The sequence below is a fragment of the Bacillus sp. TH50 genome (assembly GCF_016650565.1).
In the GTDB taxonomy this organism is placed as follows: Bacteria; Bacillota; Bacilli; order Bacillales; family Bacillaceae_G; genus Bacillus_A; species Bacillus_A mycoides.
In genome coordinates this window covers 1,672,474-1,787,816 of record NZ_JAEKFM010000007.1, presented here as the reverse complement: position 1 = coordinate 1,787,816, position 115,343 = coordinate 1,672,474, and the positions used below count along the sequence as shown (strand labels likewise).

Annotated in this window: 119 protein-coding genes and 6 pseudogenes (2 of these 125 only partly in view); 34 read left to right on the top strand and 91 right to left on the bottom strand. The window is 34.5% G+C overall.

All coding sequences use genetic code 11. The features are described from left to right. The 3 genes from JFU23_RS26280 to exsG form a co-directional block, all read right to left on the bottom strand. Nucleotides 1-552, bottom strand: partial view of a lipase family alpha/beta hydrolase gene (locus JFU23_RS26280; protein WP_374191761.1) — the start only. It extends 1,059 nt beyond the left edge of the window; the window shows 552 of its 1,611 coding nt (coding positions 1-552); its start codon is at nucleotides 550-552; its stop codon lies off the left edge, out of view. Nucleotides 553-813: 261 nt separating this feature from the next. Continuing rightward, nucleotides 814-1,023, bottom strand: a complete 210-nt coding sequence (locus tag JFU23_RS26275; RefSeq protein WP_002085943.1) for a hypothetical protein — start codon at nucleotides 1,021-1,023, stop codon at nucleotides 814-816. A gap of 249 nt (nucleotides 1,024-1,272) precedes the next feature. Next, nucleotides 1,273-1,425 carry an exosporium protein ExsG gene (gene exsG, locus JFU23_RS26270; protein WP_000395676.1) on the bottom strand — a complete coding sequence of 51 codons (153 nt, stop codon included), beginning with the start codon at nucleotides 1,423-1,425 and terminating at the stop codon, nucleotides 1,273-1,275. Between the two features lie 208 nt (nucleotides 1,426-1,633). Here exsG and JFU23_RS26265 point away from each other — a divergent pair, with 208 nt between their 5' ends. From JFU23_RS26265 to JFU23_RS26235, 7 genes are all read left to right on the top strand, one after another. Then, a complete protein-coding gene (locus JFU23_RS26265) occupies nucleotides 1,634-2,542 on the top strand; it encodes an excalibur calcium-binding domain-containing protein (RefSeq protein ID WP_201033080.1) in 909 nt (302 codons plus the stop codon). Between the two features lie 214 nt (nucleotides 2,543-2,756). Next, nucleotides 2,757-3,464, top strand: coding sequence for an iron-sulfur cluster repair di-iron protein (gene ric / locus JFU23_RS26260; RefSeq protein ID WP_201033079.1), 708 nt, complete (start codon nucleotides 2,757-2,759; stop codon nucleotides 3,462-3,464). A gap of 245 nt (nucleotides 3,465-3,709) precedes the next feature. Continuing rightward, nucleotides 3,710-6,115 (top strand): NADPH-nitrite reductase large subunit, encoded by a 2,406-nt coding sequence (nirB, locus tag JFU23_RS26255; protein ID WP_201033078.1) that lies wholly within the window; start codon nucleotides 3,710-3,712, stop codon nucleotides 6,113-6,115. A 15-nt stretch (nucleotides 6,116-6,130) separates the two neighbouring features. Then, a complete protein-coding gene (gene nirD, locus JFU23_RS26250; protein ID WP_002031610.1) occupies nucleotides 6,131-6,445 on the top strand; it encodes a nitrite reductase small subunit NirD in 315 nt (104 codons plus the stop codon). A 212-nt stretch (nucleotides 6,446-6,657) separates the two neighbouring features. Beyond that, complete coding sequence (locus JFU23_RS26245) at nucleotides 6,658-8,082, top strand: uroporphyrin-III C-methyltransferase (RefSeq protein ID WP_201033077.1); 1,425 nt, start codon at nucleotides 6,658-6,660, stop codon at nucleotides 8,080-8,082. Then, nucleotides 8,079-8,789 (top strand): sirohydrochlorin chelatase, encoded by a 711-nt coding sequence (locus JFU23_RS26240; protein ID WP_201033076.1) that lies wholly within the window; start codon nucleotides 8,079-8,081, stop codon nucleotides 8,787-8,789. The genes JFU23_RS26245 and JFU23_RS26240 overlap by 4 nt, the downstream gene beginning before the upstream one ends. After that, a complete protein-coding gene (locus JFU23_RS26235) occupies nucleotides 8,782-9,252 on the top strand; it encodes a precorrin-2 dehydrogenase (protein ID WP_201033075.1) in 471 nt (156 codons plus the stop codon). The genes JFU23_RS26240 and JFU23_RS26235 overlap by 8 nt, the downstream gene beginning before the upstream one ends. Before the next feature lie 223 nt (nucleotides 9,253-9,475). Here the strand turns inward: JFU23_RS26235 and JFU23_RS26230 are convergent, their stop codons facing one another. The 9 genes from JFU23_RS26230 to moaA all read right to left on the bottom strand — a co-directional run bounded on the left by JFU23_RS26230 (nucleotide 9,476) and on the right by moaA (nucleotide 17,537). Further along, a complete protein-coding gene (locus tag JFU23_RS26230) occupies nucleotides 9,476-10,393 on the bottom strand; it encodes an AEC family transporter (RefSeq protein WP_201033074.1) in 918 nt (305 codons plus the stop codon). 85 nt (nucleotides 10,394-10,478) lie between these two features. Next, nucleotides 10,479-11,222, bottom strand: a complete 744-nt coding sequence (locus JFU23_RS26225) for an amidohydrolase family protein (protein WP_201033073.1) — start codon at nucleotides 11,220-11,222, stop codon at nucleotides 10,479-10,481. A 477-nt stretch (nucleotides 11,223-11,699) separates the two neighbouring features. Further along, nucleotides 11,700-11,897, bottom strand: coding sequence for a PspC domain-containing protein (locus tag JFU23_RS26220; protein ID WP_000737853.1), 198 nt, complete (start codon nucleotides 11,895-11,897; stop codon nucleotides 11,700-11,702). 267 nt (nucleotides 11,898-12,164) lie between these two features. After that, nucleotides 12,165-13,334, bottom strand: coding sequence for a nitrate transporter NarK (narK, locus tag JFU23_RS26215; RefSeq protein ID WP_016126838.1), 1,170 nt, complete (start codon nucleotides 13,332-13,334; stop codon nucleotides 12,165-12,167). A gap of 80 nt (nucleotides 13,335-13,414) precedes the next feature. Next, nucleotides 13,415-13,648 (bottom strand): molybdopterin converting factor subunit 1, encoded by a 234-nt coding sequence (gene moaD / locus JFU23_RS26210; protein WP_016126837.1) that lies wholly within the window; start codon nucleotides 13,646-13,648, stop codon nucleotides 13,415-13,417. Further along, nucleotides 13,645-14,115: a molybdenum cofactor biosynthesis protein MoaE gene (locus JFU23_RS26205; protein ID WP_201033072.1), complete on the bottom strand. Its 471-nt coding sequence runs from the start codon at nucleotides 14,113-14,115 to the stop codon at nucleotides 13,645-13,647. Before JFU23_RS26205 ends, moaD begins: the two co-directional genes overlap by 4 nt. A 44-nt stretch (nucleotides 14,116-14,159) precedes the next feature. Next, nucleotides 14,160-15,449 carry a molybdopterin molybdotransferase MoeA gene (locus JFU23_RS26200; RefSeq protein WP_201033071.1) on the bottom strand — a complete coding sequence of 430 codons (1,290 nt, stop codon included), beginning with the start codon at nucleotides 15,447-15,449 and terminating at the stop codon, nucleotides 14,160-14,162. A gap of 43 nt (nucleotides 15,450-15,492) precedes the next feature. Continuing rightward, the gene (locus JFU23_RS26195; protein WP_201033070.1) at nucleotides 15,493-16,506 is read right to left on the bottom strand and encodes a molybdopterin-synthase adenylyltransferase MoeB; all 1,014 of its coding nucleotides are present in this window, start codon (nucleotides 16,504-16,506) and stop codon (nucleotides 15,493-15,495) included. A gap of 17 nt (nucleotides 16,507-16,523) precedes the next feature. Next, on the bottom strand, nucleotides 16,524-17,537 hold the full coding sequence (gene moaA / locus JFU23_RS26190) for a GTP 3',8-cyclase MoaA (RefSeq protein ID WP_201033069.1): 1,014 nt from the start codon (nucleotides 17,535-17,537) through the stop codon (nucleotides 16,524-16,526). A gap of 432 nt (nucleotides 17,538-17,969) precedes the next feature. Here moaA and JFU23_RS26185 point away from each other — a divergent pair, with 432 nt between their 5' ends. Next, nucleotides 17,970-18,662, top strand: a complete 693-nt coding sequence (locus tag JFU23_RS26185) for a Crp/Fnr family transcriptional regulator (RefSeq protein WP_201033068.1) — start codon at nucleotides 17,970-17,972, stop codon at nucleotides 18,660-18,662. A 118-nt stretch (nucleotides 18,663-18,780) separates the two neighbouring features. Here the strand turns inward: JFU23_RS26185 and narI are convergent, their stop codons facing one another. Genes narI through JFU23_RS26165 form a run of 4 tightly spaced genes read right to left on the bottom strand, consistent with a single transcriptional unit; the run spans nucleotide 18,781 to nucleotide 25,186 of the window. Next, nucleotides 18,781-19,470: a respiratory nitrate reductase subunit gamma gene (gene narI / locus JFU23_RS26180; RefSeq protein ID WP_201033067.1), complete on the bottom strand. Its 690-nt coding sequence runs from the start codon at nucleotides 19,468-19,470 to the stop codon at nucleotides 18,781-18,783. Between the two features lie 17 nt (nucleotides 19,471-19,487). Beyond that, complete coding sequence (gene narJ / locus JFU23_RS26175; RefSeq protein ID WP_201033066.1) at nucleotides 19,488-20,018, bottom strand: nitrate reductase molybdenum cofactor assembly chaperone; 531 nt, start codon at nucleotides 20,016-20,018, stop codon at nucleotides 19,488-19,490. Between the two features lie 19 nt (nucleotides 20,019-20,037). Further along, a complete protein-coding gene (narH, locus tag JFU23_RS26170) occupies nucleotides 20,038-21,513 on the bottom strand; it encodes a nitrate reductase subunit beta (RefSeq protein WP_201033065.1) in 1,476 nt (491 codons plus the stop codon). Continuing rightward, nucleotides 21,503-25,186 carry a nitrate reductase subunit alpha gene (locus JFU23_RS26165; protein ID WP_201033064.1) on the bottom strand — a complete coding sequence of 1,228 codons (3,684 nt, stop codon included), beginning with the start codon at nucleotides 25,184-25,186 and terminating at the stop codon, nucleotides 21,503-21,505. The genes narH and JFU23_RS26165 overlap by 11 nt, the downstream gene beginning before the upstream one ends. A 476-nt stretch (nucleotides 25,187-25,662) precedes the next feature. Between JFU23_RS26165 and JFU23_RS26160 the strand changes: the two genes are divergently transcribed. The 5 genes and pseudogenes from JFU23_RS26160 to JFU23_RS26140 all read left to right on the top strand — a co-directional run bounded on the left by JFU23_RS26160 (nucleotide 25,663) and on the right by JFU23_RS26140 (nucleotide 31,427). After that, nucleotides 25,663-26,163, top strand: coding sequence for a hypothetical protein (locus JFU23_RS26160; protein ID WP_002031586.1), 501 nt, complete (start codon nucleotides 25,663-25,665; stop codon nucleotides 26,161-26,163). Nucleotides 26,164-26,280: 117 nt separating this feature from the next. Further along, nucleotides 26,281-26,621: pseudogene (locus JFU23_RS26155) on the top strand (hypothetical protein). A gap of 404 nt (nucleotides 26,622-27,025) precedes the next feature. Next, nucleotides 27,026-27,988, top strand: coding sequence for an AAA family ATPase (locus tag JFU23_RS26150; protein WP_201033063.1), 963 nt, complete (start codon nucleotides 27,026-27,028; stop codon nucleotides 27,986-27,988). After that, nucleotides 27,988-29,202 (top strand): DUF58 domain-containing protein, encoded by a 1,215-nt coding sequence (locus tag JFU23_RS26145; protein ID WP_201033315.1) that lies wholly within the window; start codon nucleotides 27,988-27,990, stop codon nucleotides 29,200-29,202. The genes JFU23_RS26150 and JFU23_RS26145 overlap by 1 nt, the downstream gene beginning before the upstream one ends. Further along, nucleotides 29,199-31,427, top strand: coding sequence for a transglutaminase TgpA family protein (locus tag JFU23_RS26140; RefSeq protein WP_201033062.1), 2,229 nt, complete (start codon nucleotides 29,199-29,201; stop codon nucleotides 31,425-31,427). Before JFU23_RS26145 ends, JFU23_RS26140 begins: the two co-directional genes overlap by 4 nt. A 96-nt stretch (nucleotides 31,428-31,523) precedes the next feature. Here JFU23_RS26140 and bsaA read toward each other — a convergent pair whose 3' ends face one another. Further along, complete coding sequence (gene bsaA, locus JFU23_RS26135) at nucleotides 31,524-32,006, bottom strand: glutathione peroxidase (protein WP_201033061.1); 483 nt, start codon at nucleotides 32,004-32,006, stop codon at nucleotides 31,524-31,526. Nucleotides 32,007-32,231: 225 nt separating this feature from the next. Between bsaA and JFU23_RS26130 the strand changes: the two genes are divergently transcribed. The 4 genes from JFU23_RS26130 to JFU23_RS26110 all read left to right on the top strand — a co-directional run bounded on the left by JFU23_RS26130 (nucleotide 32,232) and on the right by JFU23_RS26110 (nucleotide 34,737). Beyond that, nucleotides 32,232-32,441 carry a DUF3925 family protein gene (locus JFU23_RS26130; protein WP_000844974.1) on the top strand — a complete coding sequence of 70 codons (210 nt, stop codon included), beginning with the start codon at nucleotides 32,232-32,234 and terminating at the stop codon, nucleotides 32,439-32,441. Between the two features lie 249 nt (nucleotides 32,442-32,690). Next, nucleotides 32,691-33,662 (top strand): MBL fold metallo-hydrolase, encoded by a 972-nt coding sequence (locus JFU23_RS26125; RefSeq protein WP_201033060.1) that lies wholly within the window; start codon nucleotides 32,691-32,693, stop codon nucleotides 33,660-33,662. Between the two features lie 86 nt (nucleotides 33,663-33,748). After that, on the top strand, nucleotides 33,749-34,183 hold the full coding sequence (locus JFU23_RS26120) for a hypothetical protein (protein ID WP_137057990.1): 435 nt from the start codon (nucleotides 33,749-33,751) through the stop codon (nucleotides 34,181-34,183). Nucleotides 34,184-34,494: 311 nt separating this feature from the next. Next, the gene (locus tag JFU23_RS26110) at nucleotides 34,495-34,737 is read left to right on the top strand and encodes a hypothetical protein (RefSeq protein ID WP_002135917.1); all 243 of its coding nucleotides are present in this window, start codon (nucleotides 34,495-34,497) and stop codon (nucleotides 34,735-34,737) included. A gap of 12 nt (nucleotides 34,738-34,749) precedes the next feature. Here the strand turns inward: JFU23_RS26110 and JFU23_RS26105 are convergent, their stop codons facing one another. Next, nucleotides 34,750-35,439, bottom strand: a complete 690-nt coding sequence (locus tag JFU23_RS26105; protein WP_137057991.1) for a DUF3600 domain-containing protein — start codon at nucleotides 35,437-35,439, stop codon at nucleotides 34,750-34,752. Continuing rightward, nucleotides 35,436-36,014 carry a sigma-70 family RNA polymerase sigma factor gene (locus tag JFU23_RS26100; RefSeq protein WP_085310713.1) on the bottom strand — a complete coding sequence of 193 codons (579 nt, stop codon included), beginning with the start codon at nucleotides 36,012-36,014 and terminating at the stop codon, nucleotides 35,436-35,438. The genes JFU23_RS26105 and JFU23_RS26100 overlap by 4 nt, the downstream gene beginning before the upstream one ends. Before the next feature lie 196 nt (nucleotides 36,015-36,210). Between JFU23_RS26100 and JFU23_RS26095 the strand changes: the two genes are divergently transcribed. Continuing rightward, a complete protein-coding gene (locus JFU23_RS26095) occupies nucleotides 36,211-37,197 on the top strand; it encodes a quinone oxidoreductase family protein (protein WP_201033059.1) in 987 nt (328 codons plus the stop codon). 29 nt (nucleotides 37,198-37,226) lie between these two features. Next, nucleotides 37,227-37,865, top strand: coding sequence for a zinc dependent phospholipase C family protein (locus JFU23_RS26090; RefSeq protein ID WP_085310711.1), 639 nt, complete (start codon nucleotides 37,227-37,229; stop codon nucleotides 37,863-37,865). 44 nt (nucleotides 37,866-37,909) lie between these two features. Here the strand turns inward: JFU23_RS26090 and JFU23_RS26085 are convergent. From JFU23_RS26085 to JFU23_RS26065, 5 genes and pseudogenes are all read right to left on the bottom strand, one after another. After that, nucleotides 37,910-37,990 (bottom strand): annotated as a pseudogene (locus JFU23_RS26085) (VOC family protein); the annotation flags it as partial. A 14-nt stretch (nucleotides 37,991-38,004) separates the two neighbouring features. Then, nucleotides 38,005-39,174, bottom strand: a complete 1,170-nt coding sequence (locus JFU23_RS26080; protein WP_002012513.1) for a DEAD/DEAH box helicase — start codon at nucleotides 39,172-39,174, stop codon at nucleotides 38,005-38,007. A 19-nt stretch (nucleotides 39,175-39,193) separates the two neighbouring features. Then, nucleotides 39,194-39,721: a hypothetical protein gene (locus JFU23_RS26075; protein ID WP_201033058.1), complete on the bottom strand. Its 528-nt coding sequence runs from the start codon at nucleotides 39,719-39,721 to the stop codon at nucleotides 39,194-39,196. Between the two features lie 90 nt (nucleotides 39,722-39,811). Then, entirely contained in the window at nucleotides 39,812-41,500 is a 1,689-nt protein-coding gene (locus JFU23_RS26070; RefSeq protein ID WP_002031556.1) for a formate--tetrahydrofolate ligase, read from the bottom strand. 93 nt (nucleotides 41,501-41,593) lie between these two features. Next, nucleotides 41,594-42,274 (bottom strand): class I SAM-dependent methyltransferase, encoded by a 681-nt coding sequence (locus tag JFU23_RS26065; RefSeq protein ID WP_201033057.1) that lies wholly within the window; start codon nucleotides 42,272-42,274, stop codon nucleotides 41,594-41,596. 359 nt (nucleotides 42,275-42,633) lie between these two features. On the opposite strand from JFU23_RS26065, the gene JFU23_RS26060 reads away from it, so the two are divergent. After that, nucleotides 42,634-42,972, top strand: a complete 339-nt coding sequence (locus JFU23_RS26060) for a hypothetical protein (protein WP_001253195.1) — start codon at nucleotides 42,634-42,636, stop codon at nucleotides 42,970-42,972. A 30-nt stretch (nucleotides 42,973-43,002) separates the two neighbouring features. Here the strand turns inward: JFU23_RS26060 and JFU23_RS26055 are convergent, their stop codons facing one another. From JFU23_RS26055 to ytfJ, 4 genes are all read right to left on the bottom strand, one after another. After that, nucleotides 43,003-43,215, bottom strand: coding sequence for a hypothetical protein (locus JFU23_RS26055; RefSeq protein WP_002012518.1), 213 nt, complete (start codon nucleotides 43,213-43,215; stop codon nucleotides 43,003-43,005). 69 nt (nucleotides 43,216-43,284) lie between these two features. After that, on the bottom strand, nucleotides 43,285-43,605 hold the full coding sequence (locus JFU23_RS26050) for a hypothetical protein (protein WP_201033056.1): 321 nt from the start codon (nucleotides 43,603-43,605) through the stop codon (nucleotides 43,285-43,287). Nucleotides 43,606-43,656: 51 nt separating this feature from the next. Further along, complete coding sequence (locus JFU23_RS26045) at nucleotides 43,657-44,433, bottom strand: hypothetical protein (RefSeq protein ID WP_002085994.1); 777 nt, start codon at nucleotides 44,431-44,433, stop codon at nucleotides 43,657-43,659. A 160-nt stretch (nucleotides 44,434-44,593) separates the two neighbouring features. Next, nucleotides 44,594-45,019 carry a GerW family sporulation protein gene (gene ytfJ / locus JFU23_RS26040; protein ID WP_002127061.1) on the bottom strand — a complete coding sequence of 142 codons (426 nt, stop codon included), beginning with the start codon at nucleotides 45,017-45,019 and terminating at the stop codon, nucleotides 44,594-44,596. A 131-nt stretch (nucleotides 45,020-45,150) separates the two neighbouring features. Between ytfJ and JFU23_RS26035 the strand changes: the two genes are divergently transcribed. Next, nucleotides 45,151-45,936, top strand: a complete 786-nt coding sequence (locus JFU23_RS26035; RefSeq protein WP_201033055.1) for a GNAT family N-acetyltransferase — start codon at nucleotides 45,151-45,153, stop codon at nucleotides 45,934-45,936. 350 nt (nucleotides 45,937-46,286) lie between these two features. On the opposite strand, the pseudogene JFU23_RS26030 reads toward JFU23_RS26035, so the two are convergent. From JFU23_RS26030 to JFU23_RS25920, 24 genes and pseudogenes are all read right to left on the bottom strand, one after another. Continuing rightward, nucleotides 46,287-47,083, bottom strand: a pseudogene (locus tag JFU23_RS26030) (DUF3952 domain-containing protein). Between the two features lie 34 nt (nucleotides 47,084-47,117). After that, nucleotides 47,118-47,924 (bottom strand): DUF3952 domain-containing protein, encoded by an 807-nt coding sequence (locus JFU23_RS26025; RefSeq protein WP_201033054.1) that lies wholly within the window; start codon nucleotides 47,922-47,924, stop codon nucleotides 47,118-47,120. A gap of 191 nt (nucleotides 47,925-48,115) precedes the next feature. Further along, nucleotides 48,116-48,904, bottom strand: a pseudogene (locus JFU23_RS26020) (hypothetical protein). A 62-nt stretch (nucleotides 48,905-48,966) separates the two neighbouring features. Beyond that, entirely contained in the window at nucleotides 48,967-49,749 is a 783-nt protein-coding gene (locus JFU23_RS26015; protein ID WP_201033053.1) for a polysaccharide biosynthesis protein, read from the bottom strand. A 179-nt stretch (nucleotides 49,750-49,928) separates the two neighbouring features. After that, nucleotides 49,929-50,174: a hypothetical protein gene (locus JFU23_RS31095; protein WP_307838460.1), complete on the bottom strand. Its 246-nt coding sequence runs from the start codon at nucleotides 50,172-50,174 to the stop codon at nucleotides 49,929-49,931. A gap of 289 nt (nucleotides 50,175-50,463) precedes the next feature. Further along, nucleotides 50,464-50,910, bottom strand: a complete 447-nt coding sequence (locus JFU23_RS26010) for a DUF5085 family protein (RefSeq protein WP_078214031.1) — start codon at nucleotides 50,908-50,910, stop codon at nucleotides 50,464-50,466. After that, nucleotides 50,904-51,368: a DUF5085 family protein gene (locus tag JFU23_RS26005; RefSeq protein WP_046959244.1), complete on the bottom strand. Its 465-nt coding sequence runs from the start codon at nucleotides 51,366-51,368 to the stop codon at nucleotides 50,904-50,906. The genes JFU23_RS26010 and JFU23_RS26005 overlap by 7 nt, the downstream gene beginning before the upstream one ends. Nucleotides 51,369-51,455: 87 nt before the next feature. Continuing rightward, a complete protein-coding gene (locus tag JFU23_RS26000; RefSeq protein ID WP_201033052.1) occupies nucleotides 51,456-52,250 on the bottom strand; it encodes a hypothetical protein in 795 nt (264 codons plus the stop codon). 34 nt (nucleotides 52,251-52,284) lie between these two features. Further along, nucleotides 52,285-53,790, bottom strand: coding sequence for a T7SS effector LXG polymorphic toxin (locus JFU23_RS25995; RefSeq protein ID WP_087995703.1), 1,506 nt, complete (start codon nucleotides 53,788-53,790; stop codon nucleotides 52,285-52,287). 17 nt (nucleotides 53,791-53,807) lie between these two features. Further along, the gene (locus tag JFU23_RS25990; RefSeq protein ID WP_201033051.1) at nucleotides 53,808-54,110 is read right to left on the bottom strand and encodes a TIGR04197 family type VII secretion effector; all 303 of its coding nucleotides are present in this window, start codon (nucleotides 54,108-54,110) and stop codon (nucleotides 53,808-53,810) included. 3 nt (nucleotides 54,111-54,113) lie between these two features. Further along, a complete protein-coding gene (locus tag JFU23_RS25985; protein ID WP_016092741.1) occupies nucleotides 54,114-54,536 on the bottom strand; it encodes a YwqH-like family protein in 423 nt (140 codons plus the stop codon). Nucleotides 54,537-54,548: 12 nt separating this feature from the next. Beyond that, the gene (gene essC, locus JFU23_RS25980; protein WP_016092742.1) at nucleotides 54,549-59,060 is read right to left on the bottom strand and encodes a type VII secretion protein EssC; all 4,512 of its coding nucleotides are present in this window, start codon (nucleotides 59,058-59,060) and stop codon (nucleotides 54,549-54,551) included. Between the two features lie 43 nt (nucleotides 59,061-59,103). Next, a complete protein-coding gene (gene essB / locus JFU23_RS25975) occupies nucleotides 59,104-60,303 on the bottom strand; it encodes a type VII secretion protein EssB (RefSeq protein WP_016092743.1) in 1,200 nt (399 codons plus the stop codon). A 73-nt stretch (nucleotides 60,304-60,376) separates the two neighbouring features. Then, a complete protein-coding gene (locus JFU23_RS25970; protein WP_002135897.1) occupies nucleotides 60,377-60,628 on the bottom strand; it encodes an EsaB/YukD family protein in 252 nt (83 codons plus the stop codon). A gap of 4 nt (nucleotides 60,629-60,632) precedes the next feature. Continuing rightward, on the bottom strand, nucleotides 60,633-61,136 hold the full coding sequence (gene essA, locus JFU23_RS25965; RefSeq protein ID WP_002135896.1) for a type VII secretion protein EssA: 504 nt from the start codon (nucleotides 61,134-61,136) through the stop codon (nucleotides 60,633-60,635). Beyond that, nucleotides 61,108-64,854, bottom strand: coding sequence for a type VII secretion protein EsaA (esaA, locus tag JFU23_RS25960; protein ID WP_201033050.1), 3,747 nt, complete (start codon nucleotides 64,852-64,854; stop codon nucleotides 61,108-61,110). The genes essA and esaA overlap by 29 nt, the downstream gene beginning before the upstream one ends. A gap of 125 nt (nucleotides 64,855-64,979) precedes the next feature. After that, nucleotides 64,980-65,276: a WXG100 family type VII secretion target gene (locus tag JFU23_RS25955; RefSeq protein WP_000918598.1), complete on the bottom strand. Its 297-nt coding sequence runs from the start codon at nucleotides 65,274-65,276 to the stop codon at nucleotides 64,980-64,982. Between the two features lie 309 nt (nucleotides 65,277-65,585). Then, nucleotides 65,586-66,014: a GNAT family N-acetyltransferase gene (locus tag JFU23_RS25950; RefSeq protein ID WP_002135893.1), complete on the bottom strand. Its 429-nt coding sequence runs from the start codon at nucleotides 66,012-66,014 to the stop codon at nucleotides 65,586-65,588. After that, nucleotides 65,995-66,384, bottom strand: a complete 390-nt coding sequence (locus tag JFU23_RS25945) for a cupin domain-containing protein (protein WP_016092746.1) — start codon at nucleotides 66,382-66,384, stop codon at nucleotides 65,995-65,997. The genes JFU23_RS25950 and JFU23_RS25945 overlap by 20 nt, the downstream gene beginning before the upstream one ends. 12 nt (nucleotides 66,385-66,396) lie before the next feature. Next, nucleotides 66,397-66,882 carry a GNAT family N-acetyltransferase gene (locus JFU23_RS25940; protein WP_002135891.1) on the bottom strand — a complete coding sequence of 162 codons (486 nt, stop codon included), beginning with the start codon at nucleotides 66,880-66,882 and terminating at the stop codon, nucleotides 66,397-66,399. After that, a complete protein-coding gene (locus JFU23_RS25935) occupies nucleotides 66,879-67,439 on the bottom strand; it encodes a 2'-5' RNA ligase family protein (RefSeq protein ID WP_201033049.1) in 561 nt (186 codons plus the stop codon). Before JFU23_RS25935 ends, JFU23_RS25940 begins: the two co-directional genes overlap by 4 nt. 6 nt (nucleotides 67,440-67,445) lie before the next feature. Further along, a complete protein-coding gene (locus JFU23_RS25930; protein WP_002135889.1) occupies nucleotides 67,446-68,012 on the bottom strand; it encodes a GNAT family N-acetyltransferase in 567 nt (188 codons plus the stop codon). 230 nt (nucleotides 68,013-68,242) lie between these two features. Further along, nucleotides 68,243-69,370: a metallophosphoesterase gene (locus tag JFU23_RS25925; RefSeq protein ID WP_201033048.1), complete on the bottom strand. Its 1,128-nt coding sequence runs from the start codon at nucleotides 69,368-69,370 to the stop codon at nucleotides 68,243-68,245. A gap of 150 nt (nucleotides 69,371-69,520) precedes the next feature. After that, complete coding sequence (locus JFU23_RS25920; RefSeq protein WP_085310667.1) at nucleotides 69,521-69,943, bottom strand: GNAT family N-acetyltransferase; 423 nt, start codon at nucleotides 69,941-69,943, stop codon at nucleotides 69,521-69,523. Nucleotides 69,944-70,074: 131 nt separating this feature from the next. Here JFU23_RS25920 and pdxR point away from each other — a divergent pair, with 131 nt between their 5' ends. Continuing rightward, a complete protein-coding gene (pdxR, locus tag JFU23_RS25915) occupies nucleotides 70,075-71,475 on the top strand; it encodes a MocR-like pyridoxine biosynthesis transcription factor PdxR (protein ID WP_201033047.1) in 1,401 nt (466 codons plus the stop codon). Between the two features lie 44 nt (nucleotides 71,476-71,519). Here pdxR and JFU23_RS25910 read toward each other — a convergent pair whose 3' ends face one another. Beyond that, the gene (locus JFU23_RS25910) at nucleotides 71,520-72,377 is read right to left on the bottom strand and encodes a YitT family protein (protein WP_201033046.1); all 858 of its coding nucleotides are present in this window, start codon (nucleotides 72,375-72,377) and stop codon (nucleotides 71,520-71,522) included. A gap of 169 nt (nucleotides 72,378-72,546) precedes the next feature. After that, nucleotides 72,547-73,755, bottom strand: a complete 1,209-nt coding sequence (locus JFU23_RS25905; protein ID WP_002141425.1) for a macrolide family glycosyltransferase — start codon at nucleotides 73,753-73,755, stop codon at nucleotides 72,547-72,549. A gap of 382 nt (nucleotides 73,756-74,137) precedes the next feature. Here JFU23_RS25905 and JFU23_RS25900 point away from each other — a divergent pair, with 382 nt between their 5' ends. From JFU23_RS25900 to JFU23_RS31255, 3 genes and pseudogenes are all read left to right on the top strand, one after another. Next, complete coding sequence (locus JFU23_RS25900; RefSeq protein WP_201033045.1) at nucleotides 74,138-75,016, top strand: phosphotransferase; 879 nt, start codon at nucleotides 74,138-74,140, stop codon at nucleotides 75,014-75,016. Nucleotides 75,017-75,039: 23 nt separating this feature from the next. Further along, the gene (locus JFU23_RS25895) at nucleotides 75,040-75,906 is read left to right on the top strand and encodes a GNAT family N-acetyltransferase (protein WP_201033044.1); all 867 of its coding nucleotides are present in this window, start codon (nucleotides 75,040-75,042) and stop codon (nucleotides 75,904-75,906) included. Further along, a pseudogene (locus JFU23_RS31255) lies at nucleotides 75,899-76,033 on the top strand (class I SAM-dependent methyltransferase); the annotation flags it as partial. The gene JFU23_RS25895 and the pseudogene JFU23_RS31255, both read left to right, overlap by 8 nt. A gap of 31 nt (nucleotides 76,034-76,064) precedes the next feature. Here JFU23_RS31255 and alr read toward each other — a convergent pair. After that, nucleotides 76,065-77,240, bottom strand: a complete 1,176-nt coding sequence (gene alr / locus JFU23_RS25890) for an alanine racemase (RefSeq protein ID WP_201033043.1) — start codon at nucleotides 77,238-77,240, stop codon at nucleotides 76,065-76,067. A gap of 171 nt (nucleotides 77,241-77,411) precedes the next feature. On the opposite strand from alr, the gene JFU23_RS25885 reads away from it, so the two are divergent. Next, the gene (locus JFU23_RS25885) at nucleotides 77,412-77,873 is read left to right on the top strand and encodes a DinB family protein (protein ID WP_002141420.1); all 462 of its coding nucleotides are present in this window, start codon (nucleotides 77,412-77,414) and stop codon (nucleotides 77,871-77,873) included. Here the strand turns inward: JFU23_RS25885 and JFU23_RS25880 are convergent. The 7 genes from JFU23_RS25880 to JFU23_RS25850 form a co-directional block, all read right to left on the bottom strand. Beyond that, nucleotides 77,842-79,038 (bottom strand): MFS transporter, encoded by a 1,197-nt coding sequence (locus JFU23_RS25880; protein ID WP_201033314.1) that lies wholly within the window; start codon nucleotides 79,036-79,038, stop codon nucleotides 77,842-77,844. The genes JFU23_RS25885 and JFU23_RS25880 overlap by 32 nt on opposite strands. Before the next feature lie 204 nt (nucleotides 79,039-79,242). Beyond that, the gene (locus tag JFU23_RS25875) at nucleotides 79,243-79,788 is read right to left on the bottom strand and encodes a MarR family winged helix-turn-helix transcriptional regulator (protein WP_012260789.1); all 546 of its coding nucleotides are present in this window, start codon (nucleotides 79,786-79,788) and stop codon (nucleotides 79,243-79,245) included. 147 nt (nucleotides 79,789-79,935) lie between these two features. Beyond that, complete coding sequence (locus tag JFU23_RS25870; RefSeq protein WP_201033042.1) at nucleotides 79,936-80,712, bottom strand: Cof-type HAD-IIB family hydrolase; 777 nt, start codon at nucleotides 80,710-80,712, stop codon at nucleotides 79,936-79,938. 6 nt (nucleotides 80,713-80,718) lie between these two features. Beyond that, nucleotides 80,719-81,309, bottom strand: a complete 591-nt coding sequence (locus JFU23_RS25865) for a histidine phosphatase family protein (RefSeq protein WP_137057353.1) — start codon at nucleotides 81,307-81,309, stop codon at nucleotides 80,719-80,721. Nucleotides 81,310-81,399: 90 nt separating this feature from the next. Further along, nucleotides 81,400-82,608 (bottom strand): stage II sporulation protein P, encoded by a 1,209-nt coding sequence (gene spoIIP, locus JFU23_RS25860; RefSeq protein ID WP_307838461.1) that lies wholly within the window; start codon nucleotides 82,606-82,608, stop codon nucleotides 81,400-81,402. 20 nt (nucleotides 82,609-82,628) lie between these two features. Further along, on the bottom strand, nucleotides 82,629-83,600 hold the full coding sequence (locus JFU23_RS25855; RefSeq protein WP_002012471.1) for an SPFH domain-containing protein: 972 nt from the start codon (nucleotides 83,598-83,600) through the stop codon (nucleotides 82,629-82,631). Between the two features lie 2 nt (nucleotides 83,601-83,602). Continuing rightward, nucleotides 83,603-84,031, bottom strand: a complete 429-nt coding sequence (locus tag JFU23_RS25850; RefSeq protein ID WP_002012470.1) for an NfeD family protein — start codon at nucleotides 84,029-84,031, stop codon at nucleotides 83,603-83,605. Between the two features lie 275 nt (nucleotides 84,032-84,306). Here JFU23_RS25850 and JFU23_RS25845 point away from each other — a divergent pair, with 275 nt between their 5' ends. Further along, nucleotides 84,307-85,524, top strand: coding sequence for an MFS transporter (locus tag JFU23_RS25845; protein ID WP_201033041.1), 1,218 nt, complete (start codon nucleotides 84,307-84,309; stop codon nucleotides 85,522-85,524). 49 nt (nucleotides 85,525-85,573) lie between these two features. On the opposite strand, the gene JFU23_RS25840 is transcribed toward JFU23_RS25845, so the two are convergent. The 5 genes from JFU23_RS25840 to spoIIP (JFU23_RS25820) form a co-directional block, all read right to left on the bottom strand. Then, on the bottom strand, nucleotides 85,574-87,049 hold the full coding sequence (locus tag JFU23_RS25840) for an amidase family protein (RefSeq protein WP_201033040.1): 1,476 nt from the start codon (nucleotides 87,047-87,049) through the stop codon (nucleotides 85,574-85,576). Nucleotides 87,050-87,236: 187 nt separating this feature from the next. Further along, the gene (locus JFU23_RS25835; RefSeq protein WP_002065031.1) at nucleotides 87,237-87,683 is read right to left on the bottom strand and encodes an NUDIX hydrolase; all 447 of its coding nucleotides are present in this window, start codon (nucleotides 87,681-87,683) and stop codon (nucleotides 87,237-87,239) included. 23 nt (nucleotides 87,684-87,706) lie between these two features. Beyond that, complete coding sequence (locus tag JFU23_RS25830) at nucleotides 87,707-88,447, bottom strand: M15 family metallopeptidase (protein ID WP_085310619.1); 741 nt, start codon at nucleotides 88,445-88,447, stop codon at nucleotides 87,707-87,709. Nucleotides 88,448-88,458: 11 nt separating this feature from the next. After that, nucleotides 88,459-88,956 carry a GNAT family N-acetyltransferase gene (locus JFU23_RS25825; protein ID WP_085310617.1) on the bottom strand — a complete coding sequence of 166 codons (498 nt, stop codon included), beginning with the start codon at nucleotides 88,954-88,956 and terminating at the stop codon, nucleotides 88,459-88,461. Between the two features lie 286 nt (nucleotides 88,957-89,242). Next, entirely contained in the window at nucleotides 89,243-90,397 is a 1,155-nt protein-coding gene (gene spoIIP, locus JFU23_RS25820; RefSeq protein ID WP_002135865.1) for a stage II sporulation protein SpoIIP, read from the bottom strand. A gap of 89 nt (nucleotides 90,398-90,486) precedes the next feature. Between spoIIP (JFU23_RS25820) and JFU23_RS25815 the strand changes: the two genes are divergently transcribed. Further along, nucleotides 90,487-90,783, top strand: a complete 297-nt coding sequence (locus tag JFU23_RS25815; RefSeq protein WP_002012463.1) for a hypothetical protein — start codon at nucleotides 90,487-90,489, stop codon at nucleotides 90,781-90,783. A gap of 4 nt (nucleotides 90,784-90,787) precedes the next feature. Continuing rightward, the gene (locus tag JFU23_RS30660; RefSeq protein WP_080466632.1) at nucleotides 90,788-91,093 is read left to right on the top strand and encodes a permease; all 306 of its coding nucleotides are present in this window, start codon (nucleotides 90,788-90,790) and stop codon (nucleotides 91,091-91,093) included. Here the strand turns inward: JFU23_RS30660 and JFU23_RS25810 are convergent. From JFU23_RS25810 to JFU23_RS25785, 6 genes and pseudogenes are all read right to left on the bottom strand, one after another. After that, complete coding sequence (locus JFU23_RS25810) at nucleotides 91,066-91,632, bottom strand: DUF1572 domain-containing protein (RefSeq protein WP_137057348.1); 567 nt, start codon at nucleotides 91,630-91,632, stop codon at nucleotides 91,066-91,068. The genes JFU23_RS30660 and JFU23_RS25810 overlap by 28 nt on opposite strands. Then, nucleotides 91,613-91,942 carry a chaperone CsaA gene (gene csaA, locus JFU23_RS25805; protein WP_001263027.1) on the bottom strand — a complete coding sequence of 110 codons (330 nt, stop codon included), beginning with the start codon at nucleotides 91,940-91,942 and terminating at the stop codon, nucleotides 91,613-91,615. Before csaA ends, JFU23_RS25810 begins: the two co-directional genes overlap by 20 nt. Before the next feature lie 66 nt (nucleotides 91,943-92,008). Further along, nucleotides 92,009-93,346 (bottom strand): branched-chain amino acid transport system II carrier protein BrnQ4, encoded by a 1,338-nt coding sequence (brnQ4, locus tag JFU23_RS25800; RefSeq protein ID WP_400517919.1) that lies wholly within the window; start codon nucleotides 93,344-93,346, stop codon nucleotides 92,009-92,011. Nucleotides 93,347-93,796: 450 nt separating this feature from the next. Further along, nucleotides 93,797-94,443 (bottom strand): annotated as a pseudogene (cbpA, locus tag JFU23_RS25795) (cyclic di-AMP binding protein CbpA). Nucleotides 94,444-94,618: 175 nt separating this feature from the next. After that, complete coding sequence (locus tag JFU23_RS25790) at nucleotides 94,619-95,263, bottom strand: HXXEE domain-containing protein (RefSeq protein ID WP_002148541.1); 645 nt, start codon at nucleotides 95,261-95,263, stop codon at nucleotides 94,619-94,621. 8 nt (nucleotides 95,264-95,271) lie between these two features. Continuing rightward, a complete protein-coding gene (locus JFU23_RS25785; protein ID WP_002086042.1) occupies nucleotides 95,272-95,859 on the bottom strand; it encodes a TetR/AcrR family transcriptional regulator in 588 nt (195 codons plus the stop codon). A gap of 270 nt (nucleotides 95,860-96,129) precedes the next feature. On the opposite strand from JFU23_RS25785, the gene JFU23_RS25780 reads away from it, so the two are divergent. The 3 genes from JFU23_RS25780 (at nucleotide 96,130) to JFU23_RS25770 (ending at nucleotide 99,019) form a co-directional block, all read left to right on the top strand. Further along, entirely contained in the window at nucleotides 96,130-97,017 is an 888-nt protein-coding gene (locus JFU23_RS25780; RefSeq protein ID WP_002168576.1) for a hypothetical protein, read from the top strand. A 210-nt stretch (nucleotides 97,018-97,227) separates the two neighbouring features. Then, complete coding sequence (locus JFU23_RS25775; protein ID WP_002086044.1) at nucleotides 97,228-98,535, top strand: hemolysin family protein; 1,308 nt, start codon at nucleotides 97,228-97,230, stop codon at nucleotides 98,533-98,535. A 1-nt stretch (nucleotide 98,536) separates the two neighbouring features. Beyond that, a complete protein-coding gene (locus JFU23_RS25770) occupies nucleotides 98,537-99,019 on the top strand; it encodes a DUF456 domain-containing protein (protein WP_000217328.1) in 483 nt (160 codons plus the stop codon). Nucleotides 99,020-99,043: 24 nt separating this feature from the next. On the opposite strand, the gene JFU23_RS25765 is transcribed toward JFU23_RS25770, so the two are convergent. The 4 genes from JFU23_RS25765 to cls form a co-directional block, all read right to left on the bottom strand. Then, entirely contained in the window at nucleotides 99,044-99,664 is a 621-nt protein-coding gene (locus JFU23_RS25765; RefSeq protein ID WP_002086047.1) for an NAD(P)-dependent oxidoreductase, read from the bottom strand. A gap of 239 nt (nucleotides 99,665-99,903) precedes the next feature. After that, nucleotides 99,904-100,083 carry a hypothetical protein gene (locus JFU23_RS25760; protein ID WP_002086048.1) on the bottom strand — a complete coding sequence of 60 codons (180 nt, stop codon included), beginning with the start codon at nucleotides 100,081-100,083 and terminating at the stop codon, nucleotides 99,904-99,906. A gap of 197 nt (nucleotides 100,084-100,280) precedes the next feature. Further along, nucleotides 100,281-100,745: a spore coat protein gene (locus JFU23_RS25755; protein WP_002012450.1), complete on the bottom strand. Its 465-nt coding sequence runs from the start codon at nucleotides 100,743-100,745 to the stop codon at nucleotides 100,281-100,283. Nucleotides 100,746-100,777: 32 nt separating this feature from the next. Next, nucleotides 100,778-101,962, bottom strand: coding sequence for a cardiolipin synthase (gene cls, locus JFU23_RS25750; RefSeq protein WP_002141405.1), 1,185 nt, complete (start codon nucleotides 101,960-101,962; stop codon nucleotides 100,778-100,780). A gap of 159 nt (nucleotides 101,963-102,121) precedes the next feature. On the opposite strand from cls, the gene JFU23_RS25745 reads away from it, so the two are divergent. Then, the gene (locus JFU23_RS25745) at nucleotides 102,122-102,208 is read left to right on the top strand and encodes a YjcZ family sporulation protein (protein WP_000505094.1); all 87 of its coding nucleotides are present in this window, start codon (nucleotides 102,122-102,124) and stop codon (nucleotides 102,206-102,208) included. A 129-nt stretch (nucleotides 102,209-102,337) separates the two neighbouring features. On the opposite strand, the gene JFU23_RS25740 is transcribed toward JFU23_RS25745, so the two are convergent. The 8 genes from JFU23_RS25740 to cotH all read right to left on the bottom strand — a co-directional run bounded on the left by JFU23_RS25740 (nucleotide 102,338) and on the right by cotH (nucleotide 110,039). Beyond that, a complete protein-coding gene (locus JFU23_RS25740; protein ID WP_002012448.1) occupies nucleotides 102,338-102,844 on the bottom strand; it encodes an acyl-CoA thioesterase in 507 nt (168 codons plus the stop codon). Between the two features lie 119 nt (nucleotides 102,845-102,963). Further along, nucleotides 102,964-103,833, bottom strand: coding sequence for a TIGR03943 family putative permease subunit (locus JFU23_RS25735; RefSeq protein WP_002012447.1), 870 nt, complete (start codon nucleotides 103,831-103,833; stop codon nucleotides 102,964-102,966). Between the two features lie 3 nt (nucleotides 103,834-103,836). Continuing rightward, nucleotides 103,837-104,733, bottom strand: coding sequence for a permease (locus JFU23_RS25730; protein WP_000418724.1), 897 nt, complete (start codon nucleotides 104,731-104,733; stop codon nucleotides 103,837-103,839). Nucleotides 104,734-104,931: 198 nt separating this feature from the next. Then, on the bottom strand, nucleotides 104,932-105,873 hold the full coding sequence (locus JFU23_RS25725) for a magnesium transporter CorA family protein (RefSeq protein ID WP_000932392.1): 942 nt from the start codon (nucleotides 105,871-105,873) through the stop codon (nucleotides 104,932-104,934). 184 nt (nucleotides 105,874-106,057) lie between these two features. Continuing rightward, nucleotides 106,058-107,437: a putative polysaccharide biosynthesis protein gene (locus tag JFU23_RS25720; RefSeq protein WP_201033039.1), complete on the bottom strand. Its 1,380-nt coding sequence runs from the start codon at nucleotides 107,435-107,437 to the stop codon at nucleotides 106,058-106,060. 96 nt (nucleotides 107,438-107,533) lie between these two features. After that, on the bottom strand, nucleotides 107,534-108,136 hold the full coding sequence (gene uptA, locus JFU23_RS25715; RefSeq protein ID WP_002031481.1) for an undecaprenyl phosphate transporter UptA: 603 nt from the start codon (nucleotides 108,134-108,136) through the stop codon (nucleotides 107,534-107,536). A 104-nt stretch (nucleotides 108,137-108,240) separates the two neighbouring features. Further along, the gene (locus tag JFU23_RS25710) at nucleotides 108,241-108,858 is read right to left on the bottom strand and encodes an NUDIX hydrolase N-terminal domain-containing protein (RefSeq protein ID WP_201033038.1); all 618 of its coding nucleotides are present in this window, start codon (nucleotides 108,856-108,858) and stop codon (nucleotides 108,241-108,243) included. Between the two features lie 104 nt (nucleotides 108,859-108,962). Beyond that, a complete protein-coding gene (gene cotH, locus JFU23_RS25705) occupies nucleotides 108,963-110,039 on the bottom strand; it encodes a spore coat protein CotH (protein WP_201033037.1) in 1,077 nt (358 codons plus the stop codon). A 181-nt stretch (nucleotides 110,040-110,220) separates the two neighbouring features. Between cotH and exsB the strand changes: the two genes are divergently transcribed. Then, nucleotides 110,221-110,799 (top strand): exosporium protein ExsB, encoded by a 579-nt coding sequence (gene exsB / locus JFU23_RS25700; protein WP_002135845.1) that lies wholly within the window; start codon nucleotides 110,221-110,223, stop codon nucleotides 110,797-110,799. Nucleotides 110,800-110,845: 46 nt separating this feature from the next. On the opposite strand, the gene JFU23_RS25695 is transcribed toward exsB, so the two are convergent. The 6 genes from JFU23_RS25695 to JFU23_RS25670 all read right to left on the bottom strand — a co-directional run. Beyond that, complete coding sequence (locus JFU23_RS25695; protein WP_201033036.1) at nucleotides 110,846-111,457, bottom strand: phosphoserine phosphatase 1; 612 nt, start codon at nucleotides 111,455-111,457, stop codon at nucleotides 110,846-110,848. 13 nt (nucleotides 111,458-111,470) lie between these two features. Next, entirely contained in the window at nucleotides 111,471-112,016 is a 546-nt protein-coding gene (locus JFU23_RS25690) for a short-chain dehydrogenase (protein WP_201033035.1), read from the bottom strand. Between the two features lie 12 nt (nucleotides 112,017-112,028). Beyond that, entirely contained in the window at nucleotides 112,029-112,445 is a 417-nt protein-coding gene (fosB, locus tag JFU23_RS25685) for a FosBx1 family fosfomycin resistance bacillithiol transferase (protein ID WP_201033034.1), read from the bottom strand. Between the two features lie 59 nt (nucleotides 112,446-112,504). Beyond that, the gene (locus JFU23_RS25680; RefSeq protein ID WP_002126994.1) at nucleotides 112,505-114,166 is read right to left on the bottom strand and encodes a peptide ABC transporter substrate-binding protein; all 1,662 of its coding nucleotides are present in this window, start codon (nucleotides 114,164-114,166) and stop codon (nucleotides 112,505-112,507) included. 71 nt (nucleotides 114,167-114,237) lie between these two features. After that, nucleotides 114,238-115,236, bottom strand: coding sequence for a DUF2628 domain-containing protein (locus tag JFU23_RS25675; protein ID WP_201033033.1), 999 nt, complete (start codon nucleotides 115,234-115,236; stop codon nucleotides 114,238-114,240). Between the two features lie 25 nt (nucleotides 115,237-115,261). Next, a protein-coding gene (locus tag JFU23_RS25670; protein ID WP_002031467.1) for a methylated-DNA--[protein]-cysteine S-methyltransferase crosses the window boundary here: on the bottom strand, nucleotides 115,262-115,343 show its final stretch. Its footprint extends 371 nt past the window's final position; the window shows 82 of its 453 coding nt (coding positions 372-453); the start codon falls outside the window, past its right edge; it ends in the stop codon at nucleotides 115,262-115,264.

Here is a 115,343-nt window from a genome sequence, read left to right as displayed (position 1 = left end):
TAAATCGGCTAAATTTGATCCGTAATGCGGAGTGGCAAGCGTAATAACATTTCCAACAAATCGATTCGCTCCATATCCAACTAACGCAGCTTGTGTATCGATACCACCTTTACTATGAGCTACAACATTCACTTTTTCACCAAAATGATTATAAATTTCTTCAAGCTTTTGTGCTAACAATTTTCCATTGTCCCATTGGCTAGCTGATCCTTGCCCAGCAGCATCATATAATTGAATAAATACAGTTTGATAGCCTGCTTTCAAAGCGTAGTCGTACATATCATTCATATCATGATATACTGTCTTTCCATACCAACTATCCGCATTACCATTTCTTCCTTGTACAAAGAGAATTGGTGGTTTATTCTCATCATAATTAGTAGGTTTCTGACCTAAAAACCATTCTCCAGGAGTAAATACTTCTTGATCTGGAAAGCCAGTCTTAAGCTCTGTTACAACCTCCGCGTGTACATTTGCACTAAAAACCAGCGGACTCATAAAACAAAGTACAATAAATAATGCGATACTCCTTTTCATAATTCCCATTAACATCCCCCTTTTTCTCCTGAAAGAAAACGCTGCCATTCCGCTGAACACCAATTGTTTTAAATTCCATTTAATCAATTACTTTTACGTTACAATATAATAAGAAATTAATAGCCGCATTCCTTTCTTATCAAATGTTATTCTCTCAACATTTCTTCATTCCTTTTTACAATAAGCGTTTTGAATATTTCTCAATAAAGCTTTCTCATTACAAAAAACTGCGTATAAAAGGTCTCTTTAATAACCTTTTATACGCAGCTTCTTTGTTTAAAACTCGATGATGTACTCATCATCATATTTATCGTATTGCAAACCCGCTCCTATTTTGAATTCTGTAACTTGATCTCTTAGAAATGGTGCATCTTCTATTTTACTAGTTGCTATTTCAATCCCATATTTTTTTGTTAAATGCGCTAATTCTATTAAAAACCATTCTCTTCGTAATACGACTGGAATATCATACGTTCGTCTTTTCATATATACTAGCACCTCTTCTATTTTCATTATTGAAAAGAATATCACTTCTACTTTCGATACACTTTTTAAAACTATCGTTCATCATCAAAGGCCAATGAAACATTATAGTATATGCATGTCCGTTTTAAACGTGCTATGGCAAAAATAATATTAAAAAACTTAAAAAGCCTTATTTAGTTTACATAAAAAAATTATGTAATAGTAAAAGGGGAAGGCTTGTCCCTCATCCTTTTACTATCAAAAGCTAAATTAAGAACATCTTGGTACACCTAAAGCTAAGAATAAACCTGCTACTCCTGCTGTAATTGGCACTTTCAACGTAATAACATCGTCTACTTTTGTTACTAAAAAGTAAGCATTCCCTTCTTGTAACACACAATTCACTAATAATTGAAATTCCATTCAAATCTCCTCCTTTCAATCGATATACCATAATTTATGAAATCTCTTTCAAAATGTAATAGTAGATATATCTATTTTTCCTTATATACGAAATAAATGTTTATATGTCTATTAAATATATTAATTTTCTAAATTAATATAAAACGTGTAATATCCAATAAATCCCTATATAATCAATAGAGAAAATCTTACAAATGGAGGTATGAAAATGGCAGTTTTGAGTAATATTGGTGTAGCTTTATTTTTTATAGCTTTTATTCTTTTAATCTTATGTATCATTTCATTCTTTAAGAAAAATGGAAAAGCAAAACAATATGGTCGTCCTACTGTTATTCTTTTTATGATTTCAATTATATTAATAATGACTGGCTCAACAAAATCTGAACACCCAGTCGTAGAATTTTTTTCTACTTTAAGTTTCATTCTATTTATATTTTTCCTCGTACTAGCAATATTATCTGTAATTAAAAAGACAGGTGTTGCAAAAAAACAATTTATCATTACAGCTATTTTATTTGTCATTTTTGTTGTGCTATTAGGTATTTCAGGTCCTTCTTCTGAAAAAACGACAGCAACTAATAAACAAGTCGCTTCTAATAGTGAAGAGAAAAAAGATGACGAAAAGAAAAAGGAAGTAGAAAAGAAAGAAGCGGACGAAAAAACTCGTAAACAACAAGAAGATGAAAAACGCCAAGCCGAAGAGCAAGCTCTTAAGCAAGAAGATGAAAAGCGTCTAGCTGATGAACAAGCTCTTAAGCAAGAAGATGAAAAACGTCTAGCTGATGAACAAGCTCGTAAACAACAAGAAGAGCAAAAACGTCTAGCTGATGAACAGGCTCGTAAACAACAAGAAGAGCAAAAACGTCTAGCTGATGAACAAGCTCGTAAACAACAAGAAGAGCAAAAACGCCAGGCTGATGAACAAGCTCGCAAACAACAAGAGGATCAGCAAAAAGTACAGCAAGCTCAAACACAACCAACTACGGGAAATACTAGTAATGTATCCTACGCAAATTGTGCCGCAGTTAGGTCTGCTGGGAAAGCTCCATTATATAGAGATCAACCAGGGTATAGCCGTAAACTAGATAAAGACGGCGATGGAGTTGCATGCGAATAATAGTAAAGAAAAGAAGCTTAATAGAAGCTTCTTTTTTACTTTAACGTCTTATATTTACTCGCTCTTTCCCCTCTTTTAGATACGTTCTTAAATAAATTTCATTCTTTTATTCTCAAAAATGACACATAAAAAGTGATTTCAATCACCTCATTATTTTTCATTTATCGCTATTCTTAATTTAGATATTACATTTAAACTTTATGGAGGCATTCATATGAAACATACATTTACTGAAACTTCAATTATCGGTGAGATTGTTACACAATTCCCGAAAGCTAGCGACCTTTTTAAGTCCTATAGAATAGATTTTTGTTGTGGTGGTAATAGACCACTTATTGATGCAATTAATGAAAGAAATTTATCAGTAACAGAGGTAATCACAGAGTTAAATACGCTTTATAATAATACGAAACTATTAAACGAATCTGAAATTGATTGGAAAAATGCTTCATATCGTGAATTGATTGATTATGTGATTAATAAGCATCATCGCTATTTAAATGAAGAGTTGCCACAGCTAAGTCCATATGTGACGAAAGTGTTACGTGTTCATGGAGCAAATCAGCCTCATTTAGCTCAAATTCATAAACTATTTCATGAACTTAAAATGGAATTAGAACAACATTTAATTAAAGAAGAAACGGAAGATTTCCCGTTAATTTTAGAATTCGAACAAAATCCAACTGATGAAAACTATGCAAAGTTACGTAAAGTAGTAGATGAGCTCGAAAATGAACATAACCACGCTGGCAATATTATTAAAGAACTTCGTAAGGTTACAAATGACTTTACTCCACCAGAAGGAGCTTGCGGCACTTATCGCCTTGTTTACCAGCGCCTTGAAGCCATTGAATCTGATTTATTTGAGCATATTCATTTAGAAAATAATATTTTATTTCCGCGTGCAATTTCAAAAGCATAAATAAAGTGCAGGACATGAGTATAAATGCTCATGTCCTGCTTTTTCATTGTGTAAAAAATATTTACACTTCCCCTCTACCCATATAACCATATTCCCTTTCGCTTCTCCCTTCACATAAATCCGAATTTTAACAATTTGTGAATTATTATAAAAATGTGATAAATATCACATCTCCCTCTTTTTAATTTTCTATAATAGAAATATAATCCTTTGTTCAACATTTCACATAAAAAGGGGAAACGAAAATGAAAAAATGTTTAGTTATGATCGGAAATGGTATGGCTGGCATACGTTGTATGGAAGAAATATTAAAACATGATAGTAATTTATATGAGATTACTATTTTCGGAGATGAACCACATCCGAACTACAACCGTATTATGCTCTCTCATGTTCTACAAGGCAAAACAAATATGCAAGATATCATTATGAACGAATATAGTTGGTACGAAGAAAACGAAATAACTTTATATACAAACGAGAGAGTTCAAAGTATTAACCGCGAGGAAAAGGTCATTGTCACAGAAAAAAATCGTACTGTTACATACGACAAACTCATTATCGCAACAGGTTCTAGTGCTTTTATTTTACCAGTTGAAGGTTCCACCCTTCCTGGTGTAACAGGATTTCGAACAATTGAAGATACACAATTTATGATGGATACCGCTAAAAAAAAGAAAAAGGCTGTTGTCATTGGTGGTGGATTACTCGGTTTAGAAGCCGCAAGAGGTCTTATTGACTTAGGAATGGACGTACATGTTGTTCATTTAATGCCTAGCTTAATGGAGCAACAACTAGATACGAAAGCAGCTTCCCTATTGCGTGAAGATTTAGAAGCGCAAGGCATGAAGTTTCTAATGGAAAAGAAAACTGTAAAGATTCTTGGTACAGACCATGTTGAGGGCATTCAATTTGAAGATGGTGAAGTTGTAGATTGTAATTTAATCGTGATGGCTGTTGGAATACGCCCGAATACCCATTTAGCAAAAGATGCTAGTTTAATTGTAAATCGCGGCATTGTAGTTAACGACTATATGCAAACAAATGATGCATCCATTTATGCTGTTGGAGAATGTGCGGAACATGACGGTATCGCATATGGACTTGTTGCCCCTCTTTATGAACAAGGCGCAATATTAGCAAAACATATAACGAATTTACAAACTAATGGATATACGGGCAGCATCGTCGGTACACAGTTAAAAGTTGCAGGTTGTGATTTATTCTCTGCTGGTCAAATTTATGAAGATGATCAAACGAAAGCAATTTCAATCTTTGATGAATGTAAACGTTCCTATAAAAAAGTATTAATTCGTGACAATAAAGTCGTCGGTATCGTTTTATATGGTGATACTGCTGATGGTACACGCCTCTTTAGCATGTTAATGAAAGAAGAAGATATACAAGAATATACAGCCGCTTCCCTTCTTCACAAAGCTGGTGAAGAAAGTGAACTTGACGTTGCTACAATGAGTGCGGATGGCACAATTTGTGGATGTAATGGCGTTACGAAAGGTACAATCGTTCATGCCATTTTAGAACAAGAGTTAACTACTTTTGAAGAAGTTAAAGGATGCACGAAAGCCGCAGGGTCTTGTGGTAAATGTCGTCCGCTTGTGGAACAAGTTCTAGTTCATACACTCGGAGATGCTTTTGATGCTTCTGCGCAGTCTGCTGGTATGTGCGGATGTACAACTTTATCACGTGACGAAGTCGTAGCCGCCATTCACGAGAAAGGTTTAAAATCGCCAAAAGAAGTACGAAATGTACTCGGTTTTGCACATGAAGACGGCTGTTCGAAATGTCGTCCTGCTTTAAATTACTATTTACGTATGGCGATTCCGGAAGAATATGTAGATGATAAATCATCTCGTTACGTTAATGAAAGAATGAATGGTAACATCCAGCATGATGGTACATTCTCTGTTATTCCACGTATGTACGGAGGCGTTACAACCGCAGATGATTTAATGAAAATTGCTGAAGTCGCAAAAAAATATGACGTTCCTCTTGTGAAAATTACAGGTGCGAGCCGAATCGGCTTATATGGTGTTAAGAAACAAGATTTACCTAACGTATGGGCTGACTTAAATATGACTTCGGGATATGCGTACTCAAAATCGCTTCGTAATGTAAAATCATGTGTTGGTTCTCGCTTCTGTCGTTTCGGTACGAAAGATTCTTTAGGACTTGGTATGCTCCTTGAACAGTCATTAGAAATGGTAGATACACCTCATAAAATGAAAATGGGTGTAACAGGTTGTCCACGTAACTGTGCGGAAGTACTTACGAAAGATTTCGGCGTTGTGTGTGTTGAAAATGGATTCCAACTTTATATTGGCGGAAATGGTGGTACAGAAGTACGCGAAGCTGATTTTGTAATGATTGTCCCAACTGAAGATGATGTCCTTCGCATCGCTACAGCTTACATGCAATATTATCGTGAAACTGGTATTTATGGAGAGCGTACTGCCTACTGGACAGAACGTTTAGGCTTCGATCACATAAAAGAAATACTACAAGATGCAAGTATGGTGACTACGCTAAATGAACGCTTCCAAACAGCTCGTAGCACATATACGGAAGCGTGGGGACAAGCACTAGAAACGAAGTCTTTAAAAGCGATGTATGAAGTAGAAACTGTGAAATAAGGAGCTGTGATCTATATGATACAAACGAAAGAAAAAATAAAAGTTATGCGTGCGGAAGACCTTCCTATTCAAATCGGTAAAGAGGTACAAATGAAAGACATGTCTATCGCCCTATTCCGCCTTTCAAATGGTGATATTCGAGCTGTAGAAAATCGGTGCCCTCATAAAAATGGACCGTTAGCGGAAGGAATTGTATCTGGGGAATTCGTCTTTTGTCCACTGCATGATTGGAAAATCTCATTACTAACAGGTGAAGTTCAAAAACCTGATGACGGCTGTATCCAAACGTACGAAGTAGAAGTTATTGATGGTGACATTTATATAAAGTGAAACTTTAATCAGCGGGGATTGGTTCATCCCCCGCTGATTATTAGCCCTCACCAATCGGGCTTTTACGGGCAGTTGATCCCCACCTAATTACTTTGCTTTCGCTGAATTTTGAGGTGGGGGTCTTACTGCCCGTTAATGCGGGATAAACATGTAATTTACGAAAGGAAGCCTCCTCTGGCTTCCTTTTAAATAAAAATAAACGAGGTGCGAATATGAACGGATATGTATATTTAGTTGGTGCAGGACCAGGTGATGAAGGGCTTATTACAAAAAAAGCGATAGATTGCTTAAAGCGTGCCGATATTGTCTTATATGACCGCTTATTGAACCCTAACTTTCTTAGCTATACAAAAGAAACTTGTGAACTTATTTATTGCGGTAAAATGCCAAAGAATCATACTATGCGTCAAGAAATGATTAACGCCCACCTCCTTCAATTTGCGAAAGAAGGAAAAATCGTTGTCCGCTTAAAGGGCGGAGATCCATCTATTTTTGGCCGTGTTGGTGAAGAAGCAGAAACTTTAGCGGCTGCGAACATTCCATACGAGATTGTGCCAGGTATTACAGCTAGTATCGCCGCTAGTAGTTATGCAGGTATCCCCCTCACCCACCGTGACTATAGTAATAGTGTAACTTTACTAACTGGGCATTCGAAAGGTCCTTTAACCGATCATGGAAAATATAATTCATCCCACAATAGCGATACAATTGCCTACTACATGGGTATAAAAAACTTACCTACAATTTGTGAAAGCTTACTACAAGCAGGAAAGAAAACAGATACGCCAGTAGCAGTCATTGAGTGGGGTACAACTGGAAAGCAACGCGTTGTCACAGGAACCCTTTCAACCATTGTTCCTATCGTCAAAAAAGAAAATATTTCTAACCCTTCTATGACAATTGTTGGTGATGTCGTTTCCTTACGAGATCAAATCGCTTGGAAAGAACGTAAACCATTGCATGGTAAAAAAGTTTTATTTGCATCCGCAACAAATAAAACCAGTTTCATGAAGCAAAAGTTACAAGAATGCGGTGCAGAAACATATCAAATTCCAACTTTCAAAAGGGAAGAATACACATTAACATCTGAACAAATCAATGAAATTTTTAACGTTGATCGCCTTGTATTTTGTTCAGCTGAAAGTGTAGAAATCTTGATGCGATCATGTAGTAAACACCAGAAAGATATTCGTTCCTTACAGGTGAAACTGCAGTATATGAACGTTGCCACTCAAGAAAAACTTATGCAATATGGGCTACTAAGTAAACAAGCAGAGTTCTCTTCCGATACAACTGTTTATTTAGGCAGAAATATTAATCGAATTGGTTTTATTCAAGAAAAAATTGGTGCTGGGTCTTATATGATGACTCATGAGTATACAATTGATCATCGCTTCGATGAAATTCATTCTCGTATGCTTTCTGAATTCTCATGGGATAGCATTGTATTTGAAGGACGTGCTTCTATTGATACGTTTCTAGCAGAAATAAAACGCCTTAACTTTATCAATATTCTTACTCTACCATTCTCGTATACCGATATTCCAACTTTACACTATGCAAATAAAGTCGGATTTCATAACGTAGATCATCCATTACAAGACACTATTATGAAGAAAGACATGGTGGCACAATGAAAGGAATCGTATATGTTGGACACGGTAGCCGACTGCAAGAAGGTAACGAACAATTCATTCACTTTATTCAATCTGTTATGAAAGAACGTAACGAAACGAGTCAAAAAATAGCTTTTCTAGAACTAACGACACCTACCATTTCGGATGCAGTTACAGAAGCAATACTAGAGGGTGCAACTGAAATAATGATTGTACCTGTTTTATTATTTGCAGCAGCTCACTATAAACGTGATATTCCTTTTGAAATAAAGCAACTACAAAAGAAATATCCTCAAATAACATTTTCAGTTGTACCACCTTTTAGTACGCATCCACATATGGTTGAACTTGTAGTGAAAAGAATACGTGAAACTATGCCAAAGCAAGATAGTAGCGTTTTACTCGTAGGACGAGGCAGTAGTGATCCACAGCCGATACATGAGTTACAACAAATCGGAGCAGCGGTCGAACGAAAACTCGGTATGCCAGTATCGTGCTCCTTTTTAACGAAAGGAGCGCCCTCTTTTACTGCTGAGCTCAAGACGATAACATCGACTGCGTCCCATGTATATGTCATGCCGTACCTTCTCTTTACCGGTTTGTTGCTTCAAAAAATTAAGTTGCATACAAAAAAATATGATCACATCACGACTTGCAACTGTCTTCAGTTTGATACATATATGAAGTTAACATTATTAGAACGAATGGAGGAATGTGTGTATGTATAATATGTATCCTCTTATGTTTAATTTAGATAAAAAAGTAGTTGTTATAGTTGGTGGTGGTAAAATCGCATATCGGAAAGCGTCTGGATTAAAAGATACAGGCGCTTTTGTCACCGTTATCAGCCCAGAGATTTGCGAGGAAATGAAGGAACTTCCTTATATTACTTGGAAGCAAAAAACTTTTAGTAATGATGATATTAAAGATGCTCACCTTATTTATGCAGCTACAAATCAACATGATGTCAATATGATGGTCAAACAAGCCGCACATGATTTCCAATGGGTTAACATTGTAAGTGATGGCACAGAATCATCCTTTCACACACCTGGTGTCATCCGAAATGATGAATATATTGTAACGATTTCAACTTCCGGTAAGGATCCATCGTTTACAAAGCGTTTGAAGCAGGAACTAACATCTATATTTCCTAAACTTATAAAAAAGCTTTCTCGTACTCACAAATAATAATCTATTTCTTAGCTAAAATAGTAATTATCTTTGGACAAACGTTTTTTAGAAGCGTTTGTTCTTTTTGTTTTGGTTCCTTTTTTGAATTAAGCCGCTTGATTATCAGACATGGTACAATTGTAAACGACACCCAATATATCAAAGACTGTTTTCTTCTCATATCGATGGGATTTCCGTCCATCATTTACCGCCTCAAATCTATCCGTTTTTGCACGTATATTCAAAACAAAATATATGACAAATAAATAACGACAGTTACTGTAATAATGCTGAAAAGTGTTGAAAATAAAACGATTTGTGCATGTAGTTCAGGCTCTATTTGATACTCCATAGCAATAGTTGCTGTATTTCTTGAAGTAGGAAAAGAACTTGCAATAAATAATGATTGTGCAACAATACCATCAATGTTTAGTATGTATATCATGGCAAGTGCTAATAATGGTCCCATCAATAATCTTCCAATTAAAGCCCATGTTATGACTCGATGGAAAAAATTAAGCTTAATGTTGGATAATTGCGCTCCTAGCAATATGAGTGCTATTGCAACAAAACTATTCGCAAGCTGATTAAGAGGTAGAAAGATAGAATTAGGTATTTGAATTGTAAAAGATTGAAAGAGAACCCCTAATATGAGTGCATGAAATACAGGCAGTCTTAGAAATGATTGAATAATACTTCCGATTGTTTTTGTTGCTGATAGTAAGTTATATATCCCATATGAATAAGTTAAAATATTCTGGAAAATCACAATAAAAATCTGAATGGAGACCCCCACTGGATTGTAACTGAAAATCAATTGACTTACTGGTAATCCATAATTACCGGAATTCATTAACGAAATGCTATTTTTTAGAGCTGCACTTTCTCCTTTTTCTAACTTTAATGTTTTTGAAATGAAATGACTTACTATCATCACACTCAGACTGTAAAGTATTAAATAGTATATTATCTGGAGCAACAAACCTGTTTCTATACTAATATCATATATATTCACAAATACAGCCGCTGGCATCAAGCAATAAGTAATAAGTGTAGATAGCTGCTTTAAGTTAAATTGGAACTTTCTTTGTAAGATTGCACCAATTAGCATCAATATTAATATTGGTAATATCACGTCTAATATAATAAAAACAAACATTTAATACCCCATTCTAAATACATTATAGTTGGATTAAATTCTTTACTAAATATGGATACAGTTAATTCAAATGTAGCCCCTGACGCTACCCAAAATACCATTTGAAAGCATTCGTATACAGGATTTTATCGGTAGCTTGTTCATCAAATAGCTGTTGAATCAATTTGATATCTCCATACTCAAAAGGTCTTTTTGCTCTTGTAGATGGTAAATCTGTTCCAAACATAAGTGCATCTGGGTTAACTTCATAAATCGATTTTAAGGCATTCTCAACATCTAATTCTACACGACCAAAACCAGTAGCTTTCACATGTACCCCTTTATCAACTAGTTTTAATAAATATGGTAAACCTTCTTCTGATAACCCTAAATGGTCAATTGATATAGCTGGTAACTTTTCTATAGTGGATGCAATTTCGGGCAACTCTATTGCATCCATATAAAGCTCACTATGCCATCCTACTAAATCATGAACTCTTCTAGCAAAGTAATCCAGCTTCGATAAATCTTCTGAACCACCTCTTTTAATATTAAAGCGTAATGCTTTTATCCCATTTTCATTTAAATTTAGTATTTCTTCATCCGTCACTGTAAAAGGTAATTGTGTTACGCCACAAAATGTTGAACCCAACAGTTTTAGTGCCTTTAATAAATATTCTTGATCAAACCCTTGGAAAGAACCAGATACGATCGCTCCACCAATTACATTCAAATTAGGAGTTTCATTCTGATAATCTTCTACAACAAAGTTGGGTGGAAAATACCCTTGGTTCTCAATAATCGGAAAATTAAAATCAATAATATGAAAATGTGCATCAAAAATTCTCATTTCATTTCCCTCCCCTCTCTTTTCTTTAACATATCAAATATGACTCATAAAGAAAATTATGGATTATTTATACAAATTCATAATTTTATCTTATCGACCTAAACTTTATTCTTTATTTTAGGTGTACTTTTTCACAATATCCATTAGCCTTACGAAAAAATCTGGCCCTAAAAAATATGAAGTTTTTTCTTGTTATAAATACCTTCATATATTTTTAAAATTTATGAATATTTATATATATATTTATATATAGTTTTTAGAAAATGACGACTATTTATCGATTCGTTAGCGATCAATAGTCATCGTTTAATTCAAAAGTTATTATTTTCGTTCTCGATATATTCCGAATGTTTTATGAGGATTTTTCGTTTGTTCATTTCAGTATTATAACAATCGTACTGTTGCTTTTACTTTGGAAACTTTCAATAGACAAAAAACAGAGTTCTCGATTGTGGAATTAGATTTAAGTTCATACATTTATCTCTTAATATCTTTATCTGTAGGCAAAACAATTGCAGCTATTATATAAAGTAACACCGTAAATCCACTAGTAAAAAAGGCTGATAATGCAGTGACTATGCGAAGGATACTTACATCAATTCCATACTTATCGCTTAAGCCACCTAATACACCTGATACTTGTTTATCTTGAGTGGACTTATATAATTTTTTCATCTAAACACCCCGATCCAATTAAATATTTATATGCTAAAAATTAGTTCTATCTTTGGAAGAGATTTAAACTTTCTTTAACTAACCCTTTAATTGAATAACATCTGATATCTATATTTTAACATAAAATTCCATAAAACTTCTGTTTTTCATTTTTAAACCACATTATTTTAGAATACAAGTGTTTGTTAAGTTAGCAATAAAAAACATATCGAAGCCTATTACTAAAAGAACCCTCCTAGATTACTTTAGGAGGGTTCTTTTTCTTTATTAATGATTCTTTAACATCACTAACAGCTTCTCTTGGCTATACATCCATACTGTAATGATTAAACAAGCAAGAGCGACTTCTGATAACGCCATAAATCCAATTGCATAATGACCTGTTAGTTGGAATAGTAACGTTAAAATTAATGGTGGGAAGAACCCTCCTAATCCACCTAAAGCTGACACAACCCCATTTACAATCCCTGCTTGTTCAGAGAAGTACATTGGAACAAGTTTAAAGATTGTACCATTTCCAATACCTGCACAGAATGCGACTAGCAAGCAACCAAATGTATACACATTCATACTAGGCATAAATGATAAAACAATACCAGATAGTGTTAAGCCGATAAATACGAAGATTAATATTTTAAATGGATTAAACTTATCCCCGAGCCAGCCACCAATTGGGCGCATCATTGTTGCTAATACGATAAACCCCGCTGTCCTCATACCTGCATCTACTTTCTCTAATCCGAAGTGAGATACTAAAAAGTTTGGTAAATATACTGTAAATGCTACAAATGATCCGAATGTTAAAAAGTAAAAGATACATAAAAACCAAAGCTTTTCATTTTTATATACACCTTTTATTTGTTCCATTAATGGTGTATTCACCTTTTTTTCCTTACGATCGCCTAATAAAAAGTTCATAAGTGCAAATGCTGCAAGTAAAACTAAATAACACTGTACTGTTGTTCTCCAGCCAACTGATGTCGCAATTACAGGTGCTAAAAATGAAGTAATTGCTGTTCCAGCGTTACCCACACCGTAAATACCATTTACAAAACCGTGACTCTCTTTCGGGAAGTATTTCGGTAGAGAAGTTACTCCTACAGAGAATACAGCACCACCAATCCCTACAAATAATCCACCAATAATTAAATCCATCATAGAATTAGCAATACTAATGTAAAAGACAGGGAATAATAAAAGTATAAAACTAATAAAGAACAATTTTCTTGCTCCGTAACGATTTGTCCAATAACCAATTGGAATGCGAAGAATAGAACCTAAAATAACCGGTACTGCTGTGACCATAGAAATTTGTCCCGCAGTTAATGGAATATCCGCTTTAATATATGGCATTAATGATGATAAGATAACCCATACCATAAAACCGATAACTAGATTAGAAGTTTGTAAACTTAATTGAAAATTAGGACTTTTCATCCTGTTCCCTCCTATGTATGCATAGTTATATTCATTCTCTCCAGCCTAATCACGTCCTAACATGATTAGGCTGAAAAGAATCAACCACCACTTACTGGCGGAATCATTGCTACTACATCGCCAGTTTGAATGATGTCACCTTCATTTGCATACTCTTCATTTATGGCGACCATAACCTCGTTTGAAATTGCTACGTTATATTCCTTAACCAGAAATTCCTTTAGTTCAGTAACCGTAATATTTTCACAATCTATGTGCAAGGCAGGTTTGCTTGCTTCTTCTTGCAAATGTGCAAATAATAGCACTTCAATCATGTTCTCATCTCCTTTTCAGGCTCGCCATTTACATATGCTACTTTCTCTGACTGATCACCTATCCATAACTCACCATCTTCCCAAAACTCTTTCTTCCAAATCGGAACAATTTGTTTTATACGCTCCATAATATATTCGTTCGCCTCATAGGCTGCTTTCCGGTGTGGTGTTGAAACGGCGACAACAACAGCAAAATCAGAAATTTCCAATGTACCAATGCGATGTGTAATTGCTACATATATCCCAGGCCACTTCTCTTCTACTTCATTACCAATTTTCTCAAGCTGTTTTTCCGCCATTGTTTTATATGCTACATACTCTAAATATAGCGTACGACGTCCTTTCGTAAATTCTCTGACGGTACCAATGAAAGTAGTAACCGCACCACACTCACACCGAATTACTTTGTTTGTAACTTCTTCAATTGAAATAGGTGTATCAATTACTTCATAATACGTATGTGTCATTTTGCACCTCTTACCTTTGTATAAGTTAGCAATCTATTTTTCTATTACTTATATGATCGAAGTGGTTCTTTCCACGGCCACTCACTTCCTATGTTCGATTCCAATAATAATACCGAAACAATTATTCCTGCTTCAAATCCTCTCGTTCCTCCCGGCAGGATGATAAATGCATTCGCCTCTGCAAGTGAAGAAATTGCACTAGATTTATCTAAACCAACTGGTGTAGCTTGCAATTTTCCATCTACACTTTCCACTTTCCCTCGTACAAAACGAGTAAATGGGTTTGCTTTCGGAAAATCTTTCTGTAAAATCGCTTCTGCACGATATGCGTGCGGATCTTTCCTATGCAAATACGTTCCAATGACTGGCCGAACATATAATTCACATCCGACATAACAAGCTGAAGGATTACCAGATAGACCGAATAATAGTTTTCCTTCTAGCTCAGCTACAGTAGTCACGCTTCCTGGTCGCATCGCTATTTTATTGAAAAGTACATTAGCTTGTAATCTCTCATAAATAGCAGGTAAATAGTCATAGTCTCCTACTGAAACGCCACCAGTTGTAATTAAAATATCGACTTCTTTTATTGCTCTTTTTACGGTCTCATAACACGTCTCTAAATCGTCAGCAAATTGTCCATAATAGCGTACAATTCCACCTGCTCGCTCAATTTGAGCAGCAATCATATAGGAATTACTATTTCGAATCTTCCCCGGTTTAAGCTGTTCATGTACTTCTAAAAGTTCACTTCCTGTCGCTACAATTCCAATAACCGGCTGTTTTACAACATGTACGGAACTATAACCAAACGTAGCAAGAAGCGCCGCTACTCCAGGGTTAATAGAAGTCCCTTTTTTCACAAGTATGGCATTTTGTTTTACATCTTCTCCTTTAAAAGAAATGTTATCACCAGCAGCAAAAGAGCGTTTTAATTTCATATAAGTCTTTTCTTTTTCTTCAAATCCTTCCGTTAGCTCTAACATAACAACCGCATTACATCCTGCTGGAATTGCAGCTCCTGTCATAATACGTACAGCTTGAAATGCTTTCACCTCTTCTCTAAAAACAGAACCTGCCCCGATCTCACCAATCACTTCAAACTGAATTGGGTTACTGCTATTTGCTTCTTTTGTATCTTCCGCGCGAATCGCAAACCCGTCGTACGGAGAGCGATCGAAATGCGGGACATCATGATCTACAATAACATCTTCTCCAAGCATTCTACCGTAGCTGTCTATAAGAGAAACCTTTTCTATTTCACCTTGATGAGCATACTCCATTATGCGTGCAACTGCTTCTGCTACTGGAATTGGTTTACGTTTTTCTAGCATTCTTTTTTCACCTCGTTTTGATAAGGATAAACTCTCTTTCTGTTCATCCTATATATTTTACGTATAATCGTTTTGCCATTTTTACATCATTTGTCCCATGAATAAATGCCCTACCGTCTGTAAATAAAACAAAACGATATTCATCTACTAGAAACGATAGTAAATATGGAGTTTTTTTGACACTCACGCTTTTTTGTAAGCGATTTCGAACTTCTTCTAAATTAAGAACTCGCTTTATCCCTGGACGGATTTGAACCGTATTCCTTCCGCATAGCACTTCAGTTTTCATCTGTGCTTCAAATGTTAAACTTGGATAAGTGCGTAAATTCCCACAAGATGGACATGTACTTTTCTTCTGCCTATTTACTTTTAATGAGAGATATTGATTGTTCCAAATATCAAATGATAACATCGTTCCCCTTAACACCTCAAAATCATTCACCAATATTTTCATCGCTTCTGTCACTTGGTGAGCAACGACCATTTGTACAGCCGGTTGAATGATTCCTGCTGTATCACATGTTGCACCGCTCATAGGATGATCCATTAGGCAGCGAAAGCATGGTGTTTCCCCCGGAAGAATTGTATACGTTACACCGTAACTTCCAATGCATCCACCGTATATCCAAGGTATATTTTCTTTTTGCGAAATGTCATTTATAAGTAGGCGCGTATCGAAATTGTCAGTCGCATCTAATATAAGATCCACTTCTTTTGTTAACTCTTCCATTTCTTGCATTGTGACATCCGTAACAATTGGTACAATTTCTACTTCAGAATTAATCTTTCTTAAATGTTCTGCCGCTGCAATTGCTTTTGGTTTACACTGCTGTGCATCTTCTTCTGTATATAACTGTTGCCGCTGTAAATTACTCCATTCGACGTAGTCACGGTCAGCAATTGTCAATTTCCCAATCCCCATCCTAACGAGCGCTTCCGCATTTGCAGCTCCTAGTGCACCCGCACCGATTAGGAGCACATGTTTTTTTCTTATTTTTCTTTGTCCCATTTCACCAATTCCAGAAAACAATACTTGCCTTGAATATCGCTCTTGCATAGGGAATCCTCCTTTCGCTATCCACCAATATAAGACATTTCAACTTTTGGACGTTTATTTGTACTTTCAGCCGTTCTTTCATCCGAATACCGATCTGTTCTGCACTCCCATGTATGTTGGAGAATTTTTAATAATGAAGCATCAGAAATATTTTCTCGAAGAAGCGTTCGCAAATCAGTTCCTTTCGTTCCAAATAAGCACGTAAAAAACTTACCGTCTGCCGAAATACGAGCTCTCGTACAAGAGGAACAAAAAGATTCAGAAACAGAAGTAATAAATCCAACTTCTGCATCGCTCCCTACATATCGATACAATTTCGCAACTTCTCCAAAGTAACGAGGTTTAACAGGCTCAATCGGATATACACGATTAATTTTCTCTATTAATTTTTCCTTCGTAATAACTTGTTCAAAGTTCCATCCGTTCGTACTGCCCACATCCATAAATTCGATAAAACGAAGCTGAATTTCTTGTTCTTTAAAATAACGAGCCATATGAAGAATTTGACTATCATTCATCCCTTTTTTTACGACCATATTTACTTTTACTTCTAATCCAGCTGCTTTTGCTGCTTCAATTCCTTTCAATACAGGTTTTGTACTTACATTTCGTCCATTAATTTTTCGGAAGACATGATCTTCTATCGCATCTAAACTAATATTCACGCGTTTTAATCCCGCAACTTTTAGCGCCTTAGCTTGTTTTGCTAAATGAATACCGTTTGTTGTGAGTCCAATATCCTTTAAGCCTTCTAGCTTTGCAAGCCTTGCAATTAACTTCGGTAAATCTTTACGCAATAAAGGTTCACCGCCAGTAAGTCTAATTTTATTAACACCCATACTTATAAATAATCTCGCTAACCTTTCTATTTCATCGAATGTTAATAAAAACTCTTCCTGTAAAAAAGCATAATCAGGTCCGAACACTTCAGCTGGCATACAGTACGTGCACCTAAAATTACAACGGTCAATAACTGAAATACGTAAATCTTGAAGTGGCCGCTCTAAAGAATCTTTCATCTTCTCGTGCATCTATATCCCTTCTTTTCTACTGCAATCATTAGTAAGCTTTCAAATTTTTTATTTGCCTTCATTATAAAAAAGAAGCTACATATTCAATGTGACTTTTCTCACATTACTTTCCCCATTCAAAAATTCTTCACAAATCTGTTCGCATTTTGTTCACATCTTCAGTCCCTACTCCTTACGGTCATTGAAATTTTACAACAATTTTGAAATAGCTCTTGCATTTTCAGCATACTTACACTCAAAATAGGAAATGTATTGCTTATCCCGCATTAACGGGCAGTAAGACCCCCACCTCAAAATTCGGCTGGGACAAAGAAGTTAGGTGGGGGATCAACTGCCCTTAAAAGCCCGATTGTTTCAACTAATAATCAGTGGGGAATGAACAAAATCCCCCACTGATTAAAGTTTCACTTTATGAGAAGAAAGGTGATTGCTGTGGCAAACAGTATGACATTATCTCAAGATTTAAAAGAATTACTTGCATCTGTTGAATATAAAATGCAAATTAAAAAAGGAAGTTTTATTTTTCAAGAAGGTATGGAGGCAACCGAACTCTATATCATCCACTCCGGAAAAGTACAAATTAGTAAACTAAGTGCTGATGGGCAAGAGTTGACACTCCGTATTTGTTCGGCATATGACATTATTGGAGAATTAACATTGTTCACGGAAGATGCAAGGTATTTATTAAATTCAAAATGCCTTGAAGATGTTGAAGTAGGCGTTATAAAGCGTGAAGCCTTAGAAAAAGCATTACTCCAAAAACCCGCTCTTGTATTTGAATTTATGAAATGGATTAGTGAACATTTAAGAAGAATGCAAACGAAGTTCCGAGATCTAGTATTACACGGCAAAAAAGGTGCCCTATATTCTACTCTCATTCGAATGACAAATAGTTATGGTGTGTTAAAAGAAAATGGGATTCTCATCGATTTACCATTAACGAATCAAGAACTTGCAAACTTCTGTGCAACTTCGCGTGAAAGCGTAAATCGAATGTTAAATGATTTGAAAAAAAAAGGTACGATTTCTATTCATAAAGGAAAGATTACAATCCATGATTTACAATTTTTAAAATGTGAAATTGCTTGTGAAGATTGCTCTGCCTCTGTTTGTAGCATAGAGTAGCATCTTATTTAGATGCTACTCTTTTTTTCTTGCATACAGTTATTTCCTAAAAAAGACGAGGCCTTCCATTAGACCTCGTTTCATGTTAGTTGCTAACTTCTATTCGTTTACTGTGGCATTATTTTTTCAATTCATTAGGAATACGTCTTCTGTAAATCACATAACTACGGCTTAAGTATTTAATTGGGGCACTAAATACATGGACAAGTCTTGTAAACGGCCATACCGCGAAAAGCCCCATCCCTGCAATAATATGAATCTTAAACCATACAGGTACTTCCATCATATATTCAACTTTCGGTTGGAAAATAAAGAGACTACGGAACCAAGGACCGATCGTTGTACGATAATCAAACCCTTTTGAATCGATATTTAAAAAGGTTGAAGAAAGTCCTGCTAGCATAACGATAAGTAATAAAATAAGCGCAATGTAATCTCCCCTTGTACTCGTTGCAATGATGCGTTTTACTGTTACACGGCGGTACGTTAATATAATTAAACCGATGATAGAAGCAACACCTGCCGGAAGCCCGAAACTAATTGCTATTATGTGATACATATGCTCCGAAATACCTATTGAACGATATACAGCCTCTGGAATTAATATCCCCATAACATGACCACCTATGACGAACATGATCCCAAAGTGGAATAATAGACTTCCGACCCGGAGCATTTTCTTCTCTAATAGTTCACTAGATTTTGATGTCCATCCAAATTGATCATAGTTGTATCTGAAAATATGTCCACCGATAAAGATTGCAAAAATGATATAGGGAAACAACACCCATAAAAATTGATCCATCATTTTGACAACTCTCCTTTCTAATTTGTCTGTACACCCCATGTATCGATAGCAAAGAGAACGGCTGCAAGAATTGGTTCGTACATGCAGTTTGCTTCTTTTAATTGCCCGTGCAACGCTTGTATATTTTCCGTGTATTTACTCATAATTGGTTCGCTATCTTTTTCATTCGCGTTTGCAAGAAACTCAAGTAGAAGCGGTAAATAATCAGGTAGTTCTTTATCTGTTACGTTAAAACCAGATTTTTGATAATGCTGTTTTAACTCTAATAATTCAATTCCACGCTCTCTTTGTTCACCTGTTTTCATGTAGGTAAGATACATATTTGTCTTCTTTCCAAAGTCGAATGTATAGACGTAAGAATCAATAAGTTGATTGTCTGTTTTATCTAGCGCTGTTTTTATAAATGTTGTAAGTGATGCTCTGATTTCTTCCTGTTCAATTTCTTGAATCTCTTCCTGTAATTCTAGTAAAGCTTCTCTCCAACCTAGTTCAGGATAGGAGAGAAGAAAAGAAGAACAAGAAAAAGCAGTTTGTAAACTTTGTTTCATGATTTTCTGCCCCCTTTATTTAAGAAATTGTCATACAAGAGCCTGGGCCACCTGTGAAGGAAAGACCACAGCTTCCTTGTTCGCTATATAAATCTGCAACTTGTTCGCGGTGAGAGGCCGGAATGACGAAGCGATCTTTATATTTCGCGATAGCAAGAAGACGATACATATCTTCTACATCCTCTTTCGTTAAACCAATTTCTTTTAATACTGCTTCATTTGGTTCTTTATTAATTTGCAGTGCTCTCATATGTGTTCGCATGACAGCCAATTTCTTCAATGTAAGACGAATATGTGATTCATCTCCTGCAGTGAGTAAATTCGCTAAATATTGAATTGGAATACGCATATTATCAATAGCAGGGAAAATCTCTTCTGCTTGCCAGTTACTACCTTTCCCCTCCACCATGTTCATAATTGGGCTAAGCGGCGGGATATACCAAACCATTGGCATTGTACGATACTCTGGATGAAGAGGTAGAGCGATTTTCCAATCGATAATCATTTTATAGATTGGCGACTGTTGTGCCGCTTTAATCCATTCTTCAGGAATCCCTTGTTTTTTCGCTTCAGCTGCTACTTCTGGATCATTTGGATCTAGGAAAACAGTAAGCTGAGATTCATATAAATCTTTTTCATTTTCAACAGAAGCCGCTTCTTTTACTTTATCAGCGTCATATAGCATTACCCCAATATATCGAATACGTCCTACACATGTTTCAGAACAAATTGTTGGCATACCAGCTTCAATACGAGGGAAACACATTGTACATTTTTCAGCTTTATTTGTTTGCCAGTTAAAATATACTTTTTTATACGGACAAGACGATACACAAAATCTCCATGCACGACATGCATTTTGATCCACAAGAACAATCCCATCTTCCTCACGTTTATACATCGCACCCGATGGACAAGAAGAAACGCAAGATGGATTCATACAATGTTCGCAAATACGTGGTAAATACATCATAAAGACATTTTCAAAATCCGTTTTAATTCCTTCTTCCATTTTCTTGACGTTCGGATCTTGTAACCCTGTTATATGTCCGCCTGCTAAATCATCTTCCCAGTTTGGACCCCATTCAATTTTGTCGATAAATTCACCCGTAATTGCTGATTTCGGACGAGCAACTGGTTGATGCTTACGCTGCGGGCTATTTGTTAACGTTTCATAATCATAGTTCCAAGGTTCAAAGTAATCATCAATTGTTGGCTGATCTGGATTGTGGAAAATATTCATAAGACGCTTCATTTTCGAACCGGATTTCAGCTGAATTTCACCATTTTTCAATTCCCAGCCGCCTTTGTATTTCTCCTGATTTTCCCATTGTTTCGGATAACCAATTCCAGGTTTCGTTTCTACGTTATTGAAGTACATATATTCAGCACCTGGACGATTCGTCCAGGTGTTTTTGCATGTTACGCTACAAGTGTGGCAGCCGATGCATTTATCTAAGTTCATTACCATTCCGACTTGCGCTTTAATCTTCAAGCCAATCTACCTCCTTCAGTTTACGGATTACAACGTTTAAGTCACGCTGGTTCCCAGTCGGACCATAATAGTTAAATCCATAGCTTAATTGGCCATATCCACCAATCATATGTGTTGGTTTAACGTGAATACGGGTTGGACTATTATGTGTTCCCCCGCGGGTGCTTGTTAATTTCGTACCAGGCACGTTAATGTGACGATCTTGCGCATGATGCATAAATGCCATCCCCCTCGGTATACGGTGCGTTACAACAGCACGTGCTACGACTACGCCGTTACGGTTAAAGCATTCAATCCAATCATTATCAGCAACACCAGCTTCATTCGCATCATCTTTATTCATCCAAACAGTTGGACCACCTCTAAACAGCGTTAACATTGGTAATGAATCGAAGTACATACTATGAATCGACCACTTATTATGCGGTGTTAAATAGTTTAGTGTAATTTCTTTCCCTTCTACTTCAGGGCGTGATTTACGGAATGGTTTATGTTGCAGTATTGGTTTAAATGTTGCCATCGTTTCGCCAAATTCTTTCATCATGTCGTGATCTAAGTAGAAAGATTGTCGACCAGTTATCGTTCTCCAAGGGATGAGACGTTCAACATTTGTTGTAAATGGTGAGTAACGGCGTCCACCTTTTTCAGAACCCGTAAAGGCCGGAGAAGTAATTACTGTTTTAGGCTGCGCTGTAATTTGTTCAAATGTGAAGCATTCTTCTTCACGTTCTTCTGCTAAGTCACGTAGTTTTAAATCGGTTTGTTTTTCAAGCGCTTCCCATGCTTTTACCGCCATATGACCGTTTGTTGTAGAAGAAAGTGTTAATACCGCCTCAGCAGCATTAATTGCTTCTTTTATGTCTGGGCACCCCTTCGCAATAGAATCCGTTCGAACAACTCCTAATCGACTCTTTAATTGCTCATATTCTTTTTCTGCCGACCAAGAAATCCCTTTCGTACCAATCGGTTGTTTTCCGGTATTTGGTCCAAGCGCTGTCATCTTGTCATAAATCGTTTTATAATCCCTTTCGACAACATGAATTTGCGGCATTGTTTTACCTGGGATCGGTTCACACTCACCTTTGCTCCAATCTTTAATCTTACCAAGTGGTTGTGCTAATTCTTGCGGTGTATCGTGAAGAAGTGGTGTTGCAACAACTTCTTTCATTGGTTCAAGATCGATTTTCTTCGCTAAATCTGACACAGCTTTAGAAAGAGAGGTGAAAATATCCCAGTCAGAGCGTGCTTCCCACGGTGAACCGATTGCTGGATTAAACGGATGTACAAATGGATGCATATCCGTACTGCTTAAATCATGCTTTTCATACCAAGTTGAAGCAGGTAAGACGATATCAGAATAAAGCGCCGTTCCAGCCATACGGAAATCTAAATTAATGAGTAAATCTAACTTCCCTTCAGGTGCATCTTCATGCCACTTAATTTCTTCTGGTCTTAATGAGTCACTATCGTCATTCATTAATCCGTTTGTTGTACCTAATAAATGTTTTAAGAAATATTCGTGTCCTTTACCGGAACTTGAAATTAAGTTTGCACGCCATACGAATAAGTTACGCGGAAAGTTGTTTTTATTATCTGGGTCTTCAATCGCAAATTTCAGTTCTTTTTCTTTTAGTTTTTGCGCAACGTATTTTCCGATTTCTTCTTGTGTTGTTGCACCAGCAGCAACAGCTTCTTTATATAATTCAATTCCATTCTTCTCGAATGTTGGATAAGAAGGTAACCAGCCAAGTCGTGCAGCTAATACGTTGTAATCACCGTGATGTTGATAACGAGAGTTGCCCTCAACTGGTGATGCTAAATGTCCAACAGGTGTATCTTCATAGCGCCATTGATCTGTTACGAAATAGAAGAAAGATGTACCGTTTTGTAATTTCGGTGGCCCCTGCCAATCTTTCGCCATCGCGATTGTTTGCCATCCTTCTGCTGGTCGTAATTTTTCTTGACCAACATAATGTGCCCAACCGCCGCCGTTTACACCTTGTGCCCCAACGAGAAGAACAAGATTTAAAACTGCGCGATAAATCGTATCAGAGTTAAACCAATGGTTAATACCAGCTCCCATAATAATCATCGAGCGGCCATTCGTATCAACTGCATTTTGCGCGAACTCACGAGCAATTTGAATAATAAGCTCTCGTTTTACCCCAGTCATTTTCTCTTGCCATGCAGGTGTAAACGGTACATCATCATTGAAATCTTTCGGTTCTTGCCCGCCAAGACCTCGGTTCACACCGTAATTTGCTAACGTTAAGTCATATACAGTTGTAACGAACACTTCGCCTTCTTCTGTCATAACTTTTTTCACTGGAATTGTGCGTTCTAATATTGTATTTCCATCATCAGAGAAGTATGGAATTTGTACCGTTCCAACATTATCTTCCATTCCAAGTAAAGAAAGACGTGGATCAATCGTTTCACCTGTCTGTTCATCTTCTAAACGCAAGTTCCATTTCTTTTCTTTATCCCAACGTGATCCCATTGTGCCGTGAGGTGTTGCAAAATCATTCGTATTCTCGTTCCAAATTACAGGTTTCCATTCCCCTAATTTCGTTTCGCGTCCAATATCAGAAGCATTTAAGAAACGATCAGCAACGAATTGATCTCCTTTTTCTTTCAATGTGACAAAGAAAGGAAAATCAGTATATTGCTTCGCATACTTTGTGAAGTATTCCACTTGATTATCTACGTAAAATTCTTGTAAGATCACATGCCCCATTGCCATCGCAAGTGCACCATCTGTACCTTGTTTCACACTAATCCAATCATCTGCAAACTTTGTAGACTCGGCAAAGTCAGGACTTACAGAAACGACTTTCGTTCCTTTATATCGAACCTCTGCTAAAAAGTGAGCATCTGGTGTTCTCGTCATCGGTACGTTTGAACCCCATGTCATAATGTAACCAGAGTTATACCAGTCACTACTTTCTGGTACATCAGTTTGATCACCCCAAATTTGCGGAGAAGCTGGTGGTAAATCTGCGTACCAATCATAGAAACTAAGCATTGGTCCACCCATAAGTTGCATAAAGCGGCTACCAGCTGCATGACTTAACATCGACATTGCTGGAATTGGTGAAAAACCAACATTTCGGTCTGGACCGTATTTAATTACTGTGTATAGTAATGAAGCAGAAACGAGTTGTAATACTTCATCCCAATTCGCACGAATGAATCCCCCTTTACCACGCGCTTGCTTATACTTACGTGCTTTTTCAGGGTTTTCCACAATGCTTTTCCAAGCATCTAATGGTGACTCGTTATTTTGTAGTTCTTCTTGCCACATTTCCCAAAGCACACCACGTACATACGGATATTTCACACGAAGCGGACTATAAATGTACCAAGAAAAGCTCGCTCCACGCGGACATCCTCGTGGTTCAAAATCAGGCATATCAGGACCTGTTGTTGGATAGTTAAGCTCTTGACCCTCCCATGTTACAATTCCATCTTTCACATAAATGTTCCAGCTACAAGAACCAGTACAGTTCACACCGTGTGTAGAACGGATTACTTTATCATGCTGCCAACGCTTTCTGTACACATTCTCCCATTCGCGATCTTCATATGTTTCTTGTGTATGATTATCGTTATAACGATCTATTGGTGAAAAATATTTTAAACGTCTCATTAGTGCTGAAGGTTTCTTCTTCATACTGTTCACTCCTTTAATACGTCTCTCTTACATACCCTTACTATAAGAGAGGTTGTAAAATACAGATGTGACATTTCGCACAGTTCAAGAGATTGTCAAAAATTCCGGAACAAATATAAAAAAGTGAAAATCTAATCATTGTGGAGGGTTCACATCCTTCACTGACTGTTAAATTACTTCCTTGCTTCTAGCAAAGTTTAAGATGAAGTACAGATTATAATGAGCGTGCAAAAAATTTCTTATATAATAGCGGAAGTAATTTGGGAATAGTTAAATTTGATTTGCCTAAATCGTAAGATAAGTTTATAAATGAAAATACAATACTTTCAATCCAACATACTAAGAGTAAATATCCTGAAAATAGTTGAACAAAAAACGTCAGGAAACCCATATGATTTGCCAGCAACTTGGATTGAATGAAGAGAAGAATACACCAGAATGGTAGGATATTAAGATAATAATAAAAGGAGTAGATTATGATATTAGAACCGCTTTATGCAGAAAACATTATAGTAGCCGTCATATATAAAAATGAGTTTAGGTGGTATGTAACAGATAAAGAACTATGGTTTTTAGATTATAATAAATTAGATAATGCATATAAAAATTTAGGTATAAGCATTGAAGATAATGATGAAACAGAAGAAAGAAATGGAATAAAAGTATTAGATCATGAAAATGTAGAAGTATTTTTAGTAAGGATTAATCAATATAAAACAACTAAAGAAGAATTAAATTATTTACTACTTGAAAATATTAAAAGGAAGAATGCAGTAGAAGATCTATTAGATTATAGTCCAGTCTTATTAATTAACTTTGATAATAAAATACTATATTCAATGTTTCCAGAACCGGCATCATACGAAAACTATGTACCAAAAGATTGGATAGGTACATATGAAGATTTCACTGAACTCATACCTACATCAGAGAAATATTGGATAAATAAGTTTAATAACAATCTACTTTTACTATAAATGTAAGTAAGACAAGAGTAATGATGGTATAAGAATTTATTACCTTAATAGAGCTTATGAGATTAATAGAGAAGTAAATAGAGTCACTAAAGCCAGAAATAAAGGAGTAAAATAGTCATGAAATATCCATATAGTTTTGAAGTACTTAACAGTAGTGATTTAGTTATGAGACTTCCTCAAGAAATAAAACTTGTTGAAACTTTTTTAGGAATTGAAGTTTCAGCTTTTGGAGATTGGATTTTAGAAGAAATATATAGTGTTTTAAACGGAGAAAAAATTATGTAGTAGTAAATGGCAACATTTGCGGTTTAGAAATCCGGAACGACACAACTACTGTGTTAGACAATTTAGCCGAAGATGGGAAAGGAGAATATTGTGAGATTGAAACAATGGAATTGGTAGAATTGATTCATATTTGGTTAAATAAACGAAAAGAATATAAAAAAGATAAAAAATAAAGGAGTGTAATAATTTAAATAGATGGCCTCTTCATGTGAAGCCGACTTTATTTTATTCATATATATTTTAATCACAAGGCGTATTAATATATGTTCCAAACTTTACGCGTAGGGTTTCCTACGCTATTTATTTTGCTCATTGAGGTCAATCTTTCCTGTCCTTCCCCTCTTCTACTTTTACCGACGATGCTATTCTATATCCAAACGTATTTCACATAAAACGAGAAATCATTATTTACCATATTGCCCTTAGTTACGGAAACAATTATACTGGATGTAATCAGATAAATAATCTGAATATTCTTAGAATTAAAGATAAAAGTTTCACTACTCGCAAATAGAAAGATAAATTCTATTTTCCACTAAATAGATTAGAAAACGATAATAACATTAGGAGGATTACGATGCCCCAGCTTGATTCATTACATCCCATTATAGAAAAAATAATTAACAATATTGAAAAGTTAATGGTCGGAAAACGAAAAGAAACGATCTTAGCTTTGACAGCTCTCTTAGCTGAAGGTCATGTACTATTAGAAGATGTTCCTGGCGTTGGGAAAACAATGCTAGTACGTGCTCTTTCTAAATCTATTGATGCTGATTACAAGCGTATTCAATTCACACCTGATTTACTGCCGTCAGATGTAACAGGTGTTTCTATTTATAATCCAAAAGAACTCCAATTTGAGTTCAAGCCTGGACCGATTATGGGGAATTTTGTACTTGCTGATGAAATTAATCGTACATCTCCAAAGACACAATCTGCCTTACTTGAAAGTATGGCAGAAGGCACTATCACAATAGATGGCATTACAAGATCGTTACCAAAACCTTTCTTTGTAATGGCTACACAAAATCCGGTCGAATATGAGGGAACATATCCTTTACCAGAAGCACAGCTCGATCGTTTCTTATTGAAACTAAAAATGGGATATCCTACACCAGAAGAAGAGTTTGAAATTTTAAACCGGATGGAAAAAACAAATCCACTCTCTCATTTACAAGCTATTACTACAATAAAAGAATTACTTTATTTACAACAAAGCGTACGGGAAGTAAGCATGGACAAAGCAATCAAGCATTACATTGTAAAACTTGTTACTCAGACGCGTTCTTATAGTTCTATACAGCTAGGTGCAAGTCCACGCGGCTCAATCGCTTTAATGAAAGCTTCACAAGCTTATGCATTCATCCATGGCAGAAATTATGTTATTCCAGACGATGTTAAATTTTTAGCTCCTTACGTTTTAGCTCACAGACTCATTCTAAAAATGGAAGCAAGATTTGAAGGAATAACAGGAGAACAAGTTATCGCCAAAATCGTTGCACGAACTACCGTGCCGACTCAAAGGACGAAAAACCTTTGATGAAACGACTACTACGAGCACTATATCACGTTACGAAGTTATTGCTAATCCCTTTATGCCTAGTCTTAACATTTGTGTACGCTATGCTTCAAGGAGGATTTGTAAGTTGGTTTTTGTTTTACAGTACGATTCCTATTGGTCTTTATTCACTACTACTTCCCTTCTACGCTTTACGAGACGCTGAAGTAAAACGAATAACAAACCAAAATGAATATGCAGTAGGAGAACAATTTTTAAGCACCATTACAATAAAAAGAAGATTTCCTTTTCCCTTACTTTATTTAATTATAGAAGATGAACTGCCATCACAATTTACAAATTGTAGACAAACGAAGGTGAATAAGGTAATACTCTTTCCAGGATTGAAACGAAATATTTCATTTCAATATGCAATTGACACAATCCCTAGAGGAGAGCACACTTTTTCAAGCGTACGTGTCAAAACTGGTGATCTATTCGGTATGATGGAGAAAGAAGTAACTTTTTCAGTTCTAGATACATTTTTAGTCTATCCCCAGTACGTAGATATAACATATCGACAATTGGAAAATCATTTCGAACAAGGAGCGCTTTCAGCAAATATAAATTTAGCAAAAGACTCTACAATCTCTGTCGGTGTCAGAGACTATAAACCTGGTGACCGCTTTTCATGGATTGATTGGAAAGCAACTGCCCGAACAAACAATATTATGACGAAAGAGTTTGAACAACAGCGCAGCCATAATATCATGATATTTATGGACAGAACTGAGTCCCCTCTATTCGAATCAGTCGTAACATTTTCCGCCTCTATTGTAAGGGCTGTCTTGAAGCAAAATTCACCAGTGTCATTCGTGTCTGTCGGAAAAGAACGAACTTTTTTCCCTTTAGACAATGGTGATATGCAGTTACAACAAATCTTTTGTCATCTAGCGAAAGTACAAGCAGACAGTGTATTCCCGCTCTCCCGGAGTGTAGAAATGGAATTAAGAAAAATTTATGAGCCCGTAACGATTATACTCGTAACAAGCGATCTTTCTCCCGATATTCAAAAGGCGGCTGACTTTGCTGCTATAAAAAACAGAAAATTAATGGTGTTTGTCGTGAAAGAAAAAGCAAATCAACTCTCCCATCGAGAACTAAGTATTCTAGAAACTCTACAAAAACGAAAAATATTTGTAAATGTGGTTTATGGGAACCGGTATACAAACGCGTTTTTTGAGGTGAGCAAATGATAACATTACAAACAAAATACAAATGGGATATGAGCAGATTCTTCATGCATGCATGCGCATTTTTACTTTTACTAGAATGGCTAAGACCCCTTATAGGTATTACAAACGTAGGTAGATTAGATATTTTTGTAATATTTATAGGAATTTGCTTCACTCTCTCTTTTTTTCAAACAAGGTGGCAGATTCCAATAAAGATCGTCACGATCTTATTCATCATTCATTTCCTGTATTATAAAAATGCTTTTATAAATCCATCTTGGCTAACAAAATTTTTTGCTGATATTTCTCGAAATTCCTCTCTGTTTTTCCAGGGGGATTTGCTAGATATTTCTCCAGTTTTTCCAACATTATTATTTTTTCTATCATTTTGGTTTTTGAGTTCTTTCAGCTCTTTTTGGGTTATTCATAAAAAACGTGGGTTGTTATTTCTTATATTGACTATTATTTATATCACAACTTTTCATAACTTACATTTATACAATGCAAACTACGCTATTATTCGTACTGTTGTCATCGGCTTTTTTATGCTTAGTCTTCTTCAAATAGAACGAATAAAAGAGATTGAACACTTACAAAATTATGCTAGAGTAATCTCAAAATTACTTAGACCTCTTACAATATTTATTGTATTGTCAGCAACCATCGCATACTTCGCTCCAAAATTTGGCCCTCAATGGCCAAACCCAATGAATTTTTTAAAATTCAACACATCTGAAGCAAGTAAAGAACAAGAAGTTTCTAAAATTGGATATGGTCTAGATGACTCGCAATTAGGCGGTCCTTTTAAGCCGGATAATACAATTATTTTTACAGCACAAACGCAAAACAAACAATATTGGAGAGTAGAAACAAAAGATTTTTATACAGGAAAAGGTTGGGATGTTTCTGAAAATCGAAAAAAAGTTTCTTTTAAAAATAAAAACGACGTCGTGAGCTGGTACGAACCAAATACAAAAACGGAGATAACTGAGGCAACAATCACCATGCAAAAAAGTTATCCTCACCTTACCTATCCAGCAGGATTAGTATCAGTTGAGGCTTCTTCTGATGTATCATACAGCGTTGACCCCTTTTCAGAAAAAATCTATACGATGGACGGAGATTCTTCTACTATTTTAAATTCATATAAAGTAACATATGAGATTCCGGAGTTTTCCATAGAAAACTTGAAAGCTGTAAAAACAAATGAAGGTCAAGAATCAAATCCTTATTTCATGACAAAGTACACGCAACTTCCCGAATCATTACCACAGCGAGTAAAAGACTTGGCTGTCAATCTTACAAATGATAAAGACAACCGATATGATAAAGTATTAGCTATTGAAAATTACTTTACAGACAATTCTTTTGTATACGAAACAATGAATGTCTTATACCCTGCCAAAAACCAAGACTATGTAGATCAATTCCTTTTCGATACAAAAAGCGGTTACTGCAATAATTTTTCGACATCTATGATCGTGTTACTTCGTTCTGCTGGGATTCCTGCTCGCTGGGTAAAAGGATTTACAGAAGGAACTCTGGAGAATACACTTGCTAGTACAGAAGGTGAGAATGTTTATAAAATCGCGAACAATAACGCACACTCTTGGGTCGAAGTATATTTCCCAGGATACGGATGGATTCCATTCGAACCAACAAAAGGATTTACCAATCCCTATAATTTTACAAATAATACTCCTGCTTCTACTTCACAAAATAACGAAGTAAATAATTCTAATAACGAGCCAATACACCAACGGAACAATGAAGCAAAGCTCAAAAATTTAATAGAAAATACAGAAGAAGCCTCTACTAAAAAGATCACAAATTCCAAAAGTGGGTTTTATTGGCAGTACGTATTCCTCTCTATGATACCGATTAGTATCATCGGATACATTCTCTTCACCACTAGAATGAAATGGATTACATTTTTTATTATTCTTTTCTATAAATACCGAAAAGATGATGCTGTTTATCAAAAAGCTTACGGTGCACTTTTAAAACAATTTGCGAGAATCGGCATACCACGGGGTGAAAGTCAAACATTCCGAGAATACGCTCTCCACATCGATACACTTTACAATTCGGCCGATATGCAACAACTTACTTTCAGTTATGAGAACGCTATGTATCAAAAGGAACAGGTCGCAGCCGAATGGAAGACATCCGTACACTTATGGGAAGTGCTTATGAAAAAAGCAGCTTCTCTGCCTAAATCAAACGACTACGATAGAGTGATTTAATCTTGATAATGTGAGTTTAAAGAAAACACCTCAAAGAGCTACTTTGTTCTTTGAGGTGTTTTTTAGTAAACATAATAAAAGATAGCTAACTCCTAATTATTCCCCAAGCACCTTCTCAATCTCAACCTCTAAATCCACCGGCTTCGTCTGCGGCGCAAAACGCCCTACTACTTTCCCGTCTTTTCCGATTAGAAACTTAGTAAAGTTCCATTTTACTGCTTTCATACCGAGTAAACCTGGTGCTTGTTCTGTCATGTATGTATATAGTGGATGAGCTTTATCACCTTTCACATCAACCTTTGCAAACATCGGGAAGTTTACACCGTAGTTCAATTCACAAAAACTAGTAATATCAGCTTCTGTGCCTGGTTCTTGTCCCCCAAATTGATTACAAGGGAAACCGAGTATTTCTAGTCCTCGGTCTTTATATTTATCATATACTTCTTGTAATCCTTTATATTGCGGTGTAAAACCACATTTGCTAGCTACATTTACAATAAGAAGTGCTTTTCCTTCGTAATCTTTTAACGATTTATCTTCTCCTGTTATTGTTTTAGCTGAAAAATCATAAACTGTCATTGTTCCGACCCCTCTCATCACTATCATTCTATGTTTATACTATACTACATTCGTGAATATACAGCTCTTATTACGTACTCACATACCAGAATGATAGCGCTTTATTTTCGTTCGAAAATTCGACACAATATACTAGACTTTTATGATGGAAAGTTTTACAATTAATTTGTGAACAAAGTGTGACAGTTTATATTTCCATTATAATAGAAAAGGATGGTGTTCATTATGAAAACTGCACAACATGAAACGATTTCAAATCGCGAGTTTTATTTCGTACTATATATGATGTTATTGTATGTTATTGGCTGGGTAATCGATGTAAATGGTTTATTTTTAAGCTCCTACTTTAATTTAGCAGGAGAAATTATGCTTCCGATCGTTGGTGGCATTGTTGGACTGTTCGTTATGTCTATCAATAAAGAACAAACGAGATAAAGTGAAACTTTAATCAGTGGGGGTTTTCTTCATCCCCACCGATTATCAGCCCTCACCAATCGGGCTTTTACGGGCAGTTGATCCCCACCTAACTTCTTTGCTTTCGCTGCATTTTGAGGTGGGGGTCTTACTGCCCGGCGAATAGCGGGATAACTACATTACAAAAGGGCAGAAGACGAGCTTTCGTTTTCTGTCTTTTTCTATTTTTAGCGTATAATAGATACATACCGTATATAAGGAGTGGTAAGTATGAAAAAAGTAGAACAACTATCTTCTCATCTATATCTTATTGATGATTATGACTTACAACATGATGAACGCACCGGTACATACGTTTTATTAGGTGACGATATTACTTTAATTGAAACTTGTGCGGCCCCTTCTCTTCCCTATATTTTAGACGGCTTACAGCAATTACATATTAATTTAAATGATGTAAAAAACATTATCGTTACACATGTTCATTTAGATCACGCAGGCGCAGCAGGGTTAATGATGGAAAAGTGCCCAAATGCTACTCTATTTGTGCATCCGCGCGGGGCTCGTCATATGATTGATCCAACAAAACTAATTCTTGGCGCAAAAGCTGTGTACAAAGAAGATTTTGATAAACTTTTTGATCCAATTCTTCCAATTGAAGAAGAACGTGTTCATATTGTACAAAATGGTGATACATTAAAAATTGCAGAAGACCGTACACTTTCATTTTATAATACACCAGGACATGCGAAGCACCATATTAGCATTCATGATTCATTAACAAACGGCATTTTTACTGGCGATACAATAGGAATTTATTATAGAGAACTCGCAGACGTTGATGTAGAACTATATCTACCATCAACGTCTCCTTCACAATTCCAGCCAGATGCGATGATTGCTTCTAAAAATCATATTCAAAGTATGAATGTAGATACTATTTATTTCGGTCATTACGGCGCATCATCCAACGTTACAGAAGTATATAACCAACTTGAACATTGGTTACCTATTTTCGTTGGTACTGGTAAAGAAGTCTTTGAAAAGTATAATGATTTCGATGAAGCGACTAAAGCTTTACAAACTTTATTAATGGATAAAATCTCTTCTCATCTTACAAAGTTAAACGTTCCATCAAATCATTCCGTTTATAACATTTTACATCTAGATATAGAAATTAGTGCAATGGGCATTATTGATTATTTCACGAAGCAAGAGAAATCCAAATCCACTATCAACTAACAGTAAAAGAAGAGATATATAACAGTAGTTATTGTATATCTCTTCTTTTTTTGAATATATTTTTTAATAAAGGATGGTGGAATGGAATGCAAAAATTGATACTTTACCTCTGCTTTACATTATTTATCATCTTATTATTATTTGTAGGTGTTAAAATTCAATTTTATTTAGATACAGACGCGCAAATGAACTTTAACGTCTATCCAAGATTATTCTACTTTACACTCTTCCCTCTTTTGTTCGGCATTTTATTACGATTCCTACAATCCATTAATCGCGAAATGAGCAAACAAAACTGGAGCTTTCAGCCGGATAAATTTATCGCTATTACGTTGCCAACACTATTCATTTCCTTTTCTCCAGCCCTACTCTTTTCACCAGTTGGCAAATACCTACCTTATTTAACTAATATTATTCTTGTGAATACAACTTTCGTTACCATTATTAGTTTAATAGCTGGTTACTCACTTTTAGATTGTTTGATACAAACAGACAAGGAGAATAGTAAGGAATATAACTAAGTGATTTCCCACTTTCACTTTATTAAGCAAATCAAGATAATTCTGCCCCTAACTTGTATGCAAAAGAACCTAATGTTCAATTTTTAAGTGTCGTTGGTTATGGTGGTTTATTTATAAGTGCAATACTCCTTGTAAGAGTTGCTATACATGTGGTAAGGAAATTTAAGTAATAACAAAACGAGTATGAAATCGCATAGATTTTATACTCGTTTTTTATTGTTCATATATTTAATTGGTAATAGGAAATTTATGTTAAACTAAAGAAAGTCGCGCACTAAATCAAAATACATTTCAAACAAGGGAGACTTATTATGAAATTAGGGACTTTCTCGTTTCTAACGTTTATCACAAGTATATGTTCTTTCTTTATTTTAAGAGGACCTAATTCAAATTTAACATTAATTATTGTGCTTCTAAGTATTCTTTCATTACTCGGTATTATTTTTGCGATCGCATCAAAGAATTGGCTATTTAAAATAGTTGGTACGACATTAAATGGAGTCATACTAATATTTGTATATTTCTTATTGCTAGCAAAAGGAATAGGTGGTTAATATATTTACGTTTCAATAAGAAAAGCTCACCTTTTCATCTACATACTCCATAAACTGTTCTGCTTTAATAAATCTTTCTTTATAAGCTTCAGGTACTTCTTCTACTGTTATCCCACCACTCGATTTCGCTTTTACTAATACAGTTTGATATGACATTAACGCTTCCATATATTGTTCATACTCTTCTGAAGTTAATACTTCTTTACTAGATTTATGGCCATTTAATTTATCAAAATACGGCTGAAGTTCCATTTCTACCTTTTTCATTTCCTCTTTTTTAGCTGGTGATAATTGATCATAATCAATATTACCGTTCGAATCCCCGTACTCAAGCTTTGCATTTGTTAATTTCTTTAGTTCTTTTGTAAACTCTTCATATTCCTTCGCACCCATTTCGTTTTTCGCTTGTGATAACTTTGCATTAAAACGCATGTATCCTTCTAATGTTATAGCTCCGGCATGTTTTTTTAAGTTCTCAAAAGATCCGTATATACCATCCGCCATAATAGATTGGTAAGCAAAACCAGTCGTCGGGATTAAAAATGCTGCTGCAATTACTCCTGCAATAAGGCGCTTCTTCCTTTTGTTCCCCCCTCGCTTCATTTTAATCTGAACAATTACTTTTTCTTTTAACTCCGGCGGGGCAATAATCCCCTTCGCTTCTTCTTGTATAGATTCTCTAACTCTACAATCTAAGCTCATTTCACATTCCCTACCTCTCCTAAAAAGATTTCTTCTACTTGCTCTTTTTGACGTAGTTTCTTTAATGCCGCATGAATTCTAGACTTCACTGTACCGATTGGAATATGTAATATTTGTGCTACTTCTTCTTGAGAGTAATCGTGTAAGTATCTTAAGATAATAACTTGTTTCAATTTATACGGTAACTTATGAATGAGTTCGATTAATTTTTGATTTGATATTTTACTTACAACATCGCTAGAAAAATCAATTTGTACTGGTTTTCTTTGCTCTTCTGCTTTTTTTATAATTCGTAATCGCATCCACCTCTTTCTTCTATAAGAATGAATTTGTTTAATTGCAAGTCCAATTAGCCAAGGACGAAATGGCTTCTCGCTATCATATTTACGAAGCGATTCATATAGTTGTATGTATATTTCCTGAACGATATCATCTACATCCGTTTTATCTTCTATTAAAAAATGTGCTGTCTTATATACTTCTTGAATCGTTTTATCATACAATTCGCTATATGCTTCTTTATTGCCTGATAAAGTTAATTGGATTAAATCTGTATACACTGTTTCACCCTTCATGTACCATCCCTCCTTTGTCCTACACTATATATTGGCAAGAAAACGATATTTCGTTCGATTTTTTTCAAATAAATTAATATAATGATGCAATGACTTCATAAGTTTCACTTATAACCCTGCATAACAATTATATAATTTTCCAATTTCTAATAAAGATTTAAAATAATATATATATTCAAATTTAGGAGGATATTATATGAAAGCTATCGTTGTAACTTCGTTCGGTGGTCCTGAAGTGATGAAATATACAGACGTGGAGATACCGGCTATTTCAGACAATCAAGTTTTGATTCGTGTTGTTGCTACTAGTGTTAATTTCGCCGATATTAAATCACGCTATGACAAAAAAAGAAACAAAGCATTACCTTTTATTCCAGGTATAGATGTAGCTGGTATTGTAGAACACGTAGGTTCTCAAGTGAAAAATATTCATTCTGGACAACGTGTCATCGCTTTCCCTCAAAACGGATCTTACGCAGAATACGTTGCCGCAAACGAAAATCTTACTTTCGTTTTACCTGATGAAGTCGATTTTCAAGCTGCAGCTGCCTGCCCTATCGTATCTTTTACAAGCTACAATTTACTTACAAATATTGCAAGACTACAAAAAGATGAAACAGTTCTAATCCATGCAGCTGCTGGTGGAATTGGTACTACAGCGATTCAACTTGCAAAACTATTAGGCGCTAAAAAAGTTATCGGTACTGTTGGAAGTGAAGCGAAAAGAAAAATCGCTTTTGATGCAGGAGCCGATTATGTTATTTGTCATCAAGATGAAGATTTTGTAGAGAGGGTAAATCAGCTTACAAACGGAGAAGGCGTTAATATTGTTTTAGATTCTATTTCTGGTACTGTGTCCGAAAGAAGTTTAGAATGCCTTGCTTATTACGGTCGTCTCGTCCATTTCGGAAATGCTAGCGGAGAAGTTAGTATTTTTCAAACGAAAGATTTACACGCAAGTTGCCGTTCTATACTCGGTTTCAGCTTTGGCACTACACGGAAAAAACGTCCTGAATTGCTTCAAGAAACTGCGAATAAAGTTTTCCATTATTTACGCGATGGAAGTTTACAAATTAAAGCTACGAAATCTTTTCCTCTTCAAGATGCAGGGAAAGCACATGAATGGGTCGAAAGTAGACAAAGTACAGGGAAAGTAATACTACACGTTCAGACAGCTCCCTAAAATGAATACATGAAATAGAGGTGTTATTCATGGGATCACGAATTATGCATATCATTATCGCAAGCGGTATTGCTGAGAAACTATCTATTCAAGATAAAACTTCTTTCTTACTTGGTGGTGTAGCTCCTGATGCTGTTCATTCAAAAAAAGAAAAAGGAACTTCACATTTTTACGCTGGTACAACGAAGAACTATACGAGAAGAATAGATTATGATTCATTTATTCATAAATACGAAGATCATCTGGATTCCCCTTATATTTTAGGTTATTATACCCACCTCATTGCCGATGATAATTGGCTAAGCGGCTTTTTTCTACCTTGGCTTAAAAACAGAATAGAAAACGACGAAACTATCGTACCTATGTACTATAACGATTTTAAATTATTGAACGCACAATTGTTGCATCATTACGATAAAGAACAGCAGCTCTTCGCCCTACTTAATCAAGAGGCTAACATTGTGAATATAGAGGAGATTTCTAGAAAGAATGTTTTAGCTTTTCGGCAATATATTTTTGAAGATATGCTATACCCTGAGCAACACTTGCACGAAAACTTACAAGTGTTTTCATTTGATCAAATCGTTGGTTATATTGAGACTGCAATTGAAAAAGGAACATTTTTTATAGAACAACTCGTTAATAAAAAATTGACTTCAAATATTTAATCCCCCTCATTATTTACGAGGGGGATTTTCACATAACTATATAATTATTTATTTTTTCCCATTACTGCAAAGTAATTCCCTTCACTATCAGCAAAGTTAAACAATTTACCAGTAGGCATAGTTACGTCTTTCTCATTATTTATCTAGGCTTTTTCTTACCAGTAAAAGCTGGTTTCTTTTTCTTTGGTGCTGGTGGTTTCGATTCTACAAATGTTCCTTTGAACATTTCTTGTTTCGTAAACACGATACCTAATTTTTTCGCAAATTGAAGTAATTTACGCTCTTCTTGTTCTGTTACAAGAGAAACAACTGTTCCTTCTTTACCCATACGTCCAGTACGTCCTGAGCGGTGAATATATTGGTCTACTGTGTCTGGTAACTCTAAGTGGATTACGTGTGTTAAATCATCGATATCTAATCCACGTGCTGCAATATCAGTAGCAAGTAATATTTCTAATTTCCCGCTACGGAACGCGCGCATCGTTACTTCACGCTCTTGTTTGCTTGCCTCTGCATGAAGTGCTGCTGCTTTCATTTTACGGAACTTCAGTTTTTGAGTAATTTCATCTAAACGGAATGGATCATTTAAGAAGGCAACTGCTTTTACATTTCCCATATGCATAACTCTTCTAATATAATCATTTTTTTCACGACGCTCACAAACGATATACGTATGTTCAACTAGGCTCTGTGCCTCTGAACGTGTTACACGTACTAATTGTGGTTCAACTGTCAAATCACGTGCCGCATCTTCTGCAGCTTTTGTTATTGTCGCCGAGCAGAACACTAATTGACGATCGCGCATCGTTGATTTAATTACATCAAGTACAGCACCCATCATCTTTTGTTTTACAATTTGATCAAACTCATCAAATACAATCGTTTTCACTTCATGCATCTTTAATTTTTTCATGCGAATCAACTCTAAAATACGTCCTGGTGAACCGACAATAACTCTCGGATGTTTCTTTAATTTTTCAACTTGGCGCTTAATATCCGCACCACCAATTAAAGACGCACCTGAAATATCCGTTCCTGCTGTAAACTTTTGAACCTCTTCATGAATTTGCATAACAAGTTCACGAGTTGGCGCTAAAATTACAACTTGAGGTTGTTTAACTTCAGGATTAATTTTATGTAAAAGTGGTAATAAGTACGCTAATGTTTTTCCTGTTCCAGTTGGAGATTCAGCAATAACGTCTTGTCCTTCTAAAATAGTTGGAATCGCTTGTTTTTGAATTTCAGTAAATTCTTTAAAACCAGCCTTTTCCCAAGCTTGTTGTAAAAATGGTTGCATATCTTTTATCATTTGTTTTTCTCCTTTATCTCTATTTTTGAAGAAAATGTTGTATTGTTCGCACCGTTTCTATCATGTGTGAAATAACAGCTATTAAATCATCAACATGGTCTTCTGTAATCGATTTTCGAAATAGAACCTCTACCTTATTATGATATGAAATCGCTTGCTTATTATATTCGTATGAAATTTTTTGCGTAATCATTCGCTCTTTTCCCCATATAGAATGCAATAAAGTTTCAATTTCTTCGCATCCTATCTCTGGTTGCTCCATTTCGAACGAGAATTCCAGCTTCATTTCACAACCTGGTATAAACTGAGGTACTTCTAATATTTCACCTGATAAATTCTTTGCATCAACAGATAGTAAAAATGTCGCCTCTACCATCGTTTTAAATGTTTCTGTTAGTTGAAATGAAATACTATACATACGACTTAATGAAGCAAGGTCCATCACATCTTTTCGATCCGTTACGAGAATATCACCGTGTAAATCGAAATCATAGACAGCTCCTTCCACAATTACCTTTAAATTTTCAAAAGCAGTTGGATCAAACATAATTTCCTCCAAAAAACAGGCGCCTTTCGATGGAAAGGCGCCACTTGATGTATATATAGTTTACAGATAAACGAGATGAATTACAACCTTTTAGAATAAACCTACTGCTTTTCCATCTTCATTTACATCCATTTGTAGTGCTGCTGGTTGTTTAGGAAGGCCTGGCATTGTTAACATTGTTCCTGTTAACGCAACGATAAACCCTGCACCGATAGATGGTTTTAATTCACGAATTGTAACGATAAAGTCAGATGGGCGACCTAATTTTGTTGCATCATCTGAAAGAGAGTATTGTGTTTTCGCCATACAAATCGGTAGGTTACTCCAACCTTCTCCCTCATATTGAGCTAATTGCTTACGTGCTTTCGGAGCAAATTCAATATCTTTTGCGCCGTACACTTTTTGAGCAATTGTACGAATTTTTTCTTCTAATGGTAATTCTAATTCATAAAGTGGTGCGTAGTTGTTTTCACCTTTTTCAATTTCTTTTAACACTTTCTCAGCAAGGTCAACTCCGCCTTGGCCACCTTTCTCCCAAACTTCTGTTAAGGATACTGCATAGCCACGCTCATTGCACCATTCTTGTAAGTATGCAACTTCTGCATCTGTATCAGTAATGAATTTGTTAATGGCAATTACGAAAGGAACACCGAAGCTTTGAATTGTTTCAACATGCTTCTGTAAGTTCTCCATACCTTTTGCTAACGCATCTACATTTTCTTCTTTTAATTGATCTCTCGCCACACCACCGTGCATTTTAAGCGCACGAATAGTCGCAACAATAACTACCGCTTCTGGTTTAATACCAGCTGCACGTGCTTTAATATCTAAAAACTTCTCGGCACCTAAATCTGCACCGAATCCAGCTTCTGTAATAACATAATCACCTAATTTTGCTGCCATCGTCGTAGCGATAACACTGTTACAACCGTGAGCGATATTCGCAAATGGTCCGCCATGAATGATAGCTGGTGTATTTTCTAATGTTTGTACTAAGTTCGGTTTTAATGCGTCTTTTAATAGAAGTGTTAACGCTCCTTCTACTCCTAAATCTTTAACTGTTACAGGTTGATTTGAAAAATTATAAGCGACAACAATGCGAGATAGACGTGATTTTAAATCTTGAATATCTGTTGCAAGGCAGAATACGGCCATAATTTCAGATGCTACTGTAATATCAAAACCATCTTCACGTGGTACACCTTGAACCGGTCCACCAAGGCCAATTACTACGTTACGAAGGGCACGATCATTTAAGTCAACACAGCGTTTCCAAACGATTTTACGCGTATCAATTCCAAGTGTGTTTCCTTGTTGGATATGATTATCAATGAACGCCGCTAATGCGTTATTGGCAGTTGTAATCGCATGAATATCTCCAGTAAAGTGAAGGTTAATATCTTCCATTGGTACTACTTGAGAATAACCGCCACCTGCTGCTCCGCCTTTTAATCCCATTGTTGGTCCAAGAGATGGTTCGCGAAGTGCAATTACTGTTTTCTTACCAATTTTATTAAAAGCTTGACCTAAACCAACTGTTACTGTTGATTTACCTTCTCCTGCTGGAGTTGGGTTAATTGCTGTTACTAAAACAACTTTACCGTCTTTCTCATCTTGTAAACGCTTAAAAATATCAAGAGATAACTTGCCTTTATAATGTCCGTATGGCTCTAGTTCTTCTTCTAAAATATTTAAATTAGCTGCAATTTCTTGAATCTTCTTCATACTTGCTTCTTGTGCGATTTCAATATCAGATTTAACTGTTGTAGTAGTTGTCATATACCCTAGTCCCCCTTTAATTGATTCTGATGATATTGTATCAGTTTTTTGTATTTTCTGCACTTATTTACCTCCTAAAACCCTTCAATTTTGTTATACGTTTTTTAACATAAATACCCATAAAAATGTTAACGCTTGTTGTAACTCTGTAGGTAGCTGACCTAACATCTTCTCATTTACTCCGCGCTTATATACGCCGGTACCATCTACAACTTCAAATCCTTGTTCTTTTGCTAACTGTTCAAATTCCCAAGGCATCATCGTATTGCAAACAACGTCTTTGCCATATAGGCGCGGATAACTGTTCTCTCTCGGTTTTGCTGTCGGTCCTAAAATTGCAATACATGCGTATCCATCTTTCTTTAAAACACGCTTTATTTCATTTAATGCTCGCAACGGCTCCTCGGTCCATTCTAAAGAATTAATTGCCATAATTGCTTCAAATTTCTCATTTTCAAATGGTAATGAAGAAAGATCACCTTTTATAAAAGATAAGTTTGGGCCTTCTCCGCGCTCCTTACCCTTTTGAATCATAACTTCCGATAAGTCCACCCCAACCGCTTTGTACCCAGTAAGACTTAATTTATATGTACCATACCCATCACCACAGCCAACATCTAACACTTGTACTTCCTTTTCCACGTACTGCTCAAAAAATGGAATGATTGTACTCCTGCTCCCGCTATCCCACATTTCTTGACTATTTTGATTCCAAAACTCTGCATTGTTATCCCATTTTTTCTCTGCCGATTCATGCCAATTAAACTTCGCCATACATTCCCCTACCTTCACGTATTATCATTCATTTCATTCTACATCATGTTCCAAAATCCCTGTTTATCTTCATAAGGAGATAAAGTGAAACTTTAATCAGTGGGGGTGTTTGTTCGTCCCCCACTGATTATTATTTGAACCAATCGGGCTTTTACTGGCAGCCCGACTCCCATCTAACTTCTTTGCTCCAGCCGAATTTTGAGGTGGGGGTCTTACTGCACGGCAAATAGCGGGATAAACAGGATAACAACGGAATCTATTTTCTCCAATTTTTGCTTTACTTGGGTTTAACTCATACTCATGTTCTGCTCCTTATGAAAGATACTATAGATACACCCAATTGAAAGAGAGGGATGTACATGCGAAGAAAGAGAAATCATCATTTTAAAAGTGGTGAAAAAAACGAAGAGTATGCAGCTGAAATATCTCCGGCTGGTATTCCGATTAGACATGAGCGCAAAGAAATTGCAAATGAAATAGAAGGTACAAATACCGGTGCAATGATCGGCTATGTCGCATTATTTCTTTCGTTATTCTCCATTGCTTTTTATCCTGTTACACTCGGCTCCCTTGCTATTTTAGTTGGCTTATTAGCTGTCAATTTTGGAGCGAGAACACTTGGATATACCGCAATTGGTTTTGGTAGTTTTTCTGTTTTATTTACTTTACTCTATCCGCTTGCTTTGTCAGCGTTTTAAAAAAAACACACCAAGTTATACTTGGTGTGTTCATTCGTGATACAACATAATATGACCGCATCCACAACAATGCTTCGCTGTAATTTCTTGAAAAACTGGATAATTTTCTTCATCTCTATGCTCAATAAACACCTTTTCAAATCGGTACATGTTTGGCGCATATGCCCAATCTTGTTTCGTACGTGCATATAATGTTGAAGAAAAAAACTCCTCACCACCACAAACGATACATCCCTTCTTCATCAATACCCCTCCTATGCTTGTCTTACTTCATCTATATGAACATAAGCATAAAAAAAAGACCTTCTATTACTAGAAAGTCTTCTCTGAAACAAAAAGAAATGTACCGAATATACCTACTCCGCTATATTCTTTCGTAACACCAGCTTCTGTTTTATACGTTTGCTTTACAGTCATAAAGAAAACACCATTTCGTGCATCAATACTTTCAAACTGTAATTTCTCTTTTTTTTCATCTACATTTTGCGTGCATTCAAAGCTACTCTCGTCACATTTCAATGCATACTTATCCTCTAAATACAATTTAAAATTTGATTCTTTCGGACAAGTTATAAGTAATATTGCCACGAGAATAATACTTACAATACCCACAATTGTATAATATTTCTTCATTTGTTCTCCTTTCAAAAGACAAGAAAACTTGACTTCATGCGCCAAGTTTTCTTAGTCTACAACCCATTGCCACTCTTGTTCTTTCTTATCAAAAATGAGCCAACCCGTTTCTGTTGCTTCCGCTTTCAATTCATCGATATTATCTAGTACCTCATCCGTACTTTCGAATGATCCTACTACATATACCGGAATTTCAAGACCTCTTCTCGACTCAATTTTCCCCGCTAAATCAATGTATAACCCATCTTCCATTAACGGCATAAGCCCAAGGATAACTTCCTTTGAAATTGCTGGGAAAATTTTTGATTTTTGGAAGAAAGTAAAACGTTTCTTTCCAAACGAACCGAGTTTATATGGAATCACTTTACTTAGCATTCCTACAAAATCACCGATTCTACGGTAATACACTTTGTTGTACCAACCGTCATCATGTGAAAAATAAACGAATCTATTCTTCAACAATGGGAAGAACGTTCTTCCAAGTGGTTCTTTTTTGTGAGCCAAATATAATAATTCTGCAATTTCTTTTGGCTCTAACTCATCTAAATCGCTTGCATCATCGAAATCTACCCAACAAAATTCATCAAATTCATCAATCTCTGCTTGAATGAGTTTATGTATGTTTTCTTCCTCAACATATTCAAATAAAGTATGATAATGAAAATCTGTCCACTCAAAATTATGCTTTAAAAGCAATACTTGATGAAGCGGTGAAGGGATGTTACTTGCAAACTCTTTAAACGTAATTCCAGATGTAATAAAACAATGACCCCGACGATTACCATTAATATATATCATATTGTTTACTTGGTCAGATCCTCCAGACAAAGCACCTAGCCACCTTCGTTTTATATGTTTCAATTCTATAGCATATTTTAACATGAAAAATTTTAGAAACATAGAAAAAACTTCAAAAACTATTTACAATTTCATGTGTTTTATTACATACTGATTACAAGAAAAAACGCCTGCTTATGAGCAGGCGTTTTTAAAGGATTTCATCTGGGTTTTGAGGGTGATGATTTCCCTCTTTCTTTTCATCTGTTTGGAACATCGATTGAATTTTATCAATTGTTTGTGGAGCTAATTCAATTATTTTTTCTGCTAAATGTGTCGCATTTTGTAGATGCAGAATATTTACTCCATCTTTATTCACTACAAGAAATGCTACTGGTGTAATAGAAACACCACCCGCGCTACCGCCACCAAATGCAGGGTTACCGTTCGCTCTTTGTCCATCATTCGTTTGGAAATCAGAACCTCCTGCTCCAAAACCGAACGCTACTTTAGAAACCGTTAACACTACACCACCGTCAGCCGTTTGAACAGGCTCTCCAACAATCGTATTTACATCGACCATTTCCTTCAAATTTTCCATTGCCGCTTTCATTAACCCTTGAATTGGATGATCCACCGTTCATAACCTCCTTTGTCATATCTTTCCTAGTTTTTCCGAAAGTTGGTGAACTAAACATAAAATTTTATATTGATTTCAAAAAACTTAAGTTGTAATATTTAGAAAAATAAAAAAGAGGTCGATTTTTTATGATGAGAAAATTAACAAAGAAAGATCATGAACAAGTATTCGCTTACCTAAAAGAAGAAGCAGCCCTTAACTTGTTTATTATTGGGGATTTAGAAGCTTTCGGTTATGAAACAGACTTTCAAGAATTATGGGGCGTATATAAAGATAATGGAACATTAAAATCGATTTTACTTCGCTTTCACGATACATTTATACCGTATAGTAAAGAAGAGTTTGTGGTTACTGACTATGAGGCACTTCTTTCCGCATATAAGCCGCTTAAACTCTCTGGCAAGTCAACTATTGTAGAAAGATTTGAAGCTTCTCCTACTATACAACTAGGTGCCAAAAATGAAATGTATTTTTGTGAATGTCTAAACAATAAACACTTACCTAGTACACAAATTCATGAAACAATTAAACTTGCCTCACTCGATGATATAGAACGAATTATGCAATTACGAAATAACATCACTGAATTCCGAACTGCTCATGAATCAGAAAAAATTTTACGACAAGCTATTGAAACAAATACAGGACGTACATATTATATTGAAAAAGACGGCGCAATCATCGCATCCGCCTCAACTTCCGCTGAAAATTCATTATCCGCAATGGTAGTTGGTGTATGTACACACCCGGATTACCGCGGAAATGGATATGCCTCACTCATATTGCAAAAAATGATTCAAGACTTTACGAAAGAAGGACGAACACTTTGTTTGTTTTATAACAATCCAGCAGCTGGACGTATTTATAAACGACTAGGGTTTAAAGATATTGGAATGTGGACGATGTACCGATAATAAGGGCTACTCTATATACAGAAATAGTTGTCACTTAGCAATAAAAGCAAATTACAAAAAAATTTCACACCGTTATTATGAAGATGAAGAAACTACTTGCGGAGCCATGACTCTAACTAAAAAATGTTATGTATTCAAACTAAATTTGGATAGATAAACGTCCCCAATTGTTACATATAGTCTAGCAATTGGGACTGCATTTTTATGCTCTAATTCTCTCCAATACAACTAGAAATAATTATTAAACATTCACCACACTAATCTCTCTAAATATTCCATCATGATACAATTAGAAGTAATTGCATCACCTAAAACCTCCTCAACTTTCGGTCTTTCATTCACTTACTTAATCATTTATTATTTTCATATTTCTTTTTATAATTTACATACTCTTTCGTAGCTTCTTGATTATTATCTTTTTCACTACTAAAATACACATATATTTGCTGACTATGTGTTAACATTTTACCTTCATCATTTTGCCTCTTATAGTCAATTGAAATTGTTAATTCTGTTATTTGCATTGGGTGTTTTTCATTGTCTATTGAATCGTTAAAGTTAAGTACAATTGATGCATTTTCAAATTTATCATATTGCAATTTTAATTTATCATTAATTATTTCTTGAAATTGCGCTTCTGTTAAAGTAAATCCAACTGAATTTGGTTCATTAATTTTTTTCTGTTACCTCCTGCTTTCAGTTTTAAATCCCCTACACCTTGTAATCTATTAAATATCAATTTCACAGGAGTAACATCCAAATTTGAATCAGATCCTTGACCTTTTCCGTTTTGATACAGCAAGTTTATATTATATTTTTCTTCTTCTTTATAATTATTATTCTTATGTCTATCCTTTTCATCTTTTGTTTTACTTGTTATTCTTTGAGACGTTATTCCATATAACAATTTTTCTTTCAAATTATATATACCTTCAGTAGTTTGATATAGCGTATTATAATGGTTTTCATCACCATTTGTTTCTATAGTAAAATCAACAACTCGTTCTTTCACATACGCATATCCATCAGCACTCGCAGACATAACCTTTCTCATATCCCCTTCATCCAAAGCTTTGACAAACGGCTCATAATCTATCTTTTTTTCACCAAAACTACACGCACCTAATAGAATCATTACTACCATCATAATAATTATTTTATTAATTAATCTTTTGGTCACATTAATCACCTACATAATTAAAATGTCTTTGATAGTTCAAATAGTCTTCTTTTATTTTATTATTACTTTTTTTATCATTAAATCTTACAAATATTTGCTGTTGTTTTAAAACATTTTCTTTCTTTACACTTACAGCTATTCTTATTTCTAATAGTCCCATAGATCCTTTCTTTGAATCTTTTATAGCATTAAAGTGCAATCCAATTGAGCTACCAATAAATTCATCATATTCTAACTTTAATTTATCGTTTAGTACTTGTTGAAACTGAGATTCTGTTAGACTATAACTAACAATATTCGGTTCATCGAATCCTTTTGTATCTTCTGACGGTTTTAAATCTTTTATTCCCTGTAAGCGATCCATAATTAATTTAACAGCGGACACATCAAATGCTGTTTTTATCGTCTTCACTTCCCCACCTTCATACATAATATTAGTATGATAAATTTCTTCTTCTTTGTAATTACTAATATCCGCCTTTTCTTTTTCATTTTTAATATTTGTAGCTATTTCCTCCGTTGTTTCTCCAAATAATTTTTTCTCAATCGTATTATAAATCCCCTCTGTTGTTTGATAGATTGTTTTACTATGAGTACCGTCTTCTTTTTCCTCAAAAATCCCATATATGCTTCTCTCTTTCACATACCCATCATCACTCGCAGACATAACAGCCTTCATACCCCCTTCATCCAACGCCTTTACTAGTCTCTCATGCTCTATCTTCGTCTCCCCAAAATCACATCCACTTAATAAATTTGCTGCTATTGACATGACTATCATCATCTTAACTTTTTTCTTTAACTTCATACTGACACCCCGTTGGTTACTGGTTCATTATATTCCCATTTTGATAGTAGTACACTTCACCTTTACTTACTGGTGTTTTTTTACTCATACAGATTATATTGAAGATACTTTAATTTTTAATAGCATCGATTTATATACAATCCTTAATTGCTTATATATTCTATTCCAATTTTCAGAAACCAAAACTTATTTTATTTCTTTCGCTTGCTTTTTTCCCTCTCTTCATAAAGCTTTACTCTTTTCTGACGTTCTCTTTCATGTTCCTCCCATGAAATATAAAATGATGGAAATTTAAATCTACAATAGGCTAGTAATTGGAACTCAGCTGCACCTATGGCTACCGCGTACATTATTAGAGTTCCTCCCGCATACAATCCTAAAATATTTAGTGTATAATCATTATGCACATAAATTAAAATGAGAAGAGTTAACACATACATTAGAGCACACTTAATTGCAATCCTCTTTGTTTTACTAAAAAATGAAGAGGATTCTTCTCCCGTATTAAATGCCCCTTTACTTGCCTGTCTAAAAGTATCAATAGTCGCTAAAATATGTAAAATAACTGCACCTAAAAATAATAACCCGACATACATTAATGTAACTTGATCAATTGAATAATTTGACATTCCTGGAATTATCAACATTGTAAATGTTATAGTGCCTAACTGAAACGCATATAATAGTACCACGAGTGTTTGTAGTTTCTGAAATTTAAATGGCATCTTAGGAAACAGATAAATAATTTAAAAAATTACTTGAAGACTATAAAGCACTAACTCAAGGCTAACAATTATTTTATCAAAGAGAGTCGGGTAATAACTCCAACCAAACCTTATTAACCCTCCAATAAGAAAAAACATTATTAATGAAATAAAAAACAGTGTTCCAAACATAAATCCTGTAGCCCAATTGGGACTTAAGCGATTCTTGCAAGTGCTTTTAAATTCATTTAAATCTTCTTCTTTTATTTTCCACATTCAGCTTTTTCACCTTCTATATAGTTTAAATAATTCTCATACACTTAAATTCTATTTCACCCTTATTTACTTTTCTTTTTGAATTTTTTATTTGGTTTTCGAGTTCTCCCACGCATTCTCTCATTTTCTTCCCAAGTCATATTAAATGATTTAAATTTGAATCTACAGTACACCAATAGCTGGAATTCTGCTGCACCAACGGCTACTGTGTACAGTAAAACAGTACCTATTACATATCCAATAAAAGTATCAATCGCATAATCATTATGAAAATAAATCAAAATAAGAAGGATTAATACGTATATTAAAGCCCCTTTCATCATAGTTTCTTTTGTTTTACTAAAAAAGGAAGCGGATCTTTCATTCATACTAAATGCACCTTCACTTGCCTGTTTAAACGTATCAATCGTTGTCACAATATGAACAATCACTGCTCCTATAAATAAGAAGCCTACATATACTAATGTAATTCCGTCGATTGTATAATCAGACATTCCAGGAAGAATTAAAGCCGTGAATAATATCGTACCTAATTGAAATGCATATAATAACACGACAATCGTTTGAAACTTTTGAAATTTAAATCGAGCTTTTGGAAATGAATATAGAATTAAAAAAATTATTTGCAAGCTATATAGCACAAGTTCAATTTTAACAATTGTTTTTTCGAATAAAGTAGTATAGTAGTCCCAACCAAAGGTTACTAAAGTACCAATAAGAAAAAACATCATAACTGAAACGTACACTATTGTTCCTATCATAAAACCTAAAGCACCCTCAGGGCTTAATCGACGTTTACATGTCACCCTAAATTGATCTAAATCTTCTTCTTTTATTTTCCACATTCAAGTTCCCCACCTTTAACCACATTCACTTAAATCACGTAGATTAAAAATAAAAACCTTCTCATTTTAACGAAAAGAGAAGGTTTTCTTGCTGTTATAAATTCATGCCATATTCAAAACTTTCCCTCTTGAAATAACGTATTATAGTTAATCTTTTAAATTTTATTTTCACTATTAATTTAGGCATTTTTACTTTTCTTAAAAAACACCAAATATGCAAATAATGAAGAGATTAAGAGAAATATACCCGCTCCTATACCCTCATATATTTTAAAGTAAATAGCAGCGATTATTACAAATATGGACATTATTATTATTAGAATCATTGTATATTTCATTATAAACTCTAACGCTTTATATATAGATACTATTGCCCTTCCAAAAAAGCTTTTCTCTGTTTTCAAAATATTCCGATCCTTATTCAAAGTAACACCTTCCTCTCTTTACAAATTGACTTTTGAATAAACTTTCCCCTTCAAAATAGCAACAAAGCGAACTATAGCACGTAACTACTACCAATACAGAATGAGCCCGTTGAAAATCACATGTCGAAATATTAAGTTAATTACATATAGATTTGAGAACGAAAAACCTCCTCATTCTAACGAGAAGAGAAGGTTTTATTTATGTCATTTCCCCAAACCCTATTCAAAACTATCTCTTTTATGATATTTCATGATGTTTCCATATTTTAAAAGTCACAAGCTTAAAATATTATTCTTCATTAAATACAGCAATCTTCACTTCAACATACTGTAAAGACTCATCACCGCTAAACACATGATAAATTGGCGAGGCTAAATTCAGATTATTATCCTCCATATACAGAAGCATTTCACCATATACCTGCTCTGTTAATTTTTCATAATCTCCCGTATATCGTTTCATGAGCATCTCATCCACATAGTAATAACTTCTAAATTGAAGTGTTTCTGACGTTGGAATTTCATCTTCATTTACCGGCATAAATAATTCAATATACATATTTCCATCAGATGGTATATTTTTCAAAGAATAAAACATAGGACCTTTTATCGTTAAATTCGCTTTTGAAATTTCTGACATAAAATCTTCAATTGCTTCTTTCATATCTGGGTAATGAAAAATGTATTCTCTTGAAACAACATTTGTATATGCAATACTTTGTTTTTCAATTAGCATTTCACTGTTTCACCTACTTCTATAATAGGAGCATAAATATCTAACCATGTATCACCATATACATCTAAACATACGTGATAAAAACTACTATCTAATTTCATATGATGCTGCTCTGCAACCTCACGTATTAGGTTATAAGCCTCCTCAATATCACCATCTTCATCTGTAAATCGCACACATAGAGCACTCTTAATAATTAAAGCATCATAATACTCATATGCAGAGCTCTCACCTAAATCAACTCTTCCATTGACAGGAATACAATACGTATATTCCCCATATTCTGGTTCATTTTCTAACTGTGAATATTTATATAGAACAGGTCCTACTGCATATATCCCATTACGAACTACTTGATTTCTAAGTGCTCTTGCGGGTAACAACCAATCTTCTTTTTTTACAATTTGAGTAATGCTTATTAAATTTAAAAGTGACAATGCTTTATGCTGAACTTTCACAAAATCTCCCCCTTTTCAACTTGTGGATTCATAAATAGTCATCAAGTTTATAACATATATCCTATTAAGATTTGAGCAATTTTCAACTCATTTTATTTCTTTTTCTTTCTTTTCTTCTCTCTCTTTATAACGCTTTAAGAATTCCTGGCGTTCTCTTTCATGTTCTTCCCATGAAATATAAAATGATGGAAATTTAAATCTACAATAGGCTAATAATTGGAACTCAGCTGCGCCTATGGCTATCGCGTACATGATGAACGTAAATATAAAGTAACCAAACATTATGCTCAATGAGTAATTATTTTGTATATAAATTAAAACAAGAAGAATTAGTACACAAATTGCCACACCAAACATTACATTTTTCTTTGCCTTATTAAAAAATGAAGTAGATCTTTCTCCCATACTAAATGCACCTTTACTTGCTTGTTTAAAAGTATCAACTGTTGTTACACCATGAACAAGTATTGCTCCTAATACTAGTAAACCTACATAAATAAGCGTAATAAAATTAATAGAATAATTACTCATCCCTGGAAGAACAAATGCCGTAAGACCTATAGTACCTAACTGAAACGCATATAATAATATTACCAATGTCTGGAGCTTTTGAAATTTAAAACGTACCTTAGGGATCAGATATATAATAAAAAAGATTACTTGTAGGCTATATAACAACAATTCCATTCTAACTATTACTGTGTCAAAAAGAGTCGGATAGTAATCCCAGCCAAATCTAATTAATGCTACAAAAATAAAAAGCATCAATAACGAACTATAAAGCATTCCACCAAACATAAACAACATAGCTCCTTCAGGGCTTAAACGATGTCTACATGTTATTTTAAATTCATCTAAATCTTCTTCTTTTATGTTCCACATTTGTTAACTCCACCTTTCCCCGAACTATATTATATTACCAAAATAAAGATGTAATCTTCTTAGTCACTGATTTTATACCTTTTTTTGTACCACTTACCAAACTTTCTCCTCCAAAAGTTTCAAATTTTTCATTCATTAAAAATGTAGCTCCTATCCCAACCGCTGCTCCAACTGCTGTCCCAATAGGCGGCAGAAAAAATGAACCTACTACAGCACCAGTTGCAGCTGCTCCAGCAGTTGTTCCAACATCTACCGCTGAATCCGTTGCTATATCCACTACGTCATGTAATTGCCAACCACCATTCTTTTTAGCATTATCGCTAGCCTCTACAACATTATTTGCAACGGAAAGAACAGATCCAGCTATTCCAAAACTTTTCATTGTTTTCCCTACTCCACCTAATTCTTTGAGTGTATCCTTCCATTTCCAAGGCTTCAAATCAGTAATACCTTTTCCGAGTTCTGTTTTGAGTGAACTCCAAGATTTGTTTCCAACAGCTTTTACGAACCCATTACTCTTCCAGTCTAGTTTGAAATCTTTATACGCTGTGAATTCCGGTAATTCCACAATCTCTCTTTTCGCTATTCTTACTTCTCTATCGGTTACTTTGGGATCAGTTGTCCTCATCCAACCAGTTAAATACTCTTCTACTCTACCTTTAAGAAATTTAAAAATATGATCCTCGTTCTTATCAGCCTTTAAAAATTCAAGAGCTTCTACCATTTGTTTCGGTTTGGTTGTTTTTAATAAAAATTGTCCCTCACCATCTAAAATGTCAAACTGCGTACCAAACCCTAAAACTTTTTTCATATAATGGTAGCGCAAAAATGAAGATGTCACTCCTTTTCCCCATTTATTTCCTTTATTAAAACCGCCTATCCAAGCTTTCGAAGTCACAACTGTTGCTGCTACCCATTCTTCGGGCATTATTTTTTCTATTGAATCACTAGAAAAATCCCCGCCATAAGCTTGTACTCGATTCATTCCATCATCTAACTCACGTATCATTTCTTGAAACGTTTGTAGGTCACTTTGGTTACTATTATAAGCTTCTAATTTTTCTAAAGTGTCACTAATTTCCTTTTGGCTTTTTATAGACCCTTCCATGATCCCTGCTGATGATGGATATTGAATTGTGATGATGTCGCTAACAGACCCTACAGTTTGTCTTGCTTGGTCATTAGATAGATTAAATCCTTCACTATACCCATTAATTTTTTTCTTTACATCATCCAAGTAAATTCCATAAATTTTCGTATCAGCATCACTGTCTACAGTACTATTGAAATCATTAATACTTTTTTGAAATTGTTCTTTTAATAATTCCACTGCTTCCATATACTTAAAAATAACACTTCCATGAACTGTAGATAAATAATTTTTAATATCAGAAGCAGCTTTCCCTTGAAAAGAGTTAATCTCTGTAAAATCAAGTATTTTTTGCATCAAACATTCAAATTGTAGATTCAACTCAGTGGCACTTGCTTGAAATCTATTTTGAAGTTCTTTTACTTCTTGTAACTCTATATTTTTATCCACGCTTCTCCCACCCTATTTTAATTTTTCATAGCATGATGAATTGAACCGATCCTTAATTGCTTCTCAAGTTGTTCGTCTTTTTCGACTATTTTCTCCCCAGTTTGTTGTATTTTATTTAAGTCATTTTCTAATATCTGTTCGTATTGCTGCACCTTTTGAGATAACTGTTCAATTGCTTCACAATATTGAATCAGCCTAGTCAAATTCGTACGACTCAACTGAATACCATTAAATTTAGTCTTACCTAAATCACTAGCACTACTTTTCAAATCACTTACTTTCGCATCAAATACCCCTTTATTTAATTTAATTTCCCCCATTTATCATTTCCCCGCCTTCTGTACTTCTACTTGAATACTAGCGTCAACCATTGAAACACTTCTACTTAGAGAAAGAATACTAGACTCACATGTAGCGATTTCTCTTTCAAGCCGCCGTATAGCTTGATCGATGTCTTCTTGCACTCTCCCTAGTTCTCCAATAAACCTCCCCAAATTAGAAATAACTTGTTGTTCATACGTTTCTTTAAAGGTAGTTGCTCTTTGCCCTTTCCAACTACTCTCGTTTATTTCTAAAGACTTAAACTGCTCTTGATTTTGTTTAATTGCTTCAAGATTATTTACAAATTTCCCTTTAGCAGTTGTTAGCCTTCGTAGTTTCATTTGTAATTCAGCCAATTGCCCTTGTTGATGACTTATACTACTTAACAAACCAGATTTTTGACTATTTAATTCCTCTATCCCCATGCAAATCCCCCCTTAAATAGTTGGCACTTTAATTCTAGTAGCAAAACGATTTTCAACAAAATACCCTTCAAATGGATTTAATTTTGTACTACTTAAATCTTTATTAGATACATCGAAGACCATTTGGCCTGATGATTTTCTAAGTAAAATAACATGAGATTGCGTTTTTATTGTTTTTGAAACTAAGTCGTATCGACTGTCAATTGAATCAACATCACAGCCAATTACGAAGTGGATGCCCATAAATGCACCATTTGTTATTAATTCCGCCAAACTATATATATCGCTATCTTCTAAATTACTTAAAATATCATTTACATCTGCGATTACGATTACAATCGGCTTAAATTTCTTAATAAATTCTGCCGGGTTCACTGTTTCACTTGATGCTTCCTGCTCCTCTTTAAACGCCGCTTCTCTCGATTTATAAGCATTTGTAACTTGTTTAATCGTTTTCTCAATTCCTGTTTTTTCAGCTACATATAAAGCAGAGCTCTCTCTATAGTTTGAGAAATTGCGTGTTCTTGTATCAATTAAACCTAGGTCAAAGTGACCACTGTCTGCTAACTGTTGAAGGAATTGATGAACTACATTTTCAACTTCATCTTTCTTAATTCCCCCTACAACAATATTAGACGCTTCCGTTAAATCTAATTCGAGAGGTGTAACGCTTTCTGTTTCTACACCAAATGTTAGTTTGCCTGCTTCAATAATTTTCCTTGTTTCTGGCCATGCAATAAATTCTTTGTATTCCAGAACTTCAGGTACCATAGGAATTGCTTTCGGTCTTTCTCCATTCCAGAAGGAATCCATCTCTTTTCCTTCAGCTTGTATATTTTCAATTCGAGTAAGGACATCTTCTCCATTTGTCGGTAAAGCTGTTTGGAAGATTGTTGGTTCGTCAATTTTAACTAAACCACGTCCTGCTAATTCTTCAATTTTTAACTCTGTTCTTCCTACAATAGCTCTAGATTCTGCCTCATCTATCATATATAGAGCAATTTGTAGTTTAATATTTGTATTTACTTGTACTCTCAATGCATTTTGACGTGTAGCCGTAAGCATTAAATGAATTCCTACTGCTGCCCCTTCACGTACAATTTGTGCAACAATGCGTTCAAAGTCTTCGACAAATCCAGCTTCTCTAACAGAATCATAGTTATCTAACGTAATTAATATTGTTGGTAATACTTCTTTACTAGCTCTCTCATACATTTCAAGACTTGCAACGCCATATTTACTTAGCAATTGCTTTCTATCTTTTAATAGGTCTTCTATGCGACGAAGAAATTTCTCGCATTTTTCAACTTGATCTAATGTAATGATGTCTGCCACATGCGGTAAAGATTTTAATGGCATTAAACCATTTGTTCCGAAGTCTAATAAATACACATGCAAATGCTCCGGACTATGCTGACGAGCTACATCCATAATGACTGATTGTAAGAATGTTGATTTTCCGTAGCCTGGACTTGAGAAGACCGCTACGTGTCCGTCTTTACTAATATCTAGTGTTAATGGTGTTTGTGATTGTAATTCAGGCTGATCTAGTAGACCAACTGTTGCTTTTAATGGTTTCTTTTCTTTCGTCCATGCTTCTTTGAACTGAATAGCATGTAAGTCTTGTAGATATACGCTTTCTGGAAGTGGTGGTAACCACGGTCTAGCTAACGCTTCAATTTCATTTATTTCTGCGTAATCGTGAATGTAGTCAATAACAGCATCCAGTTCAGATGGTACGCTTATTACTTCTTTACTGCTACCAAGTCCACTTAAGTCTTCACTTAATATTTCATATTGTCCTAAATCATTTATTGCATATATTGTTGCGTCTAAATGTTCTTTATCCTCTTTATTTTCTACATAGTCTGCTCCGCTCCAAGCTGATTGGAATAGTTCATAAATTTCATTGTTCCCAACTTGTAAGTACGCACGTCCTGGTAATGTAATTTCAGCAGCATCTGGTGTTTTTAAAATTTCATTACTATCTGACGTATTTTGAACTTTTAATGCTAGTTTGAATTTCGAGTTACTCCAAATTTGATCATCTACAACACCACTCGGTTTTTGCGTAGCTAATATTAAATGGATTCCGAGTGAACGACCGATACGCGCTGTTGAAACTAACTCTTTCATAAATTCTGGTTGTTCTGACTTCAGTTCCGCGAATTCATCACTAATTAAAAATAGATGTGGCATCGGTTCACTTACTAAGCCTTCTTTATACAATTTTTGATACTGATTAATATGGTTTACATCATTTTCCCCAAATAAGCGTTGTCTTTTTTGCAATTCAGCTTTAATTGATGCGAGCGCTCTCATACTTTGTGCTCCATCTAAGTTCGTAATTGTTCCTAATAAATGCGGTAAGTTTTTGAATAAATTCGCCATACCGCCGCCTTTATAGTCAATTAGTAGAAAGGCTACTTCGTAAGGATGGAAATTGACTGCTAGAGATAATATATACGATTGTATAATTTCCGACTTACCTGAACCTGTTGTACCTGCTATTAACCCGTGTGGTCCGTGTGCTTTTTCGTGTAAATTTAAGTTTACGATATCTTCTTTACCACGTAATCCAAGTGGTACAGCTAAAGATTTATGCGCTGCATTTTTCTCCCAGCGACTTGTGATATTCAGTTCTTTTACTTTCTCAACACCGTACATTTCTAAAAATGTTACGCTTTCTGGAATACTATTTTTTAAGTTTTGCAAATGGTTTAACGGTGCCAATGCACGTGAGACATCTTCTAAATTGAACCCTTTCGGTACATGATTCAATTTAAATTGACGGTTAACAAGCTCTCCTTGTTCTAAGATGATGTTCCCTTGTTTTGCATCTCTTATATCAATTACCGTTTTCACGTGCTCCGGTAAACTTTGCATAACATCTTGTACAAATACAAGTGATACACCTAATTGACTCGGATCATCATTAAAGAATTCCATAACAACATGGTCTAGTATTAGTTTTTCATCTGTAATGAGAACGACATAGTGCGGTGCAAAGTACATTTTTTCATTAGTTGAACTTTTTTCATCTAGTTTTAATTTTCGTTCTTTCAATATTTGATACAAACTATTTAACACTTGATCACGGCTACGATCATGGTATACAAATCCACGTACATTTATATCGCGAACACTTCCATGAGGTAGCCAGCGCATCCAATCCCATTTTTCTTTTTCTTCTTCAGGAAAAATAGTAATAAACTGCAAGTCATAATAACTATGGAATAACGCGGTTTGCACAACTAATAATTGTAATTGTTCTAACACTAAAGAGCGTTGTCCAATATAGCCAACCGGTCCATTTATCAAGTCTGTTACAACAGGTACATCTTCCAAAGAAAGATAACGCTGTCTTAGTTCACGCGCTATATCAATTAATTCATCCTTCGTTTGACTAAATTCTTCTTCATTAAATTGGATTTCAAAACTCGTATTAGCTTGTCCTGTCCCAACGCTAAATGTTAAGAAATCATGATGTAGCATTGTTTTTTCATATATACGTGGATTTACTTGCACAGCCATATTACGTATTACTTCAACATTTGGATTATGAAATTGTAATGCATGACGCTGCTTTTCACTTTCTGCATGTAAATCTTTCGTTTTTTGTTTTATATACGCTCTATAACTTTTATCACGTTCAACAATGTCAATTTTATATTGCTTTAAATTTTTTATATAAGATGTGACAGAAACAATAATCGTTACTAATGTCATCGCAATCGATGCAATAATAAACATTCCATATTTCATAAAGATAGCAAGTAATACTGTTACGACAATCATGACAAGAGATGGTGCAATAATTCTCGCCAAATGCTCAGTCGGTTTTGACGGCATACTTGAAGGTTTTGCAATTGTCATTTTCTCTTCTGGTTCACGGTAAATAATACGTGGTGAACGATGATAGTCTGGATAACCACTTTGATAATTCGTTTCTGATTCTACTAAAATAGGTAACGTAGATTTAACGTTCTCTTCTGAAGACAATACTTGAATATCTTCACTGCCTATCTCTACTAAAACACCATCAAAATATAATTGATCTCCTGCTTCTAACATAGCGCTATCTTTTAGCTTCGTATAATTATGAAATACATCCCCTTCATATACGTTTACTCTAAAAGAATCGTACAACGTTTCACGAGATAGCATTAAATCTACATTTGTCCCGGTAATAGAAATATCATCAAAACTGTTTTGACTCAATGTAAGAGAATGTTTCGTCCCTATATCAAACACTTTATTTGTGCCGATAATAGATATAAAGATTTTCAAGCTCACATCTTTAGTTTTTCCAATCTCAAATTCCTTATTGAACTCTATTAATTGATTTTGTACCATCCAAGCATTTACTTCATTATTCCACTTTAACTCTACTTCTTGTTCTAAACTTGGATTCGTAATATCATTTGTCCACTCTTTTCCAATCGACACTATTGATTGCTCATTTGGATGTAATGTGCACTTATATATTTTGTCTCCATAAGTCAATACTAATAGTTGCTCCATCCGTGTTCACTGCTCCTTTTCAACTGTCTCATCAAGTGCTTGCTTACTCTTTTTTCTCTGTGTTCGACGAGTCTTTATCGTTTGATGATTTGCCATATTTCTTTTGATATTCATCTAATTGTTGCTCATATGTTTTTAACTTTTGATCACGCTCTTCGCCTGATAAATCCGGATTATTTTTCAGTGATTCAATTTGTTTAACAAGGCCGTACATAATAAGCTCAGGATCATCAAGTGTCTTAGCTAAATCTAATGATTGATCAAAATTACCTTTTCCGTTATACATCCAATACAGCAAATACTTTTCATCACTTTTCAAACTAATATTTTTCATAATTGATTTCTTTTGATCTTCACCTAGTTTTTCAGCTGTAATGTATGCAAATGCTAACTCATATTTAGATGCAATCGGTAATGATTCAAATTCCTCTTCATTTAATTGCGCAATTACTTTGTCATAATCAGTTGCTATGAAACTCGCATTTGCTTCTAATAATTTATTTTGATAAGGAAATTTTATAAAAGTGAAATATATTAAAGGAGCAGCTAAAATAACTGTCGCCGCTATGAAGGAAAAAGCTAAGTATTTAAACGATTTATAGCTCTTTTTAGGTACTAACTGCATATTTTTTTCTGTTTTTGTTTGTTCCTTCTCAAAGCTGTCATCAAGAAACTGCAGTAATGCATCTAAGCTTTCCATTTGAGCAACCGTCTGTTCAAATGTTGTTTCTTTTGCATCTTTTAGTAAACCAGCATACAAATCATCAAAATTGTGCTTTTGGGAGAATAAAGCGATAATTAGACACTTATATTGTGCTAAAAATTGCTCTTCTAACAACGGGGTTGGTGGAACAATATCTCGAATTCCTCTATGTATAATACTTGGCATTAGATTAGCATTAAAAACTATATTGTCCGGATGTAAAAAGAACGTGATTCGTTTATTTAAATATTTACGAAACTGCGCAACATTTCGAAGCAGTCTTAATTTCTCATTTCTTCCAAAACGGCTAAGATCATCCCACTTATATAATTTTTTATCCACTTGAAATATAAAGGTAAACATATCATCCGTTTCCTCTATCGTTAATGGTACAAATTCAGATGATGCGCCCGTAATTACATCAAATTGACGGAAGTCTTTTATACGTGTTTGAGATTTTGTCATCTCCAATTTCCAATTTTCCTTTTCTATTTGAAATTGATAGTTCATTGCATCAATTTGAATTGTTTTTTCCGTCATGTTTATCCTCTTCTCCTTTTCTTTATAACCAGTAATAACTTATTTTCAAAAAACTAAAAGTAAGAAATATTCTTTATAAAACTTGTAAAATATCTCCGTCTGTTATTTGGTGATCAATTAAACGATCATTATCTGTTAAAATAATTGACTTATTTTTCACTTTCATTACAAAATGTGAACCTTCATGATTATCAATCTTTAACGTATCTAATAAGTTTTTCAATAAATATTTAATAGATTGATGATTCGGAATACGCAAATCATATGTATTTCCATTCCATTTACTAAAATCTACCGTTACATTAATATGCGTTTGTATTGCCATTACTTTACCTCCAACTTTTCCGAAGAACCGTATAAATACCGATGCAAATAAGTAAAACACTGCCGCCTAACAATATGATTATTGTTGTACTGATTGGCTTTTCATTCATTGTTTGATTACTTGCTACTTCATCAGCGCTTTTTCTTACAACGTATTCACTGCTAAACAAACTATTTTTCGTATCTTTAACACGATTATTCTCTTTTTGTTTTATAAAAAGAGAATCTCTTAAGGATTCCATCTCTTTTTGTTCTTTCTTTTTCTTTTTTTGAATTTCTTCTTCTATATCTTTATTAAATAACTCAATCGATGCTTTATCTAATTCTGTTTCCTTATGTTCCTTTTTATTTTTTTCTTGGTCTTTATCTTCAAAGCGGTCTACTTTAAACTGAATCTTTCCATCATCACCAAGATAACTGTCCGCCGCGCTCCTAATCGGTAGCGCGACAAACAGTAAAAGGAAACAAATAAATGATAACTTAACCACTATGCTCCATTGTTTGATCATTTACTTCTTTTTCCTCCCATTTCTTGTGCCATACAAATAGATTACTAACTAATCCTATAATGGCAATTACAAACAATACGATAAAAATAACTTTTCCTGTATCTTTACCGCTAATAAAATCATTTAGAAAACCTTCTATATATTGAAGCGGTGAAAATTGACGCAATTTACCTACAGAAGACATTTGGTCTACTTTACTTCCAACTGCTTCAGTTAAAAATAGATACATACTTAAAAATACTAATAAGATAAACATCCCTACCATTTTTATTTGTCGTAATAAGTATGTTGAGACCAATACAAACGCCATCATAATGATTGTGATAAACGCAATCCATAATAAACTTTGATCTTGACCGAACTGTAAAAGACGTCCAGAAATGATACCTATACTAATTCCTTCCACAATTGATATACCGAATGCCACTACTGTAGTTGGTACATTCATATCAATTAATGAGAACTTCTCTTCAAAATGATCTGATTGCGTTCGTTTCTTTTCTTGATTCGCAATTGCGTATGCTGTAAATAACGCAACAATAAAACAAGTTAATACAATTAAATATGGTGTAAAAGCATTACCAGCTACAATGACTCCATCATTTTGTTTCTGAACTGGACTAGATAAAAATTGATATAACATTTCATTTTGGCGATCACCAATTCGGCTATTAGCCAAAATTTTAGTAAAGTTTTTGGAGAATGATTTATCATCGTCCATTTTCTTTGTAAAGTCATTTAATAATGAATCCGCCTTTGAAACAATTGTCGTTCCACTGTCTTGAATTTCTTTTGCTTGTCCATTAATTTGATCAAATGTTTTATATACATCGTCTGATGTTGTTAAACTATGCTTCGAACTCTCGACCAATGACTGACTTTGCATCATTAATGATTTAATACCAGAATCTAACGATAAAACAGCTGTTTGCTCACCAGTATTATTTGTTGTTAGCACTTGCTGTTCTTCAACTAGCTTTAAGCTACTCTCACGCCATTTCGCTAAACCTTTTAAATACTCTCCTAAATTTTCATTCATACTAGTTGCTTGCTGCGTCGTTACATTTAATTTCTCCGCTAGTAGCATTGAATTTTGATCCGCACTAGTAATCACTTGTTGATAAGCGTCTATTTTTTGTTTTAAACCTGCCATATCTTGCTTTACTTCTGTCGTAATACTAGATGAAACAAGGTTTGAAATTAAATCAATTAAGCTTTGTTTATTTAATACATAGTACAAAGATTGTTCAGTTGCAATTGCATCTAAACTTCCCTCTTCTAGCTTAGGACCTACATCTTTCGTTCTTAAGTCAATCCCATAATACATTTGGTACAGACTAAGTAAACCTTGGTAACTTTGAACAGTATCTACTGCTTCTTTAATTAGTACATTAGATGTATTAGTTGTTAATTTTTCTGTTTTTTGATGTACAACTTGATTAGTCGTTCGTTCAATAACTTTTGAGTTATCACCTTGGTTTTGGTTTCCTCCCGGATCTGTTCCTGTTCCGCCTCCTGGGTTTCCTCCTGGATCTGTTCCCGTTCCGCCTCCTGGGTTTCCTCCCGGATCCGTTCCCGTTCCGCCTCCTGGGTTTCCTCCTGGATCTGTTCCCGTTCCGCCTCCTGGATTTCCTCCTGGATCTGTTCCCGTTCCGCCTCCTGGATTTCCTCCTGGATCTGTTCCTGTTCCGCCTCCTGGATTTCCTCCTGGATCTGTTCCCGTTCCGCCTCCTGGGTTTCCTCCTGGATCTGTCCCCGTTCCACCTCCTGGATTTCCTCCTGGATCTGTCCCCGTTCCACCTCCTGGATTTCCTCCTGGATCTGTTCCCGTTCCGCCTCCTGGATTTCCTCCTGGATCTGTTCCCGTTCCGCCTCCTGGATTTCCTCCTGGATCTGTTCCCGTTCCGCCTTCAGGGGTCCTTCCGTTACCATTGTTATCCTGTTCCGTTTTTTGAATGATAGGTTTTTTAGCAGTGTGTACTAGCGGCATTATTCCATACTGCGTTTTATTAACTACATTTTCCACCTTGCTATTTTTGGATTGTGTTCCTTCATCCTCTTTTTTAGGTTCTTCTTTTTTAGGCTCTTCTTTTCCAGAACTAGTTTCTTTTTCGTAATTTCCATTTAATCTCCATTCCCATGTTACTGGAGAGAAAACATCTATATTGATGCTTGGATCTATTAACTTCACATGAAGGTTAATTTTTAAATCCCCTTCATTACGGGCAGGTATTGTAACTGCTCCGTTTTGAAGAAATTCACTTGTATGATCCACATCATCAATATACAAAGATCCTGTACTTCCGTATAGTTCAAAGCCACTTGGAATACTTATGTTCATAGTTTGAGGTGATTCCATCTTGATTACTTTCGCTGTATCACTAAATGTAATTCCATCCTTAGAAAGACTATTCTTTACTTCTTTAATTGAATTTCCTAAAGAGATTTTATTTACAGGATCATAATTAAAGTTATTTTCTTTATTATATTTATTTGTAAATCGAATTACATTTTTCAGTTGTAATTTCGTTTCATCTGGCAAATCACTTTGAACTATTTCTTCCATATTTAAACTAGGTAATTTTGTAATTAAATTCTCGATTTGTTGCTTTATTCGAACATCTGGTTGTTTCATTAACGTATTTATAAATACTTCTTGTTGTCCATCATTTGCAAGAGACTTCTGTAATCGTTTATTTATCGTTGCTTGAATGTCACTCTCTAACTTCCCTGCAAGTTCTGTATCATATTCTGACACTTGTTTTTTTACATCTGTTAAATATTTTTGAATTGCTGAAGCATCAGCTAAAATATTTGGTTCTTTCTCTGAAAGCGTAAATTGATTTGTAATAACTTTATTAGCGGATTCCAATGCACTTAACTGCTTTAAAACATCGCCTGTATTCATATCACTCATGTATTGATTAAATTGATTAGTAAAATTATTCGCTAACAGATTATTATCAGATTGTATTTTTTGGAAGTTATTAAAACCTTCCAAATAAGTATTATTAGATTTATTTCCTTCATCTAATGTTTGACCAAACCCTTTTAAGACATCCTGAAATCCTTTAAAACTATTAACAGAAATTCCTGTATAGTCTTGTACCGTTTTAAATTGATTTGTATAATTTGCCAACGGACTATGTACATCTTTTTTGTACATATTTGTTTGAGTGTTTCCTTTTTCAATTATTTTACCTATATTATCTTGTGCGCCTTGCAATTTTCCGATAATACTTGCAAAATAAACATCAATTATTTGTTTATTAAAGTCCTCCAAAATCATAGAAGCTGTATTTTCAGCTTCAGCTTTCAAATCTTTATTCCCAGTCGCGTTTACTTTGTAGTTTAACGCTAATTTCTCCGGCAGTTCTGAATCAATCGCAACGGCCTTCCTAGAAAAATCATTAGGTATTACAATCATCATATTGTAATTATTATTTTTCAAACCATTTTCTGCTACTCCGCGACTAACTACGTACCATTCTTGTTTCGTATTTTTATTTACATTTTTAACAAATTGATCTCCAAACGCTATTTTATTCCCTTCAAATACAGTTCCTTGATCTTCATTTACTAATGCAACTGTCATTTTTGGCGTGCTATTCTCATTAGCTTTCTTAACATTTTGATTTAATGCTAAATAGGAGACTCCTGTTGATAGCACAAGAGCTAAAATAATAAACAACAAGATGCTCCACTTAAACTTTTTCACTACTTATCACTCCTGCGGCTGCGAGTCTATTAAGTTAAGGACTCCTTATCTTACTCTAGTTTTAAAGCAATTTAGCCATACAACGAAAGTTGCATGGCTAAATTATATATTTCTTTTGCCCGTTTTTATTGTAGACCGAAATTACGAGAAAGATCTTCGTCGTGTCTAGCAACAGCCTCTGCAGTCTTATTAAGCTGCATATTAATTTCTTGTAATAGCTCTGCGAAGTTTTGTACTTTTGGTTTTAATTGATTGAACTGTTGATCAAAACCTTCGAAAGCACGACCTTCCCATTCTCCTCTTAATTCATTTTGTAAGTTTTGTAACTGACGTAAAATGTCCTCAATTTGATTTGCACCTTGTCCATATCGAGTCGCTTTTGATTTAAGCTCCTCTGGTGACATACGAATTTGTCCTGCCATTATTAAATCCCCCTTAAAATTTAAAAATAGTAAAATTAACCCAAAATCAATTCTACAAATTGATTATATCAATAATTTAAAAATTTCTAAATAAAAAAATGATATTTTTCCAAAATTTCTCTTTTAACATAATAACATTATATTATATAATATAAATTTATTATGTTTTTAAAAAAGGACTGCTAAGCGTTTCTACCTCTATTTAATAATAAAAAGAAAACTTTTTTACCCAAAATTCAGAATATAACCTTTACAAATTACATACTCATTTTCTTTTTCTTGTTTCTTCGCCCACTTAAAATCGTTTTCTCACTTCAACGTCATGATTACTTGTCTTTCAACGAAGCCAAAATCTTCGTACATTTCTTTTGCAAAGTTCCCTGCAAATACATTCAAGCGAATTTCGGAATACTTTTCTTGTAGTTCCTTGATCCCAGCTTTCATTAGTTTTCGTGATAATCCTCTCCCGCGATACTCTGAAAAAACATACAATTCATAAATAAAACCGAGTTTTTCACGAGAGAAATAGTCCACATTTTCTCCTATTAGTATCCATCCCACTACTTTATTTTCTTCCTTTGTAACTATATAATATGCCCCTTTTTCTACTAAAGGTTTTGTAATTTCAATCGCTTTTTCCGTACTTAGTTGACAATTCCCTCTCGTTCCTTCGAAAAGTGATTGAGCTGCATAATGTAATATTTGTTTCGTTTCTTCCTCATCCGCTTTTGTAATCATTCCTTTCTCCCCCCTGCCCTCTAATCATCATTGAAATACCATTTTCAAGACCGTCTGACTCAATTACAATTGCCATCAATCCTTTTTCCGTACTCGCTTCATGTAACTCGCCCTTCTCCCAAAACGCAGCTTGTCCAGCTCCTATCTTCACTTTTTCTTTATCTGATCCGCAAACAAATCCTTCTCCTTGTACAATTAGAAGCAGTTGAGATACAACTGCTTCATGATACCCAATAACTCCATTCGGTTGTAGATGCATAGAACCGATATGTATATTCCCTTGATGTTTTAATATTTTTGACATTATAAAGTTAGATTGAAATGCTGATATATGCTCTCCCACTTTTTCACTGAAATCAAAAATTTTCATTTCTGATCCTCCTTATATGTATAAAACCATTCTCACTGTTTGCAGCATATGCCCTTCGAAATCTTCTTCAAATTGCTCTAAAGCCGCAAAACCTTTTGCTTCATAAAATCGTTTTCCTTTTTCATTTTCCGCTTCTACATGAATGTACATTTTTCGAATCCCTTTTAACGTCGTGATCCCTTTTTGTAACAAAGCTGTCCCTATCCCTTTCCCTTGCTGATCTGGCAACAAATAAATCGCACCTAATTCTGCTTCGTTTTGCAGTCTAATTGGTGAAAAATTTGCAAAGCCAATTACTTCTCCCTCTTCTTCCGCAACAAATAAATGTGTATTTTCAAGACGATATTTCATTTTTTCATCAGAATATGCTTCCTCTAAAAAACTATCTTGAACCTCTCTCGGAATAATTCCTTCGTAAGTATCATGCCAAGCTATTTTTGCTACGTTTTGTACAGCATGAATATCTTCTTGCTTCATTTCTCTAATTACATATGTCATCTCGATGTCTCCATTCTCTTTAAATTATATTCTGCTAAAATACTAGAAGAAACGGCAGAACCATCTTCATAATTTACTTTAATTAATTTTAACTTCTCAATCGAAGCTAGTGTAACATCAAACTTTTCATATATACATTCCATTACACTTAAAAATTGATTTAAATTTAACCCATTTGCAATTGTGCAATGCGGAATCCATTTTCCCGGAACGTAATAGGACTGTGGATTATCATGAAAAATTTTGAAATAATCATGATAAGAATGATGAATTCTTAATAATTCATCATTAATGGTTGGTGCTAGAAAGATCGTTCCGTTAGTAGGAAAAGTTCCAACAGAAGGAAAAGTTACAGTGGAGATGTTCTCTTGAAAAGCTACAAACTCCTCTAATCTCTTCGTATATAAATTAACATCTAACTCCTTATAATCAGCCAATGTTATATGTGGTTCTACTCCGGCTAGTTCATTTGTTTCAATTATATTCGTTAATTCATTTTGCAATTCTCTAACTTTATTAGTAGACACACAATCAAATGTAGCAATGATAGCGTACATGCTTCCTCACCCCTTCGTTACACATAGCGCTTCCCATTCTTCACGAATCATTCCCATTCGAATAGAATCATAGTATGTACCGTTATAATAACGACATTTTCTCATTCTACCTTCTAAGCTCATTCCTATTTTCTCTGCTACTTTCATCATTCTTTCATTGCCAGACCAAGTTGTAAGCCCTACTCTACCAATCTCCATATTTTCAAATAGTAAGTCCCTATATAATGTTAATGCTTCTGTACCGTAGCCACCATTCCAGTATGCTGGGTCATAAATTACGATTCCCATTTCTAACCAACGCGTCGGTTTATGTTCCCAATAAAATCCGACTGTCCCTATAATTTGACCGTCATTTTCGACAATTAAATTCGATAGCGGCTCTTCTATTAAACGTTTTTGTGAGTTTTCTTTATATGGCGTGTATTCTTGCATTGTTATTGGAAAGTATGGTGCATCCCATTTTTTCCACTCTGGATTTTCTTCTTTATATATGAAGCTCCATAATGTTTTTATATCTGATTCTTCTATTGTACGAATTGTAACTTTGTTCCCCTTTAATATAACGTTTTGCATAATTTCCTCCTACATTCCTCTTTATTTCATATACAATTATAATTTTTTTCAGAAAAATCAAAACAAAACTCTACTCTATATTGTATAATTTTGTTATAAGATACGAATTATTTATGTGAATTAGCCAATTTTTTCGAGTTTAATTTAGAAACGGAACTTCGGAAAAAATTAGATGAAGTACGAACTCGTAACATAGTTAATAAAAAACAGAAGGTTATATCCCTCCCATTTTAGCTAAATATTGTATTTCCCTTCTTTTCTACCTCAAGTAGAATTCCTTTCTCTACCCAGCCTTCTACGCCATCTTTTTTAATTAAATCATATCCCATGCAGCTACCATCAATTAAAGAAACTGTATCCCCTTTTCTAATACTGATTTGCGCACAAGAAATATCCGTTTTCACTGTATACTCACCTGATTCAAGTTGCTTTATATACTCGTTTTTCACATGAAGTAATTCATTTGTTCCTAGTTGTTTACATACGGTAAAACCTTTCATTCTCTCCACAGGTTCTATGTAATAATGTGGATATGTAACCCCGCCCTGCATTACTGAATTCGCATTAAAATCGGCCAATACCTCATACTGTGGAAAATGATCTACATATGTATAAGAAAGCGTATCACCTGAAGTTGTCCTCTGAATAATAAATGCGTTTAATTGCCCTGCTTCTTTAATCGCATTACCACCATCAATCGCAATAATTTTTTTCTCCTTATCAATAACTGGATTGTTAGACGGCGCCTCTTCGGAATAGTTCACAACAGGCCAATGTCCAACAATTACGTACTTATCCGCTCTATGTGATTTATTAAAAAACTCTGGCATTGCAATTGCATTTTCCCTGTCTGTTTGTCTCCAATTCTCTCTATCTTCAAGGCCTGCATGTACAAAGATATAATCATCAGTTTCAATAGCAGTTGGCAGCTCTGTTAGCCACTTTATTTCTTTTAAAAAATGGCTCATCAATATTTTTTTCACTTCACAAATATCACTTTCTTTATTAACGGTAACGTTCAATTTCGCTAACCATTCATTAAAAACTGTATTCTTTCTCGTACATAAATAATTTATTAGCGCAGGATTTTCATTTACAAGCGCTTCAACTACAACTTCACAATTCCCTTCAACTACATAAACATTTGGCTTGCTAACTACTAGATCCATCACATAGTTTACGACGCCAATGCTATTTCTTCCTTTCTCACAAAGATCACCATTAATAATTAAATAATCTTCATCTTTAAAATTAACTTTATGTAATAATTCCTTTAAAAGATTTAATTCGCCATGAATATCAGAGATTACGATAACTCTTACACCTTTTGGGATTAATAGTTTCTGAATTTTTTCCAAGTATGAACTCCCCTAACCTTCTTTACATTCAATATTATCGTCTCAATTATAAAGAAACTATTCGACAAAATAAGCAATTAACCCTCTTCATCTTAAACTTCTAAATAAAAGTAGGTTCTATATGTTACCTCACATAGAACCTACTTAATATTATAACTCTTTATAAAAAGAATAACTTACCTTATCATAGCCTTCTCTTTCATAAAAACGATGGGCATCAACTCTTGGAAACGCTGATGTAAGAACGATAGAACTGCACCCTTTTTCTTCCCCCCATTTTTCTACATATGACAGAAGAACTTTACCATATCCTTTCGATCTGTGAGCTTCCGCAGTTACAAGGTCATATACGAAAACATGTTTCTCATTATAAAAGTTCGTACAAATTGCTACACCAGCAAGACAAACAACTTCATCATCTTCATTCTGTAACGAAAGTAGTTTATAATTTTCTTCTTTCATTTTTTGAAATAAAGAACTTGCTTCTTCTCTTGAAAGTTTCGTTCGTAATTGCTGTAATACGGGGAATACATCATGTAAATCAGCTTCTGTTACTACTTCTCTAATATTCATTATGATTCTCTCCTTACTATTTATAAAATTTTCTAAATGTTATATCATTATTATAAAAAGTAACTGCCCCTCACTTAAGTGACAGTTCGATTATTTTTTATATGGCCAGTTTTTAAAGGAGAATTCATAAAATGGATCTTACTATCCCATTGCAATTAGAAAGTAAAACACCAATTTATTTACAAATTTACGAATATATGAAACGAGAAATCTCTCAGGGATCACTGCCTGCCGGTACACGCCTTCCTTCTCACAGAAATTTAGCGGTACAACTTAATGTTAGCCGTATTACTGTTGAATCTGCTTATCAACAATTACTAGCTGAAGGTTATGTAGAAAGTAAACCGAAACGCGGGATTTTTGTTGCAGAAGTTGATATTGATGTCATTCAAAATAAACAACAAGTTGTGTCAAACAGCGCTAACAATATAAAAAAAGAACAATATGACTATGATTGTAGCCAAGGGCTGATTGATCAAAAAGCTTTTCCAATTACAAACTGGAAAAGAGCATTACAAGAAACTTTATTCCAGTATGAAAATGAATTATTTGCTAGAGAAGATCCTCAAGGTGAGTTCGTTCTACGAGAGCATATTTCAAAATATTTATACCATGCCCGCGGGGTACATTCTTCACCTGATCAAATTATTATCGGAGCCGGTACGCAGCCTCTTCTTTGGCTACTACTTCAACTGCTTGGTTCAAAAAAAGAATACGGAATCGAAAACCCTGGATTTCACCGTATAACTGCCATGATTCAAAGTTCTGGTCTTCCTGTTCACCCTATTTCATTAGACGATAAAGGGATTCGTATTTCAGCTTTACGTGAATCACGTTCCAATGTAGCATACGTCACTCCATCACACCAATTTCCTCTTGGAATGATTATGCCATTATCTAGAAGGCTCGAATTATTAAGATGGGCCAATGATTGCGGAGGATATATTATTGAAGATGATTATGACGGAGAATTTCGTTATGTAGGAAAACCTATTCCCTCTTTACAAGGACTAGATTCAAATGAACGCGTTATTTATATGGGAACTTTCTCGAAATCCTTCTTACCTTCTTTGCGAATGGGGTATATCGTTTTACCAACTCATCTATTAAAAATCTATAAAGAGCTTGAAGGTAAGTTTAAACAAACTGTTTCCACAATACAGCAACTCGCTTTTGCAACCTTTATTCAAAATGGGGATTGGGAACGCCATATTAATCGAAGTCGTACGTTATATAAAAGAAAGCATATTTCTTTAGTTAAATCTATTACAAATGAAATGGGCAATAACGTTCATATACTCGGTGAACAATCAGGGCTTCATATCGTACTTCATGTTCATAATGGGATGAACGAACAAGAACTTATTCATGCTGCTGCAAACCAACAAATCAAATTATACCCACTCTCTACATATGATTCTGTACATAATTTAAGCGAGGCGTCATATGTACTACTCGGTTTCGGCAGCATTCCCGAAGATAGTATCGAAATTGTAGTCAAATTACTAAAGGAAGCCTGGTTCCCTAAGTAAAATAACTCCACATAAGTTATACTTATGTGGAGTTATTTTACACACTATTTTTCTGATACGTCTCCTAATCGAGCAGTCCTTCCTGGACGCTTAACCCCAGTTGTTTCTGTTGAATAGGAAGCTTCAATTATAGCGGTTGGATCTACAGAGAGAACGAGATCTTTCATTTTTGGATAAATGAAACGGTTTGTAATACAATAAATGATTTTCTTGTGCTCTCCTAAAAAACCACCTTCTCCATGTAGATACGTAACGGATAATTGCAATTCTTTCATAAGCAAATCGCCTATTTCTTTATTTTTCCCAGAAATAATCATAACGCTCTTTCCTTGATTAATACCATCTAATATGAAATCAATCATTTTCGTAACAATATAGAAAATAGCTAATGAGAACATCGCTTGTTCGATTGAAAATAAAATGGCAACAAAAATGAAAATAACCGCATTTACAGCAAGTAAAAATGTACTAATTGGTACTTTAAAATGCTTGTTCATCCAAACAGCTAACATTTCTGACCCATCAATTGCTCCACCCATTTTTACAACAATCCCAACACCAACACCAAATAGAACTCCTCCATAAAGTACAATTAATAATTCCGAAGTTGTAATTGCTGGAAATGGTTTTAAATAAATCAATCCAAGTGTTGTAACAACATTTGCATAAGACGTACGGATAAAGAACTTCTTACCCATTACTTTTGCAGTAAATAGTAAAATTGGGATATTAAGTCCTAAAAATACTCCATAAAGCGGTAATCCAGCAACTTTATTTGCCATAATAGCAATGGCCGTTACCCCGCCATCTACTAATCCATTAGGTGCTAAAATAAGCTCTAATGAACCCGCTACAATAATCGATCCAATTGTTAATAATACGTATTCAAATACTCTTTTCATTCATTACCCCCAAAACATATATATTTTCTTAGTATTATTTTAACGTAATTTTACTACTAATTCAAAGATATCAGTTTATATACACAAAAGTTTCACCTTTATAGTGATTTTTTATGTGATTTATTTATAAAAACACACTTACGTATTTCAGTAAGTGTGCTCCAAACATTTATTTAAGTTTTAAGTATGAATTCACTTTCATTTTAAATATTTCATCAACTGCTCTATTATACCCACCAGCATTTCGAAGTGACTCTCCAACTTTACGACTATTTTCCTTAAACGTTACATCATACATTACTTTCTTTACAGTCTCACGTAACAATTCAGAAGTTAATTCTTTACGATTAAGCCTTATTCCAGCTCCTACTTCACTCACTCGTTTCGCAACTAAAGGCTGATCTCCTGTTACCGGAATTACAACTAACGGGACACCGTAATATAGTGCTTCACTCGAACTATTCATACCACCGTGTGTCACGAATACATCAGCGTACTGTAATACTTCTAATTGCGGCACATAATTATACAATTTAAAGTTATTCGGAATGTTTTCAAATTGACTTATATTTATCTTCTTACCAACAACTAATACGACTGTCGCTTCTACATCTTTAAACGCTTCAAAACATTTTTCATATAACTCAGGTTGTTCATTAAAAACTGTTCCCATAGAAATGAAAATCAATTGTTTATCTTTTAAATCTTCCATAGGAAAGCTATCTACTTCTTTTCGAGTAGCAATTGATGGACCGACAAACTTATACGATTCATCGAATACATCTGAACGCGGCTGATATTCCTTTGAAGTATATACAATAGTAATATCACCAGGATGATTCATAATATCATACATATTAATACATTTCATTCCATACTGCCTATTCCATTTTTCCATTCCCGCTAAACAAGATTGATATAATGGATTAGTTTCATCTACTTGTCTCGATTCTTGTTCATCATTAAAAGTAATGTACTGATTAAAAGCAAACGTTGTACAAGAAGAAACGCTAGGTAATTTTAAAACATTCGCTATAATACGTCCTACTGGAAAATGATTATCGTATATCAAGTAATCGTACTTTTCCCCTTTTGTTTCTTCTACAATTTGAGTAACAATACGCTCTGATGCTTCAATCATATGAGATAGCATCGTCAAAGGACTCCCACCTTCATTTACTCGTTCCATAATATTAATTTGAGAGAGGAAATTCTCAAACACTCGGAATTCTGCACCTGTTGCTTCAATCTTCTTTCTATAATCTTCAATACAATACGAAACAACTGTTTCCCCTCGCCGAATTAACTCACTTACAATAGCTAAAGTCGGATTTATATGACCTTCTCCAGGGAAATTTATTACGAGTACATTTGCCATAATATTCTCTCCTATCTAATATAATTAATAGTTAATCATATTAATTAATTTAAAACTATTAAGTAATCTATTCTACTTCTTCATATTTTTCTCTTCATTTTATTATTGAGAAATATTTTTCATAACCTACATTATAACTCTTATAAAAGTAGACTTAACCTTTCATTTATTGAAAAATACGGGATTTACATTCAGGCATTTTTCAGATTTATCATCAGAAACATTATTTTGATAATTCATACAAAACTAGAAAAATATAATTTTCACACTGATTTCTCACCATAAATTTATTTAAGTTCTATGTTGTCACCATCATTATCCACTTGGTACATATTCTGTTATATAATGAATTTATAGAATTTACAGAATAAGGAGTCCTTTCATGCTACAACAATTGTTTACTTCACCTATTTTATCCGCTCAAGCTTTGCATCCAGGCTATGAAGACCATGCAAGCGACGTGTTTCTTGTTAAAACAGAAACTGAAGAAGTTATTGTTCGCTCTTCAAAAATGACTGAAGAGCCCAACAATGATTTTTGGTGGGGATGTAAAAATCTTTTTGGAATTGATCCAAGGCATGTACATCATTTAGAAACAATACACGCATTATTGAAAAAGCATACTACCTTACCCATCCCGACTATTTTGCAAAAACATGTTTTAAATGAGCGAGAGTATGTAATCGTCGAAAAACTAACCGGAAATACGCTGCAATCATTTATCGGACAACCTGATTCTATTTTATTCAGCCTTGGAAAAGGACTAGCAGAAATTCATTCGTTTCAAGCAAAGTTTATAGGAAACCCATCAAATACTTTCCACATTCCACTAGAAGAATTTAAGTCTCACATATTAAAAGTCAGTAAAGATCTTGTAAATAAGTTCTATTCCGATAACGCGAGCATCCAAAACGCATTTCATACTTTTGAGTCACAGCTCTCTTCCTTGCCGTCACCGAAGGAATCTACACTTGTTTTAATTGATATGGATCCTACTCAGTTTTTATCAGATGGAGAATCTATTACTGGTTTAGTAGATACAGAGGCTTATGCAATTTCTCCACGAGAGTTTGATTTTATTGGATTAGAATATGTACTTACAGAAAAAGAGGCTCATGCTTTTAAACAAGGTTACGAAACCATTATGCCCATTCCTCGTCTTGAAGAATGTAGACATCCCTATCGATATTTATACCGGTTATTATCTGTTCAGGGCAGTGTAGAGTTAGACAAGTGGCTAAGTCATCCATCCTATTTTTAAATACGAATGAGAGGGATTATGAAATGAATATTGAACAAAAGAAATCTTTAACAGCAAACGAAATTCAGCAAATGAAAGATTTATCTCATATTTGCGGACAACACGATCAAATTGATTACTCGTCAGATTTACATATAAACTTTTTAACTGCCCGTAATATAGAAGTGGTAAATGATTTTCTATTTTATGATGATACTCAATTAATCGGTGCATTAAGTATGTATGACTTTGAGAGACCAACAAAACTAGAGTTAATAGGGTTTGTTCATCCGAACTATAGGAAACAACATATAGGCACTACTCTTTTACAAACCGCAATGAAAGAAATACAAAAAAGAGAGGCTGATGAAGCCCTTCTTATAATTAATGGTGACTCTATTTCAGGGAAATCATTTGCAAAACAAATGAACTTTCCTTATTTATACAGTGAATACGGTATGGAGTTCAAAACAAACGAAGCACAAAAAACAATGAAAAATAATATTAATCTTACCGTTGCATCTTCTGAATTACTTCCTGATCTTATAGAAATCGCTAGTGAAGCTTTTGGAGATTCGGCAGCAAATACATCCACATGGTTACAAAAGATGATGAATTCATCTTCCCATCAAGTTTACAGTGCTCTTATCGATGAAAAAGTGATAGGAACGATTACAGTTACTGAGCATGAGCAATCTACTACACTATCAGGATTTGCAGTTCATCCTTCTTATCAAGGTAAAGGATATGGTAAAGATATTCTTAGTTATATGGTACATACACTTATTAAAGAAGGAGTTTCAACAATTGAACTAGACGTCGAAACGAAAAATAACAATGCTTTAAAACTATATACACAATGTGGTTTTGAAATTATGACAAAGTATGATTATTATAGATTGTTGGAATAGGAGTGACTTTTCTATCGAGGAAGCATGTTATTTTAGAGACGAATTTATTACCTCTTTAAAATCTGTAGGATGTAACAATATACAACTACACGGTATAAATAGAACATTTTTCATTTGTCAAAAATAAAAAAACTGAATCATATCGATTCAGTTTTTTCTTATTTTTTTCTTAGTATATTTACAACCGCAGTCGTTTCATCATTTTCTTTATAAACACGTGGAATTCTTCTATCCAACATGCATGTAACTTCATAATTAATTGTACCTAACATATCTGCTATTTCTTCCACCGCAATCTCTTCTTCATCTTGTTTGCCGTAGAATACAACTTCGTCTCCTACTTGTACTGGCATTGCATTTGTAACATCTAGCATAAGCTGATCCATACAAACACGGCCAATTACAGGTACTCGTACTCCGTTTATTAGTGCATGCCCTTTATTAGATAGCTGACGATTATAACCATCAGCATAACCAATCGGTACAGTTGCAATCCATTCTTCGCCCGTTGTTACATAAGTATTCCCATAGCTAACACCACGATTTTTCTTCGCATGTTTAACATGAGCTACTTTTGATTTTAAAGACAACGCTGGCTGTAAGGACGCAACTGTATGATCCACTTCTCTTGAAGGATACATACCGTAAATTCCAATACCGACACGAACCATATTTTGAAATGTGTTACTAAGTTCCATTGATCCTGCACTGTTTGAACTATGAATATATGGAAAATGAATTCCTAATTCTTCCGCTGTATTTACAGCTTTCTCAAACAAACTTGTTTGCATATTTGTATAAGTTTTATCTATTTCATCAGCGGTAGAGTAATGTGTAAACATCCCTACTACTTCTACATATCGCATACGTTTTAACTCTTCAAAAAACGGTTTAACTTCTTCTTCCTGTAAACCAATACGGCTCATTCCTGTATCAATTTTCACATGAATTCGCACTTTCTTTTGAAGATGGTTTGCAACTTCATCTATACCTTGTAAATCTTCTACTCTATAAACAGTCATCATAACGTCATATTGAATTACATCTTCTACAGCTGCTACTGGTGTATATCCTAAAATTAAAATAGGTACAGTGATTCCAGCTTCTCTTAATTCAATTGCTTCATCTACAAATGCAACTGCAAGTTGGTTTATTCCTGCTTCAATAGCCGATTTCGCAACTTCAACTGCCCCATGACCATACCCATTCGCTTTTACAGCAGCCATCATTGCAATATTTTCATCATTCACACGTTTTTTAAATTCTTTTACATTATGTTTTACCGCATTTAAGTCAACTTCAACAATTGTATCTCTTCCATATTTCAAGCTCATTGGTCTAACTCCTAACTCAATAATTACATTCCATTCTATTTCACGTTTCATATGACCTTTTACAATATAATACTTTTCACTATGCTAGTCAAACTACTAGAATTTTCGGAATTTTGAGTATGATATAATACCCTTAAGAAACTATTATATACGGAGGTGAGAATAATTACAATGTTTGTTCCATCTGCATTGAATCAAGTTAAAATTGCTATCGATACTTCCATTCAAATACTGAACCAATATACTGAAAGTGATTTGAAAATAAAGTCGATTGAATCAAAGCGGTCATTATTTGAAATGTGTACACATCTTTCCCTTATTTGCCACGCTGATTTACTCATATTAAATGGTATTACGGAAAAAGACTTACATACCTTTTATATAGAACAAACACCAGAAACAATTACTCAAATACAGCAAACGATGATACAAGGGTACGATTTACTTTCTAAAACTTTTTTATCCTATTCCAATGAAGAATTAGCGGAAATTATGACTGCTTATTGGGGTATTTCTTACTCTCGATTCGAATGGTTGCTTGAAATCGTTGCACATTTTTATCATCATCGCGGGCAAATTCATATTTTATTAGTTGAGCATATTAAAGATCCTTGCATTCCTTTATTCGAATAAAAAGAGTGGAAACAAAACCAATAAAGAGTATCAATCCTAATAAAATAAACGTCTGAGCATAGTCCCCTATTTTCATAAGATAAATAGAAATAATAGGTCCTATACTAGTTCCTAAAAATAAAACGAAAGTATAAATAGAAACTGCTATTCCCCTTGATTTTCCTCCTAATTGGCCGACAAGAGAAACTAAAGACGGAACGGATATAGCAATACCTATTACAAAACAGATACTCATCATTACAAGTAGCGGCAGGTTCGAAATAAAGCCCATTGAACTTAAACTAAAAATAGCAACCAACAATCCGCCCTGAAGAACTTGCCTTACTCCGAACCTCTTTGTTAAACGACCCGCAAGTGGTGACAGCAACATACCAAATAGCCCCGCTAAGCGAAAATAAAGAATTTGTTCTGGAATTAAATTGTAAGTAGGAGAGCTCAAATAATTCCCTAAAACAGTATACATGTTAACAAAAGCCATTAATAAAACAAATGCAATCATATAGCTCAATACTAAGCTTTTATGTGTAAAAACTTTACCCATCTGTTTAATTGGTCCCAAAATATCAGTATTGGATTGAGACATTTCCCCTTTCGGAAGAGAATAATGAATCCATACAGCAGTAATGATATAGACAATACTAAGAAGAAAAAACACCATATGCCATCCAAAATGCTGACTAACAGCTGTACTTATTACTTGTCCTGCAATTCCAGCTACTAAAAAACCGGTACTAACAAATCCTATTGTTGTAACCTTTTTTTCTACTGGAAACATTTCTACAACGTAAGCTAACGCTACTGGAGAAAATGTAGCTGCTGCTATCCCCTGTAACCCTCGAAGAATAACAAGCCAAAATAAACTATCCACAATCCCTAAGAAAAAAGAAACAATCGACAGTGCAAGTAGTCCAATAAAGATCACTTTTTTTCTCCCATATTTATCAGAGATTGCCCCAAATAACAAACAACCTATAGCAAAGCCAACAGAAAATATACTGCCTGTAGCCGCAGATTGTGCTAATGAAACCTTAAAAAGGTCTGAAAATAGAGCGGTTAAAGGAATCGTCACATATAGGCTGGACATAACTACCATGCCCGCCCAACATAACACCGCTGTCATTATTGTGTAATTCCTTTCACTATTTACTTCTTTTGATATTTCCATCATAAAATCTCCCCCTTACAATGATTTTCCCCATCGGTTTAAAACATCTAAAGTAAACTACTCAAAACGACATTCCTTTAACACGTACTTAATTTGTTTACGTTAAAAGACATATCACCACCCTTCATCAAATTAGCTAGACATATAATAAGGCAACCTAATTATATGTCTAAATAAAAAAGTCGACTCACACAATCAACTTCTTTATCTGCCTTCTCCTAATTTCTTCTGCATAGTTACTTGCATTTTATTTAATAGCTTCTCTAAAGTTTGACGCTCTTCTTGACTAAATTCATCAACTAACGACGCGCAAGATAACCAAAAAGTCGGTAAAGAATGCGCAACTAGTTCTTTTCCTTTCGGAGTAATTTTCACCTTTAATCTTCTTCGATCTTCAGAATGATTGAATCTTACGATTAACTCTCGTTTCTCCATCCAATCTAATAAGCCAGTGACAGAAGCACGTGTAATCCCTAATCGGCTCGCAATATCCGAAGGGCTCATGTTCACTTCTCCCCCATTCGATTCCATTTCACGCAAAATAAACAACAGTAAAAAATCTAATTTACTTTCTGAAATACCAAGCGGAGCTAAATCTACGTCAACTGCATCTAGAACATTATCAGACGTCCATAACATTAACAAACCAAGTTTTGCTGCGATTGGATCCGTATCCGCTGATGCTGTCTTTTTTATTAACTCTGCATATGGCTCAATCCCTAAAGGAAGAGCATCTTTTTTTGAATCCATTCATTTTCACTCTCCTTCCTTTTATTTAATTAGCTTACCTAACTACTTTTCATTATACTCATTTTCTTCCTTCTATTGCAAGAATATTGTTAGACAAAAAAATCCTGTTTTTAAAACAGGATTTTTCACACTGACTAACTAATATTTCTAAATAATCCCAAACTCTTTTAAAGCAAAAGAAATGCCACCTTCACTTGATTTCTTTGTAACGAAATCTGCTCTTGTTTTTAACTCTTCTCCACCATTCCCCATCGCAATTCCTAGTCCTACATACTGTAACATCTCAACATCATTTCCACCGTCACCAAAAGCAATTGCTTCTGATTTACAAATTTTCAGATGTTCCAATACCTTTTGCATTGCAGTTAGCTTCGATACTTTACTATCTTCCAACACATTCATAACGTAACCATGAAAACGTTCAAACGTAAGTGCTGGATATCTTTCAAAGAATTTTTGAGCTTCTGTTTCATCAGCATACAGACATAAACAATAGACTTCTTCTGACAAATCCCTGCTTTTTTCAGGATACCTTCCTAAATTTAATGTCTCGTTAAGCGCTTGAATTACACGTTCATTATCCGAGGCAATACCGTTCATTGCAAATTCTTCTGTAAAATAAGAAACACTATAACCATGTAATTCAGCGAAATTTGAAATATCATGAACAATTTCACTTGAAAGTACCGATTTATGTATAACTTCTTCCCTACATTTTATACGTGCACCATTTGCAGAAATAAACGTGTTTATGCCCAGCTCTTTAAATTGTGAACATAAGCTATATGGTCTCCCGGTTGTAACAACTACGTGAATCCCTTTATCTATTAACCTTTGTATCGCTTCTCTTGTACTTTCGTGCATACTTCTATCAATCTCACTTAAAAGGGTACCATCAACATCGAAAAATACAACTTTGGACACATCCTCTTACATTCCCTCTAAATGATTTGTATCATTTATAAAATGAATAGTTTTCTGTTTATCCGTAAGTTCAATCAAACTAATTCCCGTATCTCCCATTTTAAAATAATAGTCCATGCTAATTGGCATTTGGAAAAACGATCGTAAAATACTATTTATTACACCACCGTGTGCAACAATTGCAATTCGGTCATATGTATTCTCTGTCACGATTTTAGAAAAAATTCCTTCTATTCTCATTCTAAATTCAATAAATGATTCCCCGTTTTCAAAACGATCATGAAGAAATTTTGGCTCTGGATATTTTTTCGCTTCTTCAAATGATAACCCTGCTTGTACCCCATTATTAAACTCCATTAATTCTTCTTCTAGTTGAATTGGGCACCCAATTCCTCCTGCTAATGTTTCACCAGTTTCGCGGGCACGTTTTAATGTGCTTGCCCAAATGAAATCTGGCGGGAAATCTGCTTTCACTTTCTGTACAAGTCTTTGTACTTGCTGTCTTCCCTTTTCTGTTAATTCAAAGTCAGCTCGACCTTCATGTACATTTAAAATATCCGCTTCTGATTCACCGTGGCGTATTAGTAGTATTTGCATATTTCCCCTACTTCCTCATTTAATATTCACAAGATTCCATTATATCACATTCTTACCTTTCCATAACAAAAAGGAACGGTTTCCCGTTCCTCACCCATTCACTTTCTCCGCATTGTTCCAATAATATTTACTAAACGCTTCCGTCAACACATCAATTGTGTTATATAATTCATCTAATGTATTATCAACACCACCAACTTCAATTAACATCGCATTTTTAGATAAATCTTGATTATAAACGCCATTTCCATCTTTTTTATACTTTGGAAAGATTCCTCTGCTTAATCCGTAATAGTTTTCATCTAAATAACTATTGATTGCTCTTGCAATTTTTTCATTTTCAGCGCGCCCTTCATTTTCCATCCCAATTATAAAATATAATCTTGCATACGATTTCCCGTTAATTACTTTTGTTGTTACCTTCTTCCGCTGATCATCACGGTGTATATCAATCGGAAACGCAATTTTATTATTTTGTGCTAATGTTTCTTTTACATATTCATGAGACGCTTTATATGATTGCGGCCATTTCCATTTTTTACTCGCTAATAAATCCCCCATATTCGTTTTATCATGAACTACCGGAATTCCTTGTCCTTCAAGTTGTTCTTTCATACGTTTCCCTAGTAAGGACACATTTACATCTGGACTTGATGGATCGGTAGCCCCTGGTAATAACGGAAAGAAAGATTCCCAGCTATGTGTATGATAAATATATACTGCACTTTCACCTTTTTTCGCTCCGTTCTTTTTCTGAACCGGATTATTCTTTTCAGCTTCTGTAACTTTATCTTTTGCTACTTCTCGCTCTTTCGTTACTTCTTCAATCGGTACACTAGATTCATTTGGGATATTCGTAAAGTTTGTCCCTTCCCCAGCTACGATAATGTTAGAGTAATACTTTGACATACCAGGCACTTCTTTACCGACAAACGTTCTTAAATCTTTAATTTTCAAATCCGTCGCAATCGAGAACATTAAATTTCCAAATGACTCCCTTTTATTCTGCTTAAAATAATCAAATCCGTAATAGCGATTCTCACTTTCTATCATTTGAACAAAACCTTGCATCGATACTTTTCCAAACCATTGATTCACGTAATTCGATTTCATTGTATGTAAAAGCGACGTCAAAATCGACGCAATAATAATTATGACTAGTGCATATAGAAAGAGTAACGAGATTAGTTTCTTCCCATGTATACGGGTTGCATACTTTTTCAATGTATCACCTTCTTTATACATGGATATGTACAAGCTTTTCGTAATATACGCAAAAAAAAAAAAGAGAAATGGCATCCCATTTCTCTTTCTCACTCTTATTGTTCTTTTTCTGTATCTGACGAAGGTAATTTCTTCGTTTGTTTCTCTTTAAAGATTTCCCCAATTGCCCCAAGAGTACCGAGTGTTTCAATTGCATTAGATGGAATAAACACTTTATTTGCTGGGCCTTTTGCAACCTCAATCAATGATTCAAATGATTTATAAGCAAGTACGCGCTCATCTAAATCTGCTGCGCGAAGTAATTCAATTCGGTTTTGTTCTGCTTTTGCGATTTCCTCAATCGCTCTCGCTTCCCCTTGCGCTTCTAATTCTTTCGCTTCTCGTATACCTTCCGCTTCACGAATACGCGCTTCTTTATCCCCTTCAGCCATTAAAATTTTACTTTGTTTTTCCCCTTCAGCACGAAGGACTTTATCTTGTTTCGCTGCTTCAGCTTCTAAAATGATCGCACGTTTATTACGTTCTGCTTTCATTTGTTTTTCCATTGATACTTGCACATCTTTTGGTGGATTAATATCGACTATTTCGACACGCTCAATACGAACGCCCCATTTTTCTGTCGCTTCATCAAGTGCTAAACGAATTTCTGTTGAAATTTTTTCACGACCTGATAATGTTTCATCAAGCTCCATTTTACCAATAATTTGACGCATTGTTGCAGATGTAATATTACGAACACCATATTCATAGTTTGAAATACCATATGTCGCAAGCTCTGGTTCAACAATTTGATAGAAAATAATTGTATCAATTTCTACTTGTACATTATCTTTCGTTATTACCTTTTGTGGTGGTACATTCGTTTGTTGAATACGTAAATCGTGATATACACGAACGCGGTCTACAATTGGGATTAGAATATTTAATCCTGGGTGCATAATCCGTTGAAATTTACCAAACCTTTCAACGACCCCAACTTTTTGCTGAGAAATAATTTTAATTGTCAATGCAATAAATACAACGACAATCAATGCGAAAATAATCGTTAACGTTAATGCTACTGCCATATTTATTCACTCTCCTTTTTCACTTGTAAAATAGTACTATGCCTCTGTATAACAACGACTTTTTCTCCAGCATCAATAGGAGTATCCGAAATAGCTGTCCAAGTATCTCCATCCACTTTCACAATACCGTTCACTTCACTTGTAATCGTTTGCATAACAATTCCCTTTTTACCAACAAGTTTATCTACTGTATCAGTAAAACCTTTTGCTTCTCGAAAGTTTTTGGAAATTCTTTTCGTAAAGAAAGTCAATGTTAAACTTACAATCGCCCCAACAACGACTTGTAAAAATAGTGCATCAGGAGCAAACAAAGCAATAAGACCTCCGACAACAGCTCCAATTCCAAGCCAAAGCATGTAAAACGTAATCGACAACATTTCTGCAATAAATAAAATACCCGCTATTATAAACCAAATCACCCATCCAGCCATATGCAACCCTCACTTTCTTTCTCATTTTCTATATGTATATGAAGAAAAGAATGGTTTATCCGCCCTTTCTCATAGAGGGGGCGTTTGCTACAAGCTATTATATGTATTCGCTGTTACAACAAGCATTAATATAATGCTATATTAATATATTCTTCATTATACACGAAAACCCCTTTCAAAAAATGACAAAAAATTTAATTCTTTCAAAAATATAAATTACAGATTATAATAATTAAAATTAAAAAGCAGTATTGATTTGAAAGGTGGTATTCTTATTGCCTAAACGTTCACTAACTTACTATTTGGGCTCCAAAATATGCATTACTCTCGCTGACATTGTATACATAATGATTATTACAACTCACATCTATATCACAACTAGATCAGCTACAATTACTGCTCTTTTTCCATTATTACAAGTTATCACAAATCTTATCGCGAACACCTCTGCACCACTTATAATGAATCGGTTTCCATCTTATTCATTGCTATATACTCTACAATGGATTAAAACAGCTCTTTTAATATTGTTAATGATATTATTTCCTATACTATCAACAAACATTTCTGCTCTTTTAACTTTTGTTATTTTCATTTCATTATGTAGTGGCTGGAGCGCTCCTCTACTATACGCCGTTATCCCGCGCTTAACACCACAAGAAAAATTAGTAAAAGTAAATAGTGCCTTTTCCTTTTCAACACAAATTATACAAGCCGCTGCATACTCATTTACAAGCATAATTGTTCTTCTCATTGGCGTTACTTCGACACTCATGATTAATAACATATTGATGATTTTCGGATGTATTACATTACACCTTTCATTACAATCTATACAAGCTGAACGAGTAGCAGAACCCACTTCTTCGAAAACTACTGCATTATTAGAAGGATGGAAACTGTTATTTCAACACCCGTCTCTGCGCATCGTTACAATTATGGACTTAATTGAAACTTTCGCAGGGACGATATGGATCGGTGCTATTACGATGGCATATGTAACGACTGTTCTTCATAAAGGCGAAGATTGGTGGGGATATATTAACACAAGTTATTACGTCGGCACATTAATTGGCGGGATATTAGCGTGGAAAATGAGTACATATATTCAAAAAAATTTAATACGCTCCATGGCGATAGGCTCTCTTATGTTTAGTATTCTTACATTTTTATATGGTATGACAAGTAGCGGATTTATTGCTCTATTTCTTTGTGTTCTAATGGGGCCATGTTATCAAATTAGAGATATTTCTCAAACGACGGTTTTACAATCAAGCGTCACTCCTTCTTTATTATCGAAGATGTATACAGCTCATGGTGCACTTCTCTCGACAGCTTCTGGTCTTTCTATGCTTAGCGTTGGAATTATTACTGATATGTTCGGCGTTCGTACTATTTATATTATCGCCGCTTTTCTTATTTTATGTTCTGCTTGTTTATCCTTTAACTTATTAAAATATCAGAAGACGGAGCAGAAAGATATTTCACTTTAATCATTAAAACAAAAAGGACAGGAATTCCTGTCCTTTTTGTTTATTCTATTCATGACAAGTTGGGAATCTTCCTATGTTTTGTCGCTTGTTCAAAAGCATATGCTAGTTTAATTAATGCTCCTTCACTAAAAGCAGCACTTGCAAGAGTAATTCCAAAAGGCCTCCCATTATCCATATATCCCGCAGGCATTGCTATAGACGGATAACCTGCTTTCGCACATATAGTAGATCCTATATAAGAAGGGAACAGTATCGCATCCAGATTATATTTTTCCAACGCAAAATCAATACCTTGTTTTTGCGAAAAATATATATCTTCTAATCTTGCGTTTGAATATTCTGGATTTCTTAACGTATTAGGAAAATCTTTTCTTCTTTCTAACTTAGTTTGTCCATATTTCAAAGCTCTTTCTGCTATGTTTTTATTAAACTCCATTAACTCCGAAATAGAATGTACTGGAATAGTAGAAGGTAATTTAGAAAGATAGTTATCCAGGCTGTGCTTCAGCTCATAAAGTGGAACTCCCCAACTCCATTCCCTATGAAAAGACGGAATATCAATATCTTCTACTACTGTCGCTCCCTCACTACGTAATACTTGGATCGTTTCCTCAAACAATTTTTCATCGTACTCACCATTTTCGTAATAATCTTTTGGAGCATTGCTATAAACACCAATCTTCGCTCCCTTTAAACTATTAGCATCAAGATAAGATGTATAATCTTGATATGCCATGCCTTCACTTTTATGAGTAGCTACATCTTTTTCATCCACCCCAGTTAGACTCCCTAGTAAAATAGCAGCATCTGTTACCGTTCTAGCAAACGGACCGGCTGTATCTTGAGAATATGTGAACGGAATAATTCCTCTACGGCTAATTAAACCAACTGTCGGTTTAATACCTACTACAGAGTTTTGAACAGCTGGACTTAAAATAGAAGCATCTGTCTCTGTTCCAACGGATAATACAGTAAAGTTAGCAGCAACTGCAACGGCAGATCCTGTACTCGATCCACCAACAAACATATCATCCTTTCCTGTACCGTAAGGATTAATCGTTTGACCACCTCTAGCGCTATATCCAGCCCACATTTCAAAAGACATTGCATTTGCTAACTCTGTCATATTTGCTTTTCCTATTATCACCGCTCCTGCTTCTCGCAGTTTTTTTACGAGAAATGCATCTTCACTACTTATATTTTGTTCCAGGGCAATCGTACCTGCACTTGTATGCATTGAGTCATTCGTTTCAATATTATCCTTAAGTAAAATAGGTATACCATGTAATAGGCCTCTTACACCTTTTGTCTTTCTTTCATGATCTAGCGCTTCTGCAATAAAGATAGCATCCGGATTGATTTCTAAAATAGAATTGATTTTCGGTCCATCTTGGTCATACTTTGCGATTCTATGAAGATAATACATGACTAGTTCTTTTGAAGTTAACTTCCCAGCTTCCATTTCCTTTTGAATATCATGAATTGTTAATTCTTTTTGCAGTAGTGTATTGAACTGAATTTCCATTTTCATTCTCCTTTTATAAGCCCTTATATATATGACGTATGTCTATTACTTTTTCATTTTCTCCGCTCCTCGTATTAACAACTACTATCCCTATACAGGAATTCAACTCACCAGTTTAAAAACCTTTAATTTCCAGAGAAATAAAAAGAGTCTGAAACGAATATAATATCGCCTCAGACCCTTTTTATTATTTCACATATACCTCTTCTAACAAATGTAAAAACTCGCCTTGTTTACCTGCTAATTCAGGGCATTTGTTAATATCAACCCACTCATAATAAAATACTAAACCTTTGTCTTCCTCACCAGCACTTACTATATGTTCCCACGTATCTTTCACATCTGTTAATAATGAAATGTGGAAAAAATGACGTTTTTGATATTCCTTTTTTTCTTTCATATAAATAATGTAATCAGAAAGGAAGCGCTCGATACAAAAATGGCGTAGTCCTGACTCTTCTTGTACTTCACGTAAAATTGCTGCCTCTAACGTTTCGCCTTCATCTACTGTCCCACCTGGCACTTGGATACCAGCCTCTCGTATATCACGATGTTTAAAAACGAGTAGTTGCATAACCCCTTCTTTTTCTCTCGTAATATATGCATGTACCTTTTTCTTATATAACATCGTCATCTTAGCCCTCTCCCCTCAATTCATTACTGCGTTACTTCTTCAATCGTCAGTTGGTTTTCATATAAATATGTAGCTTGCGGATTCCCAACATACCGTACATGCCACGGTTCATAACGATAACCGGTAATCCCTTCTTTCTCTTTCGTATATCTAATAACAAAACCAAACTTATGGGCATTTTCAGAAAGCCACTTTCCTTCTTTCGTCTCCCCAAAAACAGTTTCTAGCTGAAATTTAGCAGATTGAGATGTAATATCCATAGCTAGTCCTGTTTGATGTTCACTCGTACCAGGGACTGCACTAGACATCGCTGTCTTTGCTTCTCCATCTTGTCTTTTATACATTGTATTTAATGCTTTTTGTCGATCAAAAGATCTAAATCCAGAGACTGCAAAAAGGAAAATCCGCTCATTATTGGCTTGCTGAAACATTTCCTCAAGTGCCAACGCTGCCTCTTTCCTCATCTTTTTCTTCTCTTGATCACCTTCACTAGAGTAACGTACTTTCGGAACAACTAAATCTGGCGGTCTATACCCATCTGGTAAACGCCTATTTTTATTCACAAGTACAAGCATCGAACTTGGATTACTAATGACTGCGATATCCCCATCCATATTAGCAATCGTTTCTTTAGCTTTCGGAAATATATTGTTTACATTTACTTCCTTCGCCTCTTGCTCCTTGTACATCTTATAATTTATTCCTGCTACTCCAATGATCAGTATCATTGCTACGATACCAAGTAGTACCCATCTTTTTTTCATATAACGACCTCTTATTTTAATAATTTGGCCATTTCATACTCATCGATACCTTTTCCATCGATGATAAGAGCAGATTTTTTGACACCTTCTTGTTCAAATCCAATTTTGCTATATAGTGCCTGAGCTCTTGTATTATGGGCCATTACCGTTAATTCTAAACGCCATACATCATGTAATCTTGCCCACTTCTCTACTTCTTTAAACAAACTCGTTCCAATACCTCGGCCACTATACTCTTGCAAAATGCCAATTACAATGCCTGCCACATGTCTCTTTCTTTGAATATTATTTCCATTAACTAAAATAAACCCTACTATTCTCTCTTCTTCAACTGCTACAAATATTGTCGCATATTCATTTCCCATAAAACGTTGGACCATCTTTTCTTGTTGCTCTACTGTAGTTTTTCTTTCTCCTAGTTCGTATAACATAAATTTCGTCTCTTCGTCCAATTGCTTATTTAATTGCAAAAACGATGTTGCATCTTCTACTCTAATCTCTCGTATCACCTTGATCCCCTACCATTCTGTTAATTAAAAATTTTCCTTGTAAAAAGATTTTCTCCATTATTCCGAAAATCCCTTTCTAAATTCCTTACTATAAATAGACAAATTTCGATATCAATATAATAATAGGGAATTTTGTCTATAATGTGACATGTCTTTCTACCTATAGATTATGAACAAACAAAAAACGTAAGCTTCTCGCTTACGTTTATCCCGTATTAACGGGTATTCTGATTGATGAGGGCTAATAATCAGTAGGATAAACACTCCGGCTAATTAAACTCCCACTTTATCCATTCACTTTTTCCGCTTGCCAAAAATACCCTCCAAATGCTTTAGCAAGAACATCAATCGATCTATTTAATTCTTCCTCTGTATTATCTACGCCACCAACTTCAATTAAAATCGCCTGTCCTGATAAGTCTTGATTATAGACTCCATTTCCTGTTTGGAACCCCTTTTGAATTACACCACGGCTCACTCCTGGATATTTCTTATTAATTTCCTCATGAAGAGCTGTTGCTAATTGTAAGTTCTTTTCATAATTTTTATTTCCTTTCCCAATTACAAAAGCAAGCTTTGCATATGATTTATCTCCAATTGTTTTTGTCGTGACATTTTTCCGTGCACTATCACGGTGCAAATCGAAAAAATATTGGAGTTCTTTATTACCAGCCATCGCTTCTTGTACAATTTCTCGTGACAGTTTATAAGAACTATTACTATTTAATCCTTTACTTATTAATTTTTGACCAACATCAGTTTTATCGTTAGTAGCACCGATCCCTTCACTTTCTAACTGTTCTCGCAATCGATCGCCAACTATTGAAATATTCGTTACAGAACTCGTTGCTTTATTTGGATTTGGATCATTCGTTAAGTTAAGTAACGGCAAATAAGATTCCCAGCTATGTGAATGATAAATCAATGCAACTTGTCTTTTTCCAGTCGTTTGTGCTGGTTGTTTCTTCTCTTTATTCGGATCAGGCTTAGGAACTTGTCCAGCTTCTCCAGTCCGTTCCTTCACTACTTCTTCAAGCGGAACACTCGATTCTATCGGTAAGTTGGAATAATTTGTTCCTTCACCTGCTATAACGATTTCTGTATCATATTTCCCAAATCCCGGAAGTTCTTTCCCGACAAAACTACGTACATCATCAAAACGAATATTCGTAGCCATCGAAAAGAGGAATGAAGAAATAGAAAAGTCTTGATTCAAATTCCGGTACTCCTGTGTAAAATAATGATTCTCTTTCCCAATAACGTACATGTAACCATTCATTGATAACTCATTTAACCAATTATATAAATACGTTGACTTTGTCTCTTTCATGGAAGTTACCATTACACTAATAAGAAAGAAAGTCGCTAATACCGTAGTAATAATAAATATAATTAACTTGCGTACACTTGTTAATTTCACGTAAAAAAAGCCTCGATTCATACTATCACCCTCTCTATTTCAAGTTATGTACAAGCTCTAGAGAATAGACCGCTTAAATTCCGGCTATATTGTTAATGAGGTGAAATGAATTGAAGCTACTAATAGGAACATTACCAATCGTCTTATCATTTATTTTTTATTTGTTTGCTTTACATCCTAAAATTCGTATTGTGCTACATATTTCCGCATACTTAGCACTGTATGTACTCGGGACAATTATTTCTATTAATATATATGATGTTTTAATACAAAATTTAGTTTTCATGACAAGCATTCATGGAATTTTACTGAATCCATTTTTCCTTATTGCAGGAGCGTATATAGGAACATACACTTTATACTTACTTTTGTCTTACATTATTACAAATATAAAAAATGGAGCGTAATGAAATGCAACCACCGTTCATCTGTCATACATGCAAAAAAAGAATTGCTCGAAAGAAAGATCTTATTACCTCTACACGGCATTTCCGTTTTTATTTGTTTCACAACACTTGTTTCAAAAATCAGCAATTATTTGTCTCACGTTTTATTCCTATAAATACACTCTTTGGTTTCTTTCTTATTACATATGGGCTTATTGCTGGCAGCATTCTAATGTTCACGGAGCCCTCTATCAATTGGCTTATTTTTTTGCTTCCTATTTTATATCGGTTTCTTTCATATTATTACGTTGAACGTTTTTTCTGTAAATAACTAGTAGATTGACCTCTAGGAATGCTTAAACACTCCCATTCATTTTCTTTTAACATTTTACCAATGTAAATGATTTGTCCAATATGTAAAGCATAATGAGAAATTTGCCTTTCGATCGCTTGCATGACAGTGTGTTCTTCTCCCCGAATGTATACTTTCTGCAAAATCTGCTCTGCTGTTAAAGCATCCATCGTTTTAAAGACATACTCCCACCCTTCTTGCCACGCAGCAAGCGCTTCTTGTTTTGAATTGTAGCCACCTTCAAATTCACCATCTCGGTTACGATCTATTTTTTCGCCATCAGACGTTAAAAATCCCGTCCATCTTGAACGCATATTACCATGTAAATGTTTAATAATAATCGCGATACTATTTGTCTCTTCATGAGCAGACCACATTATCTGTTCATAAGATAATTGAGAAAGTACACGTTCTCCTTGTTTTTGTGTTGCCTTGAAATTCGAAATGGCACATTGTAAATATTCTCGTCCGATATCCATGTTTACCCCTACCTTCACACTAACTAATTTTCGTTCCATTTGGCAATTCCATATTAGGCTGAAGCAACACAACATCACCAGCTTCAGGAACACCACCCAATACAAGCACTTCCGATTTAAATCCTGCCACACGCTTTGGCGGGAAATTTACAACAGCAACAATTTGCTGACCGATTAAGTCTTCTGGATTATATCTCTTCGTAATTTGAGCACTTGACTGCTTGACCCCAAGCTCCCCAAAATCAATTTCTAGTTTAATCGCTGGCACTCTCGCTTCTTTAAATTCCTCTGCCTGTGTTACTGTTCCAATTCTTACATCAAAAGTTAAAAAATCTTCAAAATTAGCCATTTTATCATTCCTCCCAATTATTACTTAGACAAAATACAAAAATCCCCTTTAAAAAAAGAAAGGCGCCTAAGCACCTTTCTTTTGTAATTCACTTGATTCATTTGATTTATAGAAGAAGAAACCGAGAATCCCGCCAATACATGATGGGATTAGCCATCCTATTCCTTCTTTATATAATGGTAACATTTGTAGCACATTAGAAATCGCATCAATTTTAATGTTCGCACTTTCTAAACCGTTAAAGAAACTAATTAACAACGCACCTAAAATAGCTCCGATATATATTGTATTACGCTTCCCTATCCATTTATGGAAATATGAAAGAACGATTAATACAATTGCAACTGGATAAATGATCATTAACACTGGTAATGTTACTGTGATTAATTGTGTTAACCCTAGGTTAGATACAATTAAACTAAATACACATACCATAGTTACAATCGTTTTATGCGAAAGTTTTGGGAATAAGTTTGTAAAGAAGCCAGCACACGCAGATGTTAATCCAACAGAAGTTGTTAAACAAGCGAGTATAATTACAAGTCCTAATAAAATTTTGCCACTTGTTCCATATAACTCATTTACAACATTCGTTAAAATAAGACCACCGTTCTCCGACACACCAAGTGATGTACTTGTAGATCCGAGATATGCAAGTGATAAATATATTAACGTTAAGCCTAATACAGCAATAATCCCTGATACAACTGTTATTTTTGCGATTTGTCCGCTCTCTTTTATCCCTTTTGAGCGAATAACTTGTACAACAACAATCCCAAACACAAGTGCACTAATCGCATCCATCGTTAAATATCCTTGAATAAATCCACCAAAGAAAGCATTCTCTTTATAAGCAGCTAAAGGTGCAGCCGGTTCTCCAATTGGATCAATAATTGCTTTTCCGACAATAACAGCAACAATCAATACTAACAATGGTGTAAGAAATTTCCCGAACCAATCCACTAATTTAGATGGATTTAATGATAAATACCACGTTATTCCGAAGAAAACTATAGTGAAAAGAAATAGCATGTACCACTCAGAAACCATTGTCTCTGATAGAAATGGCTTCATACCCATTTCAAATGAAACAGCTCCAGTACGCGGAATCGCGAAAAATGGTCCAATCGCTAAATAACTAATCAATGGGAAAATAAACGCAAATATAGGGTGAACTCTAGAAGATAGCGCTTTCAAGTCCCCCTCTACAAACGCGACAGCTGTTACAGCTAATAGGGGTAATCCGACTCCCGTTACAAGGAAGCCAATTGTAGCAATCCAAACATTTTCTCCTGCTTGTTGACCTAAAACTGGCGGGAAAATTAAATTTCCTGCTCCTAAAAATAGTGCAAATAACATTAAACCAATCGCTACCGTATCACCTGGCCTTAAACGTCCCTTCATGCTTTTCATTTGCATAGCACTTTTTCATTGTTTATATCTCTTTTCACAATATGCTATGCATCCTCCTCTCTGCTCAAGATGATAAAATATGCCCCTTACAAAGCAATGTCTTTCTCCATAATTTCTCCATTCCCCTTATTCTTACTCTAATTATTAATTTTTGATTTTTGATTTTTTTGAATATTTGAGTCATTAGAGTGTTATAACGTGGAGTTTAGTTGTCAGACCTCTTTGTTTTTATCACACATATAGTAACATATTTGGCTGAAAAATAAAAACATATTTTTAAATAGAATTTTTTGAAAATCAAAATTATCCACACATACCTCCTTTATTTATTCTATTACACAAATTTTTTTAGAAATTTACGATTTTTACATTTTATTATATTTGAATATTTTTATACAAAAGAAAGTAAAAGCCATCAAAAAATAAGATGGCTTTTACTTGTTAGTCTATCGTTTCAACTTCACGTGGATTATTCATCTCTTCAACATACACAACTCTAAATCCATGATCTTCTAAATCCTTTAGCAATGTTTCTAATTCACTATCTTCAAACTCTTCTCCCAATGTAAACATTATTCTACGTACTAATAAAGCATCATTATCAAAAGTCATTAAGCTTTGAATACCAGTGTATTTCTTTAGCACTGTCGATAATTTTTGAATGGCCCCATTATAATCTTGTGTTCCAATCATGACAGAATATTTACTAGAATGGACTCCCCATGCATCTTCTAATAGTTCAAAAACTTTTTTATGAGTTAAAATACCAAGGAAGACCCCTTTTTCATCAACTACTGATAAATACGGTAGTTTTTTAATTGTAAAAAATACTTTAAAGAAGGAAGAGTCTTCTCTCACGTACCCATTTTTATCGTTCAATAATTGTAATACATTATCTTCAAGTGAACCTTTATATTCTAAAATATCTACTTTGTATACATTCCCTAAAAACTTCTCTTTTTTTCATCTAAAACTGGTACACAACGATACCCCGTTTTATTTAAATGTTCCAGCGTTTCCCCTATCGTAATTGAACTTGAGCAAAACAAAACTTCCCTTTTTGGCACATAATTCCCTTTAATCCTCATAAAAAAGCCTCCTTATGCTAAAATACTTTCTGTGCCATAACTATATTATATTTTCAGAAAAAAATAAATATATTATTTTATTTTTCTGAAAATTATTCATTTTTTCGTCATAATTTATTCATGAATCATTCACTTGTACTCTCTTCAGCATCAAAAATCCCTTCTGAATTCTGGATCACTTTACTGCATCATTGTACGGACCTAATTGCTTTTTAGAAAAATAATGATTTGTCTCCTTACTTTTCATTAACATATTTCCTTTTATAATTAAAAAATAGGTAGCTACTAGAAAATAGATCAGCCCTAATATCCAATCCAAATTTGTAGCCAGATTGTGTAAAAGAACATATCTCATATATGCATAACCAATCGGAACATGTAGTAATACAACCGCACCTAATCCCGGATTGTATATTGTTTTAGCTTTTATATTCGCAAAAATACCATGCCATATGAATTGAAAAAAACCCATTAAAATAGGTGCCATCCCAAGCCATATTATATTTTGAAAGAAAACCGGAAGTAAATAAAAAACATACGCAATCAAAATATTTATTACCATAGCAGATTGCGTATTTAATGGATAGCGATCTGGTATATCACTTTTAAATATAACTACATTAAACAGACCAGCGAAATAACCTGGCCAACGATACTCTTCAAATTGATGCACTAAAATGGCTACAAAACTTAACGCTAACAGTACTTTTATTTCACTTATTTCTCCCAAATTCGCGACTAAACAAACAACGACAACAATAGCCACAACTAACCCTATATCATACCAATGCTTTCTAAAGAAACTAACCATCTCTATCACCCACTATCTCAATTTTTATAAAAATAGCGTTCAAATAGGAAATCAATCTGTTTTTCTATAGGTAGTACTCTTATATCTGCCCCTGATTCAAGAATTGGCATCATTAATGCTGGAAGAAAAATGGATCCAAATATTTGCACTGTCATCATCATTAAAATTTCCTGATCCGCTTCATTTGTTATTTCGCTCAAAATATTCTTCACTTTACTAAAACCTAGCCTCTTCAAAAAATCTCCATATTCGTATTGAGATGTAAATACCGTAGTTCCCATTGCAATAATCTTCCTGACTAACTCAGGATATTGCCGAATTACTAGTACATAATCAAATAAAAATATTTTTAATCTTTCTTTCGCTGGTACTGTAATATCATCTAAAATAGAAAAAGTGCCTTGGAAGCTAATTAACAAAACTTTAATCGCCTCACTAATCAACTTTTCTTTTGAACCAAAATGGTAATTTACAAGCGCAATATTTACATCTGACAATGATGCAATTTTCCTTATCGTTACCCTTTCAAAACCTTCGTTTTTAATTAACTCCAAGGTTGTATTTAAAATCTTTTCTTTCGTTGATATGTTTTCATTTTCCCCCAACTTATCTCCCCCTCTAGAATTTATCGATTAAACAATGATTTAAACATTGTTTAACTTTATGGTATCACTTTCCAATTTGAAAAATCAATTTAATCCTTTCGACATTTACCTACATTTCTTTTCATTCATCCCATACATAAAATAAATTTCTAAAAATAATTTAAAACTATCCATATACCAATACGTAAAGAAAAATATATTGTAACTTCCCCTGAAAAAAGCTAAAATAAGAATAAGAATTTTCTGAATATTCTAAGAGTAGGTGGTTGTATGTCCTTATTGCGCTCACATATATGTAAATTTATAGTTGGTATTTTTATTATTTTTGTCATAAGTCCTATTCCAGCATTATTCATTACACATAATTACTCTTACACAACTGGATTTATTAGCATTTTTCATAACTTTGCACAACTTTTTTCTATTTCAATTCCAAGAATCGATTGGATGCATGAACCTATCCTTTTCTCAGCAAATCAGATTATAAATACACAAAATATGATACATACTTCTAGCCATTCGTCACCACTATTCCCCTACATATGGGAAATATATTTTTTATCAATCGTTCGTTTCACATTCACTCTTGTAATCGGTTTCTTTATTAGTTTAGGGATCGGTCATCTATTTTTAAAAGCACCGAGATCAGTAAGAAAGTGCACTTCCTTATTGCGCTGGATACCATATTCTTTTGGTACTGTGATATTACAATGTTCAGTACTATTACTACTACTCTACATCGCGGAATTCATGAAGGTTCCTTTCTTCTCCTCTTTTATCATCGTATGTAGTACTTCCATGATAATCGTTCTGCAAGCAATAAAAAAATGGCTTCCTTTCTTAAATAATACAAATGAATACGAAATAAAAAATTCAGCCTTCCTTGTTGATACGTTATTTATGGCGCTTACTTCCAATCATAAATCTATTCTAAGTTCCATTATTCTTTCATTTGTTTTTATGGAATGTGTTTTTCACGTAAACGGACTCTTACAATTTATCGTTCAATTTGGTGGAAATGCACCTATAGTTGTTGCAATTGGTTTATTACTTCTTTACATCCCATACAGCGTATTATCTTTTCTCCAAACACTATGGACAACAAACTACAATAAACAGCAAACATACACTTTAACAAGAAGTATTTCAAAACCATAACGTAGAATAACCGTCTACTTTAAATTAAAAGTAGACGGTTATTCCTATTATATAGAGGACAAAATAACAGCAAATTAAAAAACTACTATAGAAACCTACCATTATTTACCCATTTTCTTTGACTAATCTTTTCATTTGGATTTATTATAAAAGTATAACATAATTACAGGAGGTGACATCTTTATTCCAAATTAGGAATAAAGAACACACTTGGACATATTAAATATTTTTCTCATCTTTATACTTATCCTTATTTCTGGTTTTTTCGTTGCTTCAGAATTCGCTGTCGTAAAAGTACGAAAAAGTCGAATTGACCAGCTTGCTAATGAAGGTAATAAACAAGCATTAGCTGCAAGAAGCGTTTTATCTAACTTAGACGTTTATTTATCCGCTTGTCAGCTTGGCATTACTATCACCTCTTTAGGACTTGGTTGGCTTGGTGAACCAACTGTGGAACATTTACTGCGACCACTATTTGAAAAAATCAATATTACTGGAACAATGGCTAACACGTTATCCTTTATTATTGCTTTTAGTGTGATTACTTTTTTCCATGTTGTATTAGGCGAGTTAGTTCCTAAGTCTTTCGCAATCCAAAAAGCTGAAGCAATCACATTAAAATTTGCAAAACCGCTTATTTTATTTGATAAAATTATGTATCCGTTCATTTGGCTTCTCAATAGTGCAGCTATATTTTTCACAAAATTACTCGGTTTGGAGCCTGCGAAAGAAAATGAACTTGCCCATTCCGAAGAAGAACTACGACTCATTTTAGGTGAAAGCTATAAAAGCGGCGAAATTAATCAAACCGAATATAAATATGTAAATAATATTTTTGAATTTGATGATCGTGTTGCTAAAGAAATTATGGTACCTAGAACTGAAATGGTTTGTTTATCTACTGAAAATACGTTAGAAGAAAATATGAAAATCGTTGCAACTGAAAAGTATACACGTTATCCTATTATTGAAAAGGATAAAGATGATATTATCGGAATGATAAATACGAAAGAGATTTTTCATAATCAAACAAAAGGCATTTACAAACCACTTGATGCCTACATACATCCTGTTTTAACTGTATTTGAAACAGTTCCCATTCGTAAAACGTTAATACACCTCCAAAAGAACCGCGTACAAATGGCGATTGTTATGGATGAATACGGTGGAACTGCTGGCCTTTTAACGATGGAGGATATTCTTGAAGAAATTATCGGAGAAATTCAAGATGAATTTGACGCAGACGAATCACCAATGATTGAAAAGCGTACTCCTAGGCTTACTGTTTTAGATGGGAAAGTACTCATTTCTGAAGTAAATGATATGTTTGGCCTACATATCGATGAAAGTGATTTAGATACAATTGGTGGTTGGCTTCTCTCTCAATCAATTGATTTAAATATTGAGGCTGGCTATTCAGTTGAATATGATGGTTTTCAATTTAAAGCATTAGAACTTGATGGGCATCAAATTAAAAAGATTGCTGTACATAAATTAGATACTACAAAGGAGCTATAAAGTGACTGTTTTACTAACAATTTGTATCATTGCTTGTTTCATTGTTTCATTTCTTGCCTTTATATACCCCATTATCCCTGGCATCCTTGCCGTATGGGCTGGCTATTTCATTTATCATTTTGGAATAAACGGCGGAGAGTTAACGACATCTTTTTGGATTATTCAAGTCATTTTTACACTCTTCATTTTCGTTGCTGACTTTATTGCAAATGGATACTTCCTAAAAAAATACGGAAGTACAAAATCGGGCGAACGTGTTGGTATGGTTTCTATCATTGTCGGATCGTTCTTCTTCCCACCATTCGGGCTTATTATCATACCGTTCTTATCTGTATTTATTACGGAACTAATGCATAAAAAGGCGCCAAAAGACGCCCTTTTAGTCGGAATTGCAACTGTTGTCGGTTTTTTAAGTAGTACAGTAGCCAAAGCCATTCTCCAAATCATTATGATTATCATCTTTGTATGCTATATCATTTTTTAGCCATCCCTATTTTGGGATGGTTTTTTAATATGAAATACCTACTCGGCTTTTCTCGTATAAGCTTTTATTACGTAAACTCCATGTAAACTGAGCTGTATCACCAACTGTGATTTTCGATCCATCTGTTGGCAACATATCTTGTTCAGTTCGATATACACCGGTTACATCACCATCTATTAAATGCGTCGGACAAACAACAGTCCAACATAGTTTACTATTATTCAGCGCTTCATAAGCAGCTAAATGATCTTCCGCAGCTGTTGTCATTTTTCTTTTCGATTCTTTTGATTGGAAACGATATATACTTGGGTTTGTTCGCGCTTGTAAAATACCAGCAGTTCCTATTGTAACAATTTTCTTTATGCCCTCTTCTTCCATTTGCTTTATAATAATCGGTACACTCTTCTCTAACGTCCCATTCCGATCAGTTCCAAGAGCACTAATTACAATATCACATCCTTTAATCGCTTCCTTTATATCATCTCCGCTTAATACATTTCCCTTAATAACTTGCAACCTTTCATGCTCTGTTTCCACTCTACTCAAATCACGAACTAATACCGTTACTTCATATGAATCTTGTAATGCCAATTTCATAATGTGTGATCCTACTCTACCTGTCGCTCCTAATATGCATACTTTCATATATTATCCCCTCTTCCATTCTTTCTCTCTATTTTTCCGCAAAACTTACAAATATACAACAAAAAAGCTCCCTCGTATATGTGAGGGAGCTCTGTTATCCATTTGTCCCGCTATTTGCGGGCAGTAAATTCGGCGAATGCGAGGAAATTAGGTGGGAGATAACTGCCCGTAAATGCCCGATTGGTGTGGGCTAATAATCAGTGGGGATGGACAAAATCCCCACTGATTAAAGTTTCACTTTATTTCTTTTCTTTCGAATCAGAAGATTTTTCTGTTCCACTTGTTTCTTTATCTTTCTTTTCATCTTGCTGCGAAGTTGTGTCATCCTCTTTCTTTTTATCCTCATCTTTACTACAACCTACCATTAATAAAGAACTTGCAAGTGCCATAGCAGTTAATGACTTAACCCATTTGTTCATTTGCGTTTCCTCCCTTTGATAGAATATGTACAATCCCATATTACTCTTTTTTTTTAAAGGGAAGATTTAAAAACAGTAAAGATATTGTAAACTTTTGTAAATATTCCGATAACACAACTGGTTTTTCTCAATTCTTCTAATTGAGCCTTTCATTAGACATAAAAAAACTAAGACGCCTTTCATTCCGTCTTAGTTTTTCACGCAAACTTCTCACTTTCATTTTCATATAAATGTTTAATTTTATATTCCTTCTTCACAACATATTGCCAAACACTATAAGCATAACGATTCATTTTCACAAAACAATTTTCCAAGAAAGAACGAAACTCTGGGTTCGCAACTTCCACTGCAACTTGAGCAAACTTTAATGCTAATCGTTTCAAATGTGAAATATAACAAATAGCAATCCCAATATCCCCTGTATACTCATTATCTGTTTCCCTATCCATTTCAGTAAATTCCGGCCACATTTGTTTACAAGTTATATGTTGTATATTTTCTCCTTCTTGAAAATTCACTTGTTCATTATATGCTTGTAACATATACGGCAAATGATGCTGTAATATATCCTTTAATTCTTCATCTCGAACCTTGCTCGTGTATTCTCCAACTTTATATATAAGTGTGTAACTATATGTCATCAATTCTTTCATACAATCCATTAAAGCGCCTCCCTTCCTATTTCATCTCTATACTATAAATATGATGCGATAACATTTGATATTCTTGCTAGAAACCAATCCCATCTACTAATTTTCTCAAAATCTTCTTCAGAAAATCGTTTTGATTTATGAAAGTCTTCTTTTAATCGATTCCATACGTCAGCAACGACTGTCTTATCATATATGAAACAGTTAGATTCGTTATTTAAGTAAAAACTTCTATTATCAAAATTTGCTGTACCAATATCAACCATTTCCTCATCGATGATTGTTACTTTCCCATGAAAAAATCCATTTCGATATTGATAAATCTCCGCTCCAGCATCTAACATGTCTTTCAAATAAGGATAGGCAGCCTGTTTTAGCAATACTGCATCACTTTTAAATGGGACGAGGATTTTTACATGGACACCACGATTTAATGCATCTTTCAGCCCCTTCACCATTTCTTTACTCGGTACAAAATATGGTGTAGCGATAATTAAAGAATGTTTTGCCTTCTTTAAAAACGCTCCATACTCCTTCCATAAACCTTTTCCATTCGAAAATACGTATTGATATTTTACATTTCCTTGTACAGGTAACTCTTGGTGTATAGGAAACTTTTCTCCCGTATCTTCTTGCCAATCTTCCGCAAACTTCCGTTCCATATCAGTAGCTCCATTCCCTTCGATGCGTACATGATAATCACGCCACGGACCAAATTTAGGATCCTGTCCAAGATATTCCTTTCCGATATTGAAGCCACCAATGTACGAAACTTTCCCATCAATAGTAACAATGCGTCTATGATTACGTTGATGCAAAGAATAAAATAAGTTTTTTAATTTAGGTTTTTTACTAAATGTAAACTTCACGCCTTTTTCTTTTAATTGATTAATTATCTTTTTCTTAAGCTTATATCCGCCAATGCGGTCTACTGACAATTTCACATCTACTCCGCTAGATGCTTTTTTCTCTAATAACTGTAAAAACTTTTGGCTTACTTCATCTTTTCCTACAATATAAAAATGAACATACACATTCTTTTCTGCACGATTTATATCCTCAAATAAACTTTTATATAACTCATCACCGTTCGTATATACTTGAAAATCCCCTGATCGGATTTTTTCTAATTCATATCCACTAGCCATTTTCTTCCCCATTTCCACATCAACGTTCATCCATATGAATACACCTATAAAACAAATTATTACAATTAAAAAGCGCTTCATGGATACGTTCCTTTCTCTAACTACTGTTATTCCTATATCTTTCCTTTTTTAAAACATTATCATACAAAAAATATGTCATTGCATGATATACGTCCATATCAAACAGGAGCTCATCTGCATATTGTATGTTGTATCTTAAAATAAAAGGAGGAAATAACAATGGGCTTCGCACATGGTAATGGATTTGCGCTACTAGTCGTATTATTTATCCTCTTAATTATCGTCGGTGCTGCTTGCTTCTGCTAAGCAGTTATTGTAGTACGATATGGGGATGAAAAAACTATAAAAGCGGACACCTATTTTTAGGTGTCCGCTTTTCATTTCAAAAATCTCCTAACCTATTACAAAATAGTACCACTAGGAAAGTATTTCACATCAAAAAGTTAGCAGTGTAGCTACCTTCTTACTCTCTGCCTTACGAATATGGCGCTGTTCTGCACGTAACACAGCAATTCGATGCAATTCTTTCTCCTCTTCTGTCTCAGGGATAACACGCGGTACAGGAACTGGATTATTCTCCTTACTAAGCGCAACAAAAGTAACGAATGAAGTTGCTGCTACACGTTTTTTACCTGAAATTAAATCTTCTGCTACTACTTTCACAAATATCTCCATAGAAGTTCTTCCCGTCCAAATTACGAAAGATTCATAACTAACACAATCTGAAGAACGTACTGGATGTAAGAAGTCTACCCAATCCATAGACGCTGTGACACATTCCATTCTCGAGTGTCTCGTTGCTGAAATTGAAGCAACCATATCCATCTCCGCCAATATTTTTCCACCAAATAGCGTGTTATGATCATTTAAATCCGTTGGAAATACTCGACTCGTTTTAAACACCCTTGATTCATTAGCTGTTTTACCCTTTACTTCAGTCATTGTTATCACCCCTTTAATTATCTATCCCTAATATCCCAATATACACTACACCTCATGAACTACACGTTTAATATTAACAATTTTTAGAACTTTTAGTCTATAAAAAAGAACCGATTTTATCAATCGGCTCCTCTAAATACATATTGTTCTTTCGGCTGTTCAACTTTATTCCATTTCGTTACCTCTAAAACAGGAATATTTGCATGGAACGGCTGATAAAATTCAGTTGAAATTTCTCCCTCTATCTGAATCCAATCATCATTTTTCCACTCTACACCTTCTGGTTTTTTAACTAACATACCATATACACCCGAATCCGCTACACAATGTATAATACCGAAACGGAATAAGAAATATTGTTCCTTTTTAGAAGAATCATCTCGGAAAACAAATCCTTTATAAGACAGGGTTTTACCAGTAAATTCACCAGGATAATTATAAATTGTCTCCATACCCTTTAAGAAATCTTCATCTTTTAAAGTGATATTATCTTTCGTAACAAACTCTTTCTTCCCTTTTTCCATTACACCACGATATCCTTCTTTCCCGTAATAAATGCTCGTGTCAGGTCTTAGAAATTGTCTTGTCATAAATGGATCTTTACTTTCTGCTTGCGCTACTGGAAAATGGAATCCCTTCGCCTTAACAATATCGGAATCTAATGTTGCAATTGGGAAAAACAATCCTGTAATGATTGGAAAACAGAATAACGTGTAAGAAAACACTTTTTTCCACCATGTATTCTCATCTTTCGAATGATCATGCCCACAATGACTATGATCACAACTACAATCATGTTTCTCTTTTTCCTTTTGGTGCTCTTTTTGGAAAACGATAATAATTTGTACAATCGTTAAGAAACCTAAAATAATAGCAGCAGTTTTTGATAAATAGGCGTACTTCATATTTATATACTTCGTAATGTTACCGGAAATATGAAGCTGTCCAATTAAAATTGTAAAGCCTAATAATATATATGCTCGAAACATAACCTACCACCCCATCGCATAAATGAGTAGTGAGCTTGCATAAACAACAAGGGTAACTGTAACCGTCACAACAATTACAAATTTTGTTTTAAATGTCGCAAGCATCATAAACATATTTTTAATATCCACCATCGGTCCATATACGAGAAACGCGACAAGTGACGCTGTTGAAAATGTACTTTGGAATGACGAAGCAATAAACGCATCCGCTTCTGAACAAAGTGATAATATGTAAGCAAGCCCCATCATAACAGCTGGTGAAGAGAACGGCCCTTGTCCTATAGCAAGAAGTGTTGAAGTTTGTACGAACGTTTGAACTGCCGCTGCAATTAACGCACCTAATACTAAATATTTTCCCATCGAGAAAAATTCCTCAACAGCATGCGTACATACATCCCACATTTTTTTACGTAATGGACGCTTATGATTCACTTCTGGGAAGTGATCATCTCGTAATTGATGTTCTTTAAACATAAATGATAATATAATTCCAACGATAATTGCTACGATAATCGCTACAATAGAACGATACCATACCATGTGCATACTACTTCCAAAGGCAACGTATGTTGCAAATAATACGACTGGATTAATGATTGGTCCAGTTAACATAAATGCAATCCCGGCATAGGGCGGAACCCCTTTTCCGATTAATCGCCTTACAATCGGAACGATTCCACATTCACAGCCCGGAAACATCATCCCTAAAAAAGTAGCCATTAAAACAGACAGAAATCGATTTTTCGGCATCCATTTTGCTACCATATCTTCTGTCACAAACATTTGAATGAATCCTGAAATAAATACACCAATGAGCACAAAAGGAAGTGCTTCGATCAATATGGAGATAAAAATTGTATTCATTTGCAGGAATGCTTTCGGTAATTGAAACAATTCCATGATGTATTTCCTCCAACTTTTCATTAACAATATGTAATTTTAACCTCATTTTATGAATTGGACAAGACTTATACGGAATTCACCCCTTTCATATACATTACATTTTATAAGTTATATTCTATTCAAAATTTAGGATTTCATAGCAAAAAAGCTGCTCTAGCGCAGTTACACAACTATGCTAGAGCAGCTTTCTTCTCGTTAAAAGTAACGTTTCTTCCAAAAAACAAACGCTAATGTGAAAGATAGTGTTACACATATTATGAGTACAATTACAAAACCATGTGCTTCCCCTTCAAACGGAACCTTTACGTTCATTCCAAAGAAACTAGAAACCATCGTTGGTAACGATAAAATGATTGTAATAGACGTTAACAGTTTCATAACACTATTTAAATTATTTGATATAACAGAGCTAAAAGTATTCATCATTCCACTTAAAATGTGACTATATATTTCCGCCATTTCAATAGCCTGCTTATTTTCAATTAATACATCTTCTAGTAAATCTTGATCGTCTTCATACATTTTTAAAAATGTACTGTTACGCATTAATTTTTGAATTACAATTTTATTCGCCTTTAATGATGTTGTAAAGTAAACTAAACTTTTTTCAAGGCCTAGCAATGTAAAAATTTCTTTATTTTTCATCGACTTATTTAATTGGTGCTCTAAATCGATTGTTTTTCTGTTAATTTGCTTTAAGTATCTTAAATAATAAGTAGAAATCGTATATAAGAGCTGAAGTGCAAAGCGTGTCTTTTTAAACGTATAAAATTCTTTAATACGTTGATTAATAAAACGTTCAAAAATTGGGTTTTCTTCTAAGCAAATAGTAACAAAACAATCTGGCATTACAATCATACCTATTGGAATCGTGTCATAAATCGAATTTCCTTCTTCATCATGTCTAACTGTTGGAATATCCACGATTATTAAAGTATTATTGTCTTCCTTTTCAATACGAGAGCGTTCTTCATCATCTAAAGGGTCTTTAATGAAATCTAAGTCTACATTTAAAGTTTGTACTAGATATTGAATTTCTTCTTCCGTTGGATGAAGTACATTAATCCAGCAACCCTTTTGCATTTCCTCAACCTCTTGTAGTTTTCCGTTTCGGTCTGTTAAATAAATATTTAACATACTATCACCCCGATTCTTTTTACATGTAGGAATCTACCTCTCTTACATAACAGTTTTTGAACCGCCATTCTCAGCATATGAAACATACGTTTAAATTTCAATAGAAAAATTATTTTGAAAACGTTTTTATAAGAAAAATATTCTAAACAAAGAAAAAGACAGAGTGCTCTCTGCCTTAAAAAGCTTATGTTGCCTTTATAACATATTTAGAAAGCATCCACAAGTTAAAGCCAACTGAAATCGTATAACCAGCGTATGTTGAAATAATAAAACTTACATAATCGAAATACGGAAGCAATACGATATTTAAAACTATCTTCACAATAATACCAATTACTAATCCTAGCACTGTTTTCTGTTGTTGATTAATTCCTTGTAACATCGCAGCGGTTACTGTAAATAGTGAGAATAGTATACAAGCAGGAGCATAGTACTGCAAAATAATACTGCCCATCTCCGGATCATTTCCAGCACCAAATAAAAGAGTATACACTGGTTTTGCTAAAATCATCATTCCAATCGCCGCCGGTACGGTAATTCCTACCACTAATAAATTTGTCCTTGTAAAGTGTTTATACAGTAGCTTCTCATTTCCCGCTGTATAGGCTTTTGTCATCTCAGGTACGAGAGACATACTAAAAGCAGTCGCAACGGAAACCGGGATAAGTACAACCATCTGGACAAGACCAATTATCGCATTAATCTTCTCCGCTTCTCCTTGCATATATCCTATTTGTATAAGTAGTTTATTAATTGTAAATGTATCAATCGTCTGATATAACGGAATCGCTAATCCAACTACAACGAAAGGAATAGAATATGTAAACAGTTCTCTATACAACGAAAAAAAAGTTTTCGTCGTTTGTGGTATACTGGCAATCTCTTTTTTCTTTAAATGTTTTCTCCTTCTTATATAATACGCACTTAAAACACTTAATCCACCTAGTGCTCCCATAAATGCTCCAAACGTTGAAATACCAACTGCCAACGAAATAGAAGCTTTTATAACATATAAAACGACAAAGCTTCCTATCAAAATAGTTAAGACCCGAAAAAATTGCTCTACAACTACACTGAGCGCAGAAGGTCCCATAGATTGAAAACCTTGAAAGAAACCACGTAACAAGCTCATTACAGGAACGAGTATTAACGCAAAACTTACAATTTGAATATTGTGCGTGACAGCTACCACACTATTCCCCGACTGATCATTTCCATCAATCACAAGTTTAGCTAAATGTGGTGCTAACATATATAATGCTAAACAAGAAATAACGCCCATAATGACCATAAAAACGATACCACTCTTTAGCACTCTCTTAACAGTGTGATAATCATTGAGTTGATCATATTTTGAAACCATTTTTGAAACGGCAAGTGGTAATCCCATCGTTGCAATACTAAGCATAATTGTATAAGGACGGTATGCATACGTATATAATACGTACCCACTCGTACCCACCATTGCTGTAAATGGTATAACATATATAAACCCTAACATTTTAGATATCATCGTTGCCATCGTTAAAAATATCGTTCCACGTAAAAACGGTGATCCTTTCATCACATTCCCCCGCTACGCTTTATTATTACACATTATGGACAACTCCTTTTTTTTAGAACTGAAACAATAAAAAAAGCCAATGAAAAATCATTGACTTTAACGCGCTGCTTTTTTCTTTTTTAAATACTTTAAACCGAAGTATAGAGCAACAAAGAGAACAGCCCCTATAATTATGTAATGTGTGTAATCAGATGCATACTCTTTAATATGTCGCCAATTTCCACCAAGCTTTTCACCTAAGTATATAAATAGTATTGACCATGGAATTATCGCTACAACTGTATACAGTGTGAAAAGTTTTAATGGCATCTTAGCTAGTCCTGCCGGAATAGAGATTGCATGACGTACAATTGGGATAAAACGTGCCGAAAATATTACTCCAGCTCCGTAACGCTTAAACCAATTTTCTGCTATGTCTAAATGGTGTTTATTAATAAGTAGATATTTTCCATATTTCTCTACAACTGGACGTCCTCCATAGTATCCAAGCCAATATAAAAAGATTTGCGCTAAAGTACCACCGATTGTTCCAGCAATAACTGCACCGACAAAGCTAATTTTACCATCTGCGACTAAAAAGCCAGCATACGAAAGTACAATTTCACTCGGGATAATTTCAATCATTAAAGCTAGTGCTACTCCAAAGTAACCTAGACTTGCAAAAAATTGCAATAACTGATCTATTATGTTTGCTAACATTTTCTTTTCTATCTCCTTTTTTCTTCACATACCATCCCATTATTACATAAAGGTCGCATTCTGCCAATATCTTCATTTCAACAATATCATCGGCATAAGCATTATTAATCTATTAATGTTTCTTTTTGAGGTTCTTTCATGTAGGCAAACATTTCTTTAATTTGCTCTTCTGTATTTCTAGCAATCGATAAATTAGGTAATTCATTCTCATCAAAAAACTCCACATCTTCTGTTTCAATACTAGTTTTCTTTTCGCCACCAATAATCTTACAGCCAATAAAAATTTTATATACATGTGTTGCTGAAGGCGATGGTTGATGTTTTTCTTTATCAAATATAGCGAGTAGCTTAAAATCATCTACTTCATAGCCCGTCTCCTCTAAAACTTCTTTTGCTGCTACTTCTGTCGGCGTATAACCAACATCAGCCCATCCACCTGGCAATGCCCATTTCCTATCACTTTTTTCTTTCACAAATAATAGTTTTGCATTTTGAAAAATAACTGCCCGTATATCAACTTTAGGTGTTTGATAGCCTGTCTCACTTGCAAATAAATTCTCTACTACTTCCCAATCTGTCTTTGTGTAATGTGACATCATTAAAACTGAAATGTCCCGTAATTGTTGGAAACGCTCTATATCATAGACATCCTTAGAATACGTTAAACCCGCTTGAGCTATAGATTGTATTTGTTTTACCCAATCAATCCACTTGACCGTCATGTTTCCACATCTCCATTCTTTATTAAGTAAATATTACGTCAATTCAATTGATACATCTTTATTATACAAAAAAGAGATTGATAATGTTCCAATCTCTTTCAAAATTAATCTAATTCATGTAAGTGGTCTTGTATATACTTCCTTCTTTTATTTATATATTCATCAATCATATCAGCTTCTTGATCAAATGTTTCTAATTTTTCTTTCATATATGGATCTTGTAGTAAATATGGACGAATCGATTCACACAAACCTTCTACTTTCGGCATCATAAACGAAACGGTAAATTGTTCTTCTAATATTTCTTCCAAAATACTTCGGTATTTTTTTCTAAAAACAGGTATATCTAACAATCTTGCACTTAACGTATTATAACCTTGAATACGAATATATTCATGATTAAGTGGTCTCCCTTGTACATCTCGCCCCCAAGTCGCATCATAATCCCACGGTATCACTTCAAATAAATTTGTCTCATCGTTATGATATAGTGCATAGTTATGGACGAAGCCATCAAAGTTTTGCGTAAAAATAACTCCAGCTAACCATCGTAAATATTTATCTACATGTAGAAACTTCCCGATTTCTTTTTCATAATCTTCCCTCGACAAAGTATTCGCTTGAAATACAAATTCACTCAATTGTTCTTCACTATTTTTATTCGAATATTTAAATTCATAACCCGCAAAGAGCTCTGTCTTAACATCTTTATCTCGCTCACTCATTAACGAAAAATTCGCATCATCATCTATCGCATAATAAATAGAACCACTCGGTAGCCCTCTATTTTTCAAAAAGTTTTCATCAACTGATTCTAACTGTAAATACACACCTTGAATTTGACCATTAATTTTTATAAATACATGTTGTGATTTTGGCGAAAGTACACCAATATCATGAAAAAAATCTAAAGATAATTTATTTCGTATGAGAGACGGATCCATAAACTCAGAATTCAAATGAAACTCTTTCGCGCCTTGAAATTTTTTCGGTTTATAAAACATAACATGATAAGACTTTTTCTCAAATTCGCGAATATGAGCCCCTCGGTATACGATATCAATGTCATACTTCTTTTTTCCATAAGTTAATTTTGCTGGCACTGGACTATCTGACCAAATGTCCTTTTTCAATTCCACTAAGTACATTGGATGAACAAAAAAATCATATGAAGACAGCATATTTTCTCATCCCTTCTCAGTTCTCTTCATTCAATGTATGCGCCTTGTCTTGTCCATACATCCGCTATCATCTATTTATATAAAATTACACTCTTGTCCTGTTCAGAAAGAAGTCGAATCTCATATTATGTTAAGGAAAAAGAATACCTTTTCAATTTAACACTCGATAAGGAGGATTTCTATGAAACGTGATATTAGAAAAGCTGTTGAAGAAATCAAAAGTGCTGGTATGGAGGATTTCTTACACCAAGATCCAAGTACTTTTGAGTGCGATGATGATAAATTCTCTCATCATAAATGTACAACAGGGTGTAAATGTACAACAGGGCGTAAATGTCCAAGAACAAGATGTACTCGCGTAAAACATTGTACTTTCGTTACAAAATGTACTCATGTTAAAAAATGGACGTTTGTTACGAAATGCACTCGTGTGCGCGTTCAAAAATGGACGTTCGTTACAAAAGTGACGCGTAGAAAAGAATGCGTTTTAGTTACAAAACGTACTCGCAGAAAGCATTGTACTTTCGTTACAAAATGCATACGCTTTGAAAAGAAATTTTTCTGGACAAAACGAAGTTTCTGTAAAAAATGCGAATTCTTCCCTCACGGACACGGTCGCTCTTGCGATGATGATTGTGATCATGGTAAGGACTGTCACGATGACGGGCACAAATGGAATGATTGCAGAGACGGACATAAGTTCCCATCTTGCAAAAACAAGAAATTCGATCACTTCTGGTATAAAAAACGTAATTGCTAGTTTTTTATATCCACCAAAAAAGGTCGCTTTGCGACCTTTTTTACGTTTACTGAAAATGACTTATATCTGCAAATTGTTTTACTTTACCACGGTTTTCATCAAATTCAATCACACTAAGACTCGCGCTATGCATAAATGGCTCTTCCCATACATGTTCAATTTCAAAACCTGCAAAATGCCCTACGAGTAATTTCGCTGCTGCAGCATGAGTAACTATTAAAATATTTTCTCCTTTATGCTTTTCCAAAAGAAAGTGTATCCCTTCAATTACTCTTTTATGAACGGCCGCAAAGTTTTCCCCTGATGTTGACTGAAAAAGATGTGGTTCATTCCAAAATAAATGTACTTCTTCTGGATATTGCATTTCCAACTCAGCAATTGTTTGCCCTTCCCATATCCCCATGTTTATTTCATAGAAACATTCATCTTCTATAATTGGAAGATCGCGTTCCCCTTTAATCAATTCAGCAGTATGAAGTGTTCTTTCGCTTGGACTACTATATATGGCATGGAGTGGTAAATCCTTCATACGCTCCCCTAATTGTTTCGCTTGTATCATACCATTCTCTGTTAATGCTGAATTTTTCCGTCCTTGCATCCGCCCTGCTACATTCCATTCTGTCTCACCGTGCCTTGTTACATATACCGTTGTCTTCATTTCACATGCCCCCTTACCATTTCGGCCGCGATTCCCACGGCTCTACTCTCCCTACAATCCATTCTGTGCATTTACTTTCAATTCCTTTTATAACTCCGTCAGCAATCTCTTCATGAGTAAGCCATCTTGCATATGTATCTTCTAAAATAAACCCTAATATAATTCTATAATAACTACATAATGTCCCACCTATTTTTTGTGACTTCGTACGCGATGCACTACTACCTAATATATGAAATAAACTATACTTTTCCGATGACAATTCAACCTCATTACAAATGAGTCGTAATGCATGCTTTGCACTAGAGTGTATCCAGGCAACAACTAATGTTATTGGACCATTTTGTTCAATTGTATTTGTAATAGATTGCTTTACATCATCGTCATTTTGATAATCTAAAGGAAGACATGTAATATTTTCTGGTGCGGAACTAGCTTGCTTAACATTTTCTAATTTCACTTCATCTCGTCCAATAACAGACACACGAAATCCTTGATCACAAAGCCACATAGAAACTTTCTTTAACATTCCTGTTCCACCAATTACAAGTGCATGCAACTTCTTCCCCCCTTAGTAAAATGTCATATGAGGTTTTTCTTCTCTATAATAATTTAGACGGTCTTGCAGTGTCCCTGAATGAAACTCGAACTTGTGACCGTCAGGATCAACAAAATATATAGACCCACAATCTCTCACCTTACGTTCTCTTCCTTGTAAAATATGAACATTATTTTCTTCTAACCGATGTAACAGGCGTTCAAAATCTTTTTGTTCAACAGAAAATGCGAGGTGCGTATAAGATTGATGAATCTCCTTTCTTGGAATATGTGCCTCTTCGTTCAGTGCTATCCATACTCCACATATATTGAAATATGCAAGTTTTCTCCCTTTAACTAATAGTTCTCCTTCTAGCACTCTTTCATAAAACATAATAGCGTTTTCTAAATTTGATACTGAAAAACAAAGATGATTGATTCCTTTCAACACTCCACGTTCCTCCCTAAACAAATAAAAGATGAGCGAAAATTCACTCATCCTTTATTATACTATTTCTTTGTAATATATGCCCATTTATAACTAAAGTCGCCACCGAACGTATGGTTAGCAATACCATTTACATACGTCTTCTCTAAGTAAGCTGTACTTTGTTGGTACGTAGGAGAGATTGCAGCATCTTGACCAATTAAGATTTTTTCAGCTTCTGCAAGTGCTTTCCAGCGTGCTGCGTCATCTTTTAGTAGTTCTCCTTTTGATTTTGCTACTAAATCATCGTACTTCGGATTTGAATAATCCATTTCATTAAATGAGCTTCCAGTAACGAACATATCAATATATGTCATTGGGTCTGGATAATCTGGACTCCATGCAGATAATGAGAATTCATATTCAAATTTCTTTTCTAAATCTAACTTCTGCTTATATGGTTGTTGCTTCAAATTCACTTTAATACCAGGTAAGTTTTTCTCTAATTCTTCTTTAATAAAGTCGCCCACTTTTTTACGACTACCGTTATCATCATTTAGTAATTCTACTGTAATTGTATCTTGACCAAGTTCTTTCTTCGCTTCTTCCCACAGTTTTTTTGCTTTCGCAGCATTATCTTTACTGTCACGGAAATTTTTATTTACAGTACGGAAGTCTTTTCCATCTGGTCCTGTCGTAAACTTTTCAGGTACTAAGAAATACGCTGGCAATGATCCATCATTCAAAATTACATCCGCAATTCCTTTTTTATCGTACGCTAAATCAATCGCCTCACGAACCTTTTGATTTTTAAACGTTGCATTTTTTTGATTAAAACGTAGGAAATACATACGTGGATCTAACTTCGTTTTAAATTCATCTGGTTTATTCTTTTTATATTTGTCTACAAACTCAGAACTTAAAATGACACGGTCTGCTTGATCACTATCATATAAATTTACCCCAGTACTTGTCTCTTTTACTATACCCACATTAATTTCTTGTAATTTTACAGCATCTTTATCCCAATAATTTGGGTTTTTCTTTAACTGGTAACTTTGTTCATGTTTCCATTCACTCATTGTAAATGGTCCATTGTACAATAATTTATCTGCTTCTAATCCGTATTTATCCCCTTGTCCTTTTACATACTTTTCATTTAATGGGAAGAATGTAGGGAACGAAGTAAGCTCAAGGAAATAAGGTGCTGGTTGCTCTAATTCTACTACCAACGTTTTATCATCCTTCGCTTTAACACCTAATTGATCCGACGGTACTTCTCCTTTATTTACTTTCTGTGCATTTTTCACATCAAATAAAATAAATGCATATTCTGCTGCTATTGCTTTATCTAATGTACGTTGCCATGCATATACAAAATCTTGTGCTCGAACTGGATCACCATTTGACCATTTTGCATCACGTAATTCAAATGTATATGTCTTTTTATCTTCACTAATCTTCACGTCTTTGGCCATACCTGGAGTTGGTTTATTATCTTTATCTAGACGATATAATCCTTCCATTGCATTTACAAATACACGGAAAGATACAGAATCTGTTGATTTAGATGTATCCATTGAAGGAATTTCAGCTGTTTCTAGCAAATTTAAAACTTGTTTATCTGCCATTCCCTTACTTGATTCTTTCTTCGTTGTCGAAGCCTTCTCCCCATTCCCACATCCCGCAACCAGTACACTAGCCGATAATGCAACTGCAGCAATCGTTGTTACCTTTCTCTTCATTCTTCCTTCCCCCAATCTATATGTATAAGTTAAAACTTGTATAATATATTTTATTATACAAAAAATTCTGATTATTTTAAATATTTATTTTCATAAAAAGAAAAAAAGCGGTCAGAAATTGCTTTCCCTCCGCTTTGTTGAATAGCATTTACTTGTAAGCCATCCTCTATATCAAATGGATTTTGAACTTTAAATATTTCCTCCATTATCTTCAAAAACTCTTCTTCATTTTTAGATTCACCGTTAATCGTAAGTGAATATGGTTCCACTTCTCCCAATTTATAATCAACAATAAATTGAATTCTCACCTTTTTCCTTGGCATCTCAGGACTCTCCCCCTGAAATTCTACTAATTCTAATCCTTCCGTTCCCCGATAGTATATCCATCCTGAATTTTGAAAATAATTTTCGAACGATTCACCAATCGAAAAGAACGGATATTCATAAAGCGAACTTGTACGTACTTTTTGTATAATATCTCGATCAGTCGGAAAAAAGAAATGACTGAAAAAAATACTAGCAACTGCTAAAATAGTAACGATTGTTGCTCCCATTTTACTCGTTCCACCACTATCACGGATGAGATAATTTTCAACCGATTCATCTTTAATTCCCCGTGCTTTTATTCGATATATACGCCTTTCTGCAAATTGATAATATAATCCATTTGCAAAAATCCCCATCCCAAATAGAATGAAAATGAGTAATAAAAACGTAAGAGGCACCATATTAATGATTGGCAATGCTACGTTGAACCCCACATAATAAGAAAATGCATCACATGCTACTAATAACAGTATAAATAAAGCAGCAGGTAAATAATACTTACGATATCCAAGCCAACCTACATTGAAAATAGCAGCCAAACCATTCCAGCTCCACCTAGCAATTCGCTTATTCTCAAGCTCCCATTTTCTTTTGTAATATGGATATTGTCTCCCTACATATACTTCTAATTCTTTGTCTATTAGCGAGCTTTCTTCACCTTGTTCATTATGCAAGTTCCGTTGACAATTTGCACAATTCAACTGATCATTAATACAAGGTCGCCCACAATTTATACATTTCAAAACAATCCCTCTTTCCATCCATACTTCATTTTAATATGCCTTCATGCTTCAATAACCACTCTTTCCTCCATAAACCACCTGCATACCCAACAAGTTTTCCACTCTTT

Coding starts and splice junctions, on each gene's coding strand:
- JFU23_RS26130 (WP_000844974.1), top strand. CDS start 32,232: ATGAAAACTGCACAACATGAAACGATTTCAAATCGCGAGTTTTATTTC.
- JFU23_RS26070 (WP_002031556.1), bottom strand. CDS start 41,500: ATGACAACTACTACAACAGTTAAATCTGATATTGAAATCGCACAAGAA.
- JFU23_RS25945 (WP_016092746.1), bottom strand. CDS start 66,384: ATGAAAATTTTTGATTTCAGTGAAAAAGTGGGAGAGCATATATCAGCA.
- JFU23_RS26160 (WP_002031586.1), top strand. CDS start 25,663: ATGATATTAGAACCGCTTTATGCAGAAAACATTATAGTAGCCGTCATA.
- JFU23_RS26165 (WP_201033064.1), bottom strand. CDS start 25,186: ATGAAGAAGAAACCTTCAGCACTAATGAGACGTTTAAAATATTTTTCA.
- JFU23_RS26095 (WP_201033059.1), top strand. CDS start 36,211: ATGAAAGCTATCGTTGTAACTTCGTTCGGTGGTCCTGAAGTGATGAAA.
- JFU23_RS25725 (WP_000932392.1), bottom strand. CDS start 105,873: ATGTTAAATATTTATTTAACAGACCGAAACGGAAAACTACAAGAGGTT.
- narI (WP_201033067.1), bottom strand. CDS start 19,470: ATGATGGATCAATTTTTATGGGTGTTGTTTCCCTATATCATTTTTGCA.
- JFU23_RS25830 (WP_085310619.1), bottom strand. CDS start 88,447: ATGAAAAAAAGATGGGTACTACTTGGTATCGTAGCAATGATACTGATC.
- essA (WP_002135896.1), bottom strand. CDS start 61,136: ATGATCAAACAATGGAGCATAGTGGTTAAGTTATCATTTATTTGTTTC.
- JFU23_RS25695 (WP_201033036.1), bottom strand. CDS start 111,457: ATGAAGACAACGGTATATGTAACAAGGCACGGTGAGACAGAATGGAAT.
- JFU23_RS25680 (WP_002126994.1), bottom strand. CDS start 114,166: ATGAAGAGAAAGGTAACAACGATTGCTGCAGTTGCATTATCGGCTAGT.
- JFU23_RS26265 (WP_201033080.1), top strand. CDS start 1,634: ATGGCAGTTTTGAGTAATATTGGTGTAGCTTTATTTTTTATAGCTTTT.
- essC (WP_016092742.1), bottom strand. CDS start 59,060: ATGGAGCAACTATTAGTATTGACTTATGGAGACAAAATATATAAGTGC.
- exsG (WP_000395676.1), bottom strand. CDS start 1,425: ATGGAATTTCAATTATTAGTGAATTGTGTGTTACAAGAAGGGAATGCT.
- JFU23_RS25885 (WP_002141420.1), top strand. CDS start 77,412: ATGTTTGTTCCATCTGCATTGAATCAAGTTAAAATTGCTATCGATACT.
- JFU23_RS26220 (WP_000737853.1), bottom strand. CDS start 11,897: ATGAAAAAATTATATAAGTCCACTCAAGATAAACAAGTATCAGGTGTA.
- JFU23_RS25900 (WP_201033045.1), top strand. CDS start 74,138: ATGCTACAACAATTGTTTACTTCACCTATTTTATCCGCTCAAGCTTTG.
- JFU23_RS25730 (WP_000418724.1), bottom strand. CDS start 104,733: ATGGAATTGTTTCAATTACCGAAAGCATTCCTGCAAATGAATACAATT.
- JFU23_RS26205 (WP_201033072.1), bottom strand. CDS start 14,115: ATGACACATACGTATTATGAAGTAATTGATACACCTATTTCAATTGAA.
- essB (WP_016092743.1), bottom strand. CDS start 60,303: ATGACGGAAAAAACAATTCAAATTGATGCAATGAACTATCAATTTCAA.
- JFU23_RS25835 (WP_002065031.1), bottom strand. CDS start 87,683: ATGACGATGTTATATAAGAAAAAGGTACATGCATATATTACGAGAGAA.
- narJ (WP_201033066.1), bottom strand. CDS start 20,018: ATGAAACAAAGTTTACAAACTGCTTTTTCTTGTTCTTCTTTTCTTCTC.
- JFU23_RS26125 (WP_201033060.1), top strand. CDS start 32,691: ATGAAAAAAGTAGAACAACTATCTTCTCATCTATATCTTATTGATGAT.
- JFU23_RS25875 (WP_012260789.1), bottom strand. CDS start 79,788: ATGGATTCAAAAAAAGATGCTCTTCCTTTAGGGATTGAGCCATATGCA.
- JFU23_RS25865 (WP_137057353.1), bottom strand. CDS start 81,309: ATGCAAATACTACTAATACGCCACGGTGAATCAGAAGCGGATATTTTA.
- JFU23_RS26105 (WP_137057991.1), bottom strand. CDS start 35,439: ATGAGCTTAGATTGTAGAGTTAGAGAATCTATACAAGAAGAAGCGAAG.
- narK (WP_016126838.1), bottom strand. CDS start 13,334: ATGAAAAGTCCTAATTTTCAATTAAGTTTACAAACTTCTAATCTAGTT.
- JFU23_RS26240 (WP_201033076.1), top strand. CDS start 8,079: ATGAAAGGAATCGTATATGTTGGACACGGTAGCCGACTGCAAGAAGGT.
- JFU23_RS25745 (WP_000505094.1), top strand. CDS start 102,122: ATGGGCTTCGCACATGGTAATGGATTTGCGCTACTAGTCGTATTATTT.
- JFU23_RS25780 (WP_002168576.1), top strand. CDS start 96,130: ATGTCCTTATTGCGCTCACATATATGTAAATTTATAGTTGGTATTTTT.
- JFU23_RS26075 (WP_201033058.1), bottom strand. CDS start 39,721: ATGTTTGATCCAACTGCTTTTGAAAATTTAAAGGTAATTGTGGAAGGA.
- JFU23_RS26010 (WP_078214031.1), bottom strand. CDS start 50,910: ATGCTAATTGAAAAACAAAGTATTGCATATACAAATGTTGTTTCAAGA.
- cotH (WP_201033037.1), bottom strand. CDS start 110,039: ATGCTGTCTTCATATGATTTTTTTGTTCATCCAATGTACTTAGTGGAA.
- JFU23_RS25810 (WP_137057348.1), bottom strand. CDS start 91,632: ATGGAACGAAAATTAGTTAGTGTGAAGGTAGGGGTAAACATGGATATC.
- JFU23_RS26120 (WP_137057990.1), top strand. CDS start 33,749: ATGCAAAAATTGATACTTTACCTCTGCTTTACATTATTTATCATCTTA.
- JFU23_RS25905 (WP_002141425.1), bottom strand. CDS start 73,755: ATGGCAAATGTACTCGTAATAAATTTCCCTGGAGAAGGTCATATAAAT.
- JFU23_RS25880 (WP_201033314.1), bottom strand. CDS start 79,038: ATGGAAATATCAAAAGAAGTAAATAGTGAAAGGAATTACACAATAATG.
- ric (WP_201033079.1), top strand. CDS start 2,757: ATGAAACATACATTTACTGAAACTTCAATTATCGGTGAGATTGTTACA.
- JFU23_RS26080 (WP_002012513.1), bottom strand. CDS start 39,174: ATGATAAAAGATATGCAACCATTTTTACAACAAGCTTGGGAAAAGGCT.
- JFU23_RS25970 (WP_002135897.1), bottom strand. CDS start 60,628: ATGGCAATACAAACGCATATTAATGTAACGGTAGATTTTAGTAAATGG.
- JFU23_RS26000 (WP_201033052.1), bottom strand. CDS start 52,250: ATGTGGAACATAAAAGAAGAAGATTTAGATGAATTTAAAATAACATGT.
- moaA (WP_201033069.1), bottom strand. CDS start 17,537: ATGCACGAGAAGATGAAAGATTCTTTAGAGCGGCCACTTCAAGATTTA.
- JFU23_RS25895 (WP_201033044.1), top strand. CDS start 75,040: ATGAATATTGAACAAAAGAAATCTTTAACAGCAAACGAAATTCAGCAA.
- JFU23_RS25985 (WP_016092741.1), bottom strand. CDS start 54,536: ATGGGGATAGAGGAATTAAATAGTCAAAAATCTGGTTTGTTAAGTAGT.
- JFU23_RS26275 (WP_002085943.1), bottom strand. CDS start 1,023: ATGAAAAGACGAACGTATGATATTCCAGTCGTATTACGAAGAGAATGG.
- JFU23_RS26090 (WP_085310711.1), top strand. CDS start 37,227: ATGGGATCACGAATTATGCATATCATTATCGCAAGCGGTATTGCTGAG.
- JFU23_RS26100 (WP_085310713.1), bottom strand. CDS start 36,014: ATGAAGGGTGAAACAGTGTATACAGATTTAATCCAATTAACTTTATCA.
- JFU23_RS25935 (WP_201033049.1), bottom strand. CDS start 67,439: ATGTACGCTATCATTGCTACATTTGATTGTGTGTCTACTAATAAAGTT.
- JFU23_RS25855 (WP_002012471.1), bottom strand. CDS start 83,600: ATGGCAGTAGCATTAACGTTAACGATTATTTTCGCATTGATTGTCGTT.
- JFU23_RS26150 (WP_201033063.1), top strand. CDS start 27,026: ATGCCCCAGCTTGATTCATTACATCCCATTATAGAAAAAATAATTAAC.
- JFU23_RS25920 (WP_085310667.1), bottom strand. CDS start 69,943: ATGAATATTAGAGAAGTAGTAACAGAAGCTGATTTACATGATGTATTC.
- pdxR (WP_201033047.1), top strand. CDS start 70,075: ATGGATCTTACTATCCCATTGCAATTAGAAAGTAAAACACCAATTTAT.
- JFU23_RS26110 (WP_002135917.1), top strand. CDS start 34,495: ATGAAATTAGGGACTTTCTCGTTTCTAACGTTTATCACAAGTATATGT.
- alr (WP_201033043.1), bottom strand. CDS start 77,240: ATGAGCTTGAAATATGGAAGAGATACAATTGTTGAAGTTGACTTAAAT.
- JFU23_RS25735 (WP_002012447.1), bottom strand. CDS start 103,833: ATGTTTCGAGCATATATATTATTAGGCTTTACAATTTTAATTGGACAG.
- JFU23_RS30660 (WP_080466632.1), top strand. CDS start 90,788: ATGCAACCACCGTTCATCTGTCATACATGCAAAAAAAGAATTGCTCGA.
- JFU23_RS25840 (WP_201033040.1), bottom strand. CDS start 87,049: ATGGAAATTCAGTTCAATACACTACTGCAAAAAGAATTAACAATTCAT.
- JFU23_RS26140 (WP_201033062.1), top strand. CDS start 29,199: ATGATAACATTACAAACAAAATACAAATGGGATATGAGCAGATTCTTC.
- JFU23_RS26145 (WP_201033315.1), top strand. CDS start 27,988: ATGAAACGACTACTACGAGCACTATATCACGTTACGAAGTTATTGCTA.
- JFU23_RS26035 (WP_201033055.1), top strand. CDS start 45,151: ATGATGAGAAAATTAACAAAGAAAGATCATGAACAAGTATTCGCTTAC.
- exsB (WP_002135845.1), top strand. CDS start 110,221: ATGAAACGTGATATTAGAAAAGCTGTTGAAGAAATCAAAAGTGCTGGT.
- JFU23_RS25940 (WP_002135891.1), bottom strand. CDS start 66,882: ATGACATATGTAATTAGAGAAATGAAGCAAGAAGATATTCATGCTGTA.
- moaD (WP_016126837.1), bottom strand. CDS start 13,648: ATGATTGAAGTGCTATTATTTGCACATTTGCAAGAAGAAGCAAGCAAA.
- JFU23_RS26235 (WP_201033075.1), top strand. CDS start 8,782: ATGTATAATATGTATCCTCTTATGTTTAATTTAGATAAAAAAGTAGTT.
- spoIIP (WP_002135865.1), bottom strand. CDS start 90,397: ATGAATCGAGGCTTTTTTTACGTGAAATTAACAAGTGTACGCAAGTTA.
- JFU23_RS25955 (WP_000918598.1), bottom strand. CDS start 65,276: ATGGCAGGACAAATTCGTATGTCACCAGAGGAGCTTAAATCAAAAGCG.
- JFU23_RS25910 (WP_201033046.1), bottom strand. CDS start 72,377: ATGAAAAGAGTATTTGAATACGTATTATTAACAATTGGATCGATTATT.
- bsaA (WP_201033061.1), bottom strand. CDS start 32,006: ATGACAGTTTATGATTTTTCAGCTAAAACAATAACAGGAGAAGATAAA.
- JFU23_RS25755 (WP_002012450.1), bottom strand. CDS start 100,745: ATGGATTGTATGAAAGAATTGATGACATATAGTTACACACTTATATAT.
- JFU23_RS25850 (WP_002012470.1), bottom strand. CDS start 84,031: ATGGCTGGATGGGTGATTTGGTTTATAATAGCGGGTATTTTATTTATT.
- JFU23_RS26230 (WP_201033074.1), bottom strand. CDS start 10,393: ATGTTTGTTTTTATTATATTAGACGTGATATTACCAATATTAATATTG.
- JFU23_RS26015 (WP_201033053.1), bottom strand. CDS start 49,749: ATGTGGAAAATAAAAGAAGAAGATTTAGATCAATTTAGGGTGACATGT.
- JFU23_RS25765 (WP_002086047.1), bottom strand. CDS start 99,664: ATGAAAGTATGCATATTAGGAGCGACAGGTAGAGTAGGATCACACATT.
- JFU23_RS25720 (WP_201033039.1), bottom strand. CDS start 107,437: ATGAAAGGATCACCGTTTTTACGTGGAACGATATTTTTAACGATGGCA.
- JFU23_RS26025 (WP_201033054.1), bottom strand. CDS start 47,924: ATGAAGTTAAAGAAAAAAGTTAAGATGATGATAGTCATGTCAATAGCA.
- JFU23_RS26245 (WP_201033077.1), top strand. CDS start 6,658: ATGAACGGATATGTATATTTAGTTGGTGCAGGACCAGGTGATGAAGGG.
- JFU23_RS25990 (WP_201033051.1), bottom strand. CDS start 54,110: ATGGGGGAAATTAAATTAAATAAAGGGGTATTTGATGCGAAAGTAAGT.
- brnQ4 (WP_400517919.1), bottom strand. CDS start 93,346: ATGAAGGGACGTTTAAGGCCAGGTGATACGGTAGCGATTGGTTTAATG.
- cls (WP_002141405.1), bottom strand. CDS start 101,962: ATGAAGCGCTTTTTAATTGTAATAATTTGTTTTATAGGTGTATTCATA.
- JFU23_RS26225 (WP_201033073.1), bottom strand. CDS start 11,222: ATGAGAATTTTTGATGCACATTTTCATATTATTGATTTTAATTTTCCG.
- nirD (WP_002031610.1), top strand. CDS start 6,131: ATGATACAAACGAAAGAAAAAATAAAAGTTATGCGTGCGGAAGACCTT.
- JFU23_RS26050 (WP_201033056.1), bottom strand. CDS start 43,605: ATGAAGAAATATTATACAATTGTGGGTATTGTAAGTATTATTCTCGTG.
- JFU23_RS25740 (WP_002012448.1), bottom strand. CDS start 102,844: ATGACTGAAGTAAAGGGTAAAACAGCTAATGAATCAAGGGTGTTTAAA.
- JFU23_RS25950 (WP_002135893.1), bottom strand. CDS start 66,014: ATGATTACAAAAGCGGATGAGGAAGAAACGAAACAAATATTACATTAT.
- csaA (WP_001263027.1), bottom strand. CDS start 91,942: ATGGCTAATTTTGAAGATTTTTTAACTTTTGATGTAAGAATTGGAACA.
- JFU23_RS25930 (WP_002135889.1), bottom strand. CDS start 68,012: ATGCAAAACGTTATATTAAAGGGGAACAAAGTTACAATTCGTACAATA.
- spoIIP (WP_307838461.1), bottom strand. CDS start 82,608: ATGCCATTTCTCTTTTTTTTTTTTGCGTATATTACGAAAAGCTTGTAC.
- JFU23_RS25760 (WP_002086048.1), bottom strand. CDS start 100,083: ATGAACAAATGGGTTAAGTCATTAACTGCTATGGCACTTGCAAGTTCT.
- JFU23_RS26195 (WP_201033070.1), bottom strand. CDS start 16,506: ATGCAAGAGCGATATTCAAGGCAAGTATTGTTTTCTGGAATTGGTGAA.
- nirB (WP_201033078.1), top strand. CDS start 3,710: ATGAAAAAATGTTTAGTTATGATCGGAAATGGTATGGCTGGCATACGT.
- JFU23_RS26200 (WP_201033071.1), bottom strand. CDS start 15,449: ATGCTAGAAAAACGTAAACCAATTCCAGTAGCAGAAGCAGTTGCACGC.
- uptA (WP_002031481.1), bottom strand. CDS start 108,136: ATGTTAGCAAACATAATAGATCAGTTATTGCAATTTTTTGCAAGTCTA.
- JFU23_RS25710 (WP_201033038.1), bottom strand. CDS start 108,858: ATGACGGTCAAGTGGATTGATTGGGTAAAACAAATACAATCTATAGCT.
- JFU23_RS26055 (WP_002012518.1), bottom strand. CDS start 43,215: ATGAAGAAGGGATGTATCGTTTGTGGTGGTGAGGAGTTTTTTTCTTCA.
- JFU23_RS26060 (WP_001253195.1), top strand. CDS start 42,634: ATGCGAAGAAAGAGAAATCATCATTTTAAAAGTGGTGAAAAAAACGAA.
- JFU23_RS26065 (WP_201033057.1), bottom strand. CDS start 42,274: ATGGCGAAGTTTAATTGGCATGAATCGGCAGAGAAAAAATGGGATAAC.